This window comes from Streptomyces sp. NPDC032161 (genome assembly GCF_040636995.1).
Taxonomy (GTDB): Bacteria; Actinomycetota; Actinomycetes; order Streptomycetales; family Streptomycetaceae; genus Streptomyces.
In genome coordinates this window covers 1-115,343 of sequence record NZ_JBEZVN010000013.1, presented here as the reverse complement: position 1 = coordinate 115,343, position 115,343 = coordinate 1, and the positions used below count along the sequence as shown (strand labels likewise).

Sequence of the window (115,343 nt, the reverse complement as noted above, 5' to 3'; positions counted from 1 at the left end):
ACGCCTTCGACGCCCGGCTGCCCGAGTTGTTCGCGGGCCATGGCGCGGCGACGGACGTGCTGCCCTCGCCCTATCCGGCGTCCTGCCGCCCGCAGGCATGGGCGGCGGCCTCGTCCGTGCTGGTCCTCCAGTCGGTGCTGGGACTCTCCGCCGACGTGCCGGGCGGCACGCTCACGGTCGCGCCAGCCTTCGCCGAGGCGTACCGGCCGTTGCGGGTGGAGGGGCTCGAAGTCGCGGGCGGGCGGCTCGGCATCCGCGTCGACGCCGACGGCACGGCGCACGTCGACGCGCCCGAGGGCCTGGAGGTGAGGCGGGGACACCCGAGCCCGCGTTGACGTCGGGTCGCGGCGTCCCGTCACGGGCGGCGCCGGGCGTGCCCGGGTCGGCGGGGCGGGGGAGTGCGCGCCGGCGCGGGCGGTTCAGCGCGTCGTGCGCGTGGACCCGCCCGCCCGGCGCAGCGCCTGACGGGCCGACCAGAGGACGGAGACGAGCGGCACCGCCACCACGGCACCCAGCACCCCCGCCGTGATGGCACCGCCGATCACCGCGACCGCGACCACGACGGGGTGCAGACGGACCGCCCAGCTCATCACGATCGGATGCAGCAGATGGCCCTCGATCTGCCCGATGACCACGATCAGCGCGATGACGACGACCGCCACGACCGGACCCTTCGTCGCCAGGGCCACCACGGCGGCGATCGCGAGCGCGATCGGCGAGCCGATCAGCGGGACGAACGCGGCGAAGAACTCCAGCAGCGCCAGCGGAACCGCCAGCGGCACCCCGAGCGCGAACAGGGCCAGCCCGACGAGCACGGCGTTGGTCGCCGCCACCAGGACGATGCCGTGGGTGTACCCGGTGAACGTCCGCCAGGCCGCCCGGCCCGCGATCTCCACCCGGTCCCGGGCCGTCTCCGGGAGCTGTGCGCAGAACCAGTCCCAGTGCCGGTCCCCCGAGTGGATGAAGAAGACCGAGCAGAACAGGGCGAGCGCGAACACCGTCACCACCTCGACCAGTCGCCCCACCCCGCTGAGGGCCGTACTGATGACGACGGAGCGATGGCGGGAGAGGTACGCGCCGATCCGGGACTGGAGATCGTCGAGCACATGCGGGTCCAGCCGGAACGGTGGCGCCTCCAGCCAGCTTTTGATCCGCCCGAGTCCGTTACCGAACTCCCGCTCCAGCCCCGCGCTTTCCCTCGCCACCGCCTCGCCGACGAGACCGAGCACACCGAGGGCCAGGACGATGCTGCCGAGCACGGCCAGGGCGACGGCCAGCGGCCGGGGCAGCGGACGGGCGAGGAGGTCCGCGACGGGCCGCAGCATGGCGGTGCCGACCAGGCCGAGGAAGACGGCCACCGCCACCTCGTGGAACCGTCCCAGGACGGAGAAGACCGCGTACACGACGGCGCCCACGACGAGGATGCGCCAGGCGTACGCGGCGCATGCCCGCAGCGTGGGGTTCACCCGTGGCTCGCGCCGGCCGCCACGGGGCGGCGCGGGACGTGCGCGCGTGATCCGGGACGCGGGGCCGGGCGATCCGCGCCGCGCCCGGGGGGAGGCGGCACGAAGACGCGTGCGGCGTGCTCCGGGCCGGCAGCCGGAGGCCGTGCTGTCGGGCTGCGGATGCGATGACCTGGGCATTCCCCTGCTGGTACCAGCAGGGACGGCGTCGTTCGGGGCTCCCGGGGCGACATGCGCGGGAAGTCACCCTACGGGCGGAGCCCCGGGCGCGCCCCGGGGCTCGCGCCGCGAGGGGGGCGAGGGCGTCCGGGCCGGTGGCCGTGGGAGGGCGTCGGGCCACTGACGTTCCACGTCACCCCGACGTGGTGTCCGGCGCATACTGGAGTGAGATGCGTGATTGGAGGACTCCATGATCGTCCTTGGTGTCATTCTGCTGATCCTCGGCCTGGTGACGGGCATCTCGATTCTGTGGACCATCGGCATCGTGCTGGTCGTGATCGGACTCGTCCTCTGGGTCCTGGGCGCCGTGGGGCACGCCGTGGGCGGGCGGCGGCACTACTGGTAGCACCCGGTCCGCCCCAGTAGCATCGCGCCCCGACCCCGCTGTCGTCGCCCGCCGTCGAGCGGAGGACGGCGGCACCCGGTCAGGGAGACCGTGATGCTGAGGGTGTTTGACGACCTGTCCCCGCCGCTGGTGGCCGACGCGTGCCTCCGTACCGGAGTCCCGCTGCGTGCCGCACCGGCGGGCATCGGCGCGGTGACGCCGGGGCACCGCATCGCCGGCCGGGCCCTGCCGGCGCGGCACCACGGCAGCGTGGACGTCTTCCTGGAGGCGTTCGGTCCGGCGGAACGGGGCGACGTGCTGGTCGTCGACAACGGCGGCCGGACGGACGAGGCGTGCGTCGGGGACCTGACGGCCCTTGAGGCCGAGTCGGCCGGGGTGGCGGCCCTGGTGGTGTGGGGACTGCGCCGGGACACCCCCGGAACCGGCGCGGATCGGCGTCCCCGTGTTCAGTTACGGCAGCCACCCCCGCGGCCCGGTCGGGCTGGACGAGCGGGAGCCCGGGGCCCTCACCACGGCCCGGTTCGGCCCGCACCCGGTGAGCCGCGAGGACATCGTCCTGGGCGACGAGGACGGGGTGCTGTTCGTCCCGGCCGCGAGCGCCGATGAAGTACTGGCGGCCGCCCGAGCGATCCGGCGCGCCGAACGCGAACAGGCGGTCAGGATCAGGGCGGGCGAGACGCTGCGCCGGCAGACCTCCTTCGAGGACTACCTGGCCCGGCGGTCGGCCGATCCCTCGTACACCTTCCGTCACCACCTCCGCCGGATCGGCGGCGCCGTCGAGGAATGACCGGGACCGGTCGGGGGCCGGTCCGTCCGGGGGGCGGGGGACCGGCCCGGCACGGCCCGGGACCGGTCCCGGGCGCGGGGGCGGAGAGCCGCAACGGCCTCGCGCCGGGCGTCCGCAGCGGATTCACACGGCGCGTTCGACGAGGAACGGGAGCAGCGCGAGGATCTCGTCGAGCGCGCCCGGTGCCAGGGGAACGCTCTCCAGGCTGCGGCGCGCGCCCTCCAGGTGCCGGTGGGCCTCGGCCAGCGTCGCCTCCCGCCCGCCGGCCTCCTCGACGAGACCGGCGGCCCGCCGTGCGGCCGGGGCGTCGAGCGGGTCCCCGGTGCCCAGGAGAACCGCCAGGCGCCCGGCGGCCGGACGGTCCGACGCGAGGGCCGCGAGGACGGGGTACGTCTTCTTCAGCCGGCGCAGATCGCTGTGGACGGGCTTGCCCGTGACCTCCGGATCACCCCAGATGCCGAGAAGGTCGTCCACGGCCTGGAACGCGACCCCGAGGTGCCGTCCGGCGTCGGCGAGGGCGTCGACGGTTGCGGACGGCGCGCCCGCGAGCACACCGCCCAGCCCCGCCGCGCAACCGAGCAGCGCACCGGTCTTGTGCTCGGCCATCCACCGGTACTCCCGCGGTCGCACCGCCTCCGGCCCGGTCCAGGGCCGGGACTCGAAGAGCAGGTCCTCGGCCTGACCGCGTACCAGGTCGGCCAGCGTCGCGGCGAGATGCCGTACCGCCGCCGCGCCGTGCGGGCCGGGAGCCTCGGCCAGCGTGCGCACGGCCAGCGCGAACAGCGCGTCCCCCGCGAGGATCGCCGGTCCCGTCCCGTACGCCTTCCAGACAGTGGCGCGCCGCCTGCGGGTCTCGTCGCCGTCCATGATGTCGTCGTGGAGGAGCGAGAAGACATGGATCAGTTCGACGGCGACCGCACCGACCACGGCCTCCTCCGCGGGCGCGCCCGCGGCCTCGGCGGCGAGCAGCGCGAGGGCCTGACGGACCCCCTTGCCCTGCGAACCCGGCGGTGGGCCGCCGTCCGCCGTGTCCCAGCCGAAGGAGTAGGCGGCCATCTCCGCGTGCCACGGGTGCAGTTGGCGCACGGCACGTGCGAGCGCCGGGCGGACCAGGTCGCGGCAGCGGCCGAGGATCTGCGGCGCGGTGGGCCCGCGCGTCACGGACGGAGAGGTCATCGTCGCCCGGTCTCCTCGTCCGCGTCACCGGCCGGTGCCACACCGAGTTCGGCGAACGCCTTGTTCACCATCTCGCGGGCGTTGAGCAGGCCGATCCGGTCCAGGGTGCGGCGCAGTTCGGTCAGGTCGGCGACGGTCTCGTCCGGGGCGCGGCCGAGCCGGGCGAGCGACTTGACCAGTCCCAGCCGGGCCAGGGCCTCGCCCCGGGGTTCGGTCATGGCACGGAACTCGTCGAGCGCCTGCGCGTAGCCCCGGCGCGCCTCCTCGTAACGGCCTGCACGGAAGAGGACGTTGGCGCGCATCTTGTGGTTGTACGCCAGGGCGCTGGACAACTTCATCTCGCGGCACGTGAGTTCGGCTTCCGAGAGCAGGGCCAGGGCACGCTCCGGGTCGTCCCGCAGGGAGATGATGTCGGCCATGCCGCGCAGGGCCCAGGCCCGGCCCCGCCGGTCGTCCGCGGCCCCGGCCAGCTCGGCCGCCTCCTCGAACATGGCCAGCGCGCTGTCCAGCGAACCGGTGTTGCGGTGGATCTGGGCGATGCCCTCCAGGGCCCAGACCGTGTGGCGTGCCTCGCCCCGGGCGCGCGCCTCGGCCAGCAGCTGTTCGTGCAGGGCCGCGACGGTCCGGTAGTCGCCCTGTATCCGCCCCGTCTCCGCGAGACCGGCGAGGGAGTACCCGCGCGCGACGACGTCCCCGCCGCGTTCGCCCATGTCGGCCGCGAGCTCCAACAGACGGAAGGCGAGCCGGAGTTCACCACGCTGCCGGGCGAGCGTCCCGCCGCTCCACAGCGCCCATGCCATCGCCCCCTGGTCGCCCGCCGAACGGGCCGCCCGGTAACTGGCCTTCCATGCCCGGTCCGCCTCCTCGACATCGCCGAGCCGGCGGTGCGCCTCGGCCACCGCGAGCCCGCAGCGTGCCACCTCCTGCTGCGACCCGGTGAGCTCGGCCTCCCTCAAGTGCCGTAGTCCTTCCGCGAGTACGTCCGTGAGTGAGGAGTTCACCGACATCTTGGTGAGGGCGCCTTGGTACTCGGGTGCCAGTGCCTTGCTGTGCATGGAAGCCTTTCGCGCGTCCGGGACGCCGGCAGTGACTCTATGCGCATCATGTATACACTCAGTGCATAGTTGACTGGTGGTCGCACCCGGGCACTCGTGGGGGTTTCGGACAGGGTGTCTCTTGCGGCGAACCGCCTTGCTGTTGATCAAGACGGTGGGACGGTGCCCGAGGTTGCTCCGGGATCAACGGAAGTCGAACACCGGCTGATTCCCGCCGGGGGCCGGGAGTTGGGACTGGGACATCGCTTCGGGCGGGCGATCCGGCCCGGGGCGCCGGGGTCCCGATGGCCGGTTCGGGACGGATCCCGCTGTCCGGGCCCGGGACACGCGGCGGTGCCGCGACGGGGCCCGGCCCCGGCATCCGAGGTGGCGGCGCCGACGGCGAACCGGCGGGCGCGGGCCCGGTCCGGCCGTACGTCAGCGGTCGAGCGGCCTGCCCCAGGAGGCGGCGGCGGCGGAGGCGAGGTCGGCCCCGCGCACCGGGCGACGCTCGTCGTGCCAGACGGCGGTCAGCGGCACGTCGAACGGGAACTCGATGTCCGTACCGTCCTCGAACGAGACGACCACGTGGGTGTCCGGACCCGACGGGTGGTTGTCCACCCACTGCACGTGTTCCACCGTGGGCGTCAGGACCCCGTTCGGATCGACCAGCCGGTAGCCCTCGTCCACCTCCTGGGACTGCACGGGCATCAGCGCCGGCTGCTCCCTCGCCGCTTGCTCGTTGCGGAAATACGTCGTCATCCGGCCAAAAGTACCGGACCCCGGGCTCCGCGACGCGCCGCGGATGCGAGTGATTCGCACGACCGGGTGGTCCTCGGCGAACGGCTCGCGCGAAGGGCCCCGGCCTCGTGCGCACGGGGCGGGGTGGGGGCTGAACGGCCGCCGGGCAGCACCGTCGACGCGCTGCCGTCCGCGGGCGGAACCGTCCTTCGGCCTCGCGGGGGCACGAGGACCGTCGTCCCGGCCGCCACCCGCGTACGGGGCCGTGCGGGGCCGGCGACCTCCTACGGCCCCGGCCCCCGTACGGCTCCGTCCGGTGGCGCTCGCGAAGCGCCACCGGCACGCTCTGGCTAAGCTCGACGGGGGGCCGGACCACTGACCGACGGAGGCTCCCATGACGACGGCGATCGAACTGCGCGATGTGGCCCCCCGCCTCGCCACCGGCGTGTTCCTCCTGAACTCCGGCCTGGGCAAGTTGAAGGCGGACGAGGAGACCGCCCGTACCGTGCACGACATGGCCTGCGTCGCCTACCCGTTCCTGCGGAGGATCGAGCCCGGGCGATTCACCCGGATGCTCGCCTGGTCGGAGGTCGCGATCGGCGGCGCCCTGGTCTCCCCGGTCGTGCCGACGCGACTGGCCGGACTGGCGCTGACCGGGTTCTCCGGAGGGCTGCTCGGCCTCTACCTCCGGCTGCCCGGAATGCGGGAACCCGGCAGCCTGCGGCCCACGCAGAACGGCATTCCGCTGGCCAAGGACACCTGGATGCTCGGCATCGGGCTCGGATTCCTCGGCGCGGGCGCCCGCCGGACCGCCCCCCGCCGCTCCAGGTGCCGCCGGTGCCGGGGCTGACGGTCAGCCGGATCCGGGGCGGGCACCCGCGGAACGTGCCCGGGGCGGGACGATTCCGGGAGCGGGGGACGGGAGGGGGGCCGGGCCGAGCCGCCACACCCTCGCGGGCGGGACATTGGCCCACACCGTGCGTCCCGCGACCGTCCCGCGCAGCCGGTATCCGGCCAGCACGGTCTCGACCGCCCGGTGCCGGGCGGCTTCCGCGGCGCTCGCGACGAGTCTGCGGGCCGGGGCGGTGCCGAGATAGGCGAAGTACGTCAACGCCCCTTGCGGGCGCAGCATTTCCAGGTAGCGGTCCATCACGGAGGCGACCGTGTCCGGGGTGAAGTTGGTGAACGGCAGGCCGGAGACGATCACGTCGTAGGACCTGCCGGTGTCCAGCTGCTCGACGCGTGTCTCGTGCACGACGGACCGGACGCCGTGCGGGTCCCGGTCCGGGCCCTCGTCGCCACGGCGGTGGTCGGGGCGGTCCGCGTCCGGCCGTGTTCCCCGGCGCGCGTCGCCGGACCGCCCCGCCCCGTGGACGACTTCGCGCAGCAGGGCCGCGAAACGCGGGTTCGTCTCCACCACGTCCAGTGAGCTTCCGGGCGCGAGCAGCGGTAGCAGGAAGCGGGTGACGGGCCCGGTGCCGGCCCCCACCTCCAGTACGTCCAGGGGTTGTCCGGCCCGCTCGGCCACCGGTGCGCAGAGGGCGGCGGCGAGGCGGCGGCTGCTGGGCGCCACCGCGCCGGTGGTGCGGAAGGCGCGTACGGCCTCGGCGGCGAACAGCCGGGTGTCGGTGAAACGGGGCCATGAAGTCATGACCGCGACGCTAGAAGTGCCGGGGCGGCCCGCAATCGGCCGTTGCGCCGGGGCGCACCCGTACGAAAGTCCTCCATGAGGCGTACCGGACCCCCACCCGAGCAGGGGGTGGGATGCGACCCGAGGCCGATGGGGCCGGGGCCCCGGACTGCCTACGATCGGCCGGTGGAGCGCGAATACCCTCATCGAGGCCCGGCGTGGACGGAGTGGGCGCTGTGCGGCGTGGTGCTGCTGCTGGTGGCGCAGGGGCTGGCCATGGCCCGCCTCCACGCCCCGCCGTCGTACGCGGCGCAGGCGGCGGCCGTTCTCGCCGCGCTGGTCCTGCCGCTGCGCTGGCGCCGTCCGCTGCCGGTGCTCGGTGTCGCGGGGGTGGCACTGGTCGCGCAGGGCGCGTACGAACCCATGACGGTGATGGTCTTTCACCTGGCGGCCCAGGGCCGGGTGCGTGTCGCGGTGGCGGCCGGGGCGGTGGCGGGAGCGCTGCCGTGGGTCTGCGGTACACCGCTGAGCGGCGGGGTCACCCCGACCTACGGGGCCGGGCTGCTGTTCACGCTGGCGTTGACGGCGGGGCTGTGGTGGCACAGCCGCCGGAGGCTGATCGACTCGCTGAGCGAACAGGTCGAACTCCGCGTCCAACAGGCCCGGGCGGCGGAGCGGGCCCGGATCGCGGCCGAGATGCACGACGTGCTGGCCCATCGGCTGAGCCTGCTCGCCCTGCACACGGGGGTGCTGGCCCTGCGGACGGACACCCTGCCGCCGCAGGTCGGCGAGCGGATCGCCCTCCTGCGTGCCACCTCGACCCAGGCACTCGCCGACCTGCGGGACGTGCTGGGCGTGCTGCGCGCGCAGGAGGGAGCGGGCGACGGCCCCGGCGGCGGGGCGGTCTGCGTCCCGGCGATCCGTGATCTGTCGGACCTGCTCGACGAGGTGCGCGCCGGTGGACAGGAGGTGACGGCGGACGTGACCGGGGACCCGGACACCGCCCCCGCCACCCACCTGCTGGCGGTGCACCGCCTCGTCCAGGAGGGGCTCACCAACGCCCGTAAACACGCCCCGGGCGCGGCCGTCCGGCTGACGGTGCACTACGGCGCCCCCGCCACCGAGGTGGAGCTGGTCAACGCGGCCCGGACCGCCTCCGCGCCCCGCCCCGACGGGGCGGCGGGCCGGGGCTTCGGCCTGGTCGGACTGGCCGAACGGGTGGCCGGGCTGCACGGACGGCTCGACCATGGTCCGGGGCCGGACGGCGGGTGGCGGCTCACCGCCCGGCTGCCGGTCCGGGGCACGGAGCGGGACGGGGCGGGGAACACCGGGGACCCGGCGCCGCGACGGGGCGCCCCGCTCCGGAGCGAGGCCGGGCGGTGACCGCGATGCCCATCAGGACGATGGTGGTGGACGACGACGCGCTGGTCAGGCTGGCACTCACCGATCTGCTGGCGACCGACTCCGGCATCGAGGTCGTCGCCCAGGCCGCCGACGGCCTCCAGGCGGTGGCGCAGGCCACCGCACACCGCGTGGACGTCGCCCTCATGGACGTACGCATGCCGAGGCTGGACGGCATCGAGACGATCGCGCGGCTGCGCCGACTGCCTCACGCGCCGCGCGTCGTCACCCTGACCACCTTCGACCTGGACGCGTACGTGTACGAGTCGCTGGCGGCGGGGGCCGACGGTTTTCTGCTCAAGGACGTCGATCCGGCGGAGATCCTGCGGGCCGTGCACGTCGTGGCGGCGGGATCGGCCCTGCTGCACCCGTCGGCGGCCCGGCGGCTGATCGACCGCTTCCAGCACACCGCCCGCACGGGGACCGGAGTGGACCGGGAACGGGTGGACCGGCTGACGCCGCGCGAGCGAGAGGTGCTGGTGCTGCTGGCCGAGGGGGCCACGAACGCGGAGATCGCAGGACGGTTGGGCATGAGCGAGAGCACCGTGAAAGCCCATGTCAGCCGCATCCTGACTACGCTGGGAGTGGGAAACCGCGTCCGTGCGGCGCTGGCCGCCCGGGACGCCGGGCTGACACAGGACGCCCCGTCCCGTACTTGGTGACGGTGAGTGATGGCCTGGGGTGCGGTGTCCCGGGAAACCTGGTTCCGTGGCGGAGGCGGCTCCACCCACAGGTCCAAGGAGTGATCATGAGCGAGTCGGATGAATACCGTGGCCGGGTGAAGGAGTTGCGTGCCAAGGCGAAGGACCTCGAAGAGGCCGCCGAGCGCACCACCGATCCCGAGGAACGCCGGCGCCTGAAGGACAAGGCCCGCCGGATCGAGGCGGAGAGCGAGCAGGTCAGCGGCATGGCGAGCGGGGACATCTACCCCATGGAGTGACGGCCTCTCCCCATGGGCCGACGGCCCCGTCGAACCCCGTGGCACGACCGCTCCCACGCTGATGGCGTGACGGCCCGCGCCCCTGTCCGACGGCGGGGCGGGCACACCACCGCGCGGCTCCCGAGCTTCCGCGCACCACCGCTCGGGGCCGCGCGGTTCCGTGCGTCGGGCCGGGGAACCCGTGCGGGAGCCGGGCGCTGCACGGGAATCCGTGCGGGAGCCCGGCGTTGTACAAGAACGTGAACTCCGTGATCGCGGCCACCCGCTTCTCCGTGCTCGACCGCTCCCGCGTGCGTGAGGGCCACGACGGCCCGGAGGCGCTCCGCGGCTCCGTGGGCCTGGCCCAGGAGGCCGAGGCGCTCGGCTACCACCGGTTCTGGGTGTCCGAACACCACGGCGTGCCGGGTGTCGCCGGTTCGGCGCCGACGGTGCTGGCGGCGGCCGTCGCGTCGGCGACGTCCACCATCCGGGTCGGAACGGGCGGAGTGATGCTCCCCAACCACCGACCGCTCGTGGTGGCCGAGCAGTTCGGGGTGCTGGAGTCGCTCTTCCCCGGCCGGATCGACCTGGGTCTCGGGCGCTCGGTGGGCTTCACGGACGGCATCCGCAGGGCGCTGGGCCGGGACAGGAGGGCGGCGGAGGACTTCGCCGGGCAGCTCGACGAACTCCTCGGCTGGCTGGACGGCACGCAGACCGTCCACCCGGGGGTGCACGCCCGTCCCGCCGAGGGCCTGCGCATCCCCGCGTTCGTGCTGGCCACCGGCGAGGGGGCCGGTGTGGCCGCGGCGGCCGGACTGCCGCTGGTCGTCGGGGACCTCCGTGACCGGGAGAAGCTGCTCCGGGCCGTCGAGCGCTACCGCCGGGAGTTCCGTCCCTCGGCCCGGACCGTCGAACCCTACGTCGTGGTGTCGGGCACGATCGCGCTCGCGGGCAGCGCGGAGGAGGCCCGGCGCCTGCTGATGCCGGAGGCGTGGTCCCTGGCGTACTCCCGCACCCACGGCGTGTTCCCGCCGCTCGCCCCTGCCGGGCGGGTCGAGGCCCTGGCCATGACGGAGAAGGAACGCGACCTCTACGAGAAGGGGCTGCGCGGTCATGTCCAGGGGACGGAGGACCAGGTGGCCGCCGCCCTCGAAACGGTCATCGGGGAGACCGGAGCGGACGAGGTGCTGGTCACCACCAGTACCCACGACCGCGCGGCGTTGGTGGACTCGTTGCGCCGGCTGTCCCGGGTCGCGGGGCTGACGGACGGCCGGGCCGCGCGAGCCGGCGCATCACGGCCCTGAGCGCCGCGCGGGAACGCCCCGCCCCGCGCGAACACCGGGCACCCCCCCGCGCGCCGCGGCCGGGCGCCGGAGCCGGGCGCGGCGCGCGTGTCGATGGCGGGGCCCGCGCGGAGCAGCGGCCATGGTGAGGGCATGAACAGCGCTGACCTTTTGACGGACGCGTTCGGCCGCGTCCGGGAGACCGTGCACGCGGCGGTCGAGGGCGCGTCGCGCGCCGATCTCCATGCCCGGCTCGACGACGGGGCGAACACGATCGCCTGGCTCGTCTGGCACCTCACCCGTGTCCAGGACGACCACGTCTCCGACGCCTCCGGTACCGAGCAGATCTGGTTCACCCAGGACTGGGCCTCCCGCTTCGACCTGCCCTTCGAGCAGTCCGCCACCGGATACGGGCACAGCGCCTCGGAGGTGGCCGCCGTGCGCGTGGGCTCGCCCGACCTGCTGCTCGGCTACCACGACGCCGTGCACGAACGAACCCTGGAGTTCGTCCGCGGACTCGACGGCAGGGCACTGAACCGCGTGGTCGACGAGGCGTGGTCGCCACCGGTCACCCTCGGGGTCCGATTGATCAGCGTCATCTCGGACGACCTGCAGCACGCGGGACAGGCGGAGTTCATCCGGGGCTCGCTGGCCCGGCGCTGACGCCGTCGCCGGAACGGCCCGCCGGGAAGCCCGCGGCGCGTCCGGCCTCCTTCCGACTCCCCGGTACCGAGGCGGTGGAAACACCGTGCGTTCCGGCACCGGGGAGCCGGCGTTTCACACCTTGAGGCCGACGCCGCTCACCGCGTGGCCCTGCAGTTCGTCCACCCCGCCCCGGGCGGGATCCGGGCGCCAGGCCGACGTCCTCACCACGCCGGGCTCCACCAATTGCAGGCCGTGGAAGAAGTCGGCGATCCGCTCGGGGCTGCGCAGGTGGTACGAACTGGCCGAGTTCGCGTTGTACGAGGAAACGGCCTGGTTCAGCGAGTCGCTCGTGTTCGTGCCGTCGCTGAGGGCCAGATAGCTTCCCGAGGGGAGCGCCGCCAGCAGCCGGTCGACCAGCGTCCACGGGTCGTCCTCGTCGGGCAGCTGCCCCATGATCCCCAGCATGGTCAGCCCGACCGGCTTGGTGAAGTCCAGTGTCCCGGCAGCCTCGGCGAGGATCGTGTCGACATCCCTGACATCGGCGTCGATGTACGCGCACGCGCCCTCGGGGGTGCTGGTGAGCAGGGCGCGCGCATGGGCCAGGACGAGCGGGTCGTTGTCGACGTACACGATCCTGGACTCGGGGGCCACCCGCTGGGCCACCTCGTGGGTGTTGTCGGCCGTCGGCAGGCCCGTGCCGATGTCGAGGAACTGGCGTATGCCGGCCTCCGCGGTCAGGAAGTGCACCGCGCGGGCGAGGAAGGCTCGTTGGAGGCGGGCGATGGCGGCGAAGTCCGGGAATGCCTGCAGGATCATGTCGCCCATCCGATGGTCGACGGCGTAGTTGTCCTTGCCGCCCAGAAGGTAGTTCCACACGCGGGCGGAATGGGGCCGGTCCGTCTGGATCCGGTCGGCCGGAGACTGCGGTGAGGTACTCATGGCCAGATCTTCACATATGCCATACGGATGTGCCCCAGCTGGTGCGGGATCTCCGCAAAGACCGGTGAACCGCCCCGGGACACGGGTGTTTTCACCGGAACCCGTTCGTGACTGACCATCAAGTCCGCGTGCGAGGCCGACACGCCCGATCGCGCGGTTCTGCGCGAGGAGGGGCCGAGCGGGCCCGTGTTCGGGGCTCAGCCGTCCATGCCCAGCCGCTTCGCGAGGGCGGGCGGAACCGGATAGACCCGTTCCGGCGGCAGCAGCCGCTGGGCCTGCGACGCCCGCCCGATCTGCTTCGCCGCCGCGGCTCTGCGCGCCCGGGCGGTGAGGTCGGTGAGGTCGACGGCCCAGTCCTCGGCGAGGGTACGGATCAGCCCGCGTCCGACGCCGACCTGGATGCTGTAGTGATTGAGCGCGGCACCCCGCAACGAGCGCTCCGGATCCCACTGCACGTGGACGGGGGCCTGTGCCACGGCTGCCGGATCGGCCGTCGTCAGTACCGCCGAGGACAGCGCCTCCTCCCATCCGGAACGGGTGATCCGTACCGCGAGGATCCGTTCCTGCCCCGATTTCCGGGCCCAGTTGCTGCGGTGCATGAGCCACAGGAACGAGGGCTTGATCCACGTCATCCGGTGGAACGAGAACGGCGGCACGAAGCGCCCGGCCCGCAGGCAGGGATCGGCGATCGCGGGTGAATACGCCTGGTAGACCACGATCGTGCGGGCGTCGTACTGGGCGCGTATCTCGTACCGGGGGGTCATCGGCGCATCCTGCCCGGACGTCGCGACCACCCGCAAAGGGTTATCCCCGGCCCGCGCGGGCCCGTTCGAGCCCCGGGGCCCGAGCCGCCCTCGCGAACCGTTCATCCCCCTGGCCCCGCGTTCGTCTTCGTCGCGGCGCACCATCGATGAGGCGGTTTTTCGTGCGGTGCGACCACTCGCGGCCGACGCACCGCTGCCTACTGTTCCCTCACTCGGCGGCGGGGTGCCGCTTCTTCGGAGGTGACCATGGTCAGCGCCACAGGCACGGACACGAGCAGCAGAAGGACGCGCGCAACCCGGCCCGCGGCCGCGATGGTCACGGTGCTCGGCCTGCTCGCCACCGCGGCCGCGTGCGGAGGCGGTCCGGCCTCCGGGGGCGGCGGTTCCACGGTGGTGTTCGCGGTCGCCGCCGACCCCGGCTCCCTCAGCCCCACCACGGAGCTGGTCACCACCGCGCTGTCGATGAACACCTTCGCGTACGACACGCTCGTGCACGTCGCCGCCGACGGCACGGTGGTCCCCGGCGTCGCCGAGAAGTGGTCCGCCACGGCCACCTCCGCACGGTTCACCATCCGTCCCGGCGTGACCTGCGAGGACGGATCGCCGCTCACCGCGGACGACGTGGCCGCCGAGTACAACCACATCGCCGACCCGAAGAACCAGTCGCCGATGCTGGGCCTGTCCGTTCCCGTCACCGCCGCGGCGAAGGCCGACAGGGCGAAGCGGACCGTCACCGTCACCACGACGAAACCCGCCCCGTTCATCGTCGAGATGGCCCGGATGCTGCCGCTGCTGTGCCGGAAGAGCCTGGCCGCACCGGCCGCACTGGCCAGGGCGACCAACGCCAGCGGACCGTACCGGCTGACCGAGGCCGTCCCCGGCGACCACTACACGTACGTCAGACGGGACGGGTACACCCTGACCACCCAGGACGCCGCGAACGACCGCGTCGTCCGGTCCCTGTGGGAGGTGCGCGCGGACGGCGGTCCGGCCCGGCGGCTCACCCACGGCCCCGCGGACACCGCGCCGCGCTGGTCCCCGGACGGGACGACACTGGCGTTCCTGCGCGAGGGACGGCTCCACCTGCTGCCCGCCGCCGGGGGAGAGGCCACACCGCTCACCCCGCCCGACCGGTGCCCGGCCGGAGCGGGCACACCGGTGTGGAGCCCCGACGGATCACGGATCGCGTTCTCGGCCCCCGCCGCCCGGCGCGAGGACACCGCGCCCGTCGTCGTCGACACCCTCGGCTGGAAGGCGGACGGTGCCGGCCTGATCGGATCGGTCCGGACCCGGCTGTTCGTGGTGGACGTGGTATCGGGCGAGGTCGAACCGGTGACGGACGCCGACCGCAACGCCGGCACCCCCGCCTGGTCGCCCGACGGAACCCGACTCGCCTATCCGGCGCAGAGCGGGCCGGACTCCGCCGCGCTCCGCCCCTCGGCCGCCCATGTCGTGGAGATCGGCGCGGGCGGTGGCGAACCCCGCCGCATCGGCCCGGCCGGTGGCCTCGCCGGACCGGTGGAGTGGTACCCGGACGGGTCCGCGCTGCTCGTCGTCGGCCGTGACACGTTCGCCGTCGGCCACGCACGGCTGCTGCGTCAGCCCCTGGACGGGCCGGCCCCGGTGCCGGTCGACGGCGACCTCGACCGCAACGTCATGGGCGGCGGCCCCGGATACCCCGGAGCCCGGCCGCGGTTCCACCAGGACGCGATCCTGTTCTGCGCCCGCGACCGGGGCGCCACCCGCCTGTACCGGGCGGGCGCGGACGGGATCAGCGCCTCCCCGCTCCCGGCCGGAAACGGGATCAGCGGCTGCTCCCTCGCGCCGAAGGCCGGGCGGGCCGCCGTGGTGGCCACCGACGCGTCGAGCTTCGCCGAGATCGTCCTGCTCGACCTGGACGCCTGGGGGCACGGAGAACCCGGCGCCCGGCCCGTACGACTCACCGACCACATGGCGCGCGCACTGCCCGGCATCGCCCTCCACCCGGTCACCGAACGCGAGTTCACCCTCGCGGACGGCACCGTGGTGCACGGCATGATCACCCGTGCCGCGACGACGCCCGCCGGCGGCCCGCTGCTGGTAGACGTGCACGGCGGCCCGCACAACGCCTGGGCGCCCCACTCCGACCCGGTCCACCTCTACCACCAGGAACTGGCCTCGCGGCGCTGGACGATCCTGGCGCTGAACGTGCGCGGCAGCGACGGCTACGGCGAGGACTTCTACACCGCCGCGGTCGGCGCCTGGGGCGAGACGGACGAACAGGACGTCCTGCAGCCGGTCGCCGCCCTCGTCGACGAGGGCCTCGTCGCCCCGGATCGGATCGCGCTCACCGGCTACAGCTACGGCGGATACCTCACCTGCTGGCTCTCCGCCCGCAGCGACCTGTTCGCCGCCGTCGTGCCGGGCGGCGTCCTGGTCGACCTGAGGAGCATGGCCGGCACCTCGTAGGAAGGACACCTGATCGCCGGCCACGAGATCGGCGACCCGCGACGGATGACGGAGCTCTCGCCGCTCAGCCACGCCGACGCGGTGCGCGCCCCCACCCTGATCCTGCACGGCGCGGCCGACGACACCTGCCCGGTGGGCCAGGCCGAGCAATGGTTCCACGCGCTGCGCACCCGGGACGTCCCGGTCCGGATGGTCCTGTACCCCGGCGGGTCGCACCTGTTCCTCCTGGACGGCCGGCCCTCGCACCGGGAGGACTACTCCCGTCGGCTGGTCGAATGGGTCACCACGCACGCCGACCGCTGACCGCGCACGACAACGCCGCCACCCCCCGACCGCCCAATCCAACGGAATCGGAGCCGAACATGACCGACACCACGGACACCGCCGACACCACCAATGACCTGTCCGCCCACTGGACCGTCCGCCTCGCCGAACTGGCCGCGCGGCACTCCGTCCCCGGCGCGAGCCTGGGCATCCTGCACCGCGGCGAACTGGTCGCCGAGGCCGCCGTCGGTCTGGCCAACACCGAGGCCGGGATCGGGACGACCACCGACACGCTGTTCCAGATCGGCTCGATCTCCAAGGTGTGGACCACCACCGTGGCCATGTCCCTGGTCGACGAGGGACTGCTCGACCTGGACGCCCCGCTCGTCTCCGTCCTCCCCGAGCTGCGGCTCGCCGACGAGGCCCTGACCCAGGGGGTGACGGTGCGTCACCTCATGACCCACACCAGTGGAATCGACGGCGACCTCTTCACCGACACCGGCCGGGGCGACGACTGCCTGGAGAAGTTCGCCGCCCTGCTGGCCGACACCGCTCCCAATCACCCCCTCGGCGCCACCATGTCGTACTGCAACGCCGGTTTCACCCTGCTCGGCCGGGTGCTGGAAGTCGTCACCGGTGTGCAGTGGGACCGGCTCATGCGCGAACGCCTGTACAGCCCGCTGGGCCTGACGCACACCGTGACCCTGCCGGAGGACGTGCTGCGCTTCCGCGCGGCCATCGGACACCTGGGCGACCCTCCCGCCCAGGCCCCGCGGTGGGGACTGATGCGCTCGGCGGGACCGGCCGGGCTGATCTGCTCGACGCCGCGCGAGGTGCTGAAGTTCGCCCGGCTGCACAGGGACAACGGCGTCACCGAGGACGGCACCAGGATCCTCTCGGCCGAGAGCGTCGCCGCCATGCAGACCCCGCAGGTCGAGCTCCCCGATCCGCACGTCCTGGCCCACTCCTGGGGGCTCGGCTGGTTCCTCGACACCTGGGACGGCCACCGGGTCCACGGACACGACGGCGGGACCATCGGGCAGAGCGCCTTCCTCCGGGTGCTCCCCGAGGCCGACCTGGCGATCTGCCTGCTCACCAACGGCGGTGACACCGGAAGTCTCTACCGCGACGTGTTCGCCGAGATCGCACGGGACCTCGCCGGTGTCACGATGCGCCCCGGGATCGAGCCGGCCGCGGGACCGGTGGCGGTGGACCCCGCCGACTACGTGGGCGTGTACCAGCGGCTCTCCAGCAGGCTGGAGATCGTGGAACGGGACGGCGGCCTGGTCATGTGCGACCGGATCACCGGACCGCTGGCCGAACTCGTCGACGAGACGGAGCGCGAGTACGACCTGCGCCCGGTCGAGCCGGGCCTGTTCGTGGTGCGGCGACCGGGGCTCAAGACGTGGTTCCCGGTCGTGTTCTACGCCCTCGCCGACGGCACCCGCTACATCCACCACGGCGCCCGCGCCACGCCCAAGGTGGGCTGACATGACCGCGATCGCCACCGCACTGGAGGCGCTGGAGTCCGGGCTGCCGGACCTGCTGGCCGACATCGGCGCACTGGTCCGCACCGAGTCGCCCAGCGCGGACGTGTCCGCCGTCACCGACTGCGCCCGGGTCGTCGCCGCTCTCGGCACCCGGCTCACCGCGACACCGCCCGAGTGGCTGGACGGCTCGGGGCGGCCCGCCCTGCGCTGGCGCTTCGGCTCCGGCGACCGGGTGCTGCTGCTCGGCCACTTCGACACGGTGTGGCCGGTGGGCTCCCTGGCCCGGCACCCCTTCGAGGTGGCGGGCGGGCGGCTGACCGGCCCCGGCTGCTTCGACATGAAGGCGGGCGTGGCGCAGCTGTTCCACGCCCTGTCCGTCCTCGACGACCTGGACGGAGTGTCGGTGCTGCTCACCGGCGACGAGGAGATCGGCGCCCCCACCTCCCGCGCCCTGATCGAGGCCGAGGCGCGCCGTACCCGGGCCGTGCTCGTCCTGGAGGCGAGCGAGCAGGGCGCGCTGAAGACGGCGCGCAAGGGCGTGTCCAGCTACGAACTGGGCATCGCCGGACGCGCCGCGCACGCCGGTCTGGAACCCCACCGGGGCGTCAACACCACCATCGAACTCGCCCACCAGGTCCTCGCGTTGTCCGCGCTCGCCGACCCGGCGACCGGCACCACCGTGACACCGACCGTCGCCACCTCGGGCACCACCCGCAACACCGTGCCCGACGCGGCCCGGCTGCTGGTCGACGTACGCGTCGCGACGGCCGCCGAGCAGGACCGGGTCGACCGAGCCGTGCACGCTCTCGCACCGGCGCTCGCGGGCGCCGCGCTCGCCTTCTCCGGCGGTCCCGACCGGCCCCCGCTGCAACCGAGCGCGTCGGCCGAGCTGTTCGAACGCGCCCGGGCGCACTACGCGGACCTGGGGCTCGGCCCGCTGCGCGGAGTCGCTGTCGGAGGCGCCTCGGACGGCAACATCACCGCCGGTGCGGGCGCGCCCACCCTGGACGGCCTGGGCGCCGTGGGCGGCGGGGCGCATGCCGACGACGAACACGTCCTCGTCGCCGAACTCCCGCGCCGCACCGCCCTGGTGGCCTCACTGGTGGCCTCGCTCCTGCGCGAGCCGCTGGGCGCCCCGGACCGGGTGGGACCGTGAGCGGGACCCGGGCGGCCGAGGCGGCCGCCGCAGCCGGCCTGGCCGCACGGCGGGCCGGCGTGACCCTCTCCGAACTGCACGGGCTCGACGAGATGCGGGAGGCCTGCCGGGTACTCGACCGGGTCTGGCGGCCGGTGCCCGGAAAACCGCTGATCACCCCGGAACTGCTCCGGGTCTTCGCGCACTCCGGCAGCTATGTCGTCGGCGTCCACCGCGACGGCCGCATGATCGGGTTCTGCCTCGGCTTCCTGGCCACGGCCGGGCTGCACTCGCACATCGCCGGGGTGGACGGCGCCGCCCGGGGGCGCAACATCGGCTTCGCCGTCAAACTCCACCAACGGGCCTGGGCCCTGGCCCGCGGCATCACCACGATCACCTGGACCTTCGACCCTTTGATCAGCCGCAACGCCTATTTCAACCTGTCCAAACTGGGTGCCGCGCCCAGCGAGTACCTCGCCGACTTCTACGGGGCGATGCAGGACGAGGTGAACGCCGGGACCGAGACGGACCGGCTGATGGTCCACTGGGAACTGGCCGGCGACCCCGCCGTGGCCGCCGCCGCGGGCTCCTCCCACCGCGTCACCTTCCACGACGCGGGCGAGCACGCGGTCGTCGGCCTGGACGCCGAACCCGACGGCCGTCCCACCGTCGGGCGCCGGGACGGCGACACCGTCCTGGTCCGGATCCCCGCCGAGGCCGAGGAACTGCGCCGCACCGCCCCGTCGCTGGCCCGCGAGTGGCGGTACGCGCTGCGCGAGGTGCTCGGCGGCCTGATGGCCCAGGGACACACCGTCACCGGATTCACCCGGGACGGCTGGTACGTGATCGACAGACGTCAGGAGAAGCAGGGATGAAGCTCGTCGGTGTGGAACTGCGCCGGATCGCGATGCCGCTGGTCGCGCCGTTCCGGACCTCGTTCGCCACCATGGACACCCGGGAGATCCTGCTGGTCAGGGTCGAGACCGAGCACCACGAGGGGTACGGCGAATGCGTCACGATGACCGATCCGCTCTACTCCTCGGAGTACACGGCGGGCGCGGTGGACGTGCTGCGCGGTCATCTCGTGCCCGCGCTCGCCGCCCTGCCGGACCTCGATCCCTGGGGCGTCGCCCCGGCACTGGCCCCGTTCAAGGGCCACCGGATGGCCAAGTCCGCGCTGGAGACCGCGGTGCTGGACGCCTGGCTGAGGGCCCACGGCCTGTCCATGGGCCAGTGGCTGGGCGCGACCGCGGACCGGGTGCCCGCCGGGGTGTCGGTCGGGATCATGGACTCGATCCCCGCCCTGCTCGACGCCGTCGACGGCTACCTGGCCGAGGGCTATCTCCGGATCAAGCTGAAGATCGAACCCGGCTGGGACGTGGAGCCCGTGCGCGCGGTCCGGGAACGCTTCGGCGACGACGTGCTCCTCCAGGTGGATGCCAACACCGCGTACACCCTCGCCGACGCCGGGCAACTGGCCCGGCTCGACCCGTACGGACTGCTGCTCATCGAACAGCCCCTGGACGAGGAGGACGTACGCGGCCACGCGGCCCTCGCCGCCCGGGTGCGCACCCCCATCTGTCTGGACGAGTCCATCGTCTCCGCCCGCTCGGCGGCCGACGCCATCGCCATGGGCGCCTGTTCGGTCGTCAACATCAAGCCGGGCCGGGTCGGCGGCTACCTGGAGGCCCGGCGGATCCACGACGTGTGCGCCGCGCACGGTGTCCCGGTGTGGTGCGGCGGCATGCTGGAGACCGGCCTGGGGCGGGCCGCCAACGTCGCCCTCGCCGCCCTGCCCGGCTTCACCCTGCCCGGCGACACCTCCGCCTCCGACCGGTACTACCGCACCGACATCACCGAACCGTTCGTACTGAGGGACGGCCGTCTCGACGTGCCCCGCGCACCCGGGCTCGGCCTCTCCCCGATCCCCGAGCGGCTGGCCGAGGTGACCGAATCGACGGAATGGATCAGCCGATGACCACACCGTGTCCCGGCCCCGCCGGGGCACCGTGACCGGCACGGACGCGCGCCGCGTTCGTCCGACGGGCCCGGCGGCGACCGCGCGGCCGAGGCGGCGTCCCGGGCCCGCGCGGCCCGCGGGCGGGCCCGTCGACCGGGCGGGGGAGCCGCCCGCGGCCGTGTCCCGCTCGTCTACCGTGTGACGATGACGGAGCAGCCGCGGGCCGTGCTCGGCCGGATCCTCGACGATCTGGGATCGACGCTGATCGATGTGGTGGCGGGGGAGGCCGACCCCTCCACCGCCGTCACCGGAGTGCTCATCCAGGACCCGCTGGACGAACCGGCCGGGCTGCCCGGAGCGGTGGTGCTCGGCGTCGGGGTGTACGGCGCCGATCCCGTCGCGGCCCTCGTCGAACGGGCCGCCGGGCTCGGTGCGGTGGCCGTGGTGGTGCGTTCCCCGGTCCCGGTCGCCGGCCCCGTGGCGGAGGCCGCCGACCGCACCGGCGTGACCGTGCTCGGCCTGACCCCCGGCGCGTCCTGGGCCCAGGTCGCCGCCCTGCTGCGGTCGTTGCTCGCCACCGACGAACTGGGCACCGTGGACGGCCCCGGCGCCGGGGGCGGCGCCGAACCGCTCGCGGGCGACCTGTTCGCCCTGGCCAACGCGACCGCCGCCCTGCTGGACGGGCCCGTCACCGTGGAGGACCGGGGCGGACGGGTGCTGGCCTTCTCCAGCCGCCAGGACGAGGGCGACGAAGCCAGGATCACGACCGTCCTCGACCGCCAGGTGCCCGCCGAGAACCTGCGCGCCCTGGAACGGCACGGCGCCTTCCGGGCGCTCTACCGCAAGGAGGAACCCGTCTACGTGACCGGTGTCTCCGACAAGCCGCGGGTCGCGACCGCCGTCCGGGCGGGCGGCGAGATCCTCGGTTCGATCTGGGTCGTGGTCGACGGCCCCCTGGGCGAGGACCGCACCCGGGCCCTCCAGGAGGCGGCGAAGGTGGCCGCGCTGCACCTGCTGCGCCACCGCGTGGGTGAGGACGCCGAACGGCGGCTGCGCGCGGACCTGCTGGCCACCGTTCTGGAGGGCGGGCTGCACGCCCCGCAGGCCGCCGCGCGGCTGGGGCTGTCCGCCCAGCCCGCCTGCGTGCTGGCGCTCTGGGTGACCGGCGAGCCGTCCGCCCCCGACCGGGTGGCCGCGGGCCACCGCGTCGCCGAGGCCCTCGCCCTGCACCTGGCCGCGATCCACCCCCGCACGGCCACGGCGTCGTTGGGGGGCGTCACCTACGCGGTCCTGCCCACGCGTTCGGACGAAGACGCACTGCGGGCGGCCGAGGCGTTCCTCGGCCGCGTGGGCGACCGGGTGCCCGCGGTCATCGGCGTCGGGCGGCTCGCCGTCCGCCCGGCGGAGCTGCGCCGCTCCCGCGCCGACGCGGACCGGGCGCTGCGCGTCCTCGGCTCCGGTCGCTCGCGGCGCCGGTCCGCCCGCCTCACGGACGTCCATGCCGCCTCGCTCCTGGAGGAGTTGAAGGAACGGCTCGTCGCCGAGGACGACATCCCCGATGGGCCGGTCGTCCGGCTGCGCGCCTACGACGCCCGGCACCACACCGCCCTCACGGACACCCTGGACGCGTGGCTGAACACCTTCGGCGACGTGCCGGCCGCCGCGGCGGCCGTCCACGTGCACCCCAACACCTTCCGCTACCGGCTCAAGCGGCTGGCCGGGGTGGCGGGCATCGATCTCGACGACCCGGAGGCCAGGTTCGAGGCGATGCTGCACCTGAGGCTGGATCCGCCGAACCCCTGACGCGGACCGCGCGGCCGGTGCCGCCGGAACCGCGCCCCGCCGTGGTGACACGCGGATCCGTCGGGACGGCGCGAGCGACGCGGGAATGACAGAGTGCTCGCAGCAGCCGGACACGCCGGGCACGGTGGCCGACGTCGGTGCGTCCCCGCGCCCGCGCGTCCGGCGGCCTCGGTATCCGCATGTCGACGATGGGACAGATGCCATGCCTCTCCAGGGCGAGTACGAGCCGAGCCCCGAGAAGTGGGTCCGCGATCAGGTCGAGCTGTTCGAGAGCTCCGGCGGGACGGACGGCACCACCATGCGCGGCCTGCCGGTGGTCGTCCTGACCACCCGCGGGGCCAGGAGCGGGAAGATCCGCAAGACCCCGCTCATGCGGGTCGAGCACGAGGGGATGTACGCCGTGGTCGCCTCGCAGGGCGGCGCCCCCAAGCATCCCGTCTGGTACCACAACGTCGTGGCCGATCCCCGGGTGGAGCTCCAGGACGGCCCGGTCCGGCAGGACATGAACGCCCGTGAGGCCACCGGCGAGGAGAAGGCGTTGTGGTGGCGGCGCGCGGTGGACGCGTTCCCCGACTACGCCGATTACCAGCGAAGGACCGAACGGCAGATCCCGGTCATCGTCCTGGAACCGGCGACCGAGCAGCACTGACGACCGTCACGGGGAGGCGCGGCGAACGCTCCCGCGCCTCCCCGTGCGCCGCCCGCGCGGTCATCCCGTGGGCGCGCCGACGGTCCGGGCCGGAGCCGTGCCCCTGCGGGTCGCCGCCCACACGAGGAGGGCGAGCGCGCTGATCGCGGCGCCGAGCGCGCACACCGCACCCCAGCCGGCCATCCCGTACACGGCCGTCGAGGCGACGGCGCCGGTGGCGCTGCCCACGGAGTAGAAGACCATGTAACCGCCGATCAGACGGCTGCCCGCGTCGGGGCGGGTCGTGTAGATCATGCTCTGGTTGGTGACGTGGACGGCCTGGACGGCGAGATCGAGGAGCACCGCCCCGATCACCAGGGCCCACAGCGAGTGCCGGACGAGGGCGAGGGGCAGCCAGGACACGGCGAGCAGCGCCAGCGCGACGCCGGTCGTCCACCCGGCGAGACCGCGGTCGTGCAGCCGCCCGGCCGGTGCCGCCGCGAGCGCGCCCGCCGCCCCTGCGAGCCCGAACGCGCCGATCGCGGTGTGCGACAACGACAGCGGCGGCTCGCTCAACGGGAGCGCGACGCAGCTCCACAGCGTGCTGAAGGCGGCGAAGACCAACAGGGCGAGCAGGCCCCGGACCCGGAGCAGGCGTTCCTCCACGAACAGCAGCAGCGTGGAACGCAGCAGCCGCGCGTACCGCATCGGGGCGGGAGGGGTCGGCCGGCGCGGCAGTACGCGGAACAGGGCCAGGGCGAGGACGGAGGTCAGGGCGGCCGGGACGAGATAGACCGATCGCCAGCCCGCCAGGTCGGCCAGCGCACCGGAGACCGTACGGGCGAGCAGGATGCCGATCACGATTCCGCTGGTGACCAGGCCGACCGTGCGACCGCGCCGGTCCGGGACGGACAGTGACGCGGCGAAGGCCACGAGGGTCTGGGTCACCACCGCGAGGAAGCCCACCCCGGTCAGGGCGCCGAGCAGGACCGGCGCCGTGGACGCCGTGCCGGTCGCGACGAGCGCCGCCGCCAGCAGCGCCAGCTGGGTCACCACCAGGAGCCGCCGGTCCAGCAGGTCGCCCAGCGGCACGAGGAGGAACAGCCCGAGACCGTAGCCGACCTGGGTCAGCGTGACGACGACGCCCACGGCCGCCGAGCCGATCCCGAACTCCCGGCCCAGCGTGGCCAGAAGGGGCTGCGCGAAGTACACATTGGCCACCGCCGCCCCCGACGCGGCGGCGAACAGCAGCGTCGTGCCCCCGGAGAGGGCGTGCGCCGGAGCCGGCCCGTCCGTGTCGTCGGATCCGGTCGTCCTCGTCCCGCTGCCGGTCATGCGGCACCCTCCAGCACATCTGGTTGCAACTTGCTACCAGATGGACCGTAGCGCCGCTTGGTAGCATGTTGCAACCAGTGAGCTGAGGGAGGACGACATGGTCAAACGGACACGTTTCGACCGGAGCGAATGCCCGGTGGCCCGTTCGGTCGACGCGATCGGCGACTGGTGGTCGCTGCTGATCGTCCGCGACGCGTTCGACGGCAGCCGCCGTTTCGGGGAGTTCCAGCGCGGGCTGGGCGTGGCGAAGAACATCCTCGCGGCGCGCCTGCGCGACCTGGTCGCGGGCGATGTCCTGGAGATGGTTCCGGCGGCCGACGGCAGCGCGTACCACGAGTACGTGCTGACGGCCAAGGGGCGGGATCTCTTCCCGGTCGTCGTGGCCCTGCGGCAGTGGGGCGAGGCGCACTTCTTCGACACCGGTGAGCCGCACTCGGAGATGGTCGACCTGCGCGACGGCCGGTCACCCCGGGCCCTGGAGGTCCGCTCGGCGGACGGGCGCCACATCGGTCCGGACGACGTCGTGGTCAAGAAGGTCGAGGGGCGGGCCGAGCGCGCCGCGGGGACGGCGCAGACGCCCGCGTAGCGCGACGACGCGCCCCCGCGCCGGGCCGCGCTCCCCGTCGGCCGCGCCCGCGGGGCCGGGCATCGTACGCGTTCACCCGGCCGTCCTGGTCGTACGCACCGGGCGCGGTGTACGCCTACGGCGGTGCGCCCGGAGCGCGGCCGGTGTGCGCCCGCCGGGCGCGTCCCGCGTCCGGTCAGGCAGTCAGCTTTCCGGGCAGCCAGCCGAGCTGCACGGCCTTCTGGAACGGCCCGCCGCCCTCGTGGTCGTTGAAGTCGTACACCTCGATGGCCTTGTCCGGGTGCGCGTAGGCGTTGTAGGCGGCGAAGACGGTCGACGGCGGGCAGGTCATGTCCTCCAGGGCCGTCGAGAACAGCGCGGGCGCCCGTCCGCGCGCGGCGAAGTGCACGCCGTCGAAGTAGGAGAGGGTGGTCCTCACCCGCTCGGCCCGGCCCCGGTGCGTCTTGAGGTAGTTGCCCACCTCGCGATACGGATGGCGGTCGGTGACGGTCAGTGCGCGCGGGAAGTCGCACAGGAACGGGACGTCCGGCGCGACCGCTGCCAGATCGGGTATCAGCCCGGCGACGGCGAGCGTGATGCCGCCGCCCTGGCTCTCGCCGACGGCCGCGGTGCGCGCCGCGTCGGCCAGCGGATGCGACCGGGCCGTCTCCACCGCCCGCACCGCGTCGGTGAACACGCGCCGGTAGTAGTAGGAGTGCGGGTCCTCGATGCCCCGGGTCATGAAGCCGGGGAACGCGGGCGCGCTGCCCACCGGGTCCGGGGTGTCGCCGGCCATCCAGCCACTGCCCTGGCCCCGGGTGTCCATCACGAAGTGGGCGAACCCGGCCGACGCCCAGAGCAGATGGGTGTGCGGCAGGCCCCGACCGCCTCCGTAGCCGATGAACTCCACGACCACGGGGAGCGGCCGCGTGGTACCGGCGGGGAGGACGAACCAGCCCTTCACCGGGTGACCGCCGAAGCCCGCGAACGTCACGTCGTACACGTCGACCGTGCTCAGCCCCGTGTCCGCGCACCGCTCGAACCGGGCGCCGAGCTCGTACGACCGTGCTTCGTCGAGCGTCTTCGACCAGAACGCGTCGAAGTCCGCCGGTTCCACCGACCGGCTGCGGTGGTCGGGCAGTTCCTCGACGGGCAGATCGAACAGGGACATGAGGAATCGCCTTCGTCACGGGGGTGAGTGATCACCCATGGGTCGTCGGTCACACCGTACGGGCACGGCGGAGCGTCGGCGACGGGCGCCCTCCCGCGCGCGCGAAGTCGCCCCGGTCCCCTGACGGTTGCCGCTCCGGCGCACCACGGTGATCGTCGGCAACGTGACTCATGCGCATTGGTTCTGCGCACCAGCTGATCGGAGGAGCCCGGTGCGGGAACCGGAGAAGCGGACCGGGTCCGGGCGTCCGCCCGCGGCGCCCAGGCGCACGGGCCGTCCGCGCCAGGCCGAGGTCGCCCGGCTCGCCGGGGTCTCGCAGGCCACCGTCTCGCTGGTGCTCGCGGGCAAGGCACGGGACGCCGCCATCTCGGAGGAGACCCGGCAGCGGGTGCTGGAGGCCGCCCGGAGCCTCGGCCGCGTCCCCGATCCGGTGGCCCGCAGGCTCGCCGCCGCGCGCAACGACCTGCTGGGCGTCTCCAGCTTCACCGCGACGTTCCCGACCGACGTGCGGCACTCCTACTACCCGTCCCTGGTGGGCATCGAGCGCGAGGCCGCGGAACGCGGGTACGGCCTGGTGCTGTTCACCGGTTCGAGCACCGGGGGCGCGGGAGCCGCCGGGCCCGCAGCGCTGAGCCGGGTCCATCTCGCCGACGGCTGCCTGTTCCGCCGCCGCCACGCGCCGGTGGCGGAGCTGCGCCGCCTGGTCGCCGACGGCTACCCGTGGTCCGTCTCGGCCGCAGGGACGAGCCGGCGGGCCTGCCCTGGGTCGGCGCCGACTACGTGACCGCCTCCGGCGAGGTCGTCCGGCACCGCGCCGGACTCGGACACCGGCAGATGCTGCTGATCCGCGAGGACGACGAGCGCCGAATCCTGGCCCGGAGGATGCACCGTCCCGGCGCCTTCGACTCCGACATCACCCTCGTCAACCGGCCGCTCAACTACTACTGGCTCAAGCCGCTCGTCGGAGCCGGCGGCGAGGTGGCCGCCCGGGCGGTCGCCGAGGGCGTCGAACCCCGGCAGGTCCAGGCCGAGGACGAGCGGTACGAGACCTTCGCCCGGATTCTGGACCGCGACGGCGTGCAGCGGCACTGGCCCGACATCCGGGGCTACCGACGTGCTGCGGCCGGCGACGGACCGCGCGGCGAAAACGCTTTGCCGACGGGCCGGGCGCCTGCGACGCTCCGTGCCATGTCCGACAACCACACAAGCGATTCCCGCCAGGTCGAGTCCCTCTTCTCGCACGGCCGTCTGACCGCGATCCCGCGCAGGACGGCCCGCCGCGAACAACTGCTGACGCACCTGGCGGAGAGGTTCTTCGAGCGCGACCGGAGCTACACCGAACGGGAGGTCGACGAGGCGCTGTCGACGGTGCACGAGGACTGTGCGGCGCTGCGCCGGTATCTGGTGGTGTCCGGGCTGCTGGTCCGGCCCAGGGACGGCAGCAGCTACCGGCGCGGCAGGTAGGACGCGCACCGCGGCCGCCTCCGCCCGACCGCCCTCCGGAACCGGGGACGGGGCCCGCGTCCACGGGGCGCGGCCGGCCGTGCCGCGGCCGTGTGCTGAACTGTCCGCGGCACATCGGACTCAGGAGCACCTTGTGAGCAGTTACCGGCACCCCGGCGTGGTCTTCACCGACCGTCGTTTCACGGTCCCGCTCGACCACGCGGACCCGGGCGGCGAACAGATCGAGATCTTCGGCCGGGAGGCCGTGGCGAGCGGCCGTGCCGGGGAGGAACTGCCCTGGCTGATCTATCTGGAGGGCGGTCCCGGGTTCGGCGCCCGGCGCTTCGTCGGCACGGAGGCGTGGCTGGGCCGGGCCCTGCGGGAGTTCCGCGTACTCCTCCTCGACCAGCGCGGCACCGGCCTGTCCACCCCGGCCAACCGGCAGACCCTGCCGTTGCGCGGCGGCCCGCGCGAGCAGGCCGAGCATCTCGCGCGCTTCCGGGCCGACGCCATCGTCCGCGACTGCGAGCTGATCCGGACCCGGCTGACCGGCGGCGAGCCGTGGACGGTCCTCGGCCAGTCCTTCGGCGGCTTCTGCGCCGTCCGCTATCTGTCGGCGGCCCCCGAGGGACTGAAGGCCGTCCTCATCACCGGCGGACTGCCCTCCCTCGACGCCCATGCCGACGACGTCTACCGGGCCGCCTATCCGCGGGTCGAGCGCAAGGTCGCCGCCCACTACGCCCGCTATCCGCAGGACGTCGAGCGTGCCCGGCGGATCACCGCCCACCTCGCGGAACACCGCCCCGAGAGCGCCGGCCACCGGCTGACGCCCGAGGGGTTCCAGTCGCTCGGCATCATGCTGGGAAGCGGCAACGGCAGCCACCAACTGCACTACCTCCTGGAGAACGCCTTCGTCCGCACCCCGCACGGCCCCGAACTCTCCGACACCTTCCAGGAGGCCGTGCGCGCGGCCACCTCGTTCGCAGGGCATCCGCTGTACGCGCTGATGCACGAGGCGATCTACGGGCAGGACGAACGCCCCACCGCCTGGTCCGCCGAGCGGGTGCGCGCCGAATTCCCGCAGTTCGACGCGTTCGCCGCGCTGGAGGGTGACGGCCCGGTCCTGTTCACCGGGGAGACCATCCACCCCTGGCACTTCGAGGTCGACCCGGCGCTGCGCCCGCTGCGCGAGACCGCCCATCTGCTGGCCGACCGTACCGACTGGGCACCGCTCTACGACCCCGAGCGCCTGGCCGTCAACGAGGTGCCGGTCGCCGCCGCCGTCTACCACGACGACATGTACGTCGACACCGGGCACGCGCTGCGGACGGCGGAGGCGATCCGCGGGCTGCGCACCTGGGTCACGAACGAGTACGAGCACGACGGGCTGCGCGCCCGGGGCCCGCGGGTCCTCGACCGGCTGCTGGCCCTCGTCCGGGACGAGATCTGACCCGTCGGCACGGGCGCCGGGGGTCGGTCACGCGCTCGCGCGGCCGGCCCCCGTGCGCCGGGTGCGGCGCGGGTCAGCCCTGGAGGGCCCGGAGCGTCGCGTCCAGGTCCGTGGCCGGGTGCGGGGCGCGGTTGTGCGGCAGCTTCGACAGGGCCGCCGCCATGCCGCACGTGTTGGTCACGGCCGAGAAGACCAGCCCGGCGCCGACACCGGCGGAGATCCAGCGCGCGGCCGGGAAGCGCAGGCCCGTCAGCAGCCCCGCCACCACGAGCGAACCCGCGGCGAGCCGGACCTGACGTTCCATCGGCCAGGTCGTCCGGGCGCCGGCGGGGCGGTCGAGTGCACGGCCCTCGTTCTCCCAGCCCGACGTCCCGCCCGAGAGGGTCGTGGCATCGACATCGGCCGCCGCGAGGATGTCGCAGGCCCGGGTCGAGCGGACGCCGGAGGCGCACACCATGAGCAGCGGACCGCGGGCGGCGGCGGACTTGAGCGCGGGCACCGCCTCGGGGAGGCGGTCCAGCGGGATGTTCAGCGCGCCGGGGACGTGCCCGGAGGCGTACTCGCCGGGGGCCCGCACGTCGACGACGGTGAACTCCGCTAGCCGGGCCGCGGCCTGGGCGGGGGAGAGGGAGGCGGTGCTGGTCACGAACAGTTTTCCTTTCGTCCACCGGGGACACGGAGGGACTCGGCCCATCCGCCCCCATTCAGGTTAGAATACCCCTTGGGGTATCAGAGGAGGGTGTGTGCAACTCGACATCGCGGCCGACGAACTGAAGTCGGTCCTCAATCGCCTTCGTCGCGCTCAGGGGCAGCTGGCGGCGATCATCCGGATGATCGAGGAGGGCCGGGACTGCGAGGACGTCATCACGCAGATGGCGGCCGTGTCCCGGGCGCTCGACCGCGCCGGTTTCGCGATCATCGCCACCGGGCTCCAGCAGTGCCTGGCCGACGGCGGGAACGAGCCGGCGGACCGGGACCAGATGCGGGCGCGGCTGGAGAAGCTCTTCCTCTCGCTGGCCTGAACCGGCCGCCGGGGGAGCGTCCCGGCGGCCGGGCCGTTCCCAGGAGCCAAGCGACTGCTTAGTATGCGCTGCGGCGGTGGTTTCGCCGACCGTGTTCGACAGCGTTGTGGAGGCCCCTCATGCAGGCATGGCGAGTGCACCGGAACGGCGAGCCGGGCGAGGTGATGCGACTCGAAGAGACCGGACGCCCCGTGCCCGGGGAGGGCCAGGTGCTGCTCAGGGTGCGCGCGGCGAACGTCAACTTCCCCGACGCGCTGCTCTGCCGGGGTCAGTACCAGGTGCGGCCCCCGCTGCCGTTCACGCCGGGCGTGGAGATCTGCGGCGAGACGCCGGACGGGCGCCGGGTGCTCGCCACGGCCGCCCTGCCGGACGGGGGGTTCGCGGAGTACGCCGTCGCCGGCGCGTCGGCGCTCCTGCCGGCCCCGGCGTCCCTCGACGACGCCCAGGCCGCCGCGCTGCACATCGGCTACCAGACCGGCTGGTTCGGACTGCACCGCCGCGCCCGCCTCCGGGAGGGCGAGACCCTCCTGGTCCACGCGGCGGCCGGTGGCGTCGGCAGCGCGGCCGTCCAGCTCGGCAAGGCCGCCGGAGCCACTGTCATCGGTGTCGTCTCGGGGCCCGGGAAGGTGCGGACCGCCGCCGCGCTCGGCTGCGACCTGGTCGTCGACCGTCGCACCGAGGACGTCGTCGCGGCGGTCAAGGAGTTCACCGGCGGACGCGGCGCCGATGTCGTCTACGACCCGGTCGGCGGCGACGCGTACGCCAAGTCCGTCAAGTGCGTCGCCTTCGAGGGCCGGATCGTGGTCGTCGGCTTCGCGAGCGGCGTCGTCCCCGCCCCGGCCCTGAACCACGCGCTCGTCAAGAACTACTCCGTCCTCGGACTCCACTGGGGCCTCTACGCCGCCAAGGATCCGGCAGCGGTCCTCGCCTGCCACGACGAACTCTCCCGGCTCGTCGCGAAGGGCGTCGTCGAGCCGCTCGTCAGTGAACGCGTGGCGCTGTCCGGCGCGGCGGACGCCGTCCAGCGCGTCGCCGACGGCGCCACCACCGGCCGGATCGCGGTCCTCCCGGCGGGAGCGGCCCGCTGACGGTCCCGGCACCCGCCGGACGCATCCGTGCGGCCGTCGCGGAACCGGTGGAACTTTCCGTGCCGGGACCGGGCGGGAGGAACGGGCCGCCGGGCGACGGGAGTTGGCGGCGCGGACACGGATCCGTGCCCCCGTGTCCCGTCACCCCGGTACCGGGCACCCCTTTACCTGCTGTTTAATTGCGAGTGATTCGCAATAACAGTCGATCATCAACAAGGGGTGTGCGGAGTATGACGGGCCGATCGATACGGGGAGCGGTCGCCGTGACACTGGCGACCGTGCTGTCGCTGTCCGCGGCGGCCTGCTCGAAGCCGAGCGGTCCGGACGGCGGCGGCTCCGGCTCGGGGGCGGGCGACTCGGCGGTGGTCGGCATCGCGTACGAGCCCGACAGCCTCAGCCCGCTCCTGGGCTACGGCAAGGACGGCAACTCCAAGATATTCGACGGGCTGCTCACCCTCGACGCGGACATGAAGCTGCGCCCCGCGCTGGCCACCGCCCTGCCCGAGGTGAGCGCCGACGGGCTCACGTACACCTACCGGCTCCGCAAGGGCGTGAAGTTCAGCGACGGCAAGCCGTTCGGCGCCAAGGACGTGGTCTTCACCTACCGCACCATCCTGGACCCGAGGACGAACAACGCCTCCCGCACCGAGCTCGACGCACTGAAGAGCGTCGAGGCGGGCGGCGAGGACACCGTCGTCTTCCACCTCAAGTACCCCTACGCGCCCTTCGCCCAGCGCACCGTCCTGCCCATCGCCCCCGAACACGTCGCGGCCGGGCAGGACGTCAACACCGGCGCCTTCACCACCCACCCCGTCGGCACCGGCCCCTACCTCCTCACCAAGTGGTCCAAGGGCGAGAAGCTGAGCTTCCGGGCCAACCCCGACTACTGGGGCGGCGCGCCGAAGGTGAAGAAGTTCACCATGGTGATCATCAAGGACGACGACGTGCGCGCCACCCGGCTGCGCTCCGGCGAGCTCGACGGCGCCATCCTGCCGCCCAACCTGGCCAAGGGCTTCGCCAGGGACGGCGGCATGAAGACGTACGCCGCCACCACGTACGACAACCGCAACGTGACCCTGCCCACCCACAACAAGGTCACGGGCGACCTCGCGATCCGGCGTGCCCTGGACATCGCCGTCGACCGGCAGGCCATGGTCGACTCCATCCTCAACGGAGAGGGCAGGCCCGCCTACGGGCCCGTCCCCACCGACAGCGAGTGGTTCACCAAGGGCACCGAACGCGCCCACGACCCGGCCGCCGCGAAGAAGATCCTCGACGACGCCGGATGGAAGCCCGGCAAGGACGGCATCCGCGTCAAGGACGGTGTGCGCGCCGCGTTCCCGCTCTGGTACCTCACCGGCGACAAGCTCCGCCAGGACCACGCGCTCGCCTACGCCTCCGACGCGAAGAAGGCCGGCATCGACATCACCACCGAGTCCGGCACCTGGGAGGTCATCGAGCCCCGGATGAAGCAGGACGCGGTCCTCGCCGGCGGCGGGTCGCCCGCCGATCCCGACTTCGACCAGTACTCCATGCTGAAGTCCTCCCTCGCGGGCGAGGGCTTCAACAACATGGGCTGGTACGAGAACAAGACGGTCGACCAGGCCCTCGAACAGGGCCGCAGGAGCGGCGACAAGGCCACGCGCAAGGCCGCCTACGACACCGTCCAGCGCGAACTGGTGAAGGACCCCGGCTACACCTTCCTCACCCACATCGACCACCTCTACGTCGTGAAGGACCGGTTCGGCGCGCTCACCACCCAGGTCGAGCCGCACGACCACGGCCTGGCCACCGGCCCGTGGTGGAACGTCGAGGACTGGACGCCCAAGAAGTGAGCCGCCGCCTCCCCTGGGGGCCGATGGGCAGGATGGCGGGACGGCGGGCACTGCTCGCCGTCCCCGTCCTCCTCGCGGTGACGTTCGGCGTCTTCGCCGTCGCCGCCGCCTCGCCCTTCGACCCGGTCAAGGCGTACGCGGGCACCGCCGGGCTCACCGCGTCGCAGGAGAACCTCGACCAGCTGCGCGCCAATCTCGGCGTCGACCAGCCACTGGTGACCCGCTGGTGGAACTGGCTGACCGCCGCGCTCCACGGCGACCTCGGCGAATCCAGTGTGATGCGCCAGCCCGTCGCCGACGTCATCGGCGAGCGCCTCGGCTGGTCCGTGCTGCTCGCCGGCGCCGCCTTCCTCGTCGCCATCGTGCTCGGCACGGGACTGGGCGTCCTGGCCGCCCGCCGCCCCGGCGGCCTGCTCGACCGGTGCGTCTCCGCGGCCGCGTACACCCTCGAAGCCGCCCCGGCGTTCTGGCTGGGACTGCTCGCCATCTGGTTCTTCGCCCTGAAACTCGGCGTGCTCCCGGCCGGCGGCCTCACCGACGCGGCCAGCGACACGGTCACCTTCGGCCAGGTCGCCGGTCATCTGGTGCTTCCCGCGTCCGTGCTAGGGATCTCGCAGCTGCCGTGGTTCTTCCTCTACGTGCGCCAGGGCGTCGCCGACGCGCTCGACGAGGACCCGGTGCGCGGCGCCCGCGCCCGCGGACTGCGCGAACGCACCGTGCTCCTCGGCCACGCGCTGCGCTCCGGGATGCTGCCGATGCTCACCCTCATCGGCTCCCGCGTCCCCGAACTGATCACCGGCGCCCTGCTCGTCGAGACGGTCTTCAGCTGGCCGGGCATCGCCGCGGCCACCGTGCAGGCCGCCACCTCCGTCGACTTCCCGCTGCTGGCCGCGCTCACGGTGCTCGCCACCGCTGCGGTCGTGCTGGGCAACCTGCTGTCCGATGTGCTGTACGCGCTCGCCGACCCGAGAGTGGGCTTCGATGGCTGAGACCGTTCTCGGATCCACCCGCCGCACCAGCCGCCGCGTCCGGCTGTTGTGCTCGGCCGGGATCATCGCCGCCGTCCTCCTCGCGGTCCTCCTCGTCCCCCCGCTGGTCCAGCTCGACCAGCAGGCCGTCGACCTCTCGGCCCGGCTCCGGCCACCGTCCTGGGAGCACCCGTTCGGCACCGACGACGTCGGCCGCGACCTGCTGCTGCGCTGCGTCTACGGGCTGCGCGTCTCGCTGCTCGTCGGCGTCGTCGCCGGCCTCACCGCCACCGTCGTCGGCACCGCCGTCGGCGCGCTCGCCGCCGCGTCCGGAGGCTGGGTCGACCGGGTCGTCATGCGGCTCGTGGACACCTTCTCGTCCGTCCCGCACCTGCTGCTGGGCATCTTCATCGTGGCCATGTTCCGGCCCGGCGTCGGCCCGGTCATCGTCTCCATCGCCCTCACCCACTGGCTGTCCACCGCGCGCATCGTCCGCTCCGAGGTGCTGTCGCTGCGCTCCCGGCCGTTCATCGACGCGGCGATCTCCGGGGGCGCCTCCCGGAGCCGGGTCGTCGTGCGGCACCTGCTGCCCGCGGTGCTGCCGCAGGCGGGCCTCGCCGCGGTGCTGATGGTGCCGCACGCCATGTGGCACGAGTCCGCCCTCTCGTTCCTGGGACTGGGGCTGCCCGCCCACCAGGCGAGCCTGGGCAACCTCGTGCAGACGGCGCGCGGTTCGCTGCTCGCCGGGGACTGGTGGCCGACGCTCTTCCCCGGCCTCTTCCTGATCGTCCCGACCCTCGCCCTGGCGGGCCTCGCCGGTGCCTGGCGGGAACGGATCAACCCGCGCCGCCGATCGGAGCTGATGCTGTGACGACCACCCCGCCTCCGCCGTCCCCGGACACCGGGACCCCGGCCCCCGCGGCCCCGGTCCTCTCCGTGCGCGGGCTCTCCGTCCGCTTCCGGATGCGCGGCGGACGGCACGTCGCGGCCGTCACCGACGCGCACTTCGACCTCGCGGCGGGGGAGTGCCTGGCCCTCGTCGGCGAGAGCGGCTGCGGCAAGTCCGTCCTCGCCTCCGCGCTGCTGGGACTGCTCCCCGGCAACGCGGAGACCGGGGGCTCGGCGGTCCTCCAAGACGGCACCGACCTCCTCACCGCCGACGAGAAGACCCTTGCCCGCACGGTGCGGGGCCGCCGCGTCGGACTCGTCCCGCAGAGCCCCGCGGCCCACCTCACCCCCGTGCGCACCGTCCGGACCCAGCTGGAGGAGACCCTCCGCGAACTGACCGGCACCCGCAGGCCGGAGCTGCGCGCCGCCGCCGAACGGGCCGCCGAACGCGCCGCGTTCCCGCCCGGCCACCTGGACCGCTACCCGCACGAGCTCTCCGGCGGCCTCGCCCAGCGCGCCGCCACCGCGCTCGCCCTGATCGGTGACGCGCCCCTGCTCCTGGCCGACGAACCCACCACCGGGCTCGACCGCGACCTGGTCGAGCGGACCGTGGACGAACTGCGCCGCCACACCGACGGCGGCCGGGCGCTGCTGATCATCACCCACGACCTGGCGGCGGCCGAACGGATCGCCGACCGCGTCGCCGTCATGTACGCGGGCCGCATCGTCGAGATCGCCGACGCGGAAGGGTTCTTCGGGAAGCCGGGACCGCGCCACCCGTACGCCCGCGGTCTCCTCGACGCCCTCCCGGAGCGCGCATTCGCCCCCATCCCCGGAATGCCCCCGGAGCTCGGGGCGCTCCCCGACGGCTGCGCGTTCGCGGCCCGCTGCCCGCGCGTCGACGACCGATGCTCCGTACCACCCCCGTTCGACGGCCGTCTCGCCTGCCACCACGGTGCGCCGGCGCACGCGCAGGAGTCCGCCCGTGCTTGAACTCACCCGTATCACCGCCGGGTACGACCGTCGTGCCCCCGCGGTCCGTGACGCCTCGCTGGCCATCGAGCCGGGGGAGTCCGTCGGGCTCCTCGGTCCCAGCGGCTGCGGCAAGTCCACCCTGGCCAAGGTGGCCGCCCTGCTGCACCGGCCGGACGCGGGCACGCTCACCCTCGACGGCCGGCCGGTACGCGGCTGGCGGCACCGGGCCCCGAGGGAACAGCGCACCGCCGTCGGCGTCGTCTTCCAGCAGCCCCGGCTCTCCGCCGATCCCCGGCTCAGCCTGCGCGAACTCATCGCCCAGCCGCTGCGGGCCACCGGCCGGCGCGCCGAGGTGGCGGACCGGGTGGCGGAACTCGCACCGGCCGTCGGACTCACCGCCGAACTGCTGGGCCGCCGCCCCCACGAGGTGAGCGACGGACAGCTGCAGCGCGCCTGCCTCGCCCGGGCGTTGGTGCTGCGCCCCCGCTGGCTCATCTGCGACGAGATGACGGCGATGCTCGACGCGTCGACGACCGCCGCACTGGTCGCGGTCGTCGAGGCGTACCGGCACGAGTCGGGCGCCGGACTGCTGGCCGTGGGCCATGACCGGGTCCTGCTGGAACGCTGGTGCGACCGCACGGTCGGCTGGCCGGAGATCTGCGGGCCCGGCCCGGCGACTCCCGCACCCCGGGAGGGCGCGCGCGGGGCGGGATGAGCGAGGACCGCGCCCGCGGGACCGCCGCCGTGGCGAGGCCGTCGGCTCCCCGCCGGCCTCGCGTGCGCAGAGCGGCCGGGCCGGGGAGGAACCAGAGGCCGGCCGGCTCGCACCGATGACCTGCGGGCCTGGTAGCACTCCCCGCGCACGCCCGATGCGGGCACCCGCAGCGGCGGGACCGGCCCCGGCGGCCGTTCCGGCGCGCCGGGGCCGGTACGTGACAGCCGGACAACACCCGGATGGCGGACACGCCAGTCCACCGGACGGCCTCCCCGCTACGCCACACTGGCGGCCGAATGCCGCATTCCGGCGCGGCGGAGGAGGTTGGCCATGGCCATTTCGATCTCACTGGTGCTGCTTCTGCTGATCCTCGCGGTGATCTTCCTCCGCAACGGGGGGCTGAAAGTCTCGCACGCGCTGGTCTGCGCCCTGCTCGGGTTCTTCCTCGCGGGCACGAGCATGGCGCCGACCATCCAGGACGGCCTGACGGCCACGGCCGACGTCGTCAGCAGCCTGGGCCCCTGACGCCCACGGTCCTTCGGCGACCCCGTCGCGTCGGCCGCGCCGGCCGGTCGCGCGGCGCGCCGGGCGCTCACCCGGCGGCGCGCACCCGCGGGGAGCGCAGCCATGCGACGAGCAGACGGTTGACCTCCGCGGCACGCTCCTGCTGGAGCCAGTGGCCGCAGTCCGGCAGGATGTGGGAGGAGACCAGGCCGGGGAGCGTGGTGGGGAAGTCGGCGATCGCCTCGGCCGACCAGCCGGTCGACGGGTCGAGTTCACCGCCGATGAAGAGGGACGGCGGAGTGAGCGGCGCCCCGTCCAGGCCGGCGAGGTCCTCCCAGTCCCGGTCGACGTTGCGGTACCGGTTCAGCGCACCCGTCAGCCCGGTCCGCTCGAACTCCGCCGCGTAGAAGTCCAGATCGGCCTCGCTCAGCCAGGAGGGGAGCGCCCCGGCGGGGAACCGGTCACGCATCCGCGCCCCCGGCGGCACGAGGAAGGGACTGTCCGCCCCGTCCGGCGGCATCGTGTCGGCGGAGAGCGCGGCGTAGAACCCGGCCAGCCATCCGCGCACGTCGGGCTCGATCTCCGCCTCCGCCCGTCCCGGTGTTTGGAAGTAGCCGACGTAGAACTCGTCGGCGCCGCCGACGCGGGCGAACACCTCGGTCGGCCGGGGGCCGCTCCTCGGGGCGTACGGGACGCCGAGCAGCCCCACGGAGGTGAACACGTCGGGCCTCAGCAGCGCGCTGCCGGACGCGATGACCGCCCCCCAGTCGTGCCCCACGATCGTCGCGGTCCGCGCACCGAGCGCCCGTACCACCCCGACGTTGTCGGAGACGTGCGCGGGCATCCGGTACGCCTCCACCTCCCCGGGGCCGGACGAACGGCCGTACCCGCGCACGTCGATCGCGACCGCGCGGAAACCCGCCGCGGCGAGTGCCGGAAGCTGATGGCGCCACGAGTACCAGGACTCGGGAAAGCCGTGCACCAGCAGAACCAGGGGGCCGCTGCCCTGTTCCACCAGATGGATGCGGCCTCCGGGCACCTCCACCAAGCGGTGGACGGCGGCCGACGGAGCGGGGAAGGACAGGTGGGTGGACGGCATGGTTCTCTCCTCGCGGGCGTGGGCGGCGGCGGTCCGGCCGTGGGCGCCGGGCACCCGCCCGGGAGCGCCGGTGCCGGCACCGCCGATGCCGCGATCATTCGGCCGTGCCCGCCGCGGCCACAAGGAACCTTGCCGTTGCGGCAAACGCCGGTACGGGGCGCGGTGTCCCGGCGCGCCGCGCGCTCACGGACCGACGAGCCGGGAACGGATCAGGAACCGCACCCCCTCCGGAGCCTCCAGCGAGAATCCGCTGCCCCGTCCCTCCACCACGTCGACGATCAGCCGGGTGTGCGCCCACACCTCGAACTGACTCCGCGAGATCCAGAACGGGATGCTCTCCGGCACCCCGTCGACGCGGAGGGAGGCCAGCAGTACGTCGGAGCCACCCGTACGGAACTCGCCGTCCCGGTAGCACATGGGCGCGCTGCCGTCGCAGCAGCCGCCCGACTGATGGAACATCAACGGGCCGTGGGCCGCGCGCAGCCGTCGCAGCAGCTCGGCCGCCGCGGGGGTGAGCTCCACGGCCGCCACCCCGGCGGCGCTCACCGCGGCGTCCCGGCGCCGGGAAACGCCGGTGCGCGCCGGGACGGCGGCAGGCTCCTCGCCGTGTCCCGCCGGCTCGTACCGATCCGGTCCATGTCGTGCCGGTCCATGTGCGTGTCCCTCCACCTCTGTGCGGGAAACGGGGCGCGGGCGCGACGGCCGTGCGTCTCCCGGCCCGTCCCCGCCCACGCGGCACGGTCCCGGGCCGACCCCGGTGCCACCGTACTTCAGGACCGGGCCGGGGCCGAGGCCCATGCGACGGTCCCGGCCCCGGCCCGGGAAGACCGTCCGCGCGACCGAACGGGCCACCCGCGCGGACCGGTGCCGCACACGGCGTGGCGCGCGGCGTCGGCAGAACCGAACCGGCCATTTCGATTTGCCCGCCGCGCCCCGCCCGCCCCCGACCGCCCGGGGGACGGCCGTCGGCGCGGGGGACCGGACCGGCCGGAAACAGGGCGCCGACGGCGCGTCAAGCGCGGTTCTCGCCAACAGCGGTGGGCCCCCCGCGGAACGGCATGGTGACAGCGGGGCGGGCACGCTTAGTGTCTGAGTTCGCACAGCGAAGGCATCCCGGCCGGACCACCGGAAGGGCCGACGACCCATCGCACGGGGGGAAGCAGTGACGCCTGTCCAACCCGTCCTCGCGCGGGCCATCCATCGCACTCCCTTACTCCTCCTGGACGTCGCCCACCGGGGCCGGGTTCGGCGTCTGGGACTGAAGCTGGAGGAACACGGCCCCACCGGATCGGTCAAGGACCGCAGCGCCGTCGCCCTCCTGCGGGCGCTGCACGACGAACGGCCGCTCGCCCCCGGCACGGTGGTGGTGGAATCCACCTCCGGCAATCTCGGTCTCGCCCTGGCCCGGCTGCTGCCGGCCATCGACTGCGTGTTCCTGGCCGTGGTCGACCTGAAGACCCCGCACACCACCCTCCGCACGCTCACCGAGCGCGGCGCCCGCACGATCGTCGTCGACGAACCGGACGGCCAGGGCGGATACCTGCTGACCCGGCTGCGCACGGTCCGCGAACTGTGCGCGCGCAACCCCGCGTACCGCTGGCCCAACCAGTACGAGAACCCCGCCGCGCCCGACATCCACCGCCGCACCACCGGCCCCGAGATCACCGAGCAGGCCGGCCCCCACCTCGGCGCGGTCTACATACCGGTCTCCACCGGCGGCACCCTCGCCGGGATCGGCGCCCACCTGCGGCAACGCCGCCCGGACGTCGCCGTCGTCGCCGTGGACGTCACCGGCTCCACGGCCGTCTCGGGCGGCACCGGGCGACGCCTGATCCCCGGCATAGGAGCCAGCCGGCCCTCCGCGCTGCTGAAGGGTCCGGGCAGCTACGACCGCGCCGTACGCGTGGACGACATCGAGGCGATCGCCGTCTGCCGCATCCTCGCCGAGGACACGGGCCTCGTGCTCGGCGGCTCCAGCGGTTGCGCCGTGCGCGCGCTGCTCAGCGACCAGGACGACGGCCACGCGGACGGCCGGATCGCGGTCTGCCTGGCCGCCGACGGCGGCGAGAAGTACCGCGACACCCTTTACTCCGAGGACTGGGCGGGCGAGCGGGGCATCGTGAAGGAGATCGCCGCGGCCATGGAACGGCTGCGCCGCGAGGGCCTCTTCTTCGACAGGAAGCACCAGGAGCACTGACCATGGGCACGAGCACCACCACTCCCGCCCCGCAGGCGCAGGACTCCGGCTACCGGCAGTTCCTGCCGCTGGTCCAGGGCGCCACGCTGATCGAGTGGACCGGTACGGGACTGTTCCTCGCGGTCTCCACCATCTACTTCGTCAAGGTCGCCCGTCTCAGCACCTCCTCCGTCGGCGCCGGGCTGACGATCGGCGGCGCCGTCGCCGTCGCCGCCGCCGTCCCCATCGCGCGGCTGGCCGGGCGATGGGGACCGAAGCCGGTGCTGATCGGGGTGATGCTGCTGCGCGCCCTGGCCACGATCGGCTACCTGTGGGTGGACGGCTGGTGGAGCTTCCTCGTCGTGGTCGCCCTCGTCGCCGTCACCGAGCAGTCCTCGCCCCCGCTCGTGCAGTCCTACGTCGGCTCCCGGGCCCCCGAGAGCCTGCGCGCCAAGGTGATGGCCGTGCAGCGCACCGTCGTCAACCTCGGCATCAGCCTGGGCGGACTGATCGCCGGGGCCGCGCTCGGCTCCGGCGCGCCGGGCGCGTTCCGGCCGTTGCTGATCGGCGGCGCGGTCGCCTACGTCGTGGTCGCCGGGGTGTACGCCACCGCTCGGGCGGAGGAGACCGCGGCCACCGCCGACAGCGCCCGGGTCGCCCCGCTCCTCAAGGACCGCGCGCTGCTCGGGTTCACCGCCTACAACGCGCTGGTGTCGCTGTGGATGCCGGTCCTCAACGTGGCGTTCCCGCTGTGGCTCGTCACCGAGACCGACGTACCGGAGCGCTATGTCGGCATCCTGTACGCCGTCAACACCGTGCTGTGCATCGTCCTCCAGTACCCGCTCAACCGCTGCTACGGCACCACCCGCCGGGCGTGGTACTCGTACGCGGCTGCGGCCCTGCTGCTCGCCCTCGGCGCCCTGGCCTTCGCCGCCGCGCCCGGTTTCGGCCGCAACCCGGCCCTGCTGGTGCTCGGCGGCGCGGTCGTCCTGCTCACCTTCGCCGAACTGCTCCAGGTCGGTGCCTCGTGGACGCTGTCCTTCGAGCTGGCACCGCAGGGGGCGCGCAGCGCCTATCTGGTGCTGTTCAACACCAGCCGCACCGTCGCCAACCGGGTCGCCGGTCCGGTGCTCATGACCGGCGTCGTCCTCGCCCTCGGCACGGCCGGCTGGATCGCGCTCGCCTGCGTGCTGCTGCTCGGCGCGCTCGTCCCCTTCGCGGTGCTGCGCGGCCCGCGCGCCACCGCCGGCTGAACCACCCCCGCACGCCTTTCCCCGTCAGTATCGGACCTCACGCCAAGGAGCCCCGCCCGCCATGGACTTCGAGCACTATCCCGACAGCCGTTTCCGCTATCTGACCCGTGCGGACGTCATCGAGGCCGCCCGCGGCGTCGACATCGTGACGGCGGTGGCCGAGGCGCTCACCCTGCACTCCGCCGGACAGTCGGTCCTGCCCGAGGAGGCGTACCTCGGCTGGACCACCCCGGAGGGAGACCAGGCCCGGCTGCTGGCCATGCCCGGCGCGCTCGTCCAGGACGGCCGGCCACCGGTCATCGGCATGAAGACCATCAACGCCTCGATCGGCAACCCCGGCCGCGGCATACCGCGCTCCCAGGGCTTCACACTGCTCCTGGACCCGGAGACCGCCCGCCCCCGCGCACTCATGGAGGCCGCGTACATCAGTGCGATGCGCACCGCGGCGGTCACCGCCCTCGCCGTCCGCCATCTGGCGGTGCCGGAGCCGCGCTCACTGGCGCTGATCGGCTGCGGGGCGCTCGCCCAGGCACACGTGGCGCTGCTGCTGGAGACCGTGCCCACCCTGCGCCGGATCGCCCTGTACGACCTGGCGCCCGAGCGTGCGAAGGCCGTCGCCGTGTACATCGCCTCGCTCCCCGGGGCCGCGGGCATCGAGACCGTGCTCGCCGAGGACCCGCGCGAGGCCGTGCGGGACGCCGAACTCGTCGTGCCCGTCACCACGGTGACCGAGGGCTACATCGAGCCCGACTGGCTGAGGCCGGGAGCCCTGGTGTGCCACGTGTCGCTCGACGACCTCACCGAGGCGGCCGTGCTCGCCGCCGGCACCGTGATCGTCGACGACTGGAGCCTGGTACGCGACGACCCGCGCCGGCTGCTGGGACGCATGCACCGGGCCGGCACCCTGCTCGGCCCCGACGGCACCCCGCGCGAGGGCGTCACCGCGCGCCCCGGCGCCCGCCGTGTCGACGGCACCCTCGGCGACGTGCTGACCGGCCGTCACCCGGGCCGCCGCGACCCGGAGGAGACCGTGATCAGCAACCCGTTCGGCATGTCGATCCTCGACGTGGCCGTCGCCGACAGCGTCCTCGCCCGTGCCGAAGCCGTCGGCGTGGGCGCCCGGCTCACACTCTGAAGGGGATCCGCATGACGATCGACCGGAACGTCCAGGAGATCAACCGCACCATGTGGTCGTACGGCGAGTACCGGCACGTCGCCGACCTGCTGCGGCCCGGGGCCGAAGAACTCGTGGACCGGCTCGCCCCCGCACCGGGCACCCGCCACCTCGACGTCGCCACCGGCAACGGGAACGTCGCCCTGCTGACCGCCCTGCGCGGCTGCGCCGTCACCGGCCTCGACCTCACCGACGAGTTCTTCCCCGACGCCCGCGCACGGTTCGCGCAGGCCGGTGTCGAGGTGGAGCTGCACCGCGGCGACGCCCAGGAACTCCCCTTCCCCGACGCCTCGTTCGACCTGGTCACCTCCACCTACGGGATCCAGTTCGCGCCCGACCACGCCGCCTCGTCGGGCGAGATGGCCCGGGTGCTGCGGCCCGGCGGCCGGATCGGCATGTGCAACTGGACGGCACGCAGCTGGACCGCCCATTTCCAGGAGATCCTCTCCGCCTACTTCCCCTCGCCCAACGGGCACCAGGGACAGCCCATGCTGTGGGGCTCCCCGGACTACCTCGCCGAACTGCTCGGCCCCGGGTTCACCGTCACCGCCGAACGCCGGGAACTCTTCTACCCGTTCGCCACCGCCGAGGACCTGGTCGCCTTCTTCGAGAACTGCTTCGGCCCCTGCATCGCGGCCAGGAACACCATCTCGCCGCCCTCGCGCTGGAAGGAACTGCGGGCGGAGATGGCCGAGATGACCGAGGACTTCCACACCACCGACGCACGGGGCACGGGCGTCCCCGTCGAATACCTGCTCGTCGTCGCGGAGAAGAAGGGGGCCAGGTGACCGGCATACCCGGGCACTACCCGGCGCTCCCGCTGGCCGAAGGGGCCAGGGACGCCGCCGTCGCCGCCGCGCTCACCCGGAGCGAACCCTACGAACTCGGCGAAGGAGTCCACGCGTACGTCGAGCGGCACGCGCGGGCGCACCCGGACCGCACGGCCGTCGAGGACGGCGACACCACCCTCGGCTACGCCGCACTCGCGGACCGCGCCCGCCGCATGGCCGGGCACCTGGCCGCCACCGGGGTCTCGGCGGGCCGGATCGTCGCGGTCGGCGGCCGGCGCGGCGGCGACGTCGTCACCGCCCTCCTGGCGCTGGAACTGCTGGGAGCCGTCTACCTGCCCCTCGACGCGAGCTGGCCCGCCGGCCGCGTCGAGTTCCTCCTCACCGACAGCGGCGCCGTCCTCCTGCTCACCACCGGCGGACCCGAGCACCACGGTGAACTGGTCAAGGGGGCACGCGCCGCGGGCGTCCCCACCACGACACCCCGACTGGCGGACACCCCCCACACCCGGACCGCCCCGCCCGCCCCGGACGAGGTGCGCTACGTCCTCTACACCTCCGGCTCGACCGGCCGCCCCAAGGCCGCCGTCGTCGAGCACCGGGGCATGCTCAACCACCTCTGGGCCAAGGCCGACGACCTCGCCCTCACCGCCGACGACCGGCTCGCCCAGACCGCGCCGCTGGCCTTCGACATCTCCGTCTGGCAGATGCTCGCCCCGTTCCTCGTCGGCGGCCGGGTCCAGGTGCTCGACGACGAGCGGGCCCAGGACGGCGCCCTGCTGCTGGCGGAGGTGCGGCGGCGCGGAACCACCGTCCTGGAGACCGTGCCCACCCTGATCCGCTTCCTGCTCGACGCCCACGACACCGAGGGAGTCCGGCCCGGGGCACTGCGCTGGATGATCGCCACCGGCGAGGAACTGCCGCCCGCCCTCGCCGCGCGCTGGCACGACACCATGCCCGGCATCCGGCTCCTCAACGCCTACGGCCCCACCGAGTGCTCCGACGACGTCACCCACGCCGTACTCGGCAGGCCCGCCGCCGACACCCGCCACCTGCCGATCGGCTCGCCCGTCGGGAACGCCGCCCTGTACGTGCTGCGCCCCGAGAACGGGCTGTGGCACGCGTGCGCGCACGGCGAGACGGGAGAACTCTTCGTCGGCGGCCCCGTCGTCGGCCGGGGCTACCTCGGCGACCCGGAGCGCACCGCCCGCGCCTTCTTCACCGACCCCTTCGGCGACGGCGACGGGCGCCTCTACCGCACCGGGGACGCGGTGCGCGTGCTGCCCGACGGCCAACTGGAGTACCTGGGCCGGGTCGACCGCCAGGTCAAGCTCGGCGGCGTGCGCATGGAACTCGCGGAGATCGAGGCCGTGCTCGGCGGCCACCCCTCGGTCGCCGCCTGCGCCGTCACCGTCCACACCCCGGACGACGACGGCGCCCTGGTGGCCCGCGAGAGCGCCCACACCCCGGCGGCCGGCCGAACGCCCCGCCTCGTCGCCTACCTCACCACCACCGGGGACGAGGCACCCGAAGCGGCACTCCGCGCCCACCTGGCCGAACGGCTCCCCGCACCGATGGTGCCGCACACCTTCGTCGCCCTGCCACGCATCCCGCTCACCCGCAACGGGAAGACCGACTACAAGGCGCTCCCGGCACCCCCGAGCCGCAGCCGCCCCGACGACCGCCCCTACACCCCGCCGCGCGACGCGACGGAGACCGCGATCGCGGCGCTCGTCGCGGAAGTCCTCGGCACCGGGCGGGTCGGCCGCGACGACTCGTTCCTGGCGCTGGGCGGCGACTCGCTCCAGGCCATGCGTCTGGTCGCGGCACTGCGCCGGACGGGATCCGCGGCGGCCCTGCGCGACGTGCTGCGCGACGGCAGCCCCGCCGCGCTCGCCGCGCTCGCCGGGCCCGGCGAGCGCCACGAGCCGGCGGAGGACCCCCGCGCACGGACGGCGGACCCGCACGTCCCCCGCACCCGCGCGCTCACCCCGCAGCAGGCGGGGGTCTACTTCCACTGGCGGCTCGACCCCCTCAGCCCCTACTACAGCTACCAGGGCTCGCTGGAACTGGACGGCTCCCTGGACGTGCCCCGGCTGGCCGGGGCCTGGCGGCAACTGCTCGCCGAGAACCCCCAGCTCCTCGCCCGGTTCGCGGAGACCGACGAGCCCGGCACACAGGAAGTGGTGCAGCACTACCCGCACTGGGACGTGCCCCTGCCCGGCCGGGTGCGCGAGACCACCGAGGAGGGGTTCCGGGCGACGGCGTCGCGGGAGGCGGCCAGACCCTTCGACCTCCTGACCGAACCGGCCCTGCGCGCCGAGCTGTTCCGGCTGCCCGGCGGACAGCACCGGCTGCTCGTCACCATGCACGAACTGCTCCTCGACGGCTGGGGCGCCACCGTACTGTTCCAACGCCTCGCCGAACTCTACGAACGACGCCCCGCCGCACCCGACCCGGAACGCGCCGCCCGCTACGACCACTACCTCGACCACCTGGAGGCCCGGCTGGCCACCGAGGAGGTCGCCGAGGCGGGCGAGTACTGGCAGCGCCGGCTCGCGGGCGAACTCCCCGCACTCCAGATCGCGCAGAAGCCGCGCCCCGCCGCGCCCACCTACCGGGGCGGCATCACCGAGGCGGTGCTCGACGAGGACCTGACGCGGCGGCTGCGGGACACCGCGCTGTCCGCCTCCGCCACCGCCTTCGTGCCGCTGCTCGCCGCGTACGCGCTGGCCCTCAGCTACTACTCCGACGCCGACGAGGTGATCGTCGGCGCGCCGATGGCGGGCCGGGAACGGCCGGAGGCCGCCGAGGTCCCGGCGTTCACCCTCGCCATGCTGCCGCTGCGGCTGCCCGTCGACCCGTCCGCCACCCTCGCCGACTTCACCGCCCGGGTCGCGGAGACGGTCTACGACGCGTACGCCGCCGCCGAGTACCCGTTCTCCTGGACCCTGCGACGGCTGCCCGCGGCCTCCCGCAGCTCCGCGGCGACACCGGTCTTCCAGACGATGCTGAACATGTTGCCGTACCCGGCCCGCGCCACTACCGCCGCGGGCGTCGGCTTCCGCTTCGTCGAACTGGACACCGGATTCACCAAGTACGACTGCGCCCTCTACGTCCAGCCGCACGGCCCCGAGCGGCTGCTGCTCCAGTACGCCCACCAGCAGGACCTGCTCGACGCGCCGGCCGCCCGCAACGTACTGGAGTCCACCCTGATCGCGCTGCGCGCCCTGACCGATCCCGGGCGCGCGCGGCACACCACCATCCGCTCCCTCGACCTGCTGCCCGGAGGCGACCACCGATGACCTCGCCGACCCTGCTGGAACGCTTCGCCGAGCAGGTGGCGGCCCGCCCCCGGGCCGTAGCCCTGCGCCACAGCGGCACCACCCTCACCTACCATGAACTCGACGACTGGAGCGGCAGGCTGGCCGCCCGGCTCGCCGCCAGGGGCACCGGCCCCGGCAGCCTGGTGGCCCTCGCCGCGCAGCGCGGCCCCGCCGCCGTCGCCGGCGTCCTCGCCGTGCTCAAGACCGGTGCCGCCTACCTCGGACTGGACCCCGCGATCCCCGTGCGACGCCAGCGCCGCATGGTGGAGGAGACCGGACCGCACTGCGTGCTGGCCGAACCCGGGCTCGACCAGTTCCCCACCCTGGACGCCCCGCGCGTCACGCTCGCCCCCCTCACCGACGGCCCGCTGCACCAGGCGCCCGAGGAGGAGCCCGACGACGACGCCCTCTTCCACATCGTCTACACCTCCGGCACCACCGGGAACCCCAAGGGCGTGCGCGTCAGCAGGCGTTCGGTGCGCGGCCGGCTGGAGTGGATGTGGCAGGACCATCCGTTCCCCGGGAACGCGGTGCTGGCCGTCCAGAAGTCCCTCGCCCTCGTCGCCTCGCCCTGGGAAATCCTGGGCGGACTGCTCCGGGGCATCCCGTCCGTCGTGCTCGGCACCGACGAACTCCTCGACCCGGTCCTGTTCGCCGCAACCGTCCACCGGGAGCGGATCACCCACCTCTTCCTGACCCCGCACCTGATCGCGGGCCTGCTGGAGGAGAGCGCGAAACAGCCCGACGGCCACCAGCCCGTCCTGGTCACCAGCGGCGCCGACACGCTGCCCGTCGACACCGTCCTGCGGCTGCGCGAGGTCTGGCCGGACGCCACCCTGCTCAACCTGTACGGCATGACGGAGACGGCCTCCAACGTCGCCGCGTACGACACCGCGGCGCTGCCCGCGGACGCCGAACGCGTCCCCGTCGGCACCCCCGTGGCGGGGGCCTCGCTCTCCGTCCGCGACCGGCTCGGCCGACGCCTGCCGCCCGGCACGACCGGCGAGGTATGGGTCTGCGGACCGCCGCTCGCCCTCGGCTATCTCGGCGGCGACGGCGAGGACCGCTTCCTCACGGACGACGACGGCGTGCGGCACTACCGGACCGGCGACCGGGGCCGGCTGCTCCCGGACGGCGCGCTGGAGATCACCGGCCGCACCGACAACCAGATCAAGATCCGCGGCTACCGTGTCGAACTGGAGGAGATCGAGGCCACCCTCCGCAAGGCACCGGGCGTCACCGACGCCGGGGCCTACGCCGAGACCGAGGACGGCGAGGCACGCGTCGTCGCCTGCTGCACGGCCGACGAGGAGATCGCCCCCGCCGCCCTGCGGGGATACCTGCGCGACCGGCTGCCCGACTACATGCTCCCCGCCCGCGTCCAGCAGGTCCCGGCGCTCCCCGTGAGCACCAACGGCAAGCTCGACCGCACCGCCCTGCGCGCCCTCGTGAACGGCATCGGACGGGAACGTACGACCGGCTTCACCCCGTCCGACGCCACCGAGGCCGCCGTCGCCGCCCTGTGGGAGGAACTGCTCGGCGCACCGCCCGCCTCGGCCGACCAGAACTTCTTCGACGCGGGCGGCCATTCCCTGCTCGCCGTACGGCTCGCCAACCGGCTGGTGGCGACGGCCGGCCGGCGCGTACCCCTGCGCCGCATCCTCGGCGCACCCACCGTCACCGCCATCGCCGCGCTGTGCCGCGAGACCCCGCAGGAGGACCAGGCATGAGCACCCCCTGGCTCGGCATAGCGGAGAACGAACCGGAGGGCGGGGGCACGACCGGCACGCTCGTGGTCTGCTTCGCCCCCACCGGCGCCCACGGCTCGACCTTCGCGGGCTGGCGCGGCCGGCTCCCCGCGGACACCGCGCTCGCGCTGGTCACACCGCCGGGACGGGGCACCCGCATCGACGAGGAACCGGTCGTCGACATGGCCGTCTACGCGGACGCCGTGGCGGCCGAGGTGCGCGCGGCGCGCGGCGGGCGGCGTCTGGTGCTGATCGGCGTCAGCCTCGGCGCGCTGCTGGCGTACGAGACGTGCGGCCGGCTGCTCGCCGCCGGGGTGCCGGTCGCACGGCTGTGTGCGGTGGCCGGACAGTGCCCCGGAGACTTCCACGGCGACGGCGACGAGGTCACCGTCGAGGACGCGCGCGCCTTCGTCGCCGGGACCGGGCTGACCGATCCCGAACTCCTGGCCGACCCCGAGTTCGAGGAGGTGCTGCTGCCTCCCGTCATCGCCGACCTGCGGCTGTGCGGACGCTACGACGGCGGCCGGACCCCCGTGCCCGACGTCGAACTGTGCGCCGTGTGGGCCACCGACGACCCGCACGTGCCCGAGGTGACGGTGCGCCGCTGGGCCGACTGGACCCGGGGCACGTGCACCTTCCGGTCCGTCGAGGGCGGGCACTACGCCCACCAGGAGAACCCGGACGCGGTCATCTCCGCCTGCCTGGACGGCCTCGTCGGCACCCGCCCGTCCCGCCGGTCCGTCCTCGGAGCCGGTGCGACGGCCGTCGCGGGCACACTGCTGGGCCTGGGCGCGGCCACCGCCGCCGCGCCCCGCGCCTCGGCCGCCGCGCGCACCACGGGCGCGGCGGCCTTCGACGGCGACCCCACCGACCCCGTGGAGCTCGCCGTCGCCATGATCCGCCAGGACACCAGCAACCCCGGCGACGGAGCGCTCACCGAGCCGTACGCCCGGATGCTCCAGGACATCTTCCGGGCCGCCGGGATCGCCACCGAGATCGTGCCCACCCCCAAGGACGGCAACGTCCACTTCTTCGCACGTGTCCCGGGCAGCGGGACGGCCCGGAAGAAGCCACTGGTCCTGCTCGGCCACTCCGACGTCGTGCCCGCCATCGGCGACGCCTGGACCACGGACCCGTTCGCCGGCGAGATCAAGGACGGCAAGCTCTACGGCCGCGGCGCGCTCGACATGAAGGGCGTCAACGCCGCCTTCGTCGCCGCCCTGCTGCGGCACGTCCGCGAGGGCGCGACCTTCGACCGCGACATCGTGTTCTGGTCCGACTGCGACGAGGAACAAGGACCCTACGGGGTGCGCTGGTTCCTCACCGAGCACCCCGGCAGGGTCGAGGCGGGCGCGGTCATCACCGAGGGCGGCTGGGTCCTCGACCAGCGCGACGGCACCACACCCATGATCGCCTCCCTCACCTGCAACGACAAACGGTCCCTGCTGCTGCGGCTGGAGACCTCCTCGTACGCCACCCACACGTCCAAGCCGTTCACCGGGCAGGCCGTGATCCGGCTGGGGGAGGTGCTGGAGCAACTGGGGGACTGGCGGGCCCACATCCGCCCCAACGCGCTGTCCCTGCGCTACTTCGCCGAACTCGCCGAGGCCACCACGGACCGACAGCTCGCCGCGGCCGTCCGGCAGATGCTCGCCGCCCGCGGCGAACAGGAGCGGGACCGGGCCGGTGAGGCGGTGATCCGGCTCAGCGGGACACCGGAACTGCACAACGCGATGCTGCGGACCACCCTCGCCTTCACCGCGGCCCGGTCCGGCTACTACCCGAGCATCGTGCCCGGCACGGCGACCGCGGAGTTCCGCGCCGCCTTCCTGCCCGGCGCCGACGACCCCGGCCGTATCGTCGCCGAACTGCGCTCCCTGATCGGCAACCGGGCGACACTGACCGTCGTAGGGAACCCCGGCGAGAGCGAGCAGCAGGCACTGGACCGGCTGCGCGGCTATCTCGCCACGCCCGACTCCACGCACGACACGGACGTCTTCCGTGCCTGGCAGGCGGCCGTGCGCCGCACGCACCCCGGAGCGAGGGCCACCGCCTGCCAGTTCGAGGCGGTCACCAGCGCCGTCCCGTTCCGGGAGCAGAACATCCCCGTCTACGGCATGTATCCGTTCACGGTGGGCCGGGACATGCTCAAACGCATGCACGGAACCGACGAGCACATCGGTGTCGAGGCCCTGCGGCGGGGCACCGACACCGTCTACCACCTGCTCGCCGGACTGCGCACCGGTACCTGACCCCCCGAGCACACCGTACGGGCGTGTCCCCGGCCACGCCCGTACGTCCGGTACGCCGCACCGGCTGTCCGGCGGGAGGGCCGGGTCAGGGCACCCGGACCCAGTCGAGGGAGCGTTCGACCGCCCGTTTCCAGTCCTCGTACCGTTCGGAGCGCCGTTCGTCGTCCCACTGCGGTTGCCAGCGCCTCGACTCCTGCCAGTGCTCCCGCAACTCTCCCTCGTCCTGCCAGAAACCGGTGGCCAGGCCCGCCGCGTACGCCGCTCCCAGTGCGGTCGTCTCGGAGACGACCGGGCGGCTGACGGGGACACCGAGCACATCCGCCTGGATCTGCATGCACAGGTCGTTGGCCGTGACCCCGCCGTCGACCTTCAGCACGCCGAGATGGACCCCGGAGTCCCGTTCCATCGCCTCGACCACGTCACGGCTCTGATAGCAGATGGACTCCAACGTGGCCCGTGCCAGATGGGCCTTGGTGTGGTAGCGGGCGAGCCCGACGATTGCGCCCCGCGCGTCCGAGCGCCAGTACGGGGCGAAGAGTCCCGAGAACGCCGGCACGAAGTACACGCCGCCGCTGTCCTCGACGGTCCGGGCGAGCCATTCGCTCTCCGCCGCCTCGCCGATGATCCTCATCTGGTCCCGCAGCCACTGCACGGCGGAGCCGGTGACCGCGATGGAGCCCTCCAGGGCGTAGACCGCCGGAGCCCGCCCGAATCGGTACGCGACGGTGGTGAGCAGTCCGTGCTGCGACCGGACCGGTTGCGTGCCGGTGTTGAGCACGAGGAAGTTGCCGGTGCCGTACGTGTTCTTCGCCTCGCCCGGCTCGAAGCACACCTGTCCTACCGTGGCCGCCTGCTGGTCCCCCAGCACCCCGGTGACCGGGACGGCGGCCAGCAGCGGGCGCGACGTGCAGGTGCGGCCGTACGCCTCCGGGTCGGAGGACGGGTGGACGGGCGGCAGCATCGCCCGGGGGATGCCGAAGATGTCCAGCAGCTCGTCGTCCCAGTCGAGCGTCTCCAGGTTCATCAGCATCGTCCGGCTCGCGTTGGTCACGTCGGTGGCGTGCACTCCGCCCTCGGGGCCGCCGGTGAGGTTCCACAGCACCCAGGCGTCCGTGTTCCCGAACACCGCGTGTCCCCGTTCCGCGGCCTCGCGGACCCCGTCGACGTGGTCGAGGATCCACTTGATCTTCCCGCCGGAGAAGTACGTGGCCGGGGGAAGCCCCGACTTGCGCCGGATGACGTCGCCGAGGCCCTCGTCCTCCAGCGCCCGGGCGATGGAGTCGGTGCGGGTGTCCTGCCACACGATGGCGTTGCAGTACGGGCGGCCGTTGCGGGGATCCCAGACCACGGTGGTCTCGCGCTGGTTGGTGATGCCGATGGCGTCCAGGTCCGAGGCGTTCATCCCTCCGGTGCGCAGCGCGTTCTGCATCACGGAGCTGGTGCGCTCCCAGATCTCGACCGGGTCGTGCTCCACCCAGCCGGGGCGGGGCAGGATCTGCTCGTGCTCCAACTGGTGCTTGGCCACTTCGTTCCCATCGTGATCGAAGATCATGAAGCGGCTGCTGGTGGTGCCCTGGTCCAGTGCCCCGATGAAGTCCGCCATGGCGTGCTGCCTCTCCTGGGTCCGCGTCCGGTGCCGGATCCGCCGTCATCTCTCCGGCGGCGTCGGGATGCTGCCCTCCGGCTCCGGTTCCGCGGCGGGGATGAATCGGCCGACGAGGTACTTGTAGAGAAAGGCGCCGACCGGGCCGCCCACGAGCGGGCCCACGACCGGCACCCAGAAGTAGAGGTTCCCGTACTGGTCCCGCCACGCCTCCCCATAACCCGTCAGAAAACTCGCCAGTCTGGGCCCGAGGTCACGGGCGGGATTGATCGCGTATCCGGCATTGGTGCCGAATGCCATGCCGATGGCCACCACGACGAGCCCAACGATGAACGGACTGAGATTGGCGCCCGGTGGCGTATTGAGCAGATCCGTGACCGCGAAGATCAGCAGGACCAGAATGGCGGTTCCGATGATCTGGTCCCGCAGCGCTCCCCATTCGGTGACGGGGAGTGCGGCATTGCCGTTGGCAGGCAGGGTCGAGAAGACGAATTGCGTTTTGATGGTGTGTCCGGGATCCGCTCTCGCCAGTGCCTCGGTGTAATTCCAGCGCACCACCAGTGCGGCGACGAAGGCGCCCGCCAGTTGTGCGAGGGAATAGGGTGCGACCTTCCTCCAGGGGAAATCCTTGAACGCCGCGAGCGAGAGCGTCACGGCCGGATTGAGGTGAGCACCGCTCAGTCGGCCCGCCACATAGATGCCCAGGGTGACCCCGAGCCCCCAGGCCCAGGCGATGCTGTCGTGGTTCCCGAGTCCGCCCGGCGGGTCGGTGAGCGCGCCGCCGGCCGCGACCTGGGCCACCACCCCACAGCCGAAGAGAATGAGAATCAGCGTTCCGGCGAATTCCGCCGCGAGTTCCCCGCCGAGTCCCGACAACCCGCGCCGTTCCATGGGGATCTCGCTTCCTGTCGGGTCACGGCCGTTGGCGGCATCGATCCAGATCTGAGCGTAGGTGTGCGGGTCCGCTTCCGCACGCGGTGCTGCGGCGGTGGTGTGAGGGCGGTCCTCGGCCCGTCCCGCCGGGGTCCGGACGGCCTCTCGGTGCCGGGGTGTCACGCAGCCCGGGACGCAGGCCTTCCACGGTGGCGAGGGCCTGCAAGGCGGTCGCCACGTCCGCGGCCCCCGTACCTGTCCGGCGTCCAGGCGCGTTTCGAAACACGCCCCAGGCATGGGAGCGGGGTCCGCTCCATGCGCTGACGTACGCCGCGGGCGGCTGGGAGCCCGGGCGGAAGGGGGGAAAGGGTCCTGGGGACCGGACGCCGGACGTGGACGTCTCGACGGTGGTCGCCGTTCTCGGGTCGGCGGCGATCGGGCAGGTGTTGGACGGCACCCCGCTGATCGTCGTCCTCGCGACGTCCGGCGCCCCGGAAGCACCGGCCACCGCGCGGACCGCCAGCGGTGCGCGGTCCGCGTGATCTCGGGCCCGCGACGGCGACGAGGCCGGGCGAGGGCGGACACCGAGGAGGTGGTGCCCGCCGAGCGGCTGAGGGCCGGGGACATGACCCTGGCCTCGCCGCGGCGGCCGAGCGCCCCGGCGGCCACCCCCGACGCGGGCCGTCGCCGTCGACAGCCCCGGCCGGGCGCGCACCGGCCGGACCCGTCGCACGGCCGGGGGAGGACGGCCGCACCGCCGTGCTGGTCGCCCGCGACGGCGCCCCGGCCGGCGTCCTCGGTGTGGCCGACCAGCCACGCGGCGACGCCCGGGTCCGCAGGCCCGGCTTACGGGGGCGTTCAGCTGCGCCGTGCCGAAGACGCACGCGACCGGCTCCCACGTCCACACGACAGGACAGAAGAGATGTCCCTTTTGTCTCTATTTGAAGTGAATTGCAAATTTAGACGGTAAAGCCGCTTTTGATAATTGTTGTTCTGTTTGAGGGGTAGGCGGAACGCCCCTTTTGTCGCTTCGTGGTGTGAGTCACGTAAAGACTCTCCGGACGGCCGGTCCGCGATTCGGCTCCCCTTGTCGCGCAAGGCGAGTCGAGTTCGATCTGTGAGGTGGATTACTGCGAATTCCATGAATTGATCATGCGAATCAATTGTGATCGAAAAATTCGGGCTTGTTCCGCTCCGCTTTTCTCGCCTACGGTCACCGTCAATCCGGACGGAACGCCGAATCCTGCCGCCGTCCGAGAAACCGACCCACTTGTCCACGGCAGGAGCGGGGGAACCAGGTAAGCCGCCGGTCCGGTATCCGGAACGGCTCGGGGTGAAGTCGCATTCCGTGCGGCCAGACATCTCCAGTCTGAACCCGACAGCTCACCTCGCAGGCGACGGAGAGGAATTCACCATGACCGCAACGGGTACGTACCGTCGCCGCTCGTCCACCTTCCGGACCCGTGGCCTCATCGCCGCGGCCACGGGCGGAGTCGCCCTGGTGCTTCCGCTGATCGGAGCGGGTTTCGCCTCGGCCGCCCCGGCCCAGGCCGCCACCACCGAAAGGGCCGCTGCTTCGGTCGCCGTCACCGGAAGCGTTTCCCCGCAGAAGGCTGCGACCGTCACGCATTCCGTGATCTCCGGGGACACCCTTTCCAAGATCGCGCAGAGCTATTCCGTCGAAGGCGGCTGGCAGAAGCTGTACGAGGGCAACCGGGAGATCATCGGGAGCAACCCCTCCCTCATCCGCCCGGGCATGAAGCTGACCGTCGGTGCCGAGTCCGAGGCCGCCACCGGTGCCTCCGGCGCCTCGTCCGCGACCGTCACCGCCGCGCCGGTCTCCTACGCGGACAACCTGGACGGCTGGATCAGGGAATCGCTGGCCATCATGGCCCGGCACGGCATCCCCGGCAGCTACGACGGCATCCACCGCAACGTCATGCGTGAGTCCTCCGGCAACCCGCGGGCCATCAACAACTGGGACTCGAACGCCGTCGCCGGAACGCCGTCCAAGGGCCTGCTCCAGGTCATCGACCCGACGTTCCGCGCCTACCACGTGCCCGGCACGCCGTTCGACAGCTACGACCCGGTCGCCAACATCACGGCCGCGTGCAACTACGCCGCCGACAAGTACGGCTCCATCGACAACGTCTTCGGCGCCTACTGACCCATGCCGGCCCGGCCCCGTGCCGGTTTGGACGCGACGGGATGCGCCCCTCGGGAAGCCGCACGGCTTCCCCAGGGGCGCATCCCGTCGCGTCGTACCGGGGCCCCGTCGCTTCCCCGCCCCGCCCGCCGGCGGGGCGCACCTCGCCCGTGGTCACTCCAGGGCGCTGCCCGTCGACCGTTGCGGCCGCCGCAGCGGCGGTGTGGGAACCGTCGCCGCCGCGCCCTCCCGGACGGAGTGCACCGCCGCGTCGTGAAGACGCCTGCTGTCCTCCTCGGAGCAGCAGGGCACGGGGCTGCCCGACATGGTGAACCAGTCGATCGCACCCGTGTACTGCACGGTCACCTGAGCCGTGTCGTCGGCCCAGGTCGTGTGAACGGTCAGGTCCCCGGTCAGGACGCCGACCTCGTCCGTGAGCACGCCTCCGCGCCCCGAGAACACACCACGAGTGGTCCATGACGCCCAAGCCATGTACCCAGGCTGACACCGGGTGCGCGGATCCGCGACCCGCGGGAGCGCGCCGCTCGGCGCCCCGGGGTGCCGGAGCCCGTTCCGGAATGCGGAACGGGCGAAACTTTCCCTACGGTCCGGCTGCGGTTCCCGTACCGGCCAATCGCCCGCGAATTGACGCACTTTTCACGCCAAACCGTTGGATCCTCGCTCCGAAACAACGAATTCCGTAGGTAAACAGCTCTTGACCTGCGGAACTCGTCGGGATTGCATGTCGCGCTGGGAGCGACGAAACCACTCATCACGTCCTCGTCTGGAGGCGATACCGCTCCCGTGCTCAAACACCGCACCTGTTGATCGGAAACGCACGATGACCGAAACGCTCAGCGCTCCCCAGGCGCTCGCGCCGGCTACCGGCCCCATCCCGCAGAAGCTCAAGCGTTCCATCGGCGTCGTCGGCGGGACACTGCTGACGCTGTCCTGCGTGACGCCCGCCTCGACACTCTTCGTGGTCGTACCGGACCTGTTCTCCAGCCTCGGCACGTACACCGCCCTCACCATCGCCATCGGCTCGCTGCTCTGCATCGCGGTCGCCTTCTGCTACTCGGAGCTGGGCACCCTGATCCCGAGCGCGGGAGGCGAGTACGCGATGGTGTCGACCATGGCGGGGCGGCTGGCCGGCTGGCTCGTCTTCGTGCTGTCCCTGCTGGTCGTGATGATCGTGCCTCCCGTCATCGCCATGGGAACGGCCGACTACCTCGCCCCCGTCGTGCACATCCCCGCCCCGGTCGCGGGCGCCGGTGTCATGCTGCTCGCCACCCTCGCCGGTCTGCTGGATCTGCGGGCCAACGCCTGGATCACCGGGATCTTCCTCGTCCTCGAGGTGATCGCCGCGGCCGTCGTCGCCGTACTCGGATTCGCGCACTCCGAGCGCGGGGCGTCCGCCCTCGTGCACGGCCAAGTCGCCTCGTCGGACGGCACGACCTCCACGGTCACCGCGATGATGGTGGTCTCGGGGCTCGCGATCGCACTCTTCATCACGCAGGGCTTCTCCACCGCCGTCTACCTCTCCGAGGAACTGGAGAACCCCCGCCGCAACGTGGCCCGCACCGTGCTCGCCACCCTCGCCATCTCCTCGGCGGTCATCCTCGTCCCCGTCATCGCCATCACGCTGGGCGCCCCGGACCTCGCGGCGCTCACCTCGGGCGACCTCAACACGATGGTCGCCGCCTGGTCCAACTCGGCCGTCGGCACGTTCGTCAGCCTCTGCGTGGCCCTCGCCATCATCAACGCGGGCATCGTGATGGTCATCCAGAACTCACGGGTCCTGTTCGCCTCCGCCCGGGACAAGGCATGGCCCCAGCCGGTCAACAACGCGCTGTCCCGGCTCGGCCGGTTCGGCTCCCCGTGGGTGGCGACCTTGCTCGTCGGCGTCCCCGGCGCGGCACTCTGCTTCGTCAACCTGGACACGCTGTACGGCGTCACCGGCGTCTCCGTCACGGGCATGTACCTGCTGGTCGCCGTGGCCGCCCTGCTCTGCCGCCGCGGCGCGCACCGCGATGTCCAGGCCTGGCGCATGCCGCTGTGGCCGGCGATCCCTGCGCTGCTCATCGTCGTGCTCGCGTACATCCTGACCCAGCAGGAGACCGAGTACCTGCTGTGGACCGGCGGGATCATCGCGGTCGCCACCCTCTACTGGGCCTTGTACCTGCGGCCCCGCGCGCAGACCCGCTGGCTGGTCAGCATCCCGGAGGACACCCACGTCTGACCGGCCCGCCGCCCTGCGGCCGGACCGCCCCGAGCGGCCCGGCCGCAGGGCGCGGACGGCCCGCACCGCCGCGCGACGAGAAACGGCCGCCGCCCCGGACGGATGTCCCGGCGGCAGCCGCGTCGTGTCCGGAAGCGGTGGACGTCCCCGGGTGCCGCGCACCATGATGGGCGGCCGGACACGGGCCACGGACCGGGCTTCCCGGTGCCCGGCCCGTCCCTGAACCCGCCGCCCATGAGCCGTCCATGAAAGGTCGCGCAGTGCCGTTCGTCCTCGTGCTGCTGCTCGCCGGCACCTGGCTGCTCTCCGGCGCCCTGGTCGCCGGGACCGACCCGCTGATCGTCGCCGTGGGACGCACCGCGGTGTGCTGCGCGGCGCTCACCGCCGTCGCCGCCTTCCGTCCGGCAGGCAGGGACGCCCTGCGCCGGGCCGCGGCGGCACCGGGCACCGTATGGCTGCTGGGCCTGCTCGGATTCGCCGGATACGCGGCCGGCACCCTGCTCGCCATCCCGCGCATCGGCACCTCGCTCACCAACCTCGTCGTCGCGCTGATGCCCTGCGCCTCGGTCGCGGTGGGCACGGTGTTCTTCGGCGAACGGCCCGGGGCGCGCGGTGCGGCCGGGGCGGTCCTGGCGTGCGCGGCGGCGGCCGGGTACGCGGCACTCGGCGCGGACGCGGGGGACCTGGACGGGCCGGGCCTGCTGCTGGTGGGCGCCGCGACCACGGCCTTCGCGGTCTACGGCTTCCTGTACCGGCGACGGCTGCCGGGACTGCCGCCGCTCGCCGTGCTTCCGGTACTGCTCGCCGCCGCCACGTGTCTGCTGCTGCCGATGTCCCTGCCCGCGCTGATCGGCCGCCCGCCGACGATCACGGCGACCGTCGGCATCGTGCTGCTTGGCGCGGCCGTCTACGCCCCCGCCTACGTCGTGCAGCACGGGCTCATCCTGCGGCGCGGGCCCGTCTTCACGGCCGCGGTCCAATTGGCCGTGCCGTTCACCGTGCGACTGGGCGACTGGGCGCTGCGCACCGCGCCCGCGCCGTCGGCCGCCGAACTGCTGCTCCTCGCCGTGTGCTGCGCGGGTATCGCCCTCGTCACCGTCCGGCCGGCCGGACGGGCAGCCGCGGCCGAACGACCGCCCGGCCGCCTTTCCGGCACCTGACGTACGGGTCCGCCTCCGGCGGGCGCGTACCCCGCGCCGGGGCCGGAGCGGCGCCCCGCGCACCGGCCCGTGCGTGACGAGGTGCGGGCCGGTGCGTGTGTGCGGCCGTGGTCGGGCTCAGAAGTTCACGTCCGAGCAGGCGTAGAAGGCGTTGCCGGTGTCGGCGATCGTCCAGACACCGAGGATGAGGTGCTTGCCCGACTTCTGCGGCAGAACCCCGGAGTGGCTCACCGTGGAGCCCGGCAGACGGCCGCCGAAGGGCACCGTCAGGAAGGGCTGCGGGTCCAGGTCGGCCCGGGTGAGGGGCTTGGTGGGGTCGTAGCCGTCCTTGGTGATGTAGTAACGGAAGTCGGTCGTGGCGTGTCGGGCCGTGATCCGCCAGCGGAAGGTGTACTCCTGCCCGCCGGTGACCTCGGTCGCGGGCCAGTTGCCGCCGCGCGGGTCGTCGAGTTCGGAGAAGCGGCCGATGCCGCCGGCGCAGATCGTGCCGTCGACCGGACCCCGGGCGGGGAAGCCCTTCGGTCCCTCGACGCTCGGCGGCTCCCACTGGATCTGGCCGCAGTTGCGCACGGTGCCGTTGCCGCAGAGCTGCTGACGGCTGATGGGGGCGTCGGTGTAACCGTGGCTCTGGGCGGTGCCGGTGGTGGCGACGAGAGAGGCTCCGGCGACACCGAGCCCGAGCAGTAACGAGGTGATCCTTCTGCGCATGCTTCGCTCCTGAGGAGGTGGGGGACGCTGCGAGACGGGTGGTGGAGGACAGATCTCCTCCACCGAGGCCGCGACCGGGACATGACCACGAGGGGTGCTAGTGCCGCTCCCGGCAACGTTTGCCCCGTCGCGCCGCCCGGCACGCACGCTCGCGGCGTTGGCCAAAAGCCCACGTAGACCCTTCCCCGAGCTCTCGACTTCGTTCGAGCAGGGGAGACCCCATTCGAGGGCTTCCGGCCGCCTTGCGATCGCACGCACCGGACGACGCTCCTTCCGGGCGAACCTTGCCGGTCACGGCACTAGGTCTAGACCAAGTTCGAGACTAGCCAGAGAGATTGGTCATGTCCATACCAGATGTCTCGTCGTGGTGAAGCGGCGGGCCGCACCCGAACCCGGCGTGAGGGCACGGTGGGTGAGACACCGACGGATCCCCGCAGATCCGGCCTCGTCCGCACCCGGAGGTAGTCGTCGTGCCCGCTGCGGCGCGGGGACCGGGGACGGGAGGGCGACGGGTGCTCCGTTGTCACACCCCCGTGCGAGGCTGACGACGTGCTTGAGACTCTCGACGCCCCGGACTGGGCGAACCTGGCCCATGCCTATGGACGAGCCACCGACGTCCCCGATCAGATCCGCGCCCTGCGCTCCCCCGACCGCACCGTCCGGGAGAAGGCCCTGGGCGGGCTGTACGCGAACGTCTTCCATCAGGGCACTCGTTACGAGGCCAGTGCCGCCGCAGTGCCGTTCCTGCTGGAGCTGCTCGGCGACCCCTCGACACCGATGCGGCCGGCTCTCCTCGGGCTGCTGACCGGCCTGGCGATCGGCTACGACGAGGCGCATCTCCCCACCGGATACGAGATCGCCGCCCACCGGGAGGCCGCCGAGGGCGGGCCGGAGCTCCTGGCGGGCGCCGCGGCGCGGGTGTCCGCGGAACAGGACCGGCCGGACACCCGCCCCGAAGCCGGGGACGCGGCCGAAGAGGACGACGACGACGAGGAAGAGGACGACGAGGAAGAAGACGAGCTCCCGTCTCTGTACGCGTACCTGGACGAGCTCACCGAGCCCGAACAGTGCCGCGTGCACGCCTTCTTCGAGCTCGCCGCCTACGACGCCGTGCGCGCCGGGCTGCCGCTCGTCCGTGACCTGCTCGGCGCCGAGGACCCCGCGATCCGCGCGGCGGCCGCCCACACCCTGGCCTGGTTCCCGGAGGAGGCCCCTGCCGTCCTTCCCGCCCTGATACCCCTGGCCGACGACCCCGACCCGGTCGTCGCCGCCACCGCCCTGGTCGCCGTCGGCCTGCTGGCCACGCCCGGGACGGGGAGCGTGGCGCCCCTGCTGGAGGCCGTGCTCGACGACCCCCGGGAGCTGGTGCGCTGGGGCGCCGCCACGGCTCTGGTCCGGCTGAACGGGCCGGCGGCGGGACACCGGGCGGCCGAGGAACTGCGGTCCCGGCTTGCGGGGCTCGCCGAACGGGGCGAAGAGATCCCGTTCTTCGACGGCGACGTACGGGGATACGCGGCGCTGTCGCTGTGTCTGCTCGACGACGCGTACACGGAGGACACGTTCACCGCGCTGCTGGCCGCGTTGCCGGAGGTGTCCGGTACCGAGGCGCTGCCCGTCGCCCAGGCCGCACTGCGACTGGCGTTTCCCGAACGCGCCCTGCCCGAGGAGACCCCGTTCGCCGCCCTCGACGACCGTCGGCGACGTCTGGTCCGCGTGCTCGCGGAGTCGCCCGGGACCTGGCTGCTGGGCGGCAGACACTTCGGCAACTTCAGGATGCTCGTGCGGGGTTACGGTCTGCCGGGCGACGTGGAAGCGATGACCGCGTACATGGCCGGCACCCCGTAGCACCGCGGGGCACGGTGACGTACACGTGAAGCACGCGACGCGCGCGGTGCCCGACGACCGGCGGGGCGGTGCGGCGCGCCCCGCGCGGACCGTCTCGTCCGGTCCTCTCCCGCGCGGTCCCGCCACCCGTCGCACCGGCCCGGCGAAGCCTGGCAGACTCCGCGTCGTGAGAGCTGATCTGACTCAACTTCGGGACATGATCGACGGGGCGCCGGAATCCGTCCGCGGGCGGGCCGTCGCCACACCGGAGGCGCTGATCCGGCGGGCCGAGGCGCGCGTCGGCCCGCTGCCGCCGTCGTACCGGTGGTGGCTGGCGCGGTTCGGCCACGGCCGCGCCGGGCGCGCGGAGATCGCGACCGTGCCACCGGGCGACTGCGCCGACGACGTGTACGAGTCCATCACCGCCGACTGGCGGCTGGACGACACCCGGCTGTGCTTCGCCGTCGAGCCCGACTGCGGCGACAGCTACTGCTTCGCCCTCGACCGGAACGGCGAGGCGGGGGACGGGGAGCGTCCGGTGGTGTGCCGCGACGGAACGGACGGCGAGGAGTACCCCGTCGCGGAGTCCTTCGCCGGTTTCCTCACCGTCCAGGAAGCGCTCGCACGAGGACTGCGGGACGGCCCCAACCCCGCGGTCGCCCGCCTGTGGCGGTCGACACCGGGCGTCCTGCTCGACAACGGTGTCCAGATCTATGGTCCGCACAGCTTCACGGAACGCAACGAGACCTTCGAGGTCGCCCGGTACGCGCCCCACTGGGTGTTGATCGGCGACGACAGCGGGGGCCATGGACTGTTCATGCGCCGTCACGGCCGGGACCGCACCCGTGTGTTCCGCCTGGATCTTGGGGCGATCGACGAGCACATCGAGACGAACGGCGACCTGATGACGGACGACCTGCTCGGCTGGCTGCGGGCGGGCGGCCCGTCGGCCTGACGGGACGGCCGATGCGACCGCGCGGCGACCGGCCCCCGCGACCGGCGCTCGCGCGGTCGGCACATCACCGCCCGGTGACGACGGGGGAGCCCGGCCGGTCGGCTCGACGCCGTGAAGGTAGCCTCTCCCGATGCGCATTGGGATCGTCGGAACCGAGAACAGCCACGTCGACCACATCGTCGACCACCTCAACGTCCGCCGCGCGGGCGGCGACGCCCGTGTCGTGGCCCTCAGCGGCGGACGCGGCCCACGCAACGAGGCACTCGCGGCCACCGGCGGGACGACGAGGATCGTCGACGCCCCCTCCGACCTGCTCGGCCTGGTGGACGCAGTCGTCGTCGCGGACCGCAACGGCGCGCACCACCGCGACCACGCGATCCCCTTCCTCGCCGAGGGACTGCCGGTTTTCGTCGACAAGCCACTGGCCTGCACCGTCGAGGACGCCCAGGCCATGATCGACGCCGCGCTCGCCCACGACGCGCCGCTCACCTCGTCCTCGGCCCTCCGCTGGATACCCGACGCCGAGGCATTGGCGGCCCGGTCCACGCGCGGCGGCCGGCCGCACCTGGTCGTCGTGTCCGGCCCCGCCGACCCCGAAAGCGAACACGGAGGGATCTTCTTCTACGGAATCCATCCCGTGGATCTCGCGCTCAGGCTCGCCCCCGGTGAGATCTCCGACGTGCGCACGGACACCACTGACACCACCGTCACCGCCTCGTTCACGGCGGGCGGTACCCGTGTCGTCGTGAACCTCGTCAAGCCCACCGGCACCCACCAGATCCCCTTCCACGGAATGACGTTCACTCAGGGCACCATGGCCGAGCAGACCCTCGCCCTCGACGCGCACTACTGCGTGCCGGGCCTCGAGGCGTTTCTCGGAATGGTCCGCACGGGCAGGCCCCCGATCGCCTACGCGGACCTGCTGCGCCCCGTCCAGGTCCTGGAATCCGTGGCCACCGCTCTGCGCACGCGGCGGGACGCGCCCCGGTGAGGTGACGCATGCCGGGGCGTCACCTCCCACCACGCCCCGGCCACCCCGCCGCTGCGGTCGCGCGCGGTCGGGCGAACGGGCTGCCGCCCGCCTCGACGTACGTCAGCAACGCCGCGAGGCGAACGGGCTCCTCCTCGTCGGTCAGGTCCACGCACTCTCGTGGAAGACGCATGGCGAGTTCGTCGAGCAGCCTCTGCCTGCCGCTCTCGTAGTCCCGTCAGGTCCGCCGCGCGGCGTGCCGCCGACGACGGCGTCCCCCGCCTCGTCGGCGCCCACCGTGCCGGCGTGGCGGTCGGCGAGGACGAACAGCCCTTCGAGGCCGTGCGTGTCGACCGCTCCGTCGACATGGACTTCGCCGGGGACGACACGCCGGTGATCGACGACGCCCGCGGGCCCGACGTCGTCCTCGTCCATGACGGGGATCGTACTTTCGGATGTAGCACAGGCTGGCGGACCTCTTCGCCCGGAAGAATGCGGTGCCCGCTTCGGGGTGACGCCCGAAGGCCGGGCGAAGGGGCGAGCGGGTTCGCCGACTCCGGCCGACGGCAGAGGCATCGGAACGGGGCGACGCCGCAGAACGTCCGTAGTCGCCAGGGGCGTCCTCCGGCGATGCGAACCGGGTCCGAGCGGCGCTCAGGATCCGACGTTAATGAGCCATCCCGGAACGCGTTGGTGCCCGGTGCGTCGTCCTGCTCGCGTCGGCGGTCGAGGTGTTGCCCGGAAGGTGCCGACACTGCCTGTCGCGTGGTGGATTCCGGCGACGAACCGCGTGTCCGCCCCGGTTTGCACGGAGGAGAGCCCGGTAGGCGCACGGATTTTCCGTTCCGGCGCGGCCTGTTCCGGGATATCCGTCGCTGATCCGCCGTGGAGAGCGATGCGCACGAGGCATTGGAAAATATGAAAGTCAATAAGTAATCAATATGATTAGCAGTCCACTTGGGTGGTGTGGATTGTTCCCATTCCGCCCGCCTGGTCCGTCTGGTTCATTGAAAAGCAGACAGTTGACGAGGTGCCCGGTGTCCGCGCAACCCGCCGATACGCGGCTGGAATCCGACGGTTGGCGACGTCGGGAGGGGAAAAGAAAAGGAGCGGGTTCGCTCGGTGACCCGCCCGGCGGTGCGGGGGGTCGTGAAGCGGTCCGTACAGGTCCCCGTACGTCAATGGCTCATGCGCGAATACCGGCGTCCGTTCGCCGGCCTCGCGTGCCCGCAGGAAAGTCGTCAGTCCTCTGTTCGCGGTCTGCGCATTTTCTGTGCCGTAATTCATGAAGGTGCTGCGGATGGAAAATTGCGAACCCGTGCCGGGTGGTGTTCCGGAACCGGGCGCCGGCCGGGCGGAGGGGAAAGGTTCCCCCGCGTCCCGGGCGCGTGACCTGCTCAGGGTGTCGGCGTACCCGGTCCTGCTGCTCGCCGCGATATCGGTGGCGACGGCGGCACTGCGGTTCGACTGGGAACCGGACAGCGTGAGCCCGCTCTTCCTGCTCGGCACCATCGCCTACCTCACCGCCCTCGAAAGGTTGATTCCCTATCAGCGTTCCTGGCATCCGAGCCCCAGTGAATGGCGCTGGTACGGCGTCTATTTCCTACTCACGACGGCAGCCAGCGGAATGGCCCAGTACGTGGTCACCGCGACCGTCTCCATGCTGACACCCGAAGAACCCGTTCTCGACCTCTGGGAAGAAATCCCAGCGGCACTCCTGACGGGCTCGCTGGCGAGTTATCTCGTGCACCGGATCGGTCACACCAACCCGATATTGTGGCGATTCCACGGAGTGCACCACGTGCCGGACAAGGTCAACGTCGCCAACAACGGCGTCAATCACGTCATGGACATCGTGCTCGCCCAGGGGTTCGTGCAGCTGGCTCTGGCGCTGATCGGGTTCTCGCGCGAATCCGTGCTCGTCGTGGGACTTTTCGTGGCCGCCCAGGGATATTTCGTCCACGCCAACATCGACGTGCGCATCGGTCGGCTCAACCATGTGCTCGCCAGCCCCGAACAGCACCGTCTGCACCACAGCACCGACCTGTCCGAGGCGGGCCACTACGGCTCGGACCTGTCGATCTGGGACCACCTCTTCGACAGCTACACCTGGCGGCCCGGCCGTGAACCGGTCGCGGTCGGACTCGTCGACCCCGCGTCGTTCCCGCCGACAGGTGCGATCACCTCCACCCTTCTCCACCCCTGGCGCCGCGCGAAGAGAGCCGGGCCCGGTCCCGTCTGACCGTTCCCGATCGTCCGGACGACCCGGACGGCCCGGACAGCCCTCCCGATCCCTGCCGTGCCCCGGCGCCACGACTTGAGGAGTACAACCTTGCCCGACGTGAACAGTGCCTCTGTGAGCGACAAAGTAGCGATCATCGGCATGGGCTGCCGACTGCCCGGCGGTGCGTCCGACCACCGCACGTACTGGCAGAACCTCATGGAGGGCAAGGACTGCGTCACACCGACACCGGCCGACCGCTACGACGTCACGACGCTAGGCAGCCGGCACAAGGACAAGCCGGGACGCCTCGTCGGAGGCCGGGGCGGATACATCGACGGATTCGACGAGTTCGACCCCGGGTTCTTCGGCATCAGCCCGCGCGAGGCCGACCACATGGACCCGCAGCAGCGCAAGCTGCTGGAGGTGGCCTGGGAGGCGCTGGAGGACGGCGGCCAGCGGCCCGCGGAGCTCGCCGGGAGCAACACCGCCGTGTTCGTCGGCGCGTTCACGCTCGACTACAAGATCCTCCAGTTCTCCGACCTGGGCTTCGGTTCACTGGCGGCCCACACCGCCACCGGCACCATGATGACGATGGTCTCGAACCGTCTCTCGTACTGCTTCGACTTCCGGGGACCCAGCCTGTCGATCGACACCGCCTGCAGTTCCTCCCTGGTCGCGGTGCACCTCGCCTGCCGGAGCCTGCACCACCGCGAGACCGACCTCGCGCTGGCCGGCGGCGTACTGCTGCACATGGCGCCGCAGTACACCATCGCCGAGACGAAGGGCGGCTTCCTGTCGCCCGACGGCCGCTCGCGCACGTTCGACGCCGCCGCCGACGGCTACGTACGCGCGGAGGGCGTGGGCATGGTCGCCCTCAAGCGCCTCGACGACGCCCTGCGGGACGGCGACCCGATCCACGCGGTGATCCTCGGCACGGGCGTCAACCAGGACGGCCGCACCAACGGCATCACCGTGCCCAGCGCGGACGCCCAGGTCCGGCTCATCCGCAGCGTCTGCGCCGGAGCCGGGATCACGCCCGGCGCGCTGCAGTACGTGGAGGCGCACGGCACCTCGACCCCGGTCGGCGACCCGATCGAGGCGAACGCGCTGAGCCGGGCGCTCATTGAGGGCCGCAGGCCGGGCGACCCGTGCTACGTGGGGTCGGTCAAGACCAACATCGGGCACACCGAATCGGCGGCGGGCGTCGCCGGACTCATCAAGACCGTGCTCTGCCTCAAGCACCGCCGGATCCCGCCCCACATCAACCTGGACCGGATCAGTCCGGCCGTCGACGCCGCGTCCGCCCCGTACCGGATCCCGACCGAGCCGACCGCCTGGCCCGCGCACGAGGGCCCCGCCCGGGCCGGTGTGAACTCCTTCGGATTCGGCGGCACCAACGCGCACGTCGTCCTGGAAGAGGCACCGAAACGGGAGATCCCGCGCACCGCGCACGAGGAACGGTCCTGGAACGTCCTCCCGCTCAGCGCCAGGACCCCGGAATCCCTGCCGGACGTGGCGGAGGGCATCCGCCGCGAACTGGCCGGCGCACATGGGCCGACGGCACCGCTGCCCGACCTCGCCTACACGCTCGCCCGCCGTCGCCAGCACCTCGAATCCCGGCTCGGCGTCGTGTACTCCTCACCGACCGAACTGGACGAGGGGCTCGCGGCCTTCCTCCGCGGCGAATCCCACCCCCGGGTCGTCCAGGGCCGGAGGCTCGACCCGGAACAGCGCGGCCTGGTCTGGGTCTTCACCGGAATGGGACCCCAGTGGTGGGGCATGGGACGCCAGCTGCTGGAGGGCGACGCGGTGTTCCGGGACGCCGTCACCCGCTGCGACCGGGCGATCCGCGAGCTCGCGGGCTGGTCCCTGATCGACGAGATGACGGCCGACGAGGCCGATTCGCGCATGGCCGAGACCTGGCTGGCACAACCGGCCAACTTCGCCGTCCAGGTCGGACTCGCGGCGATGTGGCGACGCCACGGAGTGCGGCCCGACGCCCTGGTCGGTCACAGCACCGGCGAGATCGCCGCCTTCTACGAGGCGGGCGTCTACACGCTGGACGACGCGGTGAGGATCGTGGTGCACCGCAGCCGGCTCCAGCAGCTGCTGACCGGCACCGGCACCATGCTCGCGGTGAGCCTGCCCGAGGAGGAGGCACAGACCCGGGCGGCCGCGTACGGCGACCGGGTGTCCGTGGCCGCGGTCAACAGCCCCTCGGCCGTCACCCTGGCCGGCGAGCGCGACGCCCTCGCCGAACTGGCCGAGGAGCTGCGGGCGGAGCAGGTCTTCGCCAAGTTCCTGACCGTGGAGGTGCCTTATCACAGCGCGGGCATGGAGGCCATCAAGGACGAGCTGCTCGCCTCGCTGGACGGGCTCGACCCACGGCCGGCGACCGTACCGCTGTATCTGACCGGCCAGGAGGGCACGGCACACGGCCCCGAACTGGACGCGGGGTACTGGTGGAAGAACGTCCGCGACCGCGTGCGGTTCCGGTCGGCGGTGGACCGGCTCGCCGACGACGGATACGGCCTGTTCCTGGAGATCGGCCCGCACCCGGTGCTCGGCCACTCCATCCGTGAATGCCTCGACGGCCGGGGAACCACCGCACGCACCCTGCCCTCCATCCGCCGCCAGGAGAACGAGCCGCAACGCTTCGCCGCCTCGCTGGCGCACCTGCACACCCTCGGTGTCCCCATCGCCTGGGACACCCTGCACCCGGCGGGCACTCCCGTGACCCTGCCCCGCTACCCCTGGAAGCGCGACCGGTACTGGACGGAGCCCGGACCCGTCGCACAGGTCCGCCTCGGCCGCACCGACCACCCGCTGCTGGGCCGCCGCACCACACACACCGAACCCACCTGGCACACCGCACTCGACACCGAGCGGCTGCCCTACCTCGACGACCACCGCATCCAGTCCACCGTGGTCTTCCCGGCGGCCGGGTATCTGGAGATGGCCATCCAGGCGGTCCGCGCCCTGACCGGCGGCACCCACGCCGTGCTCACGGACATCGAACTCCGCAAGGCACTCTTCCTGCCCGAGGGCGAGGACCGAGCCGTACGCCTGACGCTCTCGTCGCGGAACGCCTCGTTCACGATCGCCTCGGCGGGAGAGGACGAGAGCGACCGCGCGGTGCACGCGAGCGGAGTCGTGCGCTCCGGCCAGCCACGCCCGTCCGGCCCCCCGGTCGACATCGAAGCCGTCCGCGCCCGCATGCGGCGCCGGCTTGACGGCGAGGGCTGCTACGCGGAACTGGCGGCCCTCGGTTACCACTACGGTCCCGCGTTCCGTGCCGTCGAGGAGGTCCGGATCGGCCACGGCGAGGTGCTCGCCCGGCTCCGCCCGCCCGCGGTGATCGGTGACGACGCGGCCGGCCACCACATCCACCCCGTACTGCTCGACGGCTGCTTCCAGTCGCTGCTGACGACGCGGCTCCTGGACGACGGCACCGACCGCCAGGACTCCGGCATCCGCCTGCCGCTGTCCATCGACGAGGTGTGCCTCGCCCCGGTCGGGGACCGGCCGGTCTGGGTGCACGCCACGGTGACCCGTGAGGACGCGGACGAACTCGTCGGGAACATCGCCGTCTACACGGACGACGGCGAACCGCTCGGGAGCATCCGGGGATTCCGCGCCGCCGACGTGGAGAAGGCGTCGACGGCGGTCGGCCTCGGAACGATCGACTCCTGGCTCGCCGAGACCGTGTGGACCGAACTGCCGCCCCTCGGCGAGAACGAGAACACGGACGAGAACCGGAAGCCGAACGCGGACGAGGCGCGGACCGGAGCCGACCGAGCCACCGGGGGCGGCTGGCTGGTGTTCGCCGACAGCCGCGGCGTCGGCGACGCCCTGAGCGCCCTGCTCACCGCGCGCGGCGAGCGGTGCCACCTCGTACGACCGGGGGAGACGTACCGGAGATCGGACGACGGACGGGAGTTCACGATCGCCCCCGGCTCCGTCGTGGACCTGGAACGGCTCCTCACCGACCTGGGCGGGCCCGGACACGGCGAGAGCCGCCTTCGGACGGGAACGCACGGAACGGACGGAAGACACGCGGCGGACGGACGCGACGGCGCGGCGCCGCTTCCCACCACCGTCGTGCACCTGTGGAACCTCGACCTGCCGCGCCTCGCGGAGGCGACACGACGCGACCTGGCACACCACCGCGACACCGGCGCGTACTCGCTGATCACGCTCGCCCGGACGCTGCTGCGCCGCGGAGCGAGCGGGCGGCTGCACATCGCGACCCGCGGCGCACAGCACGTCGAGCCCGGCGAGACGGTCGAACCGCTCGGAGCACCCGCGTGGGGCGTCGGCCGGGTGCTGCGGCACCAGGAACTGCTCAGCCACCCCGGCAAGCTGATCGACCTGGACCCCCGCCCCGGGGCGGGCGAGGGCGCCCCGGCCGAGGCCGCCGCGCTCCTGCGGGAGATCCTCACCGAGGACGAGGAGGAGATCGCGCTGCGCGGTACGCGCCGCCTCACCAGCAGGGCCCGGCGCGCCGAGGGACTGACCCGCCCCCTGCCGCTGCGCCTGCGCGCCGACGCCGACTACGTGGTCACCGGTGCCTTCGGAGCGCTCGGCCGACTGCTCTGCCGGACCCTGGTACGGCGTGGAGCGCGCGGCCTCGTCCTCATCGGACGCACCACGCTGCCGGACCGCACCGCCTGGCGCGATCTCGCCCCCGACACCGCCGAGGGCCGCGCCGCCGCCTTCGTCAAGGAACTGGAGGCGCTCGGCGCCCGCGTCGTCCTGGCACCGCTCGACATCACCGACGAGGAGGCGTTCACGGCCTGGCTCGACGCCCGTCGGCGCACCGACCCGCTGCCGGTCCGCGGGGTGTTCCACCTGGCCGGGCAGGTCCGCGACACCCTCGTCGCGGACATGGACCATCGCACGTTCACCGACGCCCACGACCCCAAAGCCGTCGGTGCGTACCTCCTCCACCGGCACCTGCGCGACGAACCGCTGGACCACTTCGTGCTGTTCGCCTCGATCGCCTCCCTGCTGACCACCGCCGGCCAGACCAACTACGCCGCGGGAAACGCCTTCCTGGACGCACTGGCCCACCACCGCAGGTCACTCGGCCTGCCCGCCCTGAGCGTGGACTGGGGGCCGTGGGCCACCGGCATGATCGAGGAGCTGGGCCTCGTCGGCCACTACCTCCACAGCCGGGGGATGAGCTCCCTCGCACCGGATGTCGGCATGGCCGTACTGGAACGCGTCATCGGCCAGGACCGGGCGCAGTTGCTCGTCGCGACCGTCGTCGACTGGCCGGTGTTCCTGGCCTGGTACGCCTCACCGCCCGCGCTGGTGGGCGAACTGGCCGCGACCGCCCGCGCGGCCACGGCCGACGCGGGGGCGGGCGACGGCCTCCTGGACACCTTCCGCGACGCGGACGCGGCCGAGCGCCTGGCCCTGGTGACCCGACGGTTCACCGCCGTCGCCGCCTCCGTGCTCCGGGCGGGCCCCGAGCAGATCGACCCACAGGCGGGTCTCAACGCGCTCGGCCTCGACTCGCTCCTGGCGATGGAGCTCCGCGCCCGGCTCGGTGCCGAGCTCGGGGTGGCCCCGCCCGTGGTGGCGCTGCTCAGCGGCACGACGGTCGGCGAACTGGTCGCACAGCTCCACGACAGCCTCGCCGAGGCGGTGGCTCTGGAGGCCGGAGGCGGCGACAAGGCGGCGGTGGAGGTGTTCGAGGACGAGTTCCGCCACCCGCTGACGCAGAACCAGAAGGCGCTCTGGTTCCTCCGCCAGCTCAACCCCGAGGGCTACGCGTACAACATCGGCGGCGCGGTCGAGGTCAGGGTCGCCCTCGACCCCGACCTGATGTTCGAGGCCGTCCGCCACCTCGTCGCACGCCACCCCGCGCTGCGGACCAACTTCCTCACGGTGGACGGGCTGCCGATGCAGCAGGTCTCGCCCGACCCGAGCCCGGACCTCGCGCTGTTCGACGTCCAGGACCGGGCGTGGGAGGAGATCCACCGCACGATCGTGGCCGAGTACCGCAAACCGTACGACCTCGCGCACGACCCGCTGTTCCGCTTCCGCCTCTTCAAGCGCGGCCCCGACCGCTGGGTGATCATGAAGGCGGTCCATCACATCATCTCCGACGCGATCTCGACGTTCACCTTCATCGAGGAACTCCTCGCGGTGTACGAAGGGCTGCGCCAGGGCCGCGCGCCCTCGCTGCCCCCCGTCACCGCACGCTACCTGGACTTCCTCAACGCGCAGAACCGGTTCCTGGCCGGACCCGCGGCGCAGCGCATGCTCGACTACTGGCGGTCCCACCTGCCGGACGAGGTACCCGTCCTGGAACTGCCCACCGACCGGCCCCGCCCTGCCGTCCAGACCCACAACGGCGCCTCGGAGTTCTTCGTCCTGGACACGGCACTCACCGCCCGCGTGCACGCCCTGGCCCGCCGGCACGACGTGACCCCCTTCATGGTGCTGCTCGGCGCCTACTACGTGCTGCTCCAGCGCTACTCCGGACAGGACCACGTCATCGTGGGCAGTCCGGTCACCGGCCGGACCGAGCAGGAGTTCGCCTCCGTCTACGGCTACTTCGTCAACCCGCTGCCGCTGCACGGCGACCTCTCCGGCGAGCCGTCGGTCGCCGAACTCCTGCAACAGGTCCGCACGACCGTACTGGGCGGCCTGGACAACCAGGAGTACCCGTTCGTCCTGCTGGTCGACCAACTGGGCCTGCAGCACGACCCCAGCCGGTCGGCCGTGTTCCAGGCCATGTTCATCCTGCTCACGCACAAGGTGGCCACCGAGAAGTACGGCTACCGGCTCGAATACATCGAACTCCCGGAGGAAGAAGGGCAGTTCGAGGTCACCCTGTCCGTCTACGAGGACGAGGCGGACCACCGTTTCCACTGCGTCCTCAAGTACAACACCGACCTGTTCGAGGCGGAGACCATGCGGCGGATGGCGTCGCACTACACGAGGATCCTCGACAGCATGACCCGGGCGGCGGCCGAGCACCCCGTCACCCGGCTGGAGATGCTCGGCGCCCGGGAACGCGAACGCCTGGTCGGCGAGTGGAGCGGAGCCGGACGCCTCACCGCGTCCCCGGAGCCGGAGAAGCCCGGCACCGGCGGGGTCCGGCCGGTGCACGAACTGGTCGTCGAGGCCGCCGCCCGGTGCCCCGACGCGGTCGCCGTCACCGTACCGGCACCCCGCGGCCCGGCCCTCCGGCTGACGTACGCGGAGCTGGACCGCCGCTCCGACCACCTGGCGTCACGGCTGCGGGAACAGGGAGCCGGGGGCGGTTCGACCGTGGCTCTGTGCCTCGACAAGTCGCCCGACCTCGTCGTGGCGCTCCTCGCGGTGCTCAAGGCCGGCGGTGCCTACCTCCCGGTGCCGCCCGACCACCCCGCCGACCGCGTCGCCCGCACCCTGCGGACGGCCGGTGCCACCCTCGCCCTGGTCGAGGACGACACCGCCCGCGACCGGTTCACCGGACTGCCGGCCCGGACACTGACCCTGCGCGAACTGTACGAGGCGCCGCCCGCACCGCAGGACCGGCAGGCGCCCGCGTCCGGCTCCGGACAGCGGCCGGCTCCCGAGACGCCCGCACCGGCCGCCGTACCTCCGGTGGACCTCGACGCGCCCGCCTACGTCATCCACACCTCCGGCTCGACCGGAATCCCCAAGGCCGTCCAGGTCAGCCACCGCAACCTGGCCTCCGCGTACCGCGCGTGGCTGGACGAGTACCGGCTCGACCGGGACGTGCGCGTGCACCTCCAGATGGCGGCCCCCTCCTTCGACGTCTTCACCGGCGACCTGGTGCGCGCGCTGTGCTCGGGCGGCACCCTCGTACTCGTCGACCGGGACCTCCTCTTCGACACCGAACGCCTCCACCGCACCATGCGCGAGGAACACGTCGACTGCGCCGAGTTCGTCCCCGCCGTCGTGCGCGGACTCATGGACCACTGCGAACGAGAGGGCCACAGACTGGACTTCATGCGCCTGCTGGTCGTCGGCTCCGACGCCTGGAAGGTGGGGGAGTACCGGCGGCTGCGCGACCTGTGCGGCCCGCACACCCGCGTGCTCAACTCCTACGGGCTCACCGAGGCCACCATCGACAGCGCCTGCTTCGAGGGACCCGCCGACGACCTCGAACCAGGCCGGACCGTGCCCATCGGACGCCCCCTGGGCAACAGCACGCTCCATGTCCTCGACCGGCACGGCGAACCGGTCCCGCCCGGCGTCCCGGGCGAACTGTGGATCGGCGGCGAAGGAGTCGCCCTCGGCTACGCCGGCGATCCGCGGCAGACGGCGGAACGCTTCGTGACCCGGACCCTCGGCCGGGGACCGGAGGCCCGACCCGTGCGCCTCTACCGCACCGGGGACGCCGCACACTGGGACACGCACGGCGTCGTCCACCTGCTCGGACGTGTCGACGGCCAGATCAAACTCCGCGGCCACCGCATCGAGATCGGCGAGATCGAGACCCACCTCGCCGGGTGGCCGCAACTGGCCCGCACGGTCGTCACCGTCCGTCCCGACGCCCGGGGCGAGGACGCGCTCTGCGCGTACTGCGTACCGGTGCCGGGAGCGGAACTCGACCGGCGCGCGCTGCGCCGTCACCTCGCCGACCTGCTGCCGGCCCACATGATCCCCGCGCACTTCGTCACCCTGGCGCAGCTGCCGCTGACCCCCAACGGAAAGGTCGACCTCGCCGCTCTGCCCGAGCTCCGGCCCGACACCGCCGAGGAGCCGGAGGAGACGCCCGGCACACCGTTCGAGGTCAGCATGGCCCGGCACTGGAAGGAACTGCTCGGGCTCGAACGGGTCGGCGCCGCGTACGAGTTCTTCGAGGCGGGCGGCAGCTCCATCAAACTGATCGAACTGATCCACCGCCTGCGGCAGGAGTTCGGCGTGGGCATCCCCGTCAGCCTGTTGTACCGGGTCACCACCCTGCAGGGCATGGCCGCGACCGTGGAACGCCTCGCCACCGGCGGCCTCGTGGACGACCTGCCCTGCCTGGACTTCAACACCGACCGGGAACAGACCCTGTTCTGCTTCCCCCCTGCCGGCGGCCACGGACTCGTCTACCGGACCTTCGCCGCCGGGCTCACCGAGCACCGCCTCGTCGCCTTCAACTACGTCCCCGGCGAGGACAAGACGGCCCGCTACGCCGACCTCGTCGAGTCCATGCAGCCCGAGGGCGCCATCCGGATGCTCGGCTACTCCCTCGGCGGCAACCTCGCGTTCGAGGTGGCCAAGGAACTCGAAGGCCGCGGACGCGACATCGCCCATGTGATCGTTCTGGACTCCCACCGCATCACCGAGCCCTACGTCCCCGGCCCCGAACACTTCGAGGTCTTCGAGGCGGAACTGGCCGAACACCTGCTCAAGCACACAGGATCGGAGATCGTCGCCCGAGAGACCCTCGAACACGCCGCGGAATACCTGGCCTTCTGCGGCCGTCACCCCAACCTCGGCACGGTGTCCGCGACCGTCAGCGTCGTCACGGACGAGGAGAAAACCGCCCTCTACGCCGCCGACGCGCGCGGCACCTGGCACGGCAGCTCCGCCACCGCCACCGCCGTGCTCCGCGGTTCCGGGATCCACGCCGACATGCTCGACCCCAAGCACGCGGCCCGCAATGCCGACCTCGTGCGCGGCATCCTCCAGGAGGGCGGCGGCCATGACCGATGACACGGACGAGACATGGGGCCGCGACGGACGCACGGCGGACGGCGCGCCCCGGGTCATCGTCATCGGCGCGGGAATCGCCGGACTGTCCACCGGGTGCTACGCGCAGATGAACGGCATGCGGTCGCGCATCTTCGAGAAGCACGTACTGCCCGGGGGCTGCTGCACCGCCTGGTCGCGCGACGGCTACATCTTCGACTACTGCATCGAATGGCTGATCGGCACGGCCGCCGGCAACGAGGCCCACCAGGTCTGGCGCGAGCTCGGAGCGCTCGACGGCAAGACCGTCACCAACTTCGAGATGTTCAACCGGGTCGTCGACGAGACCGGCCGGTCGGTGGTCTTCTACAACGACCCGGACCGGCTGGAGGAGCACCTGCTCGAACTGTCGCCCGCCGACGCCCGCCTCATCCGCTCGTTCTGCCGCGACCTGCGGCGGTTCACCGCCATCGAGCTGTACCCGTTCCTGACCGCGCCCGCCCTGCGCACCCTGCGCGAGAGAGCCTCGACGCTGCGCACTGTGCTGCCCGCGTTCCGGCTGTTCTGGCGCACCGCCTCCACCCCGATGCACGAATTCGCCGACCGGTTCCAGGACCCGTTGCTGCGCCGGGCGTTCCGCAACATCTTCTTCCAGGACCCCGAGGGCTTCCCCCTCCTCCCGTACCTGTTCAACATGGCCAGCGCCCACCACCGCAACGCGGGCTTCCCCCAAGGGGGTTCGCTGGGCCTGGCCCGGTCGATCGAGGAACGGTACACGGGACTGGGCGGCCGGATCGGCTACCGGGCACGGGTCGAGAGGATCCTGGTCGAGGACGGACGCGCCGTCGGCGTCGAACTGCGCAACGGCAGGCGGTACTACGCCGACCACGTCGTCTCCGCCTGCGACGGCCACACCACCATCCACGGCCTCCTCCAGGGCCGGTACACCGGACCCCGCATCGACAAGCTCTACAACGACCTGCTGCACCGCCGCGGCGCCCTCTTCCCCGCCGTCGTCTCCGCCTTCGTCGGGATCCGCGGCGACCTGGGACACGACCGGGCGCACAGCACCACCTACCTGCTCACCCCCGAGGACGCCGCGCGCCTGCCCGGAGCGCTCCAGAGCAGTCTGGTGGTCCAGCTGCGCTCCGACTACTCCGACGGATTCGCCCCGCCCGGCCGCTCGGTGATCCACTGCACCTACTTCAGCGACTTCACCCACTGGAAGGAACTGCGCGCCGCCGACCGCAAGGCGTACCGCGCGCAGAAGCACGAAGTGGCCGAATTCGTCCGGGGCTTCCTGGAACGCCGCATGCCCGGCACGGCCGAACGCATCGAACTCGTCGACATCGCCACCCCGGCGACGACCCGCCGCTACACCGGCAACCATGACGGCTCGATCCTCGCCTGGAAGGCGTTCTCCGAGGCCGACGACGTCGCGACCAAGCTCGTCGGCAAGGACCGCATGCGCCTGCCCGGACTGAGCGGCTTCTCCATGGCCGGGCAGTGGGTGGGCCTGGGCGGCCTCATCCGCGCCGCGTCCACCGGCCGCTTCGTCGTCCAGTACCTCTGCGACGAACTGGGACGCTCCTTCACGGCGCACGAGAGCCGGGGCGACGAACCCTGGCACCCCGGGAAGCTGGGCCGGCTGCCCCAGCTCGACCGATGGTCCACCCGCGGGGACACCCGCACATGAACACCGAGGAGACCACGCGCGTGTCGCGTTCCCGACGAGAATCGATGATCATCATCGGCGCGGGGCTCGGCGGCCTGTCCACCGGCTGCTACGCCCGGATGAACGGCTACCGCACCCACATCCTGGAGATGCACGAACTGCCGGGCGGCTGCTGCACGGCCTGGGACCGCGGCGACTTCACCCTGGACCCCTGCGTCAGCTGGCTCCTCGGCAGCGGGCCGGGCAACGAGATGCATCGGATCTGGCTGGAACTGGGCGCGTTGCAGGGCAAGGAGATACGGCATTTCGACGTCTTCAACGTGGTGCGCGGCCGGTGCGGCCGGGCCGTGTACTTCTACTCGGACCCCGACCGCCTGCAGGCCCACCTCACGGACCTCTCGCCCGTCGACGCCCCCCTGATCCGCGGCTTCTGCAAGCAGCTGCGCGCCTTTCGCAAGTGTCTCGCCGTCTACCCGTTCCTCAAGCCGGTCGGGCTGATGTCGACGCCGGAGCGCTGGCGCATGCTGGCCGGCTTCATTCCCTACTTCAACGCCGTGCGCAAATCCATCGGCATCCTCATGAGCGACTTCTCGGCCAGGTTCAAGGACCCCCTGCTGCGCGAGGCGTTCAACTTCATCCTGTACGAGAAGCACCCGGCCTTCCCGGTGCTGCCGTTCCACTTCCAGCTCGCCTCGCACGCCAATCTCTCCGCGGGCGTCCCCGAGGGCGGATCGCTCGGTCTCGCCGAGTCCATCGAGCGCCGCTACCGCGCGCTCGGCGGTGAAGTCACCTACAACACCAAGGTCGAGGAGGTCCTGGTCGAGGACGACCGGGCGGTGGGGGTGCGGCTGAGCGACGGCGAGGAAATGCGCGCCGACATCGTCGTCTCGGCCTGCGACGGCCGCACCACGATGATGGACCTGCTCGGCGGGCGCTACCTCGACGACGCGTACCGACGGCTCTACACCCGAACCATCCTCGAACCCGGCATGGTCTTTCCCGGGTACTTCATCCTCTTCCTCGGTCTGCGCCGGGACTTCCGCGACGCCGATCCCTGCACGACCCACCTGCTCGACGACGAGGTCGCCTCCGAGCTCACCGGGATCCGTCACCCGAGCATCAACGTCCAGTTCCGCAGCAGGCACTTCCCGGAACTCTCCCCGAAGGGGACGAGCATCGCCTACGTCACCTACTTCTGCGACATCGCACCCTGGCGGACTCTGGACGAAGGACCGGAGCAGGTGACCCGCAGCCGCGGCGGCCTGAGGCTCCACACCCTGCCGGTCCGTCACGGACGCGGCTACTACGCCGCCAAGCGCCGGGCCCGCGAGGCGCTGATCACGTTCCTGGAGCGGCACCACCCCGGGATCAGGGACGCGATCGCCGTCCGTGACGTGTCGACCCCGCTCACCCAGGTCCGCTACACCGGCAACTACGACGGCACGGTGCTCGGCTGGCAGCCGTTCGTGGAGAGCGGGGAGACGCTGGAGACGCTCATCAAGAAGCACGGCCCCGGCCTTCCGGGACTGCGCAACTTCTACCAGTCCGGTGTCTGGGCGACGACGGGCGGCCTGATCCGGGCGGCCGCGGCGGGCAGACACGTCATGCAGTTCATCTGCCGGGACGACGGGCGGACGTTCACCGCCTCCGTCGACGAGAGCGGGCCGCCGCCGACCCATCGCGTCATCCCGGTGGGACCCCGGCCGGACACCCCGTCCGGCACGGCGGACCGTTCATCCCTCGTCGAGAGAAAGGGAATGCGATGAGGACCAGGAAGTGGGTCGTGCAGGAGCACATCGAGGGCGTGCCCGACGTCGACCGGGTGTACGGGATGGTCGAGGAGGACCTCGACACCGACCTCGCCCCCGACGAGATGCTGCTGAGGACGCGGTACGTGTCGGTGGACCCCTACCTCCAGGGCATCGCGCTGGACACCCCGATCGGCGCTCACATGGGGGCCGACTCGATCATGGAGGTGCTGGACGCGGGCCCGCTGGCGGCCCACCGCCCCGGCGACCTGGTGCAGGGATTCGGCGGCTGGCGCACCCACCTCGTCAGCGACGGCACGGCGACCCCCTGGCAGACCGGGACGTTCCCGATGGTCTTCCCCGCCTTCCGGCGCCTGGACCCGCACTGGTACGACGACGCGCTCCCGCTGACCACCGCGCTGAGCGTCATGGGCGGCCCCGGCATGACGGCCTGGGGAACCCTGACCAAGTTCATGTCGGTGCGTCCCGGCGACACCGTCGTGGTCAGCGGCGCCTCCGGCTCGGTGGGTTCGCTGGTCGGGCAGCTCGCCAAGCTCGCGGGCGCCCGCGTGGTGGGCACGACGTCGACGGCGGAGAAGGCGGACTACCTGGACGAGCTGGGGTTCGACGCGGTCATCGTCTACCGCCACGGGGACAGCTGGGAGGCGGTCCGGGAGGCCCTCGGCTGGGTGGCACCGGACGGGATCGACAAGTACTTCGACAACCTCGGGGGCACGGTCACGGACGCCGTGTTCTCGATGCTCAACGTGGACAGCCAGGTGGCCGTGTGCTGGCAGTGGGCCACCCAGGTCGGCCGGGAGGCGACCGGCCCCAGGCTGCTGCCGTACATCATGTTCCCGCGCACCTGCGTGCGCGGCATCTTCTCGCTGGAGTGGTTCACGGAGCAGAACTGGCACGCGCTCCATCACGAGCTCGGCGGCAGGGTCCGGCGGGGCGAGGTCCGCTTCGGCCACACCGTCCACCGCGGCTTCGAGAGCATTCCGGACGCCTACCGGAGCCTCTACGAGGACACGGGGGGCCACCGCGGCAAGGTGCTGGTGGAACTCTGACCCCCGGTCATCCGCACCCGGGCCGGGGCATCCGTCGCCGCGCCCCGCCGGGCGTCCATGACCCGTACCCGTACCCGTACCCGGGCCGGCCGTCCGCCGCGTCCGGGCTGCGGGGCCGGACCGGGCCCGGCCCCGCGGACCCGCCCGGCTCCGAGTCCGCGTGCCCCCGCGCCCCGCCCGCCTGCCCGTACCCGTGATCCACCGACCCGCACCCGTGGAGGACCCGTGCCCCGCCCCGACGACAACGACGCGATCAACGGCCCGCCGACGCTCCCGCTGCACCGAATGGAATTCGACCCGCCCGGTCCGCCCCGGCCCGTCGTACTGCCGGACGGCACCCGGGCCTGGCAGGTGACCCGCTACGACGACGTGCGCAAGGTCCTCACCGACTCCCGGTTCGGACGCGCACGGCTCGGCATATCCGACGCCGCGCCCCTGGCGGGGCAGGCGGGCCTCGTCGCCAGCACGGACCTGATGTTCAACCAGGACGGCGAGGACCACGTGCGCCTACGCCGCACCCTGCGCGGCGCGTTCACCCCGAGGGCCGTCGCCCGCTGGCGGCCCTGGATCGCCTCGATCGTGGAACAGCGGCTGGACACGCTCGCGGACGGCGAGCCTCCGGCGGACCTGGTAGCCGGTTTCACCCTGCCCCTCCCGGTCGACGTGATCAGCCGGCTCATGGGTCTCGGTGCCGCCGCGCGGGAACGGCTGAGCCACTGGAGCCGGTACGCGTTCTCCGACGGCTCCCACGCGGAGGAGGACATGGAACCGGTGCTGGCGGAGTTCGCCGGGTTCGGAGCCGCACTCCTGGCGGAGCGGCGCAAGGACCCCGGCGAGGACCTGACCAGCATGCTCGTCCGCGCGGCGGACGACGAGGGCGGCATTCCCGAGGGTCAACTGGTCGACCTCGTGTGCGGACTGGTGGTGGGCGGTCACGACAGCACCATGACGATGCTCAGCAACTCCCTGCTCTACCTGCTCGGTGAACGCCCGGAGTGCTGGCCCCGCATCGGGGCGGACGAGGACGCCGCGGGAGCGGTCGCCGAGCGGTTGCTGCACCTCGTTCCGCTCGGCGACGACCGGGGGACCGCACGGCACGCCGCCACGGACACCGAGGTCGGCGGCGTCGTCATCCCGGAGGGAGCGGTGGTGCTGGCCGACTGCGGCGCGGCCAATCGTGACCCCGATGTGTTCCCGGCCCGGCAACTGGACGATCTGTTCAGCCCGTTGGAAGCCCCCACCCTGGCGTTCGGCGCCGGTCCGCACTACTGCCTCGGCGCATGGCTGGCCCGGCTCGAACTCCAGCTGTCCCTGCACCGGCTGGCCGCACGATTCCCCGGCCTGCGCCTCGCGCGTCCGGACGACGGTGTCGAGTGGCGTCGCGGCAGCACCTCCCGCAGCCCTCAACGCATCGCCGTCACCTGGTAGCCGGCCGTTCCGGGCGACGAGGCGTGCCCGTTCGGCGTGCACGCGCGCTCAGCCCAGGTGCACCGGCAGCGTCTCGACGCCGTACACGATCGACAGCTTGCGGAAGGACAGGTCCTGGGGCGGCACGGCGAGCCGCATCCGGGGGAAGCGTCGGGTCAGGGCCGGGTAGGCGGTGCGCAGTTCCATGCGGGCCAGTTCGGCGCCGACGCAGCGGTGGAATCCGTGACCGAAGGCGAGGTGCGCGGTGGGACTGCGGTCCGGGTCGAAACGTCCGTCGTCCGCGACGTACGAGGCGTCGCGGTTGGCGCCGCTGAGCGAACAGAGCACCATGTCGCCCTCGGGGATGACCACCCCGGCTATCTCTATGTCCCGCCGGGCGAACCGCGGGAACGCTATCTGCACCGCGGAGGTGTACCGCAGCACCTCCTCGACGAACGGGGAGGCCGCCGCGTCGTCCGTCCGTATCCGCTCGAACACGTCCTCGTCCCGCAGCAGCACGAGCGAACCCAGGGCGATCGTGCTGGCGGTCGTCTCGAATCCACCGGTGAGCACACCGTCGGCGAGGCCGGCGAGTTCCTCGTCGTCGATGTCGTCGCCGTGCTCCTTGACGATCATGCCGAGCAGCCCGTCGCCCGGCCTCCGGCGCTGCTTCGCGACCACGTCCCTGAAGTACGCCAAGGACTCCGACATGGCGCCGAAGGGCGCGGTCGTCCCGGCGAAGAGATCGAACCGGTCCATGGCCAGCTGCTGGAAGTCGTGGCGGTCCTCGTAGGGCACCCCGAGCAGTTCGCAGATGGTGAGGGAGGGGATCGGCAGCGCGAATTCCTTGACCAGGTCGACCGGGCCGCTCCGGGCCTGCATCGCGTCGAGACGCTCCGCGGTGATGGCGTCGATCCGGGGCGCGAGCCTGCGCAGCCGTCGCATCGTGAACTCGGGGGTCAGGATGCGGCGCAGCCGCGTGTGCACCGGGGGATCGCTGAATCCGAGTCCGCCCGGGCTCTGTTCCGCCGCGACTCCGGCATTCATGGCCAGGTGGGCGAAATCGGTGCTGAAGCCGTCGGGCGAACCGAGAACGGCCTTCGACTCCTCGTAGCCGCTGACCACCCAGGCGTCCATCCCGAACGGCAACGAGACCTTGTGCACGGGTGAGTTCGCCCGGAGCGCCGCCAGCCTGTCCACCGGGTCCAGACCGTCCCTGCGCAACAGCGCCAGCAGATCGTCGGGCAGGAGGCGGATCGTGGAGGAGCCGATGCCGTACTTCTGGATCCTGGACAGGTAGGTGCGCCCAAGCCGGGCGGTGATACGAGAACGGAACCTCGTCCTCAACGTGTTCTCCATGAGTCGTCGCGCGGTCCGCACCGCCGGGGTGCGGAGATGAGAGAAGGGATGCAGTGGGCTCGGAAACGGACATGGGCAGGCGCTGCGACGCCTCGTCCCCCGGATGACGTGCCGTCACCCGGGGGACGAGCCGGAGGAGCGCTGATGGCACACGGTAGCGTGAGTGGGCCCGACGGTTGTTCGACAGTGTTCGATACCGGTCGGATGTGCCGGAGGCGACGCCGACCCGACGTGTGCGTGGTGGCACCCTCCCGTGCCCTGCGTGATGACGGCGCGGGTCGCGTCCGAATCCCGATCGACCGGCCCGGTGCGGAGAATTGTCCTCGTCGCCGTCGTCGAGGCCGGGCGACTGCCACTGCTGCCTCTCCGGCTCTCCGACCCCCACGCCTTCGTCGAACTCCACGCCGACCCGAGAGCAACCACGGAAACGATCCGTCCGTGAGAGTCGCCGGGCGGCTCGGCTTCACGCCGCGCCGAGAGGACACCGTCAACGGTCATGCCGTCACGGAGTACGCGGTGGACCGACCGGACGCCCCCGCGTGCCCGTGACGGCCCCGGATCGGAGACGGCAGCGACCGTTCGTGGGGCGGCGTGGCCCCGCTGCGCCTCGGGCAGTCCGTCCACCGGGAAGATCGCGTCGACCGGACAGGTGCCGGCGCAGGCACCGCAGTCGATGCAGGACCGCAGGCCGATGCAGAGCAGCTCCGTGCTGCCGAACGCCCGTTCCTCCGGCATCGGATGGATGCACAGGTGACGGGGCACACGCCGACGCGGATGGCGTCGCCGCAGCAGTTCTGGGTGATCGCGTGGATCATCTCGGCGGCTCGGCGCGCCGCACCACCGTCCCCACCGCGTGGTGCCCGGCGTCCGGCGAGGCGGCCTGTGCCTCGATCCTCAGCCCCAGAGGGTGTGGTACGTGACGCGGTGCGCCTGCGCCGGTACGCCGTCGGTGTAGACGAGCCGCAGCCGGGCGAACCGCTGGATACCCGGATCCTTCTGCCAGCTCGTCGGACGGTCGAGCCGCACCTCGACGGGGTACGTGTGGAACGTGCCCGCGGCGCAGTAGGGCACGCAGTCGTTCACCGCGTCGAGCCCCGTGCCCACGGCGGAGGACGGCCCCCAGTGGGTCCAACGCAACGAGACGAGGCGGTTGTTGCCGTCCCCGCAGGCGAGCAGGAAGTCGCCGGGCCGGACGCGCGCCTGCGAGAAGCAGTCGACGGCCACCGCGCGGGCCGTGGGGGACTGGGAGGAGGATCGTGCGGGCGACGCGGCGGGCGCGGCCGTCGGTACCGCCGCCACCGCGACCGCCGAGGCCGCGCACAGCACGACCTTGTTCCTGAGTCCGTGTCCGCGCATGCCGTCTCCCCAACTGCTCCTCGGGCACCGCGGGCGGCCCCGGCCGGTCCGTTCGGGGGTCCGCGCCGTGTGCCGTACGGCGCACCGCGTCCTGGTACGGGTGTGCCGGAAGCGGCCACCGGCGCCGCGTTCCGCTGGTCCCCGGCACCGCTCGCGGCCGGTCCGTCGCGGGAGCCCCGGCAACCGTCTCCTCAGTCGACGGTACGACCGGGCGCGTGCGCGCACCACCTGTGCCCGCCGAGGCCCCGCCGTGCGGCCACCGCCGAACGGCGGCCGGACCGGTGCCCGGGGGCGGGCCCCGGGCACTTCCACGGTGCCCCACGCCGGGCGGCGCGCCGTCTCCGTGCCGCACCGTCCCGTCAGGGGTCCGCTCAGGAGACCGGGCCGTCGGAACGCCCGGCGGCCCCGGAACCGTCCAGCAGAGTGAGGGCGATCGCGGCCCGGTCGTCGTCCGCCCCGGTCGACCACTGCTCCGTGTCGGCCCTGAGGAAGGAGACGAGCGCCGCGGGATCGGGCACCCGGCCGCCGCCGAACCGGCCCGCAAGCCGCTCAGTCACCGGATAGAGCTCGCCCTCCGCGTTCCGCGCCTCGCTCACCCCGTCCGTGTACAGCACGACGACCTCGCCGGTCCGCAGGGGGTGCGTCGTGACCTCGGCCCGCCCCGCGCCCAGCTCGCCCAGTCCCAGCGGCAGGGCCGGGGCGGTACGCAGCCGCCGCGTCCCGTGCGCGGTGAGCAGCAGCGGTGCCGGATGCCCGCGATCGACGATCCGCACCGAATCCCCGCCGGGCGGGAACTCCAGCAGCAGTGCCGTGACGAACAGCTCCTCGTCCTCGGCCGAGCGGCCGGAATTGCGGGCGATGCTGAGCTCCAGGTGTTCCGCCAGACGGACCGGATCCGGCCACTCGTGGGCCCAGACCCGGAAGCTCCCCAGGACGGCGGCGACCGTCTCGATCGCGTCCAGACCTTTCCCGCGTACGTCCCCGAGAACGATCCGCACCCCGAAGCGGGTCTCGCACAGGTCGTAGAAGTCGCCGCCGACGAGCGTGCCGCGCTCGCCCGCCTCGTAGAAGCCCGCGGCTCCCACCGGGCCGATCCGCTGAGGGAACGGGCGCAGCAGGGTCAGCTGCATGGCCTCGGCGACCGAGCGGGCACGGACCAGGTGCGCCTCGGCCCGGAGCCGTTGCCGGGACAGCCAGGCGCCGACGAGGCCGATCACGGCGGTGGAGGCGTAGAGCGCCACGTGGTGCGGCTCCCCGACGTGCCCCGGGCGCCGGGAGGCCAGCCACATCTCCAGCGTCAGACACAGGACGGCGATCCCGGCGGTGTGCCGGGGCCCGCGCGTGGTCGCCGCCACCGGAGGAACGCCGATCAGCAGGAAGCTCAGCGGCTCACGGCTGCGGGCCGCGAGGTCCGCGGCCACGTCCAGGGCGATCAGCAGCAGCGGAAGCCACCAGGCCCACGTACGGCCGCCGAGGCGGGAGCACCACCGCCACAGCGGCCCGACCGCTTCGCCGTCCGCTTCACCAACATGTGACATAGAGGGACTTTATGCGCATACCCGCCTTCTCCGGCATAGGCCGCTTCCGCTGTCGCCGCCGACCGCTCGGTCCCGGGGTGGTGAGCGTGGCCGCACGGGTGTCGGGGCGCCCGGTTCAGCGCCGGGCACGGGCGCGGGACCCCCTGCCCACCACCCGAACGGCACCCCGTGAAGGGCCGAAACGCGGTCGGGTTAGCATATGAGCGCCGCCTAGCTCGAAAGATAAATCTGTGACTGTCAACGAGGACTCGTTCACTAACTGGAAGAACCGTGAGGAAATCGCGGAGTCGATGATCCCGATCATCGGGAAGCTGCAGCGGGAGCGGGACGTCACCGTCCTGGTCCACAGCCGCTCCCTGGTGAACAAGTCGGTGGTCAGCATCCTCAAGACCCACCGATTCGCGCGCCAGATCGCGGGCGAGGAACTCTCGGTCACCGAGACGCTGCCGTTCCTGCAGGCACTGACCACCCTCGATCTCGGCCCGTCCCAGATCGACATCGGCATGCTCGCCGCGACGTACAGGAACGACGACCGCGGGCTCTCCGTGGCGGAGTTCACCGCCGAGGCCGTCGCCGGCGCCACGGGCGAGAACAAGATCGACCGCCGTGAGCCGCGCGACGTCGTCCTGTACGGCTTCGGCCGCATCGGCCGTCTCGTCGCCCGCCTGCTCATCGAGAAGACGGGCTCCGGCAACGGCCTGCGGCTGCGCGCCATCGTCGTCCGCCGGGGTGGTGACCAGGACATCATCAAGCGTGCCTCGTTGCTGCGCCGCGACTCGATCCACGGCCAGTTCCACGGCACCATCACCGTCGACGAGGCGAACAGCACGATCGTCGCCAACGGCAACGCCATCAAGGTGATCTACGCCAACGACCCGTCGGAGGTCGACTACACGGCGTACGGCATCGACGGCGCCATCCTCATCGACAACACCGGCAGGTGGCGCGACCGCGAGGGCCTGTCCCAGCACCTGCGGCCCGGCATCGCCAAGGTCGTCCTGACCGCTCCCGGCAAGGGCGACGTCCCCAACATCGTCCACGGCGTCAACCACGACACCATCAAGCAGGACGAGCAGATCCTGTCCTGCGCGTCCTGCACCACCAACGCGATCGTCCCGCCGCTGAAGGCGATGGAGGACGAGTACGGCGTGCTGCGCGGACACGTGGAGACCGTCCACTCGTTCACCAACGACCAGAACCTGCTGGACAACTACCACAAGGCGGACCGGCGAGGCCGTTCGGCGCCGCTCAACATGGTCATCACCGAGACCGGCGCCGCCTCGGCGGTCGCCAAGGCGCTGCCCGACCTGAAGGCGCCGATCACCGGCAGCTCGATCCGCGTCCCGGTCCCGGACGTCTCGATCGCGATCCTCAGCCTGCGACTCGGCCGCGAGACCACCCGCGAAGAGGTCCTCGACTACCTTCGCAACGTGTCGCTGACCTCCCCGCTCAAGCGCCAGATCGACTTCATCACGGCGCCCGACGCGGTCTCCAGCGACTTCATCGGCTCGCGCCACGCCTCGATCGTCGACGCCGGCGCCACCAAGGTCGACGGCGACAACGCCATCCTCTACCTGTGGTACGACAACGAGTTCGGCTACTCGTGCCAGGTCATCCGGGTCGTCCAGCACGTCTCCGGGGTGGAGTACCCGACCTACCCGGCCCCGGCGGTCTGATTCCCGGCCCGTCCCGCACCGCCCCCGTCCGTCCGGCGTCCCGGCCGGCGAGGGCGGTGCGTGGCCGGGACCACGGGGCGGGTGCCGGAAGGCGCCGAACCCGGTACCGGACCTCCCACGAGCCCCCGCCCGTCGTCCGACGGACGGGGGCTCCGTCGTGACGACGCGCGCCGGGACGCCGGCGGCCGGGGCGGACCGGACGGCACGGCCCGTCGGCAGCTCGGCCCGTACCGCGCGGAACCCCGATCACGTTTCGACCGTCGTCGAACACGGAACAAGTCGGTGATCCGGGGAAGCCGCCCCGCCGTCGTCCTGAAGGAGCGCACCCATGCCGATCCCGCTCGGTCTCGGTCTCCCGCAGATGAGGCAGTACGACATCGGCCGTGATGTCGCCACCGTCGCACGTGCCGCGGAGCAGGCCGGATACGAGAGTCTCTGGGTCTTCGAACGCATCCTGTTCCCCGAGCCCGCGACCCAGGGGCTCTACGGCGTACCCGGACTGCCGTGGCCCGACCAGTACCGCGGTGTCGCCGACCCGCTGGTCACGCTCACGCTGGCAGCCGCGGCCACGGAACGGCCCCGGCTCGGCACCAGCGTCCTGGTCGCGCCCCTGCACGTACCCTTCCAACTGGCCCGCTCCCTCGCCTCGTTGGACGTGGCGAGCGGCGGCCGGGTGATCGCGGGAATCGGCACGGGATGGTCACTGGACGAGTACGCGGCGGCGTCCGTCGCCCCCTTCGAGAGGCGCGGAGCGGTCCTGGACGAACTCCTCGACGTGTGCGCGGCCGTCTGGGGCCCGGACCCCGTGGCATATGAGGGTGAACTGACCACGATCGCCCCGTCCGCGGTCGGTCCCAAGCCGGTGAGTCCCATTCCGGTGTACCTGCCCGCGAACAGTCCGCGCGCCACCCGCCGTCTCGTGGACCGGGCGGACGGCTGGATGCCCGTGGCGGCGGGACCCGCCCAACTGGCCGAGCAGTGGCGGCGGGTGCGGGACACGGCCGCCGAACGCGGCAGGGAACGCCCGCTCGACGTCTGCGTCCGTGTCAACGCGCGCCACACCGCCGAGCCGGTCGGGAGCGAGGGACGGCAACCCTTCCACGGCAGCGTGGCGCAGATCGTCGAGGACCTCGCGGCACACGCCGGACCGTACGTGACCACGTTCGTCCTGGACCTCCAGGGCACACCGCGCGACGCCGCGGAACTCGTCGACGTTGCGGCCGAGGTCTACGAGGCGGCGCGAGCGGCCGGCATCTGACGCCCCTGCCCGGGACCGGGTGGCGGAAAGGCGCACGAGCAGAGGCACCCGCCGAAGGGTGCCGGGGGAGTGCACCCCTCCGCCTCGCCCGGCGCCTCCCCGCTCACCCGGGCCTGGCACGTACGCGACCGCGACCCGATTCCGCCCCCGGCGGGACACCGGCCGGCGACCGGGCTCGTCCGCATGGAGCAGCGCCTCGGAGGAACCACGCGGAGGATCACGCCCCGCTCGGTGGTTTTTCTGGACGGGAACGGCAATCTCTCGAGAGAGCGCCGGACGTCCCCGGACCCACCACCGAGAAAGGCATGGAGACACCATGAGCGAATCGATCGCGGATGTACGGATCCCGGACAGTGCCTTGGCCAGGGAGGCCACCGAACTGGTCCGCGAGGCGGCCTCTCAGCTTCTGTTCGATCACTCACGGAGGGTCTTCCTCTGGGGCGCGCTGCGGGGGCGCGAGGAGGGGCTGCGGTACGACCCGGAGCTGCTGTACGTGGGCGCGATGTTCCACGACCTGGGCCTGACGGAGCGCTACCGCCGCACCGACCAGCGGTTCGAGATCGACGGCGCCGACGAGGCACGGAGGTTCCTGCACGCCCGCGGCATCACCGACGAGGAGGCCGACCGGGTCTGGACGGCCATCGCACTGCACACCACACCGGAGATCCCCCTCCACATGGCCCCCGAGATCGCCCTGGTCACCCGGGGAGTGGAACTCGACGTGCTGGGCATCGGCTACCACGCGGTCTCCGACGGACAGCGTGCGGCCGTCGTCGCCGCCCACCCCCGCCCCGACTTCAAGAAGCGGATCCTGGCCGCGTTCACCGAAGGCATCAAGGACCGCCCCGAAACGACGTTCGGCAACGTCAAGGCAGACGTCCTCGCCCGCTTCGTGCCCGGATTCGAACGGGGAGACTTCGTCGACGCCATCCTGGACTCCGACTGGCCGGAATGACCCTCGGGCCACGGCTTCGACACCGCCGATACACCGCTCGTTGCGCCGGGTGGCAGCGCGCCAGTCCGGCGGCCGTCCGTTCGCCGCCCGCGCGGAAGGGACGGCCGCGCAGACACCGCGCGCCCGGTGACGGTCCGGCGTCCGACCGGCTCGTCCGGACCGCCCACCACGTGCGGGTGAATTCGCTCGTGATCCACGACCACCTGAACAGCACGGCCATCACCATGACCGAGGATCTGCACAGGTTCCCGCAAGGGTCCGGAGGACGGACTCCGGCCCGAGCACGTCGGCCGCGGTCGTAGGAGACCGCGCGAACAGACCACCATCCCCTGCCCCGACACGGGCGCGGGGGCATCCGCGCACGTGGATGCCCGCTGTGGGCCCGCCCGTCGGCCCCACGGCGAGCCCCACCCAGCAAACAGCCGAGTCGATGCCGCAGCCCGTCGCTCCGGATCGGCGGGCAGGAGGATCATGCCCATCACTGACGAACGCGTTCCTCTGCACCGTCTGACGTTCGCCCCGTCCGGGCCGCCCCGGCGTACCGACCTGCCCGACGGCCGCCCCGCCTGGCTGTTCACCCGTTACGCCGACGTCCATCAGGTCATCAACGACAGCAGGTTCAGGCGGACCCTGCTCCGCACGCCGGAGGACAGCGCCTCCGCCCTCGTGGACTCGCCCGATGCCGTGGGCAAGCTGGACGACGTCCAGCACCTCCGCCTGCGACGCACCGTCCAGCGCGCGTTCGGCCCGCGCGCCGTCGCGCGCATGACGCCCTGGGTGGCCGACGTGGTCGACGAACTGGCCGACGCGCTCGCCGACCACGGCTCCCCGGTGGACCTGGTCGCCCACTACACCCGCCCGCTGCCCATCGCGGTCATGAGCAGGCTGACGGGCGTGCACGACGTCAGCGACACGCGCCTCCTGCGCTGGACCGAGCACGCCTTCGCCACCGATGAGAAGGACCGTGCGGAAGTCGCGGAGGTCACAAGGGAGTTCACCGAATTCACCACGGGCCTGCTGGCCGACCGGCGGCGCACCCCCGGCCCGGACCTGATCAGCTCGCTCGTCCAGGCGGCCGACGGGGAGGGCGGCGTCCCCGAACCGCAACTCGTCAACCTGGTCAGCACCCTCGTGGTGGGCGGCTACGACACCGCGATGACCATGCTGGGCAACTCCCTCCTCTACCTGCTCCACGAACGCCCCGAGGTCTGGGCCCGACTCGCCGCGTCCGACGAGGACGCGGCCGGCCGGCTGACCGAGCGCCTGCTGCACCTGATCCCGCTCGGCGATCCCGCCGCCCACTCCAACCCCCTCCAGGCCATGGAGGACGTCGAGGTCGGCGGTGTCACCGTCCGGACCGGCGAGATCGCCACGGTCGACCGCGGCGCGGCGGGCCGGGATCCGGCAGCGTTCTCCGACGCCCCCTTCGGCGACCTGTTCGCACCACTGGAACACCCGACCCTCGCCTTCGGCGGGGGACGGCACTACTGCCTGGGCACCTGGCTCGCCCGCGCCGAACTGCGCCTGGGACTGCACGGACTGGCCGTCCGCTTCCCGCACCTGCGCCTCACCACGCCCGTGGACACGGTCACATGGCGCCACGGCACCATCACCCGCAGCCCGCTGCGCCTCCCGGCCGCCTGGTGACCCGTCGAGGAGGCTGAACCACCGCGGACCGTCGCGGGCGGTCCTGCCGTCGGCCCGGGCGGCAGGACGCGCGGATGCCCGAGGAGGCCCGATCGCCCCCGGGGCCGACCAGGCCCGGTTCGGCCCCGAGGAACCAGGACCTGGGGACCAGGACCGGGGGACCAGGACCCGGGAACGAGGACCAGGGGACCAGGACCGAGGCGGATGCGGCGTTGTCACAGCCGTGCTGTAGAACGCTGACCGACAGACACCGGCGCCCGACCCCGCGGCGTGCGCGCCTGGCCGTGCCGCGCCTGCCCGAACCGCGCACGGGCCTCACCGCACGGGGCGACCGGGCCGCTCGTAGAGAAGCAGAGGAGCAACCACGGATGACCGAGCAGGAATCCTCCCGTGCGACCCCCGCCTCACCGCCCGACGAGATCAAGATGTTCCACTCGCCCCCCGGATACCGCGTCATCACCGCCGAGGAGGCGGAGGAACGCTTCCGGATAGCCGACGACATCGGCTACCCGTACCGGGAGTTCACCGACGAGCAGGAGATCCGGCTGTACGAGGGCGGCCTCCACGTCGGGGGACACCTGGGCCCGGAGAGCGACGACGACTGGGTTCCGTACAACATCGTCGTCGACGGGAACCTCACCGTCGACGGCGACCTCGACTGGTGGGACAACGCCAGTGGCAACTTCTTCGTGGTCACCGGTGATCTGCGTGCCCGGAACCTGATCCTGTCCGGCTGCCCCAACGTACTCGTGCGCGGCAGTGTGGACGTGATCGGCGGTATCTGCGGCTCCTACGGGGACGACGGCGGCGTCCTCACCGTGCGCGGCGGTGTCCGCGCCCAACTCGCCATCGGCATCCTGTATTTCGGCTTCGACTTCGCCGAGCAGCCGCAGGCGCTCCTCGTCGGCGACCCCTACCACATCAACGTCCCAGTCGACTTCACCGACGAAGAACTGGACGGAATCCTGCTCCCCGAATTCCTGGACGAGGACGGCGAAGCCGACGCGCAAAGCATTGAAAAGGCCGTGAGCCTGGGGCACCAGGTGCTGCGCGCCGGGGTGCGCCCCAGCCACGTCCTCGCACTGGAGGAACTGGACGCGCTGCTCGACCGGGCCGACGAGGTCACCGACCTCGACCTGTCCGCACGCAAACTCCGGTGCTTCCCGGAGCAGTTGCTCGCGTTCCCCCGGCTGCGCACCCTGTCGCTCGCGGGCAACGACGACCTGGGTGCCGTCGACGCGCGCATCGGCGAGCTCACCGCCCTGGAAGAACTCGACCTGTCGGGCATCGGACTGACCGAACTGCCCGACTCCATCGGTGCCCTGCACAACCTCCGCGTGCTGAACATGTCCGGCAACGAGTTCACGGCGCTGCCCGAGTCCCTCGGCGACCTCGGCCGACTGGAGGTGCTGCGCGCCGCACACCTGACGTGCCCGCTCCCCGTGTCGTTCGACCGGCTGCGCTCCCTGCGTGAACTGGACCTCTCCCGGCTGCACCAGGGAAGCCACTACAGCGACACCCTCGTCGAGCTCCCCACCGCCGTCACCCGCCTCGCGGGACTGCGTTCCCTCGACCTGTCCAACACCTGGCTGGAGTCCGTCCCCGACGCCCTGCTGGACCTGACCGAGCTGGAGGAACTCGATCTCAACTCCTGCCTGTCCGCCCGGCTGACCCGCCTGCCCGAACTGGCCCGGCTGCCGCGCCTGCGCGTACTGCGACTCAGCGGGCACACTCCGTGGACCGAACAGCCCCCGCCCGGCCGGGAGCTCCTCGACGGCATCTGGGACATCACCACCCTGGAACACCTCGAACTCGACCGCTGGGGCCAGGAGACCTTCGACGGGGAGAGGACGCGCACCGCGTTCAGGACGCTGCCCGACGAGGCCTTCTCCCGCATGCCCGGACTCCGGTACGTCGACCTGTCGTTCAACGAGCTCACCACCCTCCCCGAGCCCTTGTACGCCCTGCGTCACCTGGAGTTCGCGGGCCTCCAGTACACGAAACTCGACCGGCCCACTCTCGACCGGCTGCGCGCTCGGTTTCCGCACACCCGGCTCGACCTGCGGCACACCGCCCCCTCCACGGACGTCGTCCACGACCCGAACTGGCAGGCCGTGCACGCCCTGGTCAGGACCGGAGCCGAGAAGCTCTCCGGTCAGCAGCACGCGGAGGCCGTCACCGCCTTCGAGGAAGCCGTCGCGCTCTGCCTCCCCGGTACGCGCTACTCCGACTACGACCAGCTCTACGCCCACTACGGCCTGGTCAACGCCTACGGCATCCTCGTCGACAACGCCCAGGAGGCCGATCGCCCCGGCCTGAACGCCGAACTCATCCGGTACGCCGAACGGACCCTGTCCCTGATACCCGACACGATCTGGCACTTCACCGACGCAGGAGCCTTCCAGGAGGAGGTCAGGCGTCGGGCGGGCAACGCTCTCGCCTGGCACCTGCTGCGCGGCGGCGAACCGGAGCGCGCGCTGACGGCCGTCGAGCAGGCACTGACGGTGGCCGACGGCTCGGATCACGACTTCGTCCGCGACACCCAGGTCCGCGTCCTCCTCGCCCTCGGGCGCACCGACGACGCCTACCGGGTGGCCGACACGGTCCTCACCCGCGAACCGTCGTTCGCGGACTTCGCCGACATCGCGGCCCTGCCCGAGTTCCAGGAGTGGCGGCGGGCCCAGCGCATCGGCACGATCCTCGGCGGTGCCCGATGACCGCGCACCCCGCTCCCTCACCGGTGACCCGGCCGCTCACCGACCTCGACCAGGTCCCCTGGGCCGACCTCTCCCACTGCTACGGCCCGGCGACCGTCATCCCCGCCCAGCTCCGCGACCTGACCTCGCCCGACCAGGAGACACGCGACGATGCCTGGCACCGTATGTACTCCAACCTGTACCACCAGGGGAGCGTCTACGAGGCCACGCCCCACGCCGTCCCGTTCCTCCTGCACCTGCTCGCCGACGAGCGGACGCCCGCCCGCAAGCGGCTCCTGACCTACCTGTCCGCGCTGGTCACCGGCGAGGACGAGGAGCAGTGGTTCCCGGACGGGTACGACACCGCCACGTTCGCCGGATGGCCGGTCGAGACCGCCGTGTACCAAGCGGTGGAAGCCGGTGTACCGACGCTCGTCGCCCCGCTGCTGGACCACGACGACCCGGAAACGGCGGTCCGGGCAGCGATGCTCACCGCGTGGTTTCCGGCACAGGCCGCACACGTCCTGCCTGGCTTGCGCCGACTGTGCGGCAGACCGCTGCCACGCCCCGACCGTGCGGATGCGCTCATCACCCTGGGCCTCCTGGCCGGCGCCGCCGGCGACCGCTCCGACACACCCCTGTTGGAGCGGACGCTGGCTGACGCCGACGACCCCGACCGCTGGGCGGCGGCCGTGGCCCTCGCGCGCGTCACCGCCCCCGACCTCGCGTCCCCGGTGATCGACGCCCTGATCGACGAACTGGGCACGATCTGCGCCGACCCCGACGCGTACGAGGACGTCGAACGGGTGAGCTTCTGCCACGGTTTCGTGGCGGCCCTGATCCTGAGCACGGTGGGCCGTCTGCCCGATGCCCGCCAGGAGGCCGCCCGATCCGTTCTCGCGCGCCTCCTGCGGCGGACCGAGGAACAGAACCCCACCCCCTTGGTCGTCGCCGCGACACTGGTCGTCTACACCTTCCTCGACACCGCACGGCCGACCGCACCGGAGCTCACACCATGGCAGCGCGCCGTGCTCCGCTCGCTGCTCGACGGCGACCGCATCTGGGCGTGCGGAGAACTCGGCCTGCTCCTCTCCTCCGAGTACGGGATTCCCGACACGCCTGACGCCCTGGAGAAGTGGCTGGGCCGCCCCTGAGCGATCGTCCCCGCCGCCCTCCGGCCGCGGTGGCGCCGTGCGCGGGAGGCGGCGTCGAGCACACCGCCTCCCGCGCTGGGCATTCTGCGGCGCCTTCGGCCCGGAACAACCGGGCTCAGGCATGAGTTCGTCGGGAACGGCGCCTCCGGCCCGGAACCCTTGGTCCACTCGGCCGGGCGACGCCGGAAGGTCGTGCCGGAGCCGGCCCCGATTCCCCGGAACAGGTGTTCCGGGCCGGTCACCGGCACCGGACGTACGCCGTGACCGCCGGGAGCGCCGACGGCGCAGAACCTCAACGGCGCCCGTAGTAGAGCGCGTTGTGCGCGGTGTCCGGGAGGTACAGCACGTCGTTCCCGTCCGAGTCCCGCCGCACCGCGAGCCGGTCCGCGCTCACACCCGGCGCGGCGGACTGGGCGGTCCACGTGCCGCCCGACTCGGTCGCGGCGAAGACGCGGTCGGTGCCGGAGCCGGTCACGTAGTAGACCCGCTCGGTGTCCGTCTCGTCCCAGGTGATGCCGAGCGCTGCGGCGGTCTGGCCGCCGGCGTACACGGTCTGGCGGGCCCAGCCGCCGCCGCTCGGATACGCGTAGTACACGCGGAAGTTGCCACCGCTGTCGGCCGAGCGGTAGCGGTAGGCGACCTTCGGGGTGGAGCCGTCGAGGGTGAGTTTGGCGCTCTGCACCGCCGGACCCGTGTAGGCGTTGTCGATGCTCCACTCCTCACCCGCGGTGAGCTCCTGGATCACGTCGGACGTGCCGGGTGCGACCGGCGTGGTGACGGGCGCGCCCGCGCTGTTCGCGAAGGCGCCGGTCGCCGGGTCGTAGCGCAGGTAGGAGAGCTGGTGCCGGAACCCGGTCGCCGGGGCCTTGGCCCACTCGTACAGGAGGTGCACGCGGCCGGCCGCGTCCACCATCAGGTCGTCGGGATATACGGAGCGGTTCAGCGCGCCGGCGAAGGTGGCGACCACGCTCCAGCGCGCGGTGGCGTTGTCCCAGCGGTACAGCTTGCCGGGACGCTGGTCGGCGCCGGCGCCGACGCGGGCGGCCAGGTAGAGATCGCCGTTGGGCGCGGTGGTCACGATCGGGTAGGTGATGCCCTGGCCCTGGTCGGGCAGTTCGGCCGCGTGGTCCGTGACGTCCCCGCCGGGGGCCTCCGTACGGAAGTAGCGCCAGGCGTTGGCGTGCATGGAGGCGAACACGTGCAGACGGCCGCTGCCGTCGCGCGCGACGGACGGCTGGTTGTGGCCGTTGTCGTCGGGGAACTCGGCCTGCTGTCCGCTCTGGTCGAGCAGCGGCAGACGGCTCCAGACGCCGTCCGGGTCGCGCCGCGCGATGGCCGGGCGGTGCGTGGCGGCCGTCGAGCCGGGCTCGTTGAAGGCGAAGTACGTGTACTGGCCGCGGCCCTTGTACGTGGCGACCGGAGTCCACCAGGCGGCCTGGTTCGACGAGTCCATCGCGTACGGGACCTTCTCGATCACCGTCGCCGCGGCTGCCCCGGGGGCCGTGGTGTCGGCCTGGGCGGCCGGGGCGGGCATGAGCAGGGCGGCCAGGGCCGCGGCCGAGGCGGCGTACGCGCGTGCCGTGGGACGTCGCAAGGTGAACTCCTTCGCGGGCGTGATGGGAGACGGACGGGAGCGGCCCCGCGGGCCGGTCCACCCCTCCGCTGCGCGGGAAACCTACAGCAGATCCCAGATTATGAATAGAGATTGCACAATACGGATTCGAGATACGCATTGGGGAAGAAGTGTGCGGCATGGCGAAGGGCCCGGTGAAGGTCGTCCGACCTCCACCGGGCCCCGGGGTCCCCGCGCGCTCGCTCAGCGCTTGATGAGGGCGGCGACCTCCTCGCCCGCCTTCCTCATCGCGTCCTTCGGCTTCGACCTGCCGACCAGGACGGCCTGGACCTGCTTGGCCACGGCCTCCTCGATCTGGGCGTTCTGCGCGAACTGCCAGAACGGGCTGCCGGTCGCCGTCTTGGTGATCTTCTCGGTCCACTCGGTGGTGAAGGAGTCCTTCGCGACCTCCGGGGCGGACAGGCCCGCGGTGGTGGACGGCGGCAGGGAGCGGGCCGCGAAGTACTCGGAGGTGGTGGCGCGGTCGGAGGTGGTGTGCAGGGCGAACTGTGTCGCGGCGTCCTGCCCCTTGCCCTTGACGATCGCGATCACGCCGCCCCACAGCAGCGCCTGCGGCGTGTCACCGGAGCGCAGCACCGGACGCTGCATCGGCTGCATCGCGTCGGCCAGCGTCTTGTCCTTGGACTGGGCCGAGGTCACGCCCTTGCCGATGATGGCGTCGTCGTAGAAGGCGGCCTTGCCCTGCCCGAACAGGGCGCGCGCGTCGAAGCGGTCCACGTCCGCGGCGATCAGCTTCGCGTCGTGCAGCTTCTTGTACCAGGTGACCGCGTCGACGGACGCGTCGTCGCCGATGGTCACCTTGTCGCCCTCGAGGAGCGTGCAGCCGAAGGTCTGCATCCACGGGAAGATGTCCTTGAGCTGCGCGACCTTGGTGGCCGCGGCGTAGGGCACGACACCGCCGCCGAGCCCCTTCAGCTCCCGCAGCGCGTCCTCGAACTCCTCGACGGTGGTGGGGTGCTTCTTGATGCCGGCCTTCTCCAGGAGCTTGGCGTTGGCGATCACACCGATCGAACCGGTGTTCCACGGCAGGCCGTACTGCTTGCCGTCGTACATGCCGCTGTTCAGCGCCACGTTCGTGTAGCCGCCCTTCAGGGCCACGGTACCGAGATCGGCGAGCCTGCCCATCTGCGCCACCGCGGCGAGCCAGGCGATGTCGAGGTGCACCGCGCCGGTCGTCTCCCCGCCGCCGAGCTTGAGGGTGAGCTGGCTCAGGTACTCGTTGTACGGGTACGAGACCGCGCGGATCTTGGAGTTCTCGGCCTTCTCCCACGCCGCGATGATCTTCTCGATCGCGGGCTTGGCGGCCTCCTCGTTGAGTGACCAGGAGGTGAAGTCGAAGTTCTTGGACTTCGTGTCGCCTCCGTTGGAGGAGGTGCCGGCGCCGGACGGTGCGCAGGCGCCCAGCACGCCTGCGCCGGCCACACCGAGCGCGCCGATGCCGAACATGCGCAGCGCGCCGCGCCGGCTGATGCCAGAGGTGGTCATGGTGTCTCCATGGGGGAGTGGGTGGAAGGGGAGTGTGTGGGCTCAGCTCTTGACCGAGCCGGCGGTCATGCCGCCGACGAGGTAGCGCTGCAGGAACATGAAGGCGACGACCACCGGGACGGACACGATGAGCGAGGCCGCCATCAACTCGGGCCAGGCGGTCTGGAACTCGCCGATGTAGGTGGAGACGAGGCCGGGCGGCAGGGTCTGCTTCTCCTTGTCGGCCAGCGTCACCGCGAAGATGAAGTCGTTCCAGCCGCGGACGAAGGCGAACAGACCGGCGGCGACCATGCCGGGCGCGGCCAGCGGCGCCACGACGGAGTGCAGCGTCCGCCACCGGGACGCGCCGTCGATGGACGCCGCCTCCAGCAGGGCGTCCGGGATGGTGTCGAAGATGCCCTTCAGCATCCAGACGCAGAGCGGCATCGTGAACGTGGTGAAGGACAGCACCAGGGCGGTGTACGTGTTGAGCAGGCCGAAGCCGGAGAACACGGCGTACAGCGTCACCAGCAGGAGCGCCTGGGGGAACATCTGCGAGGCCAGCACCAGGTGCATCAGCGAACGCCGCCCGCGGTAGCGGAACTTGGAGAACGAGTAACCCATGTACGTGGCGACGACCACGCTCAGCACGGCCGTGATCGAGGCGACGATCAGGGAGTTGACCAGGTACTTGATGAGCTGGTCGTTCTCGGCGAGGGCCGTGAAGTTGCTGAAGGTGATGTCGGTGGGTACGAGCTTCGGCGGGAACTGGAAGGTCTGCTCGGGGCTGCTCAGGGCGGTGGCCAGCAGCCAGTAGACCGGCAGCATGCCGAAGGCGCCGATCACCAGGACCGCGGTCCAGGCGGCGATCCGCGAGCGCAGCAGGTCCTTGCGTATCCTGCGCCGCGTGGTGCGCCCGGTGGACGTGGCGGACCGGCGCACCCGGTCGGCGCCGGGCAGCGGGGTGGAGGTCGTGGAGGTCATCGGGCGTCGCCCTTCCGCTCGGTGATCCTGAGGTAGACGGCGACCAGGAGGAGCAGGAGCAGCATCCACAGACCGCCCAGCGCGGTCGCCCGGCCGATGTCGAAGCCCTTGAAGGCGGTCTGGTACACGGCGGTCGCGAAGGTTTCGGTGGCGCCGGCCGGGCCGCCGCCGGTGAGCACGTAGATGGTGTCGAAGTGCTGGAAGTTCCAGATGAACTCCAGCAGCAGCACGATCGAGGCGACACCGCGGACCTGCGGCCAGGTGACGGCGAAGAAGCGCCGGATCGAGCCCGCCCCGTCCATCGAGGCCGCCTCGTGCAGTTCCTTGGGCACGGTCTGCAGCCCGGCCAGGAGCATCACCATCATCCAGGGGAAGCTCGCCCAGGTCTTGGTGACGATGACGGCGAGCATGGCGGTGCCGGGCTGGCCGAGCCAGGAGACGGACTCCTCGATGATCCCGGCCTTCATGAGGATGCCGTTCAGCACGCCGTAGTTCGCGTTGAAGATCCACATCCACAGGAAGGAGACCACGACACCCGGGATCACCCACGGGAACAGGAACAGGCCGCGCAGGAAGCCGCTGCCCTTCAGGCCCGAGTTGAGCGCGAGCGCGAGCGCGAAGCCGATCACGAAGGGGACGATGGTCGCGCCGACGGTGAAGACCAGCGTCTGCTCGAGGATCGTGAGGAAGTCGCCGTCCAGCCAGTGGGCGAAGTTGTCCAGGCCGACGAACTCCCGGCCCGGCAGCCGCAGGTCCTGCTTGAAGAAGCCGGTGAACAGCGCCGACACCAGCGGGTAGATGATGATCGTCGCGAACAGGGCGAGCCCTGGTGCGGTCAGCAGCAGTGCGAACGCGCCGTTGGAGAGCCGTCCGCCGGTCCGCTCCCGGGATGGAGCGGCCTTGTGGGGAGGTGCGGCCGTACTCATGGGTGTGTCCTCTCGAACGGTGCGGGAGCGGTGATGCAGGGCGCGCCACGGGAGGCCGTGCGTCGACAGGCGAATGCGACGCGGCCGGGCGTGAGCGGTGAGCGGCCTCGTCCCTCGCTTCGATCGAGGCCCTGTGCGAATGCCATGCATGCTCCGTTGAACGCAAGTTGCAGCATGCGGGATCGTTCTCCATATCGTGCGACGGCGTCAACCCTTTTGGTCGGTGAATCGCCAGTTCTGTGCGGGACCAACGGTCTCGCCGGGCCTGCGGCGAGCTCGGTCGTCAGTCCCTGACGGCGGTGCCATCGGCTGAGCCGGAAACCTACAGCACATTCCCACTGACTGAACAGTAGTTGCACAATATGCATGTGATGTACGTTCAAGGTCGCTCCGCTGCGGCGGAGAGTATCCGAGCTTCACACCAAGGAGGCCGCACCGTGCGGGAAGAAGAGGTCCATTACGACATCGCCGTCATCGGCGGCGGCCTGGCGGGGACCTGCGCGGCCATCGCCGCGGCCCGGCTCGGCCGGCGTGTCGCACTGGTCAACAACCGGCCCGTCCTGGGCGGCAACGCCAGCAGCGAGATCCGCGTCTGGGTCTGCGGCGCCACCGCCCACGGAGTACACCGCTGGGCCCGCGAGACCGGCATCATGGGCGAGCTGTACACCGAGAACCAGTACCGCAACCCCGAGGGGAACCCGTACTACTGGGACCAGGTGGTCCTCGACGCCGTGCGGGCGGAACCGGGCATCGACCTGTACCTCAACACGGACGTACGGGAGGTCGACGCGAGCGGCCCGGACGACGCACGCGAGGTGCGCTCCTGCACCGGCTGGATGATGGGCTCCGAGCGCCGCATCACCTTCCACGCCCGGCAGTTCCTCGACTGCACCGGCGACGGCCTGCTCGGCCACCTCGCCGGTGCCCGCTACCGCGTCGGCCGCGAGGCGCGTGCGGAGTTCGGCGAGCCCTGGGCCCCCGAGGAGCAGGACGAGGCGCTGCTCGGATCGACGATCCTGTTCCACACCAAGGACCTGGGCCGGCCGGTGAAGTTCGTGCCGCCCACCAGCGCCCGCGATCTCGCCACCACACCCATCCTGCGCAACCGGGTGCTGCGCACCGGCGACAACGGCTGCGACTACTGGTGGATCGAGTGGGGCGGCGAGCTCGACACCGTCCACGACAACGAGCGCATCCGCGACGAACTCCAGTCCGTGATCATGGGGATCTGGGACCACATCAAGAACTCCGGCGAGTTCCCGGACGCCGAGAACCTGACACTTGAGTGGGTCGGCAGCCTCCCCGGCAAGCGCGAGTACCGCCGCTTCCTCGGCGACCACGTGCTGACCCAGCAGGACATCCTCGAACAGCGGCAGTTCGACGACCGGGTCGCGTTCGGCGGCTGGTCCGTCGACCTCCACCCGGTGAAGGGCATGTACGCCGACGAGCCCGGCGCCCGCCAGCGCTACGCGGACGGCATCTTCCACATCCCGCTGCGCTCCCTGTACTCCGCGAACGTCACGAACCTGCTGTTCGCCGGGCGCAACATCTCCGCCACCCACATAGCCTTCGGCGCCACCCGCGTCATGGCCACCTGCGCCACGCTCGGCGAGGCCGCGGGCACCGCCGCCGCGCTGTGCGTCGCCGAGGGCATCGGCCCGCGCGAACTCGCCGCCAGGCGCCCCGAACTGGTACGCCGCACCCTGCTGCGGCAGGACGCCTCGGTCATCGGCCTCGCCGACGACGACCCCGACAACCTGGCGCGCACGGCCCGCGTCAGCGCCTCCTCGCACCTGAGCCGCCTGGCCGCCGAGCCCACGACCACAGGGCCCGGCGAGCCGTACCCGCTCACCCGCGACCTCGCGCTGCTGCTGCCGGCGGACCCCGCGCTCGACACGGTCGACCTGCTCGTCCACGGCGCTCCGGGCGAGCGGCCGAGCGAGCTCACCGTGGAACTGTGGAGCACCGGCCGCCCCGAGAACGCGGTCCCCGCCGACCACCTGCTCACCACCACGGTGACCGTGCCGGCCGACGGCCCCCACTGGGTCACGGCCCGCCTCGACCACCGCCCGGACGCCCCGGAGAACGTCGTCCTGATCGTGCGCGCCTGCCCGGGCGCGGCGCTGGTCCTCGTCCCCGAGCGCACCGACGGCGTCCTCGCCCTGCGCAGCAGGGCCGAGGGGGACGCGGCCGTCGACCACGACATCCCGGAGGAGGAAGGCCAGCTGGTCCTGGAGTGGCAGGCCCGCGGCCTGCGCCGCCGGACCTTCGGCTTCCGTGCGGCCCCGGACACCGCCGCGTTCCTGCCCGAGCGGGCCGCCGGCGGATTCCAGCGCGCCTACGGGGGCCCGCAGATGTGGTCCTCCGCGCGGCTGCCCGACCCGGACCGGGCCGCGGAGTGGCTGTGCCTCGACTGGGACGAGGAGCAGCAAGTCGCCGAGGTGCGCGTGGTGTTCGACGACGACGTCGACGAGTACCTCAACAACCTGCACCGCCACCGCACCCCGTTCGAGGTCATGCCGGAACTGGTCCGCGACTACCGCATACAGAGCCGCGAGCCCGACGGCACCTGGCGCACGCTGCTGACGGTGACGGGCAACCGCCGCCGCCACCGCGTGCACGCCCTGAACGGCGCGGACGGCGGGCCCGTGCGCACCGACGCGCTGCGGCTCGTGGTGGACGCCACGCACGGGGCGCGGCACGCGCACGTGATCGCGTTCAAGGCGTACGGCGCATAGCCGCACGGTGAAGGGGCCCGGGGAAGGTCGAACGACCTTCCCCGGGCCCCTTCACCGTGTCCGTCAGAGAGCGCCGAGTGCTTGGCTGATGGCGTCGGCGGCCTCGACGACCTCGCGGGTGAGGGCGAGGCGCTGCCCTTCGGCTTCGGCGTGGTTGCCGAGGAGGGAGGCGGGGCCCCACAGGGAGATGGCGGCGACGACGTCCCCCGAGGCGTCGCGGACGGGCGCGGCGAGGGAGGCGCGGCCCAGGGCGCGTTCTTCGGCTTCGATGGCGTAGCCGGTGCGGCGGACGGTGTCGATCTCCGGGTCGAGGAGGTCGTGGCTGGTGGTCGTGTAGTCGGTGTGTGCCGCGAGCGGTTCGGGAAGCAGCTTGCGGCGTTCCTTGGGCGTGAGGCCGGTGAGGAGGCATTTGCCGATGCTGGTGGCGTGCAGCGGGGCGGTGTGTCCGGCCTGCGTGTAGGACTTGGGGGCGCGCGTTCCCTCGAAATTGCACAGGAACATCAGCTCGGTGCCGCGGCGGACGGCGACATTGGCTCCGAGTCCGGTGCGCGTGGCGAGGTCCTGGAGGACCATGCGGGCGGCCCGGTGGACGGGGTGGCGGTTGGTGGCGGTGGCGGCGAGCGGGAGGATGCCGAGGCTGAGGCGGTAGAGGTTGCTGACGGGGTCGCGTTCGACCATGTCGAGGCGCTCGAGGGTGGACAGGAGGCGCGAGGTGGTGGAGGAGCCCAGTCCGGTGAGTTCGGCGACGTCCGAGACGCGCAGTTCGGCGCGGCCGGAGTCGAGTGCGCGCAACACCGAGACCGCTCGTTCGACGCTCTGGTTCGTCCCGGTGTCGGTCGCCCGAGTAGTCATGACCCTCCTCATTCTGCAAACCGCTTGCACAATCTGCATCAGCATATCGTGTCGGTCTGAGGGCTGTTCGTGAAATGCGCTGACTCGCGGCCGGAACGGATACGGGTCGATCGCCGGGTTGTACGGGGCTCCCATGGACGCACGTCGTCTGCGTGAAGGGAAGCGCGGAGCAGGAGGAACACCTTCGACGATGTCGCCGGCACGCACCGCCGTCGGGGGTCAGGACGACGGCGGTGCGTGCGGCTGGTGCCGGGAGCGGCACTAGTTCTCAGGCGGGTTCGGGTTCCAGGTCCGCGGGCTGTGCCTGTGGCTCCCGCGCCGGTGCGGTCCTCGACGGCCACCGCTTGGTGGTGCGTACGTAATGAAGGACCACGCCGGACATCAACAGAAGGAGCAGGGGGCCGAACAGCCACGGATGCGCGGCCATCTGCTGCGGCAGGTAGCGGTACGACACCAGCAGCACGGCGAAGACCGTCGTGCCATGGGTCACCAGCCACGTGCACGACCGGTCCCAGCCCAGTGCCGCGCCGCGCATGCCGGCCTCGATGGTGAGGGCGAACACCACACCGGCGACGAGGTCCACGCCGTAGTGGTAGCCGAAGCCCAGCGTCGCGGTGAGGGTGGCGACGAACCAGAACAGGCCCGCGTATCGCATGAACCGTGAGCCCTCGCGGGAGTGGACGAGGAGCGTGGTGGCCCATGCGGTGTGCAGGCTCGGCATGCAGTTGCGCGGCGTGATCTCGTCGAACGGTATCGGATGCGGGGCGCCGATCACCGGCAGCGAGTCGGGCCACACGTCGGCTGCCGCCCACGCTCCGCCCTCCGCACCGTAGGCGTAGACCGGCCCGACGACCGGGAAGATCATGTAGATGGCCGGCCCGAGCAGGCCGATGACCAGGAAGGTGCGCACCAGGTGGTGGGCCGGGAACCGCCGCCGACCCGCCACGTGACGCAGCTGGTACAGCCCGACGAGCGCGGCTGCCAGCGGGAGTTGGCCGTAGACCAGGCCGAGAACATGGCCGCTGACCGGGTCGGTGGCCTCGACGATCCGGCCGACCAGCCACGAGGGATCGCCCAGCGCGTGATCGGCGGTGACGACGTACGGGTCGAGCACGGTCGGGCGGGTCTGCGACGTGATCAGCAGCCAGGTGTCGCCCGCCCTGTGGCCCATCACCAGCAACAGGCCGAGGCCCGCGCCCTTGAGGAGCAGCGCGCGTTCAGCGCCGGTGCGGCGCGTGAGAGCGAGGACCACACAGCCCACGACCACCCACAGGGCGCCGTTGCCGAAATGCGGGTCGGCGCCGACCGCCCACCGCACCAGCAGGAAGAGGACGTCGATGCCGATCGCGGCCGCCGCCGCGACGAGCCGTTGGCGCCAGGTGAGCACCACCATGGTCAACGCCAGACCGGCATACAGCAGGGGGCCCGAATGGGGGGCGAATATCAGCTCTCGTGCCTCGACGGCGATCGGCCCCGGCTCGCCGTAGCCGCGCGCTGCGAATTCCAGCGCGATGAGGAATGCGAGGGTGGTCACGCCGGCCGCAGCCCACAACATCGTTCGTGGCTGACGCCATGCGGTGTGACCGTGCGAGGGTATTCGTGGTGGTGTGGTCTGCAATGGCCTGACTCATCGGTGGAGTGGAGGAAAGGGACAAGTACTGCGCCGATGAACGCGAATTTCCGGTGAAGAACAGGTGATCACGGTGATCGTCGCGAGTTCGAACATGCTAACGGCACGTGGGCATGTCGCAGGCGGTTCGGCGCCGATCGGACGGCGGAGGCCGTCGTTCCGTACACCGGACCTGCCCGAGGGAGCGCTCGGACCGGCAGGCCGTGTCCGTGGCGGAAGGAGGCCGACACCTGTGCGTTCCGGCAGGCGTCCATCGACGCCGACCACGCCCTGGCGAGCCGTCCGGACGCGCTGAGCGGTCGCCGTGCGCGCACCGCGCCGCGGTTCAGCCACCGCCGCGGTGCGGCGGCCGGGCCAGATACGCGGACGGGGCGCGGCCCAGCAGGCCCCGGAAGGCCGCCGTGAACGCGGCGGGATTCTCGTAACCGAGCGACACCGCGACCCGGGTCACCTGCGTGCCCTCGGCGAGCGCGCGCACCGACCACAGGATGCACGCGCGCTGCCGCCACTGGGCGAAGCTCAGGTCCGTACCGCGCCGGAACAGCCGGCCGAGGGTGCGCTCACTGACGTTCAGGGCTGCCGCCCAACGGGCCGGCGGATCGTGGATGTCCGGTGTGCGCAGAAACGCGTCGCACAGCCGCCGCAGCTCCGGGTCGGCGGGCAGCGGCACGTCGAGGGGGAGCGGCGTCAGGCTCCGCAGCTCGTGCAGGATCAGCTCGACGACGGTCGCGTCCCGGCCGTGCTCGGGGTAGCGGGGCGCCATGTCGACCGCGTCGAGGACCAGCGCCCGCAGCAGCGCGGAGACGTCCACCACCCGGCACCGCTCGGGGAACCACGGAACGGCACCCGGTTCGATGTACAGGCTGCGGGTGCTGACCCCCGTCATGGCGACCTGGTGCCGGATCCCGGGCGGGACCAGGACCGCACGGTCCGTGGGCACGGTCCAGGCCCCGTCCGCCGTCTCGACCTGCATCACGCCGGTCGCCGCGTACAGGAACTGGGCGCGGCGGTGCGTGTGGAAGGGGAGCAGGTGGTCGGGCGGGTAGTCGGTGCCGATGGCCAGCACCGCACGGTCCAGGTCGTCCACCTCGTCGACCGGTACGTTGCGCACGCCCCGATCCTATGCCGGTCTGTCGTCTGCGCGTAAGGAGTGGGCGAACGATCGATTGTCCGCCGTGGACGCGGACGCCTAGCGTCTCCACCGTGTCGACCTCGCTCCTTCCCTGTCTCCCGCTCCTCCTGTTCGGCTGTCTGACCGGCGTCACGACGGTGCTGTTCGGTTTCGGCGGCGGTTTCGTCACCGTCCCCGTCGTGTACGCGTTCCTGACCACCGCGGTGCACGACGACCCGGGCGACGCCATGCACGTGGCCGTCGCGACCTCGACGGCCGTCATGGTCGTGAACGCGGTGACCGCCACGCTGGCGCAGCACCGGGCCGGCCGGCTGCGGCAGGAGTACGTCTGGCCCCTTGCCGGTTTCGTGCTGCTGGGCGCGGCACTCGGCTCGCTCGTCGCCACCCGGCTCAGCGGTGGCCTGCTGCACGTGCTGTTCGCCGTGTACCTGGTGGTCACGATCGCGGACAGCCTCCTGCGCAAGGGGTTCCTCGCCGTGGCCGACGGCGACGGGCCGCGCCCGCTCGGCCGGTTCACCACGACGTTCGGCGGCGTGGGCATCGGCGCGGTCGCGGCGAGCCTGGGCGTCGGTGGCAGCGTCATGACGGTCCCGCTGCTGCGCCGCCGCGGACTGCCCATGGCCACCGCCACCGCGCTGGCGAACCCGCTCAGCGCCCCCGTCGCCCTCGCGGGCACCCTGGTCTACGCGCTCGCGCCCACCGCCCAGGCACACGCCGGCCGCGTCGGCCACGTCGATCTCGTGGCCTGCGCCGCGCTGCTCTGCGGGTCCCTGCCCGCCATCGCCCTGCTCAGACGGATCGGCGGGCGCGTCCCCGACCGCCTGCACTCCGTCGCCTACGTGGCCCTGCTCGTCCTCGTCCTGATCGTCATGCTCGCCACCGGGCCGTGACCGCAGTGCCGTCGCGCTCACGAAGGAAGCGGCACCGGTCGATCCCCCGGCGCACTTCCCCGTCCGTGCCCACCCCTTGTCCGCGCGGCCAGCAGGCGCTGCCCTGCAATACCTGGCCCGAACGCTTCCTCCTCGCGTATGCGTGAAGGCTCGGATCCCCTGCGCTGGAAGAGGCTCCCTTGCGCATGTACGTCGACCCGGCGCTGCTGCCGGTGATCGGCTCGCTGCCACCGGGGCTCACGCTCGCCCCGACGGGCCTCATCCACGGCACCCCCACCGCTCCGGGGAGCTACACGTTCGGTGTGGCCCCCTTCGACGACAGGGGCGATTTCATCCTCTTCGAGATCCAGGTCTCCTGACCGATGCTCCGACCGCTCGCCCCCGCCGAAGTGATCGGCGGCGACCACCCTGCCGGCGGCTACGCCCTGACGGGCCTGCTGCCTCCCACCCCGGTGCCCCTGCCCTCCCGGCGGGCCCTGCTCGGCGGGGCGTCGCTGATCGTGCCGCCTCCGCGGGGCGCGCGGATCGACGTTCCGGGCGTGCTGGAGCGGGCCGCCGCCGAACTGGGCGACCTGCTCGGCGGGGCGTTCGGCCCAGGCGCGCTGCTCCCCCTGACATGACCTCAGAATGGGGCCGCTGAAGCGTGGCCAGGACTCGGTTGCCGAACTTGGCCGGTAGGTATCGCCGCAGTTCCGGCCGAGCCCCGTTCCTGGGCCCGCCGTTCCCGTCCACTCCTGCCGTTCGCCGTTCCCGCGCGTCCTCGGGCTCAGCTTATTTCTGCTCCTGCCGTTCTTGCTGCGCAGCTCCATACGGGAGTGATAACAACGAAATCTGACGCTCGAGTTCGAATCTGCAAAATAAATCCATAGAGTCTCGATCTGGACATTCGAGGGCTCATTCCGGCCCGGGGGCGCGAAGATGGTGGCCATGTACAGCGGCTTTACGGGGTCGTCGCCTGCAAGCCCGAGACGAAACGACGCAATGGCTTTACTGCGGGGGCGTTGAAATACTTGTTCAACGCAACGTCACCCAGGTGGTTGCGGAGTGACCTCCCGGTTCGACATGCGAATTAAGGAGAACTCGTGATCTCGAAAACGAAGAAGGCTGCACGCTCTGTGGCCGGGGCGTTCGCCGCCGCTGCCATGTTCACCATGACCGTGCCGGGCGGTGACGCCTTCGCCATCGATCATGTCGCATGCCGCGGCGGCGAGGATTTTCTGAAGATCTGGTCGCACAACGGCGGAAGCCAGAGTGTGGACTGCTGTGCGAACCGCGGGAAGACCGACTTCGGCGGCTGGTGGATCGACAAGATCTCCACCGGGAACAATGACTTGATCTACTACGACGCCAACGGCGATTCGGTGAAGATCGAGCGCTGGCACGAGATCTCCTTCCCGAATCGCCCGCCGAAGGTGACTGCCATCGAAATTCTGTGATGAATTGACGGGCTGGTCATGGGGAGATGGCCTACCTTTCAAATCCCTTGCATTCCGCGAATATTGGGGGAGTGCAAGGGCTTGGGAGGGATCGACGGGCGGAGCCGGCGGTCGCGGCGGTGGGCGCGAGCGGTGGCCGCGGTCGGGAACCCGGCCATCGTCGCTCATCGGCCACCGCTGGAATCCCACCACCCCGCCACCTTGGACGGACACCGACTGTCGTGTCCGGCCGGGACCGGTTGCCGACCGCCGACCCGGCCAAGCCGTTCCTCTCGCTGAAGCCGGGGGAGTGGGACATCCTGTGCGTACCGCTGTGCCACGATCGCGCTGCTGTCGTCGCACGGTTCAAACAGGCCCGGCGTCCGACTCGTTCTCCGACATCACGGATCGGCCGGATTCCTGCGGCGCGCCAGGGGGGCGGACTCGGGGCCGCACTGTTCCGCACGCCTCTCGTCCTGCTTCCTGTCGCGGAGCACGACGAGAGGCGCGCGGCAATCGATCGACGAGCCGCGCCCTCATGGTGTCGAGCGGGACACTGTCCGCCTTGCCGTGCGACGACGCGGCTGGCGGAGGGGGTGAAGCGCGAGCGGGACGCAGGGGAGGCGACGTGGGCCCTGAAGGGCGGCAGACGCCGTAGCGCGGGACGGAACGCAGGTCGGTGCCGTGCCGCAGCATCTGCCCGAAAGCTGCCTGGCAGGCATGCAGCCGACTACAGCTTCTCCGGTGGCCCCTCCAGGGCGTACGCCGCACGATCCCTCGCCGTGAGCACCAACACCTGCTTTCGCCAGGTGCGACTGAACGGAGGTCCACGTTTTTGGTCACGTGACCTATATTTGGTCTCATGAATGACGAACTCTTCTTCGACGCCGACGGTCCTGTGCTCCTGGTCGGCGGATACGGAACGGTCGGCGCGGAGCTGGCACGGATGGCGGCCCCGTCCTGGCCGCTGGTGCTCACGGGGCGGACTGTGCGGCGCGGACAGCGACTGGCGGACGAGACGGGCGCGGAGCTGCGCGCCTGGGACCTGACGGACCCGACGCCGTTCCGCGCGGGGGTCAGCGCGGTTGCCGGCGTCGTCAACGATCCGGACGACCGTGTCCTGCGCGCCGCGATCCACGGCGGGGTGCCGTTCGTGGACGTCACCCGCTGGACCACGCGGGTGCAGCGCGCGGCCACGGTCGCGGCTCTGGCGCGTCCGACCGCGCCGGTGCTGCTGTCCTCCGCGTGGATGGGTGGTGTGACCAGTCTCGTCGCAGCCTGTCTCGGTGACCGGCTCGGCGGTGCGGACACGGTCGACGTGGCCATTCGCTGGGACCTGGGCGACCGGGCGGGCGCGGACTCGGTGGAGTTCATGGACCGGCTCGGCCTGGACTTCGAGGTGGTGCGGGACGGAGAGCGGCGCACGGTCATGCCACTGAGCGATGTCCGCCGCGTGCGTATCGGGGAGTCGCCGACCCGGGTCGCCAGGATCGACACCCCCGAGCAGTTCACTCTCCCCCTCACCCTCGGGGCCACGACCGCCACAACCCGGATCGGATTCAGTTCGCCCGCGTCCACGGTGGCCCTGCTGGCTGCCAAGCGGCTCGGGTTCTTCCGCTGGGGCCGCGGCGATCGCTTCACCGGGGCGCGCCGCGGACTGCTGTACGCACCGGGCGAAGGCGGTACGGCCCAGCTCCGCGTCGATGTCGTTCACGAGGGCGACGCCCTCTCCGCGACGGTGACCGATCAGGCCGGGCAGGCGCATCTGACCGCACTGGGCGCCCTGATGGGGTTGCGCCGGGTACGCGGCGAGGACGGTGCGCCCGCACCGAGCGGCGTGGTCTTCCCCGAACAGCTGCCGAATCCGCAGAGCGTGCCGTCGGACCTCGCCGCGCAGGGCGTCGACCTGGTGGTGCGCAAGGCCGCGCGAGACGCACGGGCGGAGGGCCGGGCGGCATGAGCGGACGATCCCCGGAACAGGGCAAGTGGACGCCCACCACGACCAAGGGGGCCCAGCGGCGTGCCGCGCTCCTGGACGCCGCCGAGAAGATCCTCTTCGAATCCGGGTACGGCGAGCTGACCATGCGGGCAGTGGCGGCCACGGCACAGACGCGTCTGGGGCACGTGCAGTACTACTTCCCCTCCCGCACAGATCTGATCGCCGCCGTCCTCCGCCGCACTCTGGACCGTTCCCTCGACAGGCTGGCCCCGTTGTTCGCCGACGCGGCCGAGCACACTCCGCCGGACGTGGAGGGGCTGATTCGTCAGCTCCTGGCCGAGCACGATGATCCACGACTCGTCCGGGTCTACGCCGAGTTGTGGGCACTGGCGGGCCGCGACGAAGCCGTCGCGGCGGTCACACGTACCTTCTACGGCGAATACCAGGATCACGTGGCCGGTTTTCTGCGCGCCCGTAATCCAACTCTCCCCGTCACCGTCTGCCAGGCTCGGGCAAGGGTCTTCACCGTACTGATCGAAGGAGCATCCCTCTTCCGCTCCGGCATCGCCGCCCACCGTACCGACGAAGCCGACGCGGAACTCATCAACACGGCCAGCGCCCTGCTCGACTGACGGGGCTCCGGGAAAGGGGGTGATGCCGACGTCGGACGGCCCGACTGCCATCGGCCGGCTGAGGCGATACCGGCCGCCGACGAATGCCCGTCCGCCTCACCATGCCCGCCCCAGGCGGCCCGCTGCCGCTGACTGCCTCTCATATCGACCACCGCACCGCTGACAGCCCGTCGTCCGGAGCTGTCCCGGCACGACGGCCGTACGGGAACCGTGCCCCCGGGCGCGCTCCGCCCGGGGGCACGTCGGGCTCAGTCCTTGGCCGCGTCGTGGTCCTCGGACTGCTGCCGGGCGCGGCTGAACTCGCCGGCGCCTACCCGGGCGGCGAGGGTGTCGTCGGGGCCGGACAACAGGGAGCCGTAGCCGGTGGCGGCCCACAGGCTGCGTTCGGCGGGCACCTCGAAGTAGGGGACGGTACGGCCCTGGTACCGGACCGCCAGCACCGGCGGCGAGCGGCGGGCGCGCAGGGCCCGGCCGCAGTCCTCGCAGACCGCGATGTCGGCCTGCTCCCGACGGCCGAGAGGGCGCCAGGTGGTCCGGCGGACGGCAGTGCCGTGCCGGGGGTCGAAGAAGCACAGCGGGAGCGTGGGGGCCGGGGCGAGGGCGGAGCGTCCTTCGGCGGTCAGGGCCAGCACTCCGACCAGGTCGGGGAGGCCCTGCGAGGCGTCCAGCACCCGGCCGGCCGCGTCGTAGGCATCGAGGGCCCGGCTCAGGCCAGGGGTGGCGGCGCTGTCGGCAAGCTCCACGGCCTCGCCGAGGGCGAGTATCTCGGCGGCGGCCTGGCGGCGCAGCCCGGCCTCGTCGGCGGCCTGTTCGGCGGCGAAGACGGCGTCGGGGAAGGTGAAGGCGGTGTGCCGGGGTGAGCGTCGGCGCACCAGGAAGGCGCCGCCGCCGACGGCGAGGGCCAGCACCGCGGTGACCGCGAGGAGGATCCCCGAGCCGCCGCCGGAGGCGTTCTCCTTGACCTCGGGCCGCGCCGAGTACTCCTTGTCGATCCTGGCGGTCTCGGCCTCGTAGACCTCGGTGCCGTTGCCGGCCTCGATCAGTTCCACGGCCTTGCCGACCCGGGCGGCCAGTCCGGCGTCGTCGAGTTCCTTGAGGAAGCCGACGGCGGAGGCGGCGTCGCGGGTCTGATGGATGTCGGTGGGCCACTCGGTGCCGGTGAGCCACTTCCCGTACGCGTCGTTGGTGATCAGGATGAGGTGCTGCCGGCCGAGCCGTTGCTTGATCACCGCCGCGAGGGCGCGGGGGTCGCCGTCGAAGGCGTCACCCTTCTCCAATGGCACCAGCACCACGTTGATCGGCAGGCCGGTCGCGGAGATCTGGTCGACCAGGGCCTGCTGCTGGGCGGGGTTGACGGCGGCCGCGTAGGACGGATCGACGTAGACGGGGCTGGTGGCCAGCGCCTCGGCGATGGTCGTGGCGGTCGACCCGGTCCCCGCGGTCTCCGCACGGGCGGGGGCGCCGGCGCCGAGCAGCGCCGTGCAGGCCAGCAACACGGCAGCGAGCAGTGAGGCGGCGAGGCCGCGGGAGGCGCCGGCCGGACGGTCACCGGTCAATCGGTCACTGGACACTGGCGGACTCCCTGGCCCTGAGAATGAGTGCTTCGAGCCCTTCACGGGCGGCCGGCAGGACCTGCCCGGCCTCGTCCCAGGAGCTCCGGGCGCGGCCGTCCGCCCCGGGCAGGCGCAACAGCCGCTCGGTGGCCATCCGTTGGCGGGCGGCCCGGTCGGCGGTGCCGCGGTGGGCGCCGCCGCTGTGGAGAGCGTCCCGGCATGCGGGGCACAGTCGCGCGGACCTGGGGCCGATGCCGAGGTCGGCGAGCCATCCCGGGACCTTGCCGCCGGTGGCCTCGCCGTGCAGCGGGTTGAGTCGGCAGACGGTGGGGTGGAGATGCCCCCGGAGCGCGGCGAGTCCGGCCTGGGCGAGCACCACGACAGCGGCCAGGCCGCCCGCCTCGGTGGCCTCGTCCGAACCCTCGTCGCCGGTGTCGGCCAGCAGTTCGGCGGCGTCCAGGCAGTCCCAGGCGCGGGTGCGGCCGGGCGCGTCCTGATCGGCGGCGGCCAGTCGCCCGGTGAGCTCGCGGACGTCGGCCGCGGCCCAGGCACGCAGTTGCCGGACGGACGGCAGCGCGGTGGCGTTTCGGCCCCCGGCGTGCTGCGGCGGCGAGGGGTCGGCCGCGGGGGTGCGGCGGGATCGCAGCACGGCCCGCGCGATGGCGATCGCCAGCCAGGCGATCAGCAGCAGCGCCCCCAGCAGCATTGTGCCGAGCATGATCCCGGGCCCGAAGTCGCTGCTGAACAGGCCGGGCAGTCGGTTGTCGCGCAGCGGGGGCAGTTCGGCGTCGCGGGCCGTTGAGTCGTAGTCCTTCTCCGGCCGGGCGGCGGCGACGGCGTCCAGGGTCTGGTCGAGGCGCGGCACCACCTGCAGGTCGCCGTTGCCGCGGTACTCCGGGTAGCGGACGGTGGACGGCAGGCGCATGAAGCGGCGCGAGGCGTCCTGGCCGGTGCCGAAGGTGTCCAGGTCGATCCGGCCGGACAGCGGATCGATCAGCACATAGACGCCGTTCTGGCCGGTGCGCTGGTGGACCCGGGCGAGCAGGACGCTGCTGTCGCCGCCGCTCTCGTCGTCGCTGTCGGTCGGCGTGACCAGCACATGCACCGGGCCCTTGGGCGCGAGTTCGGCGATCCGCTGCCGGATCACGGGCAGGTCGGCGGCGGTGAGCACGTCCGCAGTGGACGGGTCCTGGTAGATCGGTCCGGCGGCGAGCCCGTCGACGACCTCCTCCACTCGGGCGTCCAGGTCGCCCTGGGTGACGTCGAGGTACGGGCTGTCGACGGTCTGCGGGAAGACGGTGGGCGCGGCCAGCACCACGGCGACCGCGGCGGCCACCGTCGCCACCGCCGTCACCGGCAGCACGCCGCGTCGGCGGGAGGCGGGCCAGATGGCGCGGGCCGGGGTCTTCGGCTTCGCCGTGGCCTTGCCCGAGCTCTTGCCCGAGCCGTTGTTCGCGCCCTTGCCGTAGCTCTTGTCCGAGCCCTTGCCCGAGTTGCTGTTCGGGCCTTTGCCCGGGCTGACGTGCGGGGAGTCGCTCAGGGTGACCGCCGGGGCCTTCGAGTCGACGGCCATCTTCTTCCCGGTCTGCTGCGGCCGGTCGGAGCTGCGGCGGGAGAGCCGGATGCCGAGGGCCAGCACCAGGCCGGGGATCACCACCACGGCCAGGCCGAGCAGCAGGTTCTGGTTCTGCCGGTCGGTGGAGCTGATGTATAGGTCGGGCTTGCCGTCCTCGTGGTAGCGGTCGTGCAACTCGTCGGCCTCGGCGGCGGCCCGGTCGTGGCCGGAGGCGATCGCATCGACGAAGGACTCGAACGCGGCGAGCGGGCCGGCCCCGTACGGGGTGCCGTACAGCGCGATGCGGCGGGCCTCCTCGACCGGGACGTCGACGCCGAACGCGGAGGCGGTGATGCTGCCGTGGTCGCCGATCAGCACGTACAGGCCGTCTTCGCCGAGCCGGTCGTGCACCAGGGCGAGCAGGGCGGCGTCGCCCGCGGGCAGCGCCAGCACGTAGGTGCGCACGCCGGTGCGCACGGCGAGGGCGGCGATGTCCGGGGCGAGCGAGCGCGGCAGTCTGCGCGGACGGTCGGCCGAGACGTAGACCGGGTTCTTGCGCAGTTCCTGGGTCAGGCGCTCGGATTGGGTTGCGCCGTCGGTGAGTTGACCGGACGACGCGGCGGTGGCGGCCGCCGTGGACGTTGCCGTGGCACTCGGTGCGGCGCCCGGGTCTGCCGCAACGGCCGCTCCGGCGCTGCCCAGCAGCACGAGGGCCGCGAGCGCAGTGCCCACCCGGGCCCCGAACGTCCCGGCCCGTCGCCGTATCCCTGTCAGCGTCCGCATGGGCGCCCTCCCGGTGGTTCGGCCCGTCACTCTACCCGCGCCTGGTCGCGACGAGTACGGACGTCTCTTGGACCGGGACGGGCGTCGGTGGGTCGTGGTCGGGCATGGGGGTGGAGAATTTGGTTTCGGTCATTCAGCGAAGGGTGCTGTGCAGGGAATTGGCGAGCATTATCGACGGATTTCGGCAAGATTCTTCTGGTCGTCGGTCGGGTTTTTCACGGGCAGGCCCATACTTTTCCTGGTGTCGCTCCCTTTCGGGTGGTGCTTTCTGATGCCGGAAACTGCTCGAGCCGATTTTGACGTGCTGAGCGCTCGGAGTGGAAGTGGGGTCCTTCGCGGACTCTCGCATCCAGATCGCTGGCCCGCTCGCGTTCCTCGCCTACTGAGGTTGAACTCGCGATGTCGCCCTGCTTCCTCAGGTAGGTGTGGTCGTCAGGCCGGTCTCGGCGAGGCAGCCGTCTATGAGGTGGCTGCG

General features: G+C 72.3%; 87 protein-coding genes, 6 pseudogenes and 1 riboswitch (1 of these 94 running past the window's edge). Of the genes and pseudogenes, 63 read left to right on the top strand and 30 right to left on the bottom strand.

The genetic code is table 11. The annotated features are described in order from the left end of the window. Positions 1–335 carry the end of a glycogen debranching N-terminal domain-containing protein gene (locus AB0E67_RS22520; RefSeq protein ID WP_362029602.1) on the top strand. It extends 1,801 nt beyond the left edge of the window, so the window shows 335 of its 2,136 coding nt (coding positions 1,802–2,136); its start codon lies off the left edge, out of view; it ends in the stop codon at positions 333–335. An 84-nt stretch (positions 336–419) separates the two neighbouring features. Here the strand turns inward: AB0E67_RS22520 and AB0E67_RS22515 are convergent, their stop codons facing one another. Further along, positions 420–1,466: an AI-2E family transporter gene (locus AB0E67_RS22515; RefSeq protein ID WP_362029599.1), complete on the bottom strand. Its 1,047-nt coding sequence runs from the start codon at positions 1,464–1,466 to the stop codon at positions 420–422. Between the two features lie 406 nt (positions 1,467–1,872). Between AB0E67_RS22515 and AB0E67_RS22510 the strand changes: the two genes are divergently transcribed. The 3 genes and pseudogenes from AB0E67_RS22510 (at position 1,873) to AB0E67_RS22500 (ending at position 2,815) form a co-directional block, all read left to right on the top strand. Beyond that, the gene (locus tag AB0E67_RS22510) at positions 1,873–2,028 is read left to right on the top strand and encodes a DUF6131 family protein (protein WP_362029596.1); all 156 of its coding nucleotides are present in this window, start codon (positions 1,873–1,875) and stop codon (positions 2,026–2,028) included. A gap of 93 nt (positions 2,029–2,121) precedes the next feature. Beyond that, a pseudogene (locus AB0E67_RS22505) lies at positions 2,122–2,397 on the top strand (RraA family protein); the annotation flags it as partial. Between the two features lie 73 nt (positions 2,398–2,470). Next, on the top strand, positions 2,471–2,815 hold the full coding sequence (locus tag AB0E67_RS22500) for a hypothetical protein (RefSeq protein WP_362029593.1): 345 nt from the start codon (positions 2,471–2,473) through the stop codon (positions 2,813–2,815). Positions 2,816–2,938: 123 nt separating this feature from the next. Here AB0E67_RS22500 and AB0E67_RS22495 read toward each other — a convergent pair whose 3' ends face one another. From AB0E67_RS22495 to AB0E67_RS22485, 3 genes are all read right to left on the bottom strand, one after another. Further along, complete coding sequence (locus AB0E67_RS22495) at positions 2,939–3,991, bottom strand: polyprenyl synthetase family protein (protein ID WP_362029590.1); 1,053 nt, start codon at positions 3,989–3,991, stop codon at positions 2,939–2,941. Next, complete coding sequence (locus tag AB0E67_RS22490) at positions 3,988–5,046, bottom strand: tetratricopeptide repeat protein (RefSeq protein WP_362029588.1); 1,059 nt, start codon at positions 5,044–5,046, stop codon at positions 3,988–3,990. The genes AB0E67_RS22495 and AB0E67_RS22490 overlap by 4 nt, the downstream gene beginning before the upstream one ends. Before the next feature lie 417 nt (positions 5,047–5,463). Beyond that, complete coding sequence (locus AB0E67_RS22485) at positions 5,464–5,787, bottom strand: hypothetical protein (RefSeq protein WP_362029585.1); 324 nt, start codon at positions 5,785–5,787, stop codon at positions 5,464–5,466. Positions 5,788–6,160: 373 nt separating this feature from the next. On the opposite strand from AB0E67_RS22485, the gene AB0E67_RS22480 reads away from it, so the two are divergent. Then, complete coding sequence (locus AB0E67_RS22480; protein WP_362029582.1) at positions 6,161–6,616, top strand: hypothetical protein; 456 nt, start codon at positions 6,161–6,163, stop codon at positions 6,614–6,616. 3 nt (positions 6,617–6,619) lie between these two features. On the opposite strand, the gene AB0E67_RS22475 is transcribed toward AB0E67_RS22480, so the two are convergent. Further along, positions 6,620–7,417 carry a translation initiation factor IF-2 gene (locus AB0E67_RS22475; RefSeq protein WP_362029579.1) on the bottom strand — a complete coding sequence of 266 codons (798 nt, stop codon included), beginning with the start codon at positions 7,415–7,417 and terminating at the stop codon, positions 6,620–6,622. A gap of 165 nt (positions 7,418–7,582) precedes the next feature. On the opposite strand from AB0E67_RS22475, the gene AB0E67_RS22470 reads away from it, so the two are divergent. From AB0E67_RS22470 to AB0E67_RS22450, 5 genes are all read left to right on the top strand, one after another. Continuing rightward, on the top strand, positions 7,583–8,779 hold the full coding sequence (locus tag AB0E67_RS22470) for a histidine kinase (protein ID WP_362029576.1): 1,197 nt from the start codon (positions 7,583–7,585) through the stop codon (positions 8,777–8,779). A gap of 5 nt (positions 8,780–8,784) precedes the next feature. Then, positions 8,785–9,459, top strand: a complete 675-nt coding sequence (locus AB0E67_RS22465) for a response regulator transcription factor (protein ID WP_362029573.1) — start codon at positions 8,785–8,787, stop codon at positions 9,457–9,459. An 86-nt stretch (positions 9,460–9,545) separates the two neighbouring features. Next, complete coding sequence (locus AB0E67_RS22460; protein ID WP_362029570.1) at positions 9,546–9,737, top strand: DUF6381 family protein; 192 nt, start codon at positions 9,546–9,548, stop codon at positions 9,735–9,737. 239 nt (positions 9,738–9,976) lie between these two features. Continuing rightward, entirely contained in the window at positions 9,977–11,020 is a 1,044-nt protein-coding gene (locus AB0E67_RS22455; RefSeq protein ID WP_362029684.1) for an MsnO8 family LLM class oxidoreductase, read from the top strand. Positions 11,021–11,152: 132 nt separating this feature from the next. After that, on the top strand, positions 11,153–11,662 hold the full coding sequence (locus tag AB0E67_RS22450; RefSeq protein ID WP_362029567.1) for a DUF664 domain-containing protein: 510 nt from the start codon (positions 11,153–11,155) through the stop codon (positions 11,660–11,662). A 114-nt stretch (positions 11,663–11,776) separates the two neighbouring features. Here the strand turns inward: AB0E67_RS22450 and AB0E67_RS22445 are convergent, their stop codons facing one another. Together AB0E67_RS22445 and AB0E67_RS22440 are read right to left on the bottom strand one after the other, a co-directional pair. Continuing rightward, entirely contained in the window at positions 11,777–12,583 is an 807-nt protein-coding gene (locus AB0E67_RS22445) for an SAM-dependent methyltransferase (RefSeq protein WP_362029564.1), read from the bottom strand. A gap of 197 nt (positions 12,584–12,780) precedes the next feature. Then, positions 12,781–13,347, bottom strand: coding sequence for a DUF4291 domain-containing protein (locus AB0E67_RS22440; RefSeq protein WP_362029562.1), 567 nt, complete (start codon positions 13,345–13,347; stop codon positions 12,781–12,783). A 246-nt stretch (positions 13,348–13,593) separates the two neighbouring features. On the opposite strand from AB0E67_RS22440, the pseudogene AB0E67_RS22435 reads away from it, so the two are divergent. From AB0E67_RS22435 to AB0E67_RS22405, 7 genes and pseudogenes are all read left to right on the top strand, one after another. After that, positions 13,594–16,098, top strand: a pseudogene (locus AB0E67_RS22435) (prolyl oligopeptidase family serine peptidase). Positions 16,099–16,157: 59 nt separating this feature from the next. Further along, positions 16,158–17,549, top strand: coding sequence for a serine hydrolase domain-containing protein (locus AB0E67_RS22430; protein ID WP_362029559.1), 1,392 nt, complete (start codon positions 16,158–16,160; stop codon positions 17,547–17,549). A 1-nt stretch (position 17,550) separates the two neighbouring features. Then, positions 17,551–18,705, top strand: a complete 1,155-nt coding sequence (locus AB0E67_RS22425; RefSeq protein WP_362029556.1) for a M20 family metallopeptidase — start codon at positions 17,551–17,553, stop codon at positions 18,703–18,705. Further along, entirely contained in the window at positions 18,702–19,559 is an 858-nt protein-coding gene (locus AB0E67_RS22420) for a GNAT family N-acetyltransferase (RefSeq protein ID WP_362029553.1), read from the top strand. The genes AB0E67_RS22425 and AB0E67_RS22420 overlap by 4 nt, the downstream gene beginning before the upstream one ends. Further along, a complete protein-coding gene (gene menC, locus AB0E67_RS22415; protein WP_362029550.1) occupies positions 19,556–20,662 on the top strand; it encodes an o-succinylbenzoate synthase in 1,107 nt (368 codons plus the stop codon). The genes AB0E67_RS22420 and menC overlap by 4 nt, the downstream gene beginning before the upstream one ends. Before the next feature lie 186 nt (positions 20,663–20,848). Continuing rightward, the gene (locus AB0E67_RS22410) at positions 20,849–22,447 is read left to right on the top strand and encodes a helix-turn-helix domain-containing protein (RefSeq protein WP_362029547.1); all 1,599 of its coding nucleotides are present in this window, start codon (positions 20,849–20,851) and stop codon (positions 22,445–22,447) included. A 202-nt stretch (positions 22,448–22,649) separates the two neighbouring features. After that, complete coding sequence (locus tag AB0E67_RS22405) at positions 22,650–23,096, top strand: nitroreductase family deazaflavin-dependent oxidoreductase (RefSeq protein ID WP_362029544.1); 447 nt, start codon at positions 22,650–22,652, stop codon at positions 23,094–23,096. Between the two features lie 60 nt (positions 23,097–23,156). Here the strand turns inward: AB0E67_RS22405 and AB0E67_RS22400 are convergent, their stop codons facing one another. Next, positions 23,157–24,410 carry an MFS transporter gene (locus AB0E67_RS22400; protein ID WP_362029541.1) on the bottom strand — a complete coding sequence of 418 codons (1,254 nt, stop codon included), beginning with the start codon at positions 24,408–24,410 and terminating at the stop codon, positions 23,157–23,159. Positions 24,411–24,507: 97 nt separating this feature from the next. Between AB0E67_RS22400 and AB0E67_RS22395 the strand changes: the two genes are divergently transcribed. Next, entirely contained in the window at positions 24,508–24,996 is a 489-nt protein-coding gene (locus AB0E67_RS22395) for a helix-turn-helix domain-containing protein (protein WP_362029538.1), read from the top strand. Between the two features lie 175 nt (positions 24,997–25,171). Here AB0E67_RS22395 and AB0E67_RS22390 read toward each other — a convergent pair whose 3' ends face one another. Then, positions 25,172–26,146 carry an acetylxylan esterase gene (locus AB0E67_RS22390; RefSeq protein ID WP_362029535.1) on the bottom strand — a complete coding sequence of 325 codons (975 nt, stop codon included), beginning with the start codon at positions 26,144–26,146 and terminating at the stop codon, positions 25,172–25,174. A gap of 211 nt (positions 26,147–26,357) precedes the next feature. Here AB0E67_RS22390 and AB0E67_RS22385 point away from each other — a divergent pair. The 4 genes and pseudogenes from AB0E67_RS22385 to AB0E67_RS22370 form a co-directional block, all read left to right on the top strand. Continuing rightward, positions 26,358–27,007, top strand: a pseudogene (locus AB0E67_RS22385) (LacI family DNA-binding transcriptional regulator); the annotation flags it as partial. After that, positions 27,008–27,256: pseudogene (locus AB0E67_RS22380) on the top strand (hypothetical protein); the annotation flags it as partial. A 78-nt stretch (positions 27,257–27,334) separates the two neighbouring features. Further along, positions 27,335–27,610 (top strand): DUF2087 domain-containing protein, encoded by a 276-nt coding sequence (locus AB0E67_RS22375; protein ID WP_362029681.1) that lies wholly within the window; start codon positions 27,335–27,337, stop codon positions 27,608–27,610. Positions 27,611–27,743: 133 nt separating this feature from the next. Further along, positions 27,744–29,039 carry an alpha/beta fold hydrolase gene (locus tag AB0E67_RS22370; RefSeq protein WP_362029532.1) on the top strand — a complete coding sequence of 432 codons (1,296 nt, stop codon included), beginning with the start codon at positions 27,744–27,746 and terminating at the stop codon, positions 29,037–29,039. 73 nt (positions 29,040–29,112) lie between these two features. Here AB0E67_RS22370 and AB0E67_RS22365 read toward each other — a convergent pair whose 3' ends face one another. Next, on the bottom strand, positions 29,113–29,685 hold the full coding sequence (locus AB0E67_RS22365) for a rhodanese-like domain-containing protein (protein ID WP_362029529.1): 573 nt from the start codon (positions 29,683–29,685) through the stop codon (positions 29,113–29,115). Between the two features lie 97 nt (positions 29,686–29,782). On the opposite strand from AB0E67_RS22365, the gene AB0E67_RS22360 reads away from it, so the two are divergent. From AB0E67_RS22360 to AB0E67_RS22325, 8 genes are all read left to right on the top strand, one after another. Next, on the top strand, positions 29,783–30,061 hold the full coding sequence (locus AB0E67_RS22360) for a metal-sensitive transcriptional regulator (protein WP_360116010.1): 279 nt from the start codon (positions 29,783–29,785) through the stop codon (positions 30,059–30,061). Between the two features lie 119 nt (positions 30,062–30,180). Continuing rightward, entirely contained in the window at positions 30,181–31,149 is a 969-nt protein-coding gene (locus tag AB0E67_RS22355) for an NADPH:quinone oxidoreductase family protein (protein ID WP_362029526.1), read from the top strand. A gap of 230 nt (positions 31,150–31,379) precedes the next feature. Next, positions 31,380–32,984 (top strand): ABC transporter substrate-binding protein, encoded by a 1,605-nt coding sequence (locus tag AB0E67_RS22350; protein ID WP_362029523.1) that lies wholly within the window; start codon positions 31,380–31,382, stop codon positions 32,982–32,984. Positions 32,985–33,007: 23 nt separating this feature from the next. After that, positions 33,008–33,973 carry an ABC transporter permease gene (locus tag AB0E67_RS22345; protein ID WP_362029678.1) on the top strand — a complete coding sequence of 322 codons (966 nt, stop codon included), beginning with the start codon at positions 33,008–33,010 and terminating at the stop codon, positions 33,971–33,973. Next, the gene (locus tag AB0E67_RS22340; protein ID WP_362029521.1) at positions 33,966–34,823 is read left to right on the top strand and encodes an ABC transporter permease; all 858 of its coding nucleotides are present in this window, start codon (positions 33,966–33,968) and stop codon (positions 34,821–34,823) included. The genes AB0E67_RS22345 and AB0E67_RS22340 overlap by 8 nt, the downstream gene beginning before the upstream one ends. Positions 34,824–34,915: 92 nt before the next feature. Then, the gene (locus AB0E67_RS22335) at positions 34,916–35,833 is read left to right on the top strand and encodes an ABC transporter ATP-binding protein (RefSeq protein WP_362029675.1); all 918 of its coding nucleotides are present in this window, start codon (positions 34,916–34,918) and stop codon (positions 35,831–35,833) included. Further along, complete coding sequence (locus tag AB0E67_RS22330; RefSeq protein WP_362029518.1) at positions 35,826–36,530, top strand: ATP-binding cassette domain-containing protein; 705 nt, start codon at positions 35,826–35,828, stop codon at positions 36,528–36,530. Before AB0E67_RS22335 ends, AB0E67_RS22330 begins: the two co-directional genes overlap by 8 nt. A gap of 330 nt (positions 36,531–36,860) precedes the next feature. Next, positions 36,861–37,055, top strand: a complete 195-nt coding sequence (locus AB0E67_RS22325; protein WP_073784343.1) for a hypothetical protein — start codon at positions 36,861–36,863, stop codon at positions 37,053–37,055. A gap of 67 nt (positions 37,056–37,122) precedes the next feature. On the opposite strand, the gene AB0E67_RS22320 is transcribed toward AB0E67_RS22325, so the two are convergent. Then, complete coding sequence (locus tag AB0E67_RS22320; RefSeq protein ID WP_362029516.1) at positions 37,123–38,133, bottom strand: alpha/beta hydrolase; 1,011 nt, start codon at positions 38,131–38,133, stop codon at positions 37,123–37,125. A 183-nt stretch (positions 38,134–38,316) separates the two neighbouring features. Next, positions 38,317–38,679: a DUF779 domain-containing protein gene (locus AB0E67_RS22315; protein ID WP_362029513.1), complete on the bottom strand. Its 363-nt coding sequence runs from the start codon at positions 38,677–38,679 to the stop codon at positions 38,317–38,319. Between the two features lie 616 nt (positions 38,680–39,295). Between AB0E67_RS22315 and AB0E67_RS22310 the strand changes: the two genes are divergently transcribed. From AB0E67_RS22310 to AB0E67_RS22280, 7 genes are all read left to right on the top strand, one after another. After that, a complete protein-coding gene (locus AB0E67_RS22310; RefSeq protein WP_362029510.1) occupies positions 39,296–40,330 on the top strand; it encodes a pyridoxal-phosphate dependent enzyme in 1,035 nt (344 codons plus the stop codon). 2 nt (positions 40,331–40,332) lie between these two features. Next, the gene (locus AB0E67_RS22305) at positions 40,333–41,562 is read left to right on the top strand and encodes an MFS transporter (RefSeq protein ID WP_362029507.1); all 1,230 of its coding nucleotides are present in this window, start codon (positions 40,333–40,335) and stop codon (positions 41,560–41,562) included. 61 nt (positions 41,563–41,623) lie between these two features. Continuing rightward, positions 41,624–42,697 carry an ornithine cyclodeaminase family protein gene (locus AB0E67_RS22300; protein ID WP_362029504.1) on the top strand — a complete coding sequence of 358 codons (1,074 nt, stop codon included), beginning with the start codon at positions 41,624–41,626 and terminating at the stop codon, positions 42,695–42,697. 11 nt (positions 42,698–42,708) lie between these two features. Beyond that, complete coding sequence (locus tag AB0E67_RS22295; protein ID WP_362029501.1) at positions 42,709–43,524, top strand: methyltransferase domain-containing protein; 816 nt, start codon at positions 42,709–42,711, stop codon at positions 43,522–43,524. Continuing rightward, entirely contained in the window at positions 43,521–46,829 is a 3,309-nt protein-coding gene (locus AB0E67_RS22290; RefSeq protein WP_362029498.1) for an amino acid adenylation domain-containing protein, read from the top strand. The genes AB0E67_RS22295 and AB0E67_RS22290 overlap by 4 nt, the downstream gene beginning before the upstream one ends. Then, positions 46,826–48,580 carry a non-ribosomal peptide synthetase gene (locus AB0E67_RS22285; protein ID WP_362029495.1) on the top strand — a complete coding sequence of 585 codons (1,755 nt, stop codon included), beginning with the start codon at positions 46,826–46,828 and terminating at the stop codon, positions 48,578–48,580. Before AB0E67_RS22290 ends, AB0E67_RS22285 begins: the two co-directional genes overlap by 4 nt. Further along, entirely contained in the window at positions 48,577–50,850 is a 2,274-nt protein-coding gene (locus AB0E67_RS22280) for a M20/M25/M40 family metallo-hydrolase (protein WP_362029492.1), read from the top strand. Before AB0E67_RS22285 ends, AB0E67_RS22280 begins: the two co-directional genes overlap by 4 nt. An 85-nt stretch (positions 50,851–50,935) precedes the next feature. On the opposite strand, the gene glpK is transcribed toward AB0E67_RS22280, so the two are convergent. Both glpK and AB0E67_RS22270 read right to left on the bottom strand, forming a co-directional pair. Next, positions 50,936–52,453, bottom strand: coding sequence for a glycerol kinase GlpK (glpK, locus tag AB0E67_RS22275; RefSeq protein WP_362029490.1), 1,518 nt, complete (start codon positions 52,451–52,453; stop codon positions 50,936–50,938). A 45-nt stretch (positions 52,454–52,498) separates the two neighbouring features. Further along, positions 52,499–53,344 carry an MIP/aquaporin family protein gene (locus AB0E67_RS22270; protein ID WP_362029487.1) on the bottom strand — a complete coding sequence of 282 codons (846 nt, stop codon included), beginning with the start codon at positions 53,342–53,344 and terminating at the stop codon, positions 52,499–52,501. Between the two features lie 275 nt (positions 53,345–53,619). On the opposite strand from AB0E67_RS22270, the pseudogene AB0E67_RS22265 reads away from it, so the two are divergent. Further along, positions 53,620–53,927, top strand: a pseudogene (locus AB0E67_RS22265) (heavy metal translocating P-type ATPase); the annotation flags it as partial. Positions 53,928–54,550: 623 nt separating this feature from the next. Further along, positions 54,551–54,736: riboswitch (cyclic di-AMP (ydaO/yuaA leader) on the top strand. Positions 54,737–54,740: 4 nt separating this feature from the next. Further along, positions 54,741–55,493: a LysM peptidoglycan-binding domain-containing protein gene (locus AB0E67_RS22260; protein ID WP_362029484.1), complete on the top strand. Its 753-nt coding sequence runs from the start codon at positions 54,741–54,743 to the stop codon at positions 55,491–55,493. Between the two features lie 153 nt (positions 55,494–55,646). Here the strand turns inward: AB0E67_RS22260 and AB0E67_RS22255 are convergent, their stop codons facing one another. Next, positions 55,647–55,964, bottom strand: coding sequence for a hypothetical protein (locus AB0E67_RS22255; protein WP_362029481.1), 318 nt, complete (start codon positions 55,962–55,964; stop codon positions 55,647–55,649). Positions 55,965–56,313: 349 nt separating this feature from the next. Between AB0E67_RS22255 and AB0E67_RS22250 the strand changes: the two genes are divergently transcribed. Both AB0E67_RS22250 and AB0E67_RS22245 read left to right on the top strand, forming a co-directional pair. After that, positions 56,314–57,711, top strand: a complete 1,398-nt coding sequence (locus AB0E67_RS22250) for an APC family permease (protein WP_362029478.1) — start codon at positions 56,314–56,316, stop codon at positions 57,709–57,711. Positions 57,712–57,956: 245 nt separating this feature from the next. Further along, positions 57,957–58,871, top strand: coding sequence for a DMT family transporter (locus AB0E67_RS22245; protein ID WP_362029475.1), 915 nt, complete (start codon positions 57,957–57,959; stop codon positions 58,869–58,871). Between the two features lie 117 nt (positions 58,872–58,988). Here AB0E67_RS22245 and AB0E67_RS22240 read toward each other — a convergent pair whose 3' ends face one another. Continuing rightward, the gene (locus AB0E67_RS22240; protein ID WP_360113107.1) at positions 58,989–59,579 is read right to left on the bottom strand and encodes a lytic polysaccharide monooxygenase auxiliary activity family 9 protein; all 591 of its coding nucleotides are present in this window, start codon (positions 59,577–59,579) and stop codon (positions 58,989–58,991) included. A 549-nt stretch (positions 59,580–60,128) separates the two neighbouring features. Here AB0E67_RS22240 and AB0E67_RS22235 point away from each other — a divergent pair. From AB0E67_RS22235 to AB0E67_RS22225, 3 genes are all read left to right on the top strand, one after another. After that, positions 60,129–61,424 carry a HEAT repeat domain-containing protein gene (locus AB0E67_RS22235; RefSeq protein ID WP_362029472.1) on the top strand — a complete coding sequence of 432 codons (1,296 nt, stop codon included), beginning with the start codon at positions 60,129–60,131 and terminating at the stop codon, positions 61,422–61,424. Between the two features lie 166 nt (positions 61,425–61,590). Next, entirely contained in the window at positions 61,591–62,358 is a 768-nt protein-coding gene (locus AB0E67_RS22230) for an SMI1/KNR4 family protein (RefSeq protein ID WP_362029469.1), read from the top strand. Between the two features lie 130 nt (positions 62,359–62,488). Next, positions 62,489–63,349 (top strand): Gfo/Idh/MocA family oxidoreductase, encoded by an 861-nt coding sequence (locus AB0E67_RS22225; protein WP_362029466.1) that lies wholly within the window; start codon positions 62,489–62,491, stop codon positions 63,347–63,349. A 141-nt stretch (positions 63,350–63,490) separates the two neighbouring features. Here the strand turns inward: AB0E67_RS22225 and AB0E67_RS22220 are convergent, their stop codons facing one another. Further along, positions 63,491–63,763, bottom strand: coding sequence for a hypothetical protein (locus tag AB0E67_RS22220; protein ID WP_362029463.1), 273 nt, complete (start codon positions 63,761–63,763; stop codon positions 63,491–63,493). An 865-nt stretch (positions 63,764–64,628) separates the two neighbouring features. On the opposite strand from AB0E67_RS22220, the gene AB0E67_RS22215 reads away from it, so the two are divergent. From AB0E67_RS22215 to AB0E67_RS22190, 6 genes are all read left to right on the top strand, one after another. Then, positions 64,629–65,570, top strand: coding sequence for a sterol desaturase family protein (locus tag AB0E67_RS22215; protein ID WP_362029460.1), 942 nt, complete (start codon positions 64,629–64,631; stop codon positions 65,568–65,570). 90 nt (positions 65,571–65,660) lie between these two features. After that, complete coding sequence (locus AB0E67_RS22210) at positions 65,661–75,227, top strand: amino acid adenylation domain-containing protein (RefSeq protein WP_362029457.1); 9,567 nt, start codon at positions 65,661–65,663, stop codon at positions 75,225–75,227. Then, positions 75,217–76,899, top strand: a complete 1,683-nt coding sequence (locus AB0E67_RS22205; RefSeq protein WP_362029454.1) for an NAD(P)/FAD-dependent oxidoreductase — start codon at positions 75,217–75,219, stop codon at positions 76,897–76,899. Before AB0E67_RS22210 ends, AB0E67_RS22205 begins: the two co-directional genes overlap by 11 nt. Beyond that, positions 76,896–78,644 (top strand): NAD(P)/FAD-dependent oxidoreductase, encoded by a 1,749-nt coding sequence (locus AB0E67_RS22200; protein ID WP_362029451.1) that lies wholly within the window; start codon positions 76,896–76,898, stop codon positions 78,642–78,644. Before AB0E67_RS22205 ends, AB0E67_RS22200 begins: the two co-directional genes overlap by 4 nt. Beyond that, the gene (locus AB0E67_RS22195; protein WP_362029448.1) at positions 78,641–79,696 is read left to right on the top strand and encodes an NADP-dependent oxidoreductase; all 1,056 of its coding nucleotides are present in this window, start codon (positions 78,641–78,643) and stop codon (positions 79,694–79,696) included. The genes AB0E67_RS22200 and AB0E67_RS22195 overlap by 4 nt, the downstream gene beginning before the upstream one ends. A 285-nt stretch (positions 79,697–79,981) precedes the next feature. Beyond that, complete coding sequence (locus tag AB0E67_RS22190; RefSeq protein ID WP_362029672.1) at positions 79,982–81,124, top strand: cytochrome P450; 1,143 nt, start codon at positions 79,982–79,984, stop codon at positions 81,122–81,124. Positions 81,125–81,172: 48 nt separating this feature from the next. Here the strand turns inward: AB0E67_RS22190 and AB0E67_RS22185 are convergent, their stop codons facing one another. The 4 genes and pseudogenes from AB0E67_RS22185 to AB0E67_RS22170 form a co-directional block, all read right to left on the bottom strand. Beyond that, entirely contained in the window at positions 81,173–82,462 is a 1,290-nt protein-coding gene (locus AB0E67_RS22185; protein ID WP_362029445.1) for a cytochrome P450, read from the bottom strand. Between the two features lie 585 nt (positions 82,463–83,047). Continuing rightward, positions 83,048–83,277 (bottom strand): annotated as a pseudogene (locus AB0E67_RS22180) (ferredoxin-NADP reductase); the annotation flags it as partial. Between the two features lie 79 nt (positions 83,278–83,356). Then, the gene (locus AB0E67_RS22175) at positions 83,357–83,818 is read right to left on the bottom strand and encodes a hypothetical protein (protein WP_362029443.1); all 462 of its coding nucleotides are present in this window, start codon (positions 83,816–83,818) and stop codon (positions 83,357–83,359) included. Between the two features lie 371 nt (positions 83,819–84,189). Further along, entirely contained in the window at positions 84,190–85,356 is a 1,167-nt protein-coding gene (locus AB0E67_RS22170) for a PP2C family protein-serine/threonine phosphatase (protein WP_362029440.1), read from the bottom strand. 230 nt (positions 85,357–85,586) lie between these two features. Here AB0E67_RS22170 and AB0E67_RS22165 point away from each other — a divergent pair, with 230 nt between their 5' ends. The 6 genes from AB0E67_RS22165 to AB0E67_RS22140 all read left to right on the top strand — a co-directional run bounded on the left by AB0E67_RS22165 (position 85,587) and on the right by AB0E67_RS22140 (position 94,742). Next, positions 85,587–87,032 (top strand): glyceraldehyde-3-phosphate dehydrogenase, encoded by a 1,446-nt coding sequence (locus tag AB0E67_RS22165; protein ID WP_362029438.1) that lies wholly within the window; start codon positions 85,587–85,589, stop codon positions 87,030–87,032. 328 nt (positions 87,033–87,360) lie between these two features. After that, complete coding sequence (locus AB0E67_RS22160) at positions 87,361–88,290, top strand: LLM class F420-dependent oxidoreductase (protein ID WP_362029435.1); 930 nt, start codon at positions 87,361–87,363, stop codon at positions 88,288–88,290. 316 nt (positions 88,291–88,606) lie between these two features. Further along, entirely contained in the window at positions 88,607–89,245 is a 639-nt protein-coding gene (locus AB0E67_RS22155; RefSeq protein WP_362029433.1) for an HD domain-containing protein, read from the top strand. A gap of 471 nt (positions 89,246–89,716) precedes the next feature. Next, positions 89,717–90,892, top strand: coding sequence for a cytochrome P450 (locus tag AB0E67_RS22150; RefSeq protein WP_362029430.1), 1,176 nt, complete (start codon positions 89,717–89,719; stop codon positions 90,890–90,892). A gap of 368 nt (positions 90,893–91,260) precedes the next feature. Beyond that, positions 91,261–93,609, top strand: coding sequence for a leucine-rich repeat domain-containing protein (locus AB0E67_RS22145; RefSeq protein ID WP_362029427.1), 2,349 nt, complete (start codon positions 91,261–91,263; stop codon positions 93,607–93,609). Then, positions 93,606–94,742: a hypothetical protein gene (locus tag AB0E67_RS22140; protein ID WP_362029424.1), complete on the top strand. Its 1,137-nt coding sequence runs from the start codon at positions 93,606–93,608 to the stop codon at positions 94,740–94,742. The genes AB0E67_RS22145 and AB0E67_RS22140 overlap by 4 nt, the downstream gene beginning before the upstream one ends. Before the next feature lie 292 nt (positions 94,743–95,034). Here AB0E67_RS22140 and AB0E67_RS22135 read toward each other — a convergent pair whose 3' ends face one another. The 4 genes from AB0E67_RS22135 to AB0E67_RS22120 form a co-directional block, all read right to left on the bottom strand. Continuing rightward, positions 95,035–96,336, bottom strand: a complete 1,302-nt coding sequence (locus AB0E67_RS22135; RefSeq protein WP_362029421.1) for a BNR-4 repeat-containing protein — start codon at positions 96,334–96,336, stop codon at positions 95,035–95,037. A gap of 222 nt (positions 96,337–96,558) precedes the next feature. Beyond that, positions 96,559–97,860, bottom strand: a complete 1,302-nt coding sequence (locus tag AB0E67_RS22130; RefSeq protein WP_362029418.1) for an extracellular solute-binding protein — start codon at positions 97,858–97,860, stop codon at positions 96,559–96,561. Positions 97,861–97,902: 42 nt separating this feature from the next. Then, a complete protein-coding gene (locus AB0E67_RS22125; protein ID WP_362029415.1) occupies positions 97,903–98,823 on the bottom strand; it encodes a carbohydrate ABC transporter permease in 921 nt (306 codons plus the stop codon). After that, positions 98,820–99,749 carry a sugar ABC transporter permease gene (locus tag AB0E67_RS22120; RefSeq protein ID WP_362029412.1) on the bottom strand — a complete coding sequence of 310 codons (930 nt, stop codon included), beginning with the start codon at positions 99,747–99,749 and terminating at the stop codon, positions 98,820–98,822. Before AB0E67_RS22120 ends, AB0E67_RS22125 begins: the two co-directional genes overlap by 4 nt. A 437-nt stretch (positions 99,750–100,186) precedes the next feature. Between AB0E67_RS22120 and AB0E67_RS22115 the strand changes: the two genes are divergently transcribed. Further along, entirely contained in the window at positions 100,187–102,487 is a 2,301-nt protein-coding gene (locus tag AB0E67_RS22115; RefSeq protein WP_362029409.1) for an FAD-dependent oxidoreductase, read from the top strand. A gap of 63 nt (positions 102,488–102,550) precedes the next feature. On the opposite strand, the gene AB0E67_RS22110 is transcribed toward AB0E67_RS22115, so the two are convergent. The 3 genes from AB0E67_RS22110 to AB0E67_RS22100 form a co-directional block, all read right to left on the bottom strand. Then, complete coding sequence (locus tag AB0E67_RS22110; protein WP_362029406.1) at positions 102,551–103,339, bottom strand: IclR family transcriptional regulator; 789 nt, start codon at positions 103,337–103,339, stop codon at positions 102,551–102,553. 268 nt (positions 103,340–103,607) lie between these two features. Then, positions 103,608–104,894, bottom strand: coding sequence for a phosphatase PAP2 family protein (locus tag AB0E67_RS22105; RefSeq protein WP_362029403.1), 1,287 nt, complete (start codon positions 104,892–104,894; stop codon positions 103,608–103,610). 400 nt (positions 104,895–105,294) lie between these two features. Next, a complete protein-coding gene (locus AB0E67_RS22100; RefSeq protein WP_362029401.1) occupies positions 105,295–106,080 on the bottom strand; it encodes a helix-turn-helix transcriptional regulator in 786 nt (261 codons plus the stop codon). A gap of 92 nt (positions 106,081–106,172) precedes the next feature. On the opposite strand from AB0E67_RS22100, the gene AB0E67_RS22095 reads away from it, so the two are divergent. The 6 genes from AB0E67_RS22095 to AB0E67_RS22070 all read left to right on the top strand — a co-directional run bounded on the left by AB0E67_RS22095 (position 106,173) and on the right by AB0E67_RS22070 (position 110,977). Beyond that, positions 106,173–106,991, top strand: coding sequence for a sulfite exporter TauE/SafE family protein (locus AB0E67_RS22095; protein ID WP_362029398.1), 819 nt, complete (start codon positions 106,173–106,175; stop codon positions 106,989–106,991). 185 nt (positions 106,992–107,176) lie between these two features. Beyond that, positions 107,177–107,350, top strand: coding sequence for a putative Ig domain-containing protein (locus AB0E67_RS22090; protein WP_362029669.1), 174 nt, complete (start codon positions 107,177–107,179; stop codon positions 107,348–107,350). A gap of 3 nt (positions 107,351–107,353) precedes the next feature. After that, the gene (locus AB0E67_RS22085; RefSeq protein WP_362029395.1) at positions 107,354–107,611 is read left to right on the top strand and encodes a hypothetical protein; all 258 of its coding nucleotides are present in this window, start codon (positions 107,354–107,356) and stop codon (positions 107,609–107,611) included. A gap of 462 nt (positions 107,612–108,073) precedes the next feature. Then, the gene (locus tag AB0E67_RS22080; protein WP_362029392.1) at positions 108,074–108,427 is read left to right on the top strand and encodes a beta/gamma crystallin domain-containing protein; all 354 of its coding nucleotides are present in this window, start codon (positions 108,074–108,076) and stop codon (positions 108,425–108,427) included. A gap of 841 nt (positions 108,428–109,268) precedes the next feature. Next, a complete protein-coding gene (locus tag AB0E67_RS22075) occupies positions 109,269–110,366 on the top strand; it encodes a saccharopine dehydrogenase (protein ID WP_362029389.1) in 1,098 nt (365 codons plus the stop codon). After that, positions 110,363–110,977, top strand: a complete 615-nt coding sequence (locus AB0E67_RS22070; RefSeq protein ID WP_362029386.1) for a TetR family transcriptional regulator — start codon at positions 110,363–110,365, stop codon at positions 110,975–110,977. The genes AB0E67_RS22075 and AB0E67_RS22070 overlap by 4 nt, the downstream gene beginning before the upstream one ends. Positions 110,978–111,225: 248 nt before the next feature. On the opposite strand, the gene AB0E67_RS22065 is transcribed toward AB0E67_RS22070, so the two are convergent. Together AB0E67_RS22065 and AB0E67_RS22060 are read right to left on the bottom strand one after the other, a co-directional pair. Further along, positions 111,226–112,548, bottom strand: coding sequence for a hypothetical protein (locus tag AB0E67_RS22065; protein ID WP_362029384.1), 1,323 nt, complete (start codon positions 112,546–112,548; stop codon positions 111,226–111,228). Then, positions 112,538–114,868, bottom strand: a complete 2,331-nt coding sequence (locus AB0E67_RS22060; RefSeq protein ID WP_362029381.1) for a hypothetical protein — start codon at positions 114,866–114,868, stop codon at positions 112,538–112,540. Before AB0E67_RS22060 ends, AB0E67_RS22065 begins: the two co-directional genes overlap by 11 nt. Between the last annotated feature and the right edge of the window lie 475 nt (positions 114,869–115,343).

Coding starts and splice junctions, on each gene's coding strand:
- AB0E67_RS22485 (WP_362029585.1), bottom strand. CDS start 5,787: ATGACGACGTATTTCCGCAACGAGCAAGCGGCGAGGGAGCAGCCGGCG.
- AB0E67_RS22340 (WP_362029521.1), top strand. CDS start 33,966: ATGGCTGAGACCGTTCTCGGATCCACCCGCCGCACCAGCCGCCGCGTC.
- AB0E67_RS22460 (WP_362029570.1), top strand. CDS start 9,546: ATGAGCGAGTCGGATGAATACCGTGGCCGGGTGAAGGAGTTGCGTGCC.
- AB0E67_RS22280 (WP_362029492.1), top strand. CDS start 48,577: ATGAGCACCCCCTGGCTCGGCATAGCGGAGAACGAACCGGAGGGCGGG.
- AB0E67_RS22400 (WP_362029541.1), bottom strand. CDS start 24,410: ATGACCGGCAGCGGGACGAGGACGACCGGATCCGACGACACGGACGGG.
- AB0E67_RS22220 (WP_362029463.1), bottom strand. CDS start 63,763: ATGGACGAGGACGACGTCGGGCCCGCGGGCGTCGTCGATCACCGGCGT.
- AB0E67_RS22185 (WP_362029445.1), bottom strand. CDS start 82,462: ATGGAGAACACGTTGAGGACGAGGTTCCGTTCTCGTATCACCGCCCGG.
- AB0E67_RS22060 (WP_362029381.1), bottom strand. CDS start 114,868: ATGCGGACGCTGACAGGGATACGGCGACGGGCCGGGACGTTCGGGGCC.
- AB0E67_RS22425 (WP_362029556.1), top strand. CDS start 17,551: ATGACCGCGATCGCCACCGCACTGGAGGCGCTGGAGTCCGGGCTGCCG.
- AB0E67_RS22325 (WP_073784343.1), top strand. CDS start 36,861: ATGGCCATTTCGATCTCACTGGTGCTGCTTCTGCTGATCCTCGCGGTG.
- AB0E67_RS22285 (WP_362029495.1), top strand. CDS start 46,826: ATGACCTCGCCGACCCTGCTGGAACGCTTCGCCGAGCAGGTGGCGGCC.
- AB0E67_RS22225 (WP_362029466.1), top strand. CDS start 62,489: ATGCGCATTGGGATCGTCGGAACCGAGAACAGCCACGTCGACCACATC.
- AB0E67_RS22140 (WP_362029424.1), top strand. CDS start 93,606: ATGACCGCGCACCCCGCTCCCTCACCGGTGACCCGGCCGCTCACCGAC.
- AB0E67_RS22240 (WP_360113107.1), bottom strand. CDS start 59,579: ATGCGCAGAAGGATCACCTCGTTACTGCTCGGGCTCGGTGTCGCCGGA.
- AB0E67_RS22480 (WP_362029582.1), top strand. CDS start 6,161: ATGACGACGGCGATCGAACTGCGCGATGTGGCCCCCCGCCTCGCCACC.
- AB0E67_RS22510 (WP_362029596.1), top strand. CDS start 1,873: ATGATCGTCCTTGGTGTCATTCTGCTGATCCTCGGCCTGGTGACGGGC.
- AB0E67_RS22490 (WP_362029588.1), bottom strand. CDS start 5,046: ATGCACAGCAAGGCACTGGCACCCGAGTACCAAGGCGCCCTCACCAAG.
- AB0E67_RS22450 (WP_362029567.1), top strand. CDS start 11,153: ATGAACAGCGCTGACCTTTTGACGGACGCGTTCGGCCGCGTCCGGGAG.
- AB0E67_RS22245 (WP_362029475.1), top strand. CDS start 57,957: ATGAAAGGTCGCGCAGTGCCGTTCGTCCTCGTGCTGCTGCTCGCCGGC.
- AB0E67_RS22465 (WP_362029573.1), top strand. CDS start 8,785: ATGCCCATCAGGACGATGGTGGTGGACGACGACGCGCTGGTCAGGCTG.
- AB0E67_RS22075 (WP_362029389.1), top strand. CDS start 109,269: ATGAATGACGAACTCTTCTTCGACGCCGACGGTCCTGTGCTCCTGGTC.
- AB0E67_RS22170 (WP_362029440.1), bottom strand. CDS start 85,356: ATGTCACATGTTGGTGAAGCGGACGGCGAAGCGGTCGGGCCGCTGTGG.
- AB0E67_RS22155 (WP_362029433.1), top strand. CDS start 88,607: ATGAGCGAATCGATCGCGGATGTACGGATCCCGGACAGTGCCTTGGCC.
- AB0E67_RS22335 (WP_362029675.1), top strand. CDS start 34,916: ATGCGCGGCGGACGGCACGTCGCGGCCGTCACCGACGCGCACTTCGAC.
- AB0E67_RS22495 (WP_362029590.1), bottom strand. CDS start 3,991: ATGACCTCTCCGTCCGTGACGCGCGGGCCCACCGCGCCGCAGATCCTC.
- AB0E67_RS22110 (WP_362029406.1), bottom strand. CDS start 103,339: ATGACTACTCGGGCGACCGACACCGGGACGAACCAGAGCGTCGAACGA.
- AB0E67_RS22090 (WP_362029669.1), top strand. CDS start 107,177: ATGTACGTCGACCCGGCGCTGCTGCCGGTGATCGGCTCGCTGCCACCG.
- AB0E67_RS22200 (WP_362029451.1), top strand. CDS start 76,896: ATGAACACCGAGGAGACCACGCGCGTGTCGCGTTCCCGACGAGAATCG.
- AB0E67_RS22345 (WP_362029678.1), top strand. CDS start 33,008: ATGGGCAGGATGGCGGGACGGCGGGCACTGCTCGCCGTCCCCGTCCTC.
- AB0E67_RS22430 (WP_362029559.1), top strand. CDS start 16,158: ATGACCGACACCACGGACACCGCCGACACCACCAATGACCTGTCCGCC.
- AB0E67_RS22390 (WP_362029535.1), bottom strand. CDS start 26,146: ATGTCCCTGTTCGATCTGCCCGTCGAGGAACTGCCCGACCACCGCAGC.
- AB0E67_RS22120 (WP_362029412.1), bottom strand. CDS start 99,749: ATGAGTACGGCCGCACCTCCCCACAAGGCCGCTCCATCCCGGGAGCGG.
- AB0E67_RS22410 (WP_362029547.1), top strand. CDS start 20,849: ATGACGGAGCAGCCGCGGGCCGTGCTCGGCCGGATCCTCGACGATCTG.
- AB0E67_RS22270 (WP_362029487.1), bottom strand. CDS start 53,344: ATGGAACGGCGCGGGTTGTCGGGACTCGGCGGGGAACTCGCGGCGGAA.
- AB0E67_RS22300 (WP_362029504.1), top strand. CDS start 41,624: ATGGACTTCGAGCACTATCCCGACAGCCGTTTCCGCTATCTGACCCGT.
- AB0E67_RS22260 (WP_362029484.1), top strand. CDS start 54,741: ATGACCGCAACGGGTACGTACCGTCGCCGCTCGTCCACCTTCCGGACC.
- AB0E67_RS22105 (WP_362029403.1), bottom strand. CDS start 104,894: ATGTTGTGGGCTGCGGCCGGCGTGACCACCCTCGCATTCCTCATCGCG.
- menC (WP_362029550.1), top strand. CDS start 19,556: ATGAAGCTCGTCGGTGTGGAACTGCGCCGGATCGCGATGCCGCTGGTC.
- AB0E67_RS22160 (WP_362029435.1), top strand. CDS start 87,361: ATGCCGATCCCGCTCGGTCTCGGTCTCCCGCAGATGAGGCAGTACGAC.
- AB0E67_RS22145 (WP_362029427.1), top strand. CDS start 91,261: ATGACCGAGCAGGAATCCTCCCGTGCGACCCCCGCCTCACCGCCCGAC.
- AB0E67_RS22250 (WP_362029478.1), top strand. CDS start 56,314: ATGACCGAAACGCTCAGCGCTCCCCAGGCGCTCGCGCCGGCTACCGGC.
- AB0E67_RS22395 (WP_362029538.1), top strand. CDS start 24,508: ATGGTCAAACGGACACGTTTCGACCGGAGCGAATGCCCGGTGGCCCGT.
- AB0E67_RS22150 (WP_362029430.1), top strand. CDS start 89,717: ATGCCCATCACTGACGAACGCGTTCCTCTGCACCGTCTGACGTTCGCC.
- AB0E67_RS22440 (WP_362029562.1), bottom strand. CDS start 13,347: ATGACCCCCCGGTACGAGATACGCGCCCAGTACGACGCCCGCACGATC.
- AB0E67_RS22355 (WP_362029526.1), top strand. CDS start 30,181: ATGCAGGCATGGCGAGTGCACCGGAACGGCGAGCCGGGCGAGGTGATG.
- AB0E67_RS22125 (WP_362029415.1), bottom strand. CDS start 98,823: ATGACCTCCACGACCTCCACCCCGCTGCCCGGCGCCGACCGGGTGCGC.
- AB0E67_RS22195 (WP_362029448.1), top strand. CDS start 78,641: ATGAGGACCAGGAAGTGGGTCGTGCAGGAGCACATCGAGGGCGTGCCC.
- AB0E67_RS22405 (WP_362029544.1), top strand. CDS start 22,650: ATGCCTCTCCAGGGCGAGTACGAGCCGAGCCCCGAGAAGTGGGTCCGC.
- AB0E67_RS22445 (WP_362029564.1), bottom strand. CDS start 12,583: ATGAGTACCTCACCGCAGTCTCCGGCCGACCGGATCCAGACGGACCGG.
- AB0E67_RS22085 (WP_362029395.1), top strand. CDS start 107,354: ATGCTCCGACCGCTCGCCCCCGCCGAAGTGATCGGCGGCGACCACCCT.
- AB0E67_RS22295 (WP_362029501.1), top strand. CDS start 42,709: ATGACGATCGACCGGAACGTCCAGGAGATCAACCGCACCATGTGGTCG.
- AB0E67_RS22175 (WP_362029443.1), bottom strand. CDS start 83,818: ATGCGCGGACACGGACTCAGGAACAAGGTCGTGCTGTGCGCGGCCTCG.
- AB0E67_RS22320 (WP_362029516.1), bottom strand. CDS start 38,133: ATGCCGTCCACCCACCTGTCCTTCCCCGCTCCGTCGGCCGCCGTCCAC.
- AB0E67_RS22215 (WP_362029460.1), top strand. CDS start 64,629: ATGGAAAATTGCGAACCCGTGCCGGGTGGTGTTCCGGAACCGGGCGCC.
- AB0E67_RS22475 (WP_362029579.1), bottom strand. CDS start 7,417: ATGACTTCATGGCCCCGTTTCACCGACACCCGGCTGTTCGCCGCCGAG.
- AB0E67_RS22255 (WP_362029481.1), bottom strand. CDS start 55,964: ATGGCTTGGGCGTCATGGACCACTCGTGGTGTGTTCTCGGGGCGCGGA.
- AB0E67_RS22350 (WP_362029523.1), top strand. CDS start 31,380: ATGACGGGCCGATCGATACGGGGAGCGGTCGCCGTGACACTGGCGACC.
- AB0E67_RS22205 (WP_362029454.1), top strand. CDS start 75,217: ATGACCGATGACACGGACGAGACATGGGGCCGCGACGGACGCACGGCG.
- AB0E67_RS22305 (WP_362029507.1), top strand. CDS start 40,333: ATGGGCACGAGCACCACCACTCCCGCCCCGCAGGCGCAGGACTCCGGC.
- AB0E67_RS22070 (WP_362029386.1), top strand. CDS start 110,363: ATGAGCGGACGATCCCCGGAACAGGGCAAGTGGACGCCCACCACGACC.
- AB0E67_RS22190 (WP_362029672.1), top strand. CDS start 79,982: ATGGAATTCGACCCGCCCGGTCCGCCCCGGCCCGTCGTACTGCCGGAC.
- AB0E67_RS22375 (WP_362029681.1), top strand. CDS start 27,335: ATGTCCGACAACCACACAAGCGATTCCCGCCAGGTCGAGTCCCTCTTC.
- AB0E67_RS22130 (WP_362029418.1), bottom strand. CDS start 97,860: ATGACCACCTCTGGCATCAGCCGGCGCGGCGCGCTGCGCATGTTCGGC.
- glpK (WP_362029490.1), bottom strand. CDS start 52,453: ATGGCGGACTTCATCGGGGCACTGGACCAGGGCACCACCAGCAGCCGC.